Annotated in this window: 118 protein-coding genes, 1 tRNA gene, 1 other RNA gene, 2 pseudogenes and 2 riboswitches (2 of these 124 cut by a window edge); of the genes and pseudogenes, 101 read left to right on the forward strand and 21 right to left on the reverse strand. The window is 43.4% G+C overall.

Annotation, left to right across the window (positions count from 1 at the left end; genetic code table 11):
* A protein-coding gene (locus AC4EG4_RS14970; RefSeq protein WP_490979822.1) for an antibiotic biosynthesis monooxygenase family protein crosses the window boundary here: on the reverse strand, positions 1-41 show its start. 472 nt of this gene lie to the left of the window's left edge; only the first 41 of its 513 coding nucleotides appear in the window; the start codon lies at positions 39-41; the stop codon falls past the left edge of the window.
* A gap of 209 nt (positions 42-250) precedes the next feature.
* Between AC4EG4_RS14970 and hemE the strand changes: the two genes are divergently transcribed.
* The 4 genes from hemE to AC4EG4_RS14990 are packed head-to-tail and all read left to right on the forward strand — an operon-like array spanning position 251 to position 4185.
* A complete protein-coding gene (gene hemE / locus AC4EG4_RS14975) occupies positions 251-1297 on the forward strand; it encodes a uroporphyrinogen decarboxylase (RefSeq protein WP_490979823.1) in 1047 nt (348 codons plus the stop codon).
* A gap of 24 nt (positions 1298-1321) precedes the next feature.
* Positions 1322-2254, forward strand: a complete 933-nt coding sequence (gene hemH / locus AC4EG4_RS14980; protein WP_490988263.1) for a ferrochelatase — start codon at positions 1322-1324, stop codon at positions 2252-2254.
* Positions 2255-2278: 24 nt separating this feature from the next.
* Positions 2279-3718 (forward strand): protoporphyrinogen oxidase, encoded by a 1440-nt coding sequence (gene hemY, locus AC4EG4_RS14985; protein ID WP_490988264.1) that lies wholly within the window; start codon positions 2279-2281, stop codon positions 3716-3718.
* On the forward strand, positions 3715-4185 hold the full coding sequence (locus tag AC4EG4_RS14990) for a FixH family protein (protein WP_490988265.1): 471 nt from the start codon (positions 3715-3717) through the stop codon (positions 4183-4185). Before hemY ends, AC4EG4_RS14990 begins: the two co-directional genes overlap by 4 nt.
* A 151-nt stretch (positions 4186-4336) precedes the next feature.
* Here the strand turns inward: AC4EG4_RS14990 and yhfH are convergent, their stop codons facing one another.
* Entirely contained in the window at positions 4337-4462 is a 126-nt protein-coding gene (gene yhfH / locus AC4EG4_RS14995) for a protein YhfH (protein ID WP_490979827.1), read from the reverse strand.
* Between the two features lie 142 nt (positions 4463-4604).
* Here yhfH and lplA point away from each other — a divergent pair, with 142 nt between their 5' ends.
* The 7 genes from lplA to AC4EG4_RS15030 all read left to right on the forward strand — a co-directional run bounded on the left by lplA (position 4605) and on the right by AC4EG4_RS15030 (position 13843).
* Entirely contained in the window at positions 4605-5597 is a 993-nt protein-coding gene (lplA, locus tag AC4EG4_RS15000; protein ID WP_490979828.1) for a lipoate--protein ligase, read from the forward strand.
* 72 nt (positions 5598-5669) lie between these two features.
* Entirely contained in the window at positions 5670-6374 is a 705-nt protein-coding gene (locus AC4EG4_RS15005) for a response regulator transcription factor (RefSeq protein ID WP_490979829.1), read from the forward strand.
* Complete coding sequence (locus AC4EG4_RS15010) at positions 6374-7477, forward strand: sensor histidine kinase (protein ID WP_490979830.1); 1104 nt, start codon at positions 6374-6376, stop codon at positions 7475-7477. Before AC4EG4_RS15005 ends, AC4EG4_RS15010 begins: the two co-directional genes overlap by 1 nt.
* Positions 7380-8153 (forward strand): ABC transporter ATP-binding protein, encoded by a 774-nt coding sequence (locus AC4EG4_RS15015; protein WP_490979831.1) that lies wholly within the window; start codon positions 7380-7382, stop codon positions 8151-8153. Before AC4EG4_RS15010 ends, AC4EG4_RS15015 begins: the two co-directional genes overlap by 98 nt.
* Entirely contained in the window at positions 8125-10062 is a 1938-nt protein-coding gene (locus tag AC4EG4_RS15020) for an ABC transporter permease (protein WP_490979832.1), read from the forward strand. Before AC4EG4_RS15015 ends, AC4EG4_RS15020 begins: the two co-directional genes overlap by 29 nt.
* Positions 10063-10158: 96 nt before the next feature.
* Entirely contained in the window at positions 10159-11712 is a 1554-nt protein-coding gene (locus AC4EG4_RS15025) for a fatty acid--CoA ligase family protein (RefSeq protein WP_490979833.1), read from the forward strand.
* A gap of 154 nt (positions 11713-11866) precedes the next feature.
* Complete coding sequence (locus tag AC4EG4_RS15030) at positions 11867-13843, forward strand: S9 family peptidase (protein WP_490988266.1); 1977 nt, start codon at positions 11867-11869, stop codon at positions 13841-13843.
* Between the two features lie 516 nt (positions 13844-14359).
* Here AC4EG4_RS15030 and AC4EG4_RS15035 read toward each other — a convergent pair.
* On the reverse strand, positions 14360-15136 hold the full coding sequence (locus tag AC4EG4_RS15035; RefSeq protein WP_490979835.1) for an enoyl-CoA hydratase-related protein: 777 nt from the start codon (positions 15134-15136) through the stop codon (positions 14360-14362).
* 101 nt (positions 15137-15237) lie between these two features.
* Here AC4EG4_RS15035 and AC4EG4_RS15040 point away from each other — a divergent pair, with 101 nt between their 5' ends.
* On the forward strand, positions 15238-16854 hold the full coding sequence (locus AC4EG4_RS15040) for an ABC1 kinase family protein (RefSeq protein WP_490988267.1): 1617 nt from the start codon (positions 15238-15240) through the stop codon (positions 16852-16854).
* Between the two features lie 128 nt (positions 16855-16982).
* On the opposite strand, the gene AC4EG4_RS15045 is transcribed toward AC4EG4_RS15040, so the two are convergent.
* Positions 16983-17537, reverse strand: coding sequence for a competence protein ComK (locus tag AC4EG4_RS15045; protein WP_490979837.1), 555 nt, complete (start codon positions 17535-17537; stop codon positions 16983-16985).
* A gap of 178 nt (positions 17538-17715) precedes the next feature.
* Here AC4EG4_RS15045 and AC4EG4_RS15050 point away from each other — a divergent pair, with 178 nt between their 5' ends.
* The 6 genes from AC4EG4_RS15050 (at position 17716) to AC4EG4_RS15075 (ending at position 26238) form a co-directional block, all read left to right on the forward strand.
* Complete coding sequence (locus AC4EG4_RS15050; protein WP_490979838.1) at positions 17716-17958, forward strand: IDEAL domain-containing protein; 243 nt, start codon at positions 17716-17718, stop codon at positions 17956-17958.
* Between the two features lie 330 nt (positions 17959-18288).
* Positions 18289-20271, forward strand: coding sequence for an excinuclease ABC subunit UvrB (gene uvrB, locus AC4EG4_RS15055; RefSeq protein WP_490979839.1), 1983 nt, complete (start codon positions 18289-18291; stop codon positions 20269-20271).
* Positions 20272-20277: 6 nt separating this feature from the next.
* A complete protein-coding gene (uvrA, locus tag AC4EG4_RS15060; protein ID WP_490988268.1) occupies positions 20278-23160 on the forward strand; it encodes an excinuclease ABC subunit UvrA in 2883 nt (960 codons plus the stop codon).
* A 100-nt stretch (positions 23161-23260) separates the two neighbouring features.
* Positions 23261-24433, forward strand: coding sequence for a DUF4097 family beta strand repeat-containing protein (locus AC4EG4_RS15065; RefSeq protein ID WP_490979841.1), 1173 nt, complete (start codon positions 23261-23263; stop codon positions 24431-24433).
* Positions 24434-24545: 112 nt separating this feature from the next.
* Complete coding sequence (locus AC4EG4_RS15070; RefSeq protein WP_490988269.1) at positions 24546-25013, forward strand: potassium channel family protein; 468 nt, start codon at positions 24546-24548, stop codon at positions 25011-25013.
* Complete coding sequence (locus tag AC4EG4_RS15075) at positions 25006-26238, forward strand: M20/M25/M40 family metallo-hydrolase (protein WP_490988270.1); 1233 nt, start codon at positions 25006-25008, stop codon at positions 26236-26238. The genes AC4EG4_RS15070 and AC4EG4_RS15075 overlap by 8 nt, the downstream gene beginning before the upstream one ends.
* A 37-nt stretch (positions 26239-26275) precedes the next feature.
* Here the strand turns inward: AC4EG4_RS15075 and AC4EG4_RS15080 are convergent, their stop codons facing one another.
* The 3 genes from AC4EG4_RS15080 to AC4EG4_RS15090 all read right to left on the reverse strand — a co-directional run bounded on the left by AC4EG4_RS15080 (position 26276) and on the right by AC4EG4_RS15090 (position 29340).
* On the reverse strand, positions 26276-26704 hold the full coding sequence (locus AC4EG4_RS15080; protein ID WP_490988271.1) for a DUF1801 domain-containing protein: 429 nt from the start codon (positions 26702-26704) through the stop codon (positions 26276-26278).
* Positions 26705-26734: 30 nt separating this feature from the next.
* Positions 26735-28681 (reverse strand): GTP-binding protein, encoded by a 1947-nt coding sequence (locus tag AC4EG4_RS15085; protein ID WP_490988272.1) that lies wholly within the window; start codon positions 28679-28681, stop codon positions 26735-26737.
* Positions 28682-28791: 110 nt separating this feature from the next.
* Positions 28792-29340, reverse strand: a complete 549-nt coding sequence (locus AC4EG4_RS15090; RefSeq protein WP_490988273.1) for an N-acetylmuramoyl-L-alanine amidase family protein — start codon at positions 29338-29340, stop codon at positions 28792-28794.
* 166 nt (positions 29341-29506) lie between these two features.
* Here AC4EG4_RS15090 and hprK point away from each other — a divergent pair, with 166 nt between their 5' ends.
* The 20 genes from hprK to AC4EG4_RS15190 all read left to right on the forward strand — a co-directional run bounded on the left by hprK (position 29507) and on the right by AC4EG4_RS15190 (position 46371).
* Entirely contained in the window at positions 29507-30433 is a 927-nt protein-coding gene (hprK, locus tag AC4EG4_RS15095) for an HPr(Ser) kinase/phosphatase (RefSeq protein ID WP_490979847.1), read from the forward strand.
* Positions 30434-30454: 21 nt separating this feature from the next.
* Positions 30455-31267, forward strand: a complete 813-nt coding sequence (lgt, locus tag AC4EG4_RS15100; protein ID WP_490979848.1) for a prolipoprotein diacylglyceryl transferase — start codon at positions 30455-30457, stop codon at positions 31265-31267.
* Positions 31268-31286: 19 nt separating this feature from the next.
* Positions 31287-32222: a nucleoside recognition domain-containing protein gene (locus AC4EG4_RS15105; RefSeq protein ID WP_490979849.1), complete on the forward strand. Its 936-nt coding sequence runs from the start codon at positions 31287-31289 to the stop codon at positions 32220-32222.
* On the forward strand, positions 32219-32875 hold the full coding sequence (gene ppaX, locus AC4EG4_RS15110; RefSeq protein ID WP_490988274.1) for a pyrophosphatase PpaX: 657 nt from the start codon (positions 32219-32221) through the stop codon (positions 32873-32875). The genes AC4EG4_RS15105 and ppaX overlap by 4 nt, the downstream gene beginning before the upstream one ends.
* Complete coding sequence (locus AC4EG4_RS15115) at positions 32872-33384, forward strand: acyltransferase (protein ID WP_490979851.1); 513 nt, start codon at positions 32872-32874, stop codon at positions 33382-33384. Before ppaX ends, AC4EG4_RS15115 begins: the two co-directional genes overlap by 4 nt.
* Before the next feature lie 131 nt (positions 33385-33515).
* Positions 33516-34673, forward strand: coding sequence for an ATP phosphoribosyltransferase regulatory subunit (hisZ, locus tag AC4EG4_RS15120; protein ID WP_490988275.1), 1158 nt, complete (start codon positions 33516-33518; stop codon positions 34671-34673).
* Positions 34673-35299, forward strand: coding sequence for an ATP phosphoribosyltransferase (gene hisG / locus AC4EG4_RS15125; RefSeq protein ID WP_490979853.1), 627 nt, complete (start codon positions 34673-34675; stop codon positions 35297-35299). Before hisZ ends, hisG begins: the two co-directional genes overlap by 1 nt.
* On the forward strand, positions 35296-36579 hold the full coding sequence (hisD, locus tag AC4EG4_RS15130; protein ID WP_490988276.1) for a histidinol dehydrogenase: 1284 nt from the start codon (positions 35296-35298) through the stop codon (positions 36577-36579). Before hisG ends, hisD begins: the two co-directional genes overlap by 4 nt.
* On the forward strand, positions 36576-37163 hold the full coding sequence (hisB, locus tag AC4EG4_RS15135; RefSeq protein WP_490979855.1) for an imidazoleglycerol-phosphate dehydratase HisB: 588 nt from the start codon (positions 36576-36578) through the stop codon (positions 37161-37163). Before hisD ends, hisB begins: the two co-directional genes overlap by 4 nt.
* Complete coding sequence (hisH, locus tag AC4EG4_RS15140; protein WP_490979856.1) at positions 37160-37789, forward strand: imidazole glycerol phosphate synthase subunit HisH; 630 nt, start codon at positions 37160-37162, stop codon at positions 37787-37789. Before hisB ends, hisH begins: the two co-directional genes overlap by 4 nt.
* Positions 37782-38510, forward strand: a complete 729-nt coding sequence (gene hisA, locus AC4EG4_RS15145; protein ID WP_490988277.1) for a 1-(5-phosphoribosyl)-5-[(5-phosphoribosylamino)methylideneamino]imidazole-4-carboxamide isomerase — start codon at positions 37782-37784, stop codon at positions 38508-38510. Before hisH ends, hisA begins: the two co-directional genes overlap by 8 nt.
* Positions 38504-39256, forward strand: coding sequence for an imidazole glycerol phosphate synthase subunit HisF (gene hisF, locus AC4EG4_RS15150; protein ID WP_490988278.1), 753 nt, complete (start codon positions 38504-38506; stop codon positions 39254-39256). Before hisA ends, hisF begins: the two co-directional genes overlap by 7 nt.
* Positions 39253-39876 (forward strand): bifunctional phosphoribosyl-AMP cyclohydrolase/phosphoribosyl-ATP diphosphatase HisIE, encoded by a 624-nt coding sequence (hisIE, locus tag AC4EG4_RS15155; RefSeq protein WP_490979859.1) that lies wholly within the window; start codon positions 39253-39255, stop codon positions 39874-39876. The genes hisF and hisIE overlap by 4 nt, the downstream gene beginning before the upstream one ends.
* Before the next feature lie 85 nt (positions 39877-39961).
* Positions 39962-41491: a tetratricopeptide repeat protein gene (locus AC4EG4_RS15160; RefSeq protein WP_490988279.1), complete on the forward strand. Its 1530-nt coding sequence runs from the start codon at positions 39962-39964 to the stop codon at positions 41489-41491.
* Between the two features lie 63 nt (positions 41492-41554).
* Positions 41555-42517 (forward strand): thioredoxin-disulfide reductase, encoded by a 963-nt coding sequence (gene trxB / locus AC4EG4_RS15165; protein WP_490979861.1) that lies wholly within the window; start codon positions 41555-41557, stop codon positions 42515-42517.
* 203 nt (positions 42518-42720) lie between these two features.
* Positions 42721-43206 carry an NUDIX domain-containing protein gene (locus AC4EG4_RS15170; protein WP_490988280.1) on the forward strand — a complete coding sequence of 162 codons (486 nt, stop codon included), beginning with the start codon at positions 42721-42723 and terminating at the stop codon, positions 43204-43206.
* The gene (gene rapZ, locus AC4EG4_RS15175; RefSeq protein WP_490979863.1) at positions 43199-44080 is read left to right on the forward strand and encodes an RNase adapter RapZ; all 882 of its coding nucleotides are present in this window, start codon (positions 43199-43201) and stop codon (positions 44078-44080) included. Before AC4EG4_RS15170 ends, rapZ begins: the two co-directional genes overlap by 8 nt.
* 4 nt (positions 44081-44084) lie before the next feature.
* Positions 44085-45080: a gluconeogenesis factor YvcK family protein gene (locus AC4EG4_RS15180; protein WP_490979864.1), complete on the forward strand. Its 996-nt coding sequence runs from the start codon at positions 44085-44087 to the stop codon at positions 45078-45080.
* A 23-nt stretch (positions 45081-45103) separates the two neighbouring features.
* Entirely contained in the window at positions 45104-46054 is a 951-nt protein-coding gene (whiA, locus tag AC4EG4_RS15185; protein WP_490979865.1) for a DNA-binding protein WhiA, read from the forward strand.
* 59 nt (positions 46055-46113) lie between these two features.
* Positions 46114-46371, forward strand: coding sequence for an HPr family phosphocarrier protein (locus tag AC4EG4_RS15190; RefSeq protein WP_490979866.1), 258 nt, complete (start codon positions 46114-46116; stop codon positions 46369-46371).
* Positions 46372-46428: 57 nt separating this feature from the next.
* Here the strand turns inward: AC4EG4_RS15190 and clpP are convergent, their stop codons facing one another.
* The gene (gene clpP / locus AC4EG4_RS15195; protein WP_490979867.1) at positions 46429-47040 is read right to left on the reverse strand and encodes an ATP-dependent Clp endopeptidase proteolytic subunit ClpP; all 612 of its coding nucleotides are present in this window, start codon (positions 47038-47040) and stop codon (positions 46429-46431) included.
* 171 nt (positions 47041-47211) lie between these two features.
* On the opposite strand from clpP, the gene AC4EG4_RS15200 reads away from it, so the two are divergent.
* The 14 genes from AC4EG4_RS15200 to AC4EG4_RS15265 all read left to right on the forward strand — a co-directional run bounded on the left by AC4EG4_RS15200 (position 47212) and on the right by AC4EG4_RS15265 (position 60545).
* Positions 47212-47283, forward strand: a tRNA-Arg gene (locus AC4EG4_RS15200).
* Between the two features lie 182 nt (positions 47284-47465).
* Positions 47466-47696 (forward strand): glutaredoxin family protein, encoded by a 231-nt coding sequence (locus AC4EG4_RS15205; RefSeq protein WP_490988281.1) that lies wholly within the window; start codon positions 47466-47468, stop codon positions 47694-47696.
* A gap of 107 nt (positions 47697-47803) precedes the next feature.
* Entirely contained in the window at positions 47804-48847 is a 1044-nt protein-coding gene (locus tag AC4EG4_RS15210) for a sugar-binding transcriptional regulator (RefSeq protein ID WP_490979869.1), read from the forward strand.
* Positions 48848-49855, forward strand: a complete 1008-nt coding sequence (gene gap, locus AC4EG4_RS15215; RefSeq protein ID WP_490979870.1) for a type I glyceraldehyde-3-phosphate dehydrogenase — start codon at positions 48848-48850, stop codon at positions 49853-49855. It abuts the gene before it with no gap.
* Positions 49856-49965: 110 nt separating this feature from the next.
* Complete coding sequence (locus AC4EG4_RS15220) at positions 49966-51150, forward strand: phosphoglycerate kinase (protein ID WP_490988282.1); 1185 nt, start codon at positions 49966-49968, stop codon at positions 51148-51150.
* A gap of 27 nt (positions 51151-51177) precedes the next feature.
* Positions 51178-51939: a triose-phosphate isomerase gene (gene tpiA, locus AC4EG4_RS15225; protein ID WP_490988283.1), complete on the forward strand. Its 762-nt coding sequence runs from the start codon at positions 51178-51180 to the stop codon at positions 51937-51939.
* Entirely contained in the window at positions 51932-53464 is a 1533-nt protein-coding gene (gene gpmI, locus AC4EG4_RS15230) for a 2,3-bisphosphoglycerate-independent phosphoglycerate mutase (RefSeq protein ID WP_490988284.1), read from the forward strand. Before tpiA ends, gpmI begins: the two co-directional genes overlap by 8 nt.
* Before the next feature lie 16 nt (positions 53465-53480).
* Positions 53481-54776, forward strand: coding sequence for a phosphopyruvate hydratase (gene eno / locus AC4EG4_RS15235; RefSeq protein WP_308788270.1), 1296 nt, complete (start codon positions 53481-53483; stop codon positions 54774-54776).
* Positions 54777-55269: 493 nt separating this feature from the next.
* The gene (gene secG / locus AC4EG4_RS15240; RefSeq protein ID WP_049694326.1) at positions 55270-55497 is read left to right on the forward strand and encodes a preprotein translocase subunit SecG; all 228 of its coding nucleotides are present in this window, start codon (positions 55270-55272) and stop codon (positions 55495-55497) included.
* Between the two features lie 72 nt (positions 55498-55569).
* Positions 55570-56316: an alpha/beta hydrolase gene (locus AC4EG4_RS15245; protein WP_490988285.1), complete on the forward strand. Its 747-nt coding sequence runs from the start codon at positions 55570-55572 to the stop codon at positions 56314-56316.
* A 24-nt stretch (positions 56317-56340) separates the two neighbouring features.
* On the forward strand, positions 56341-58665 hold the full coding sequence (gene rnr, locus AC4EG4_RS15250) for a ribonuclease R (RefSeq protein WP_490988286.1): 2325 nt from the start codon (positions 56341-56343) through the stop codon (positions 58663-58665).
* 49 nt (positions 58666-58714) lie between these two features.
* Entirely contained in the window at positions 58715-59179 is a 465-nt protein-coding gene (smpB, locus tag AC4EG4_RS15255; RefSeq protein WP_142828885.1) for an SsrA-binding protein SmpB, read from the forward strand.
* Between the two features lie 85 nt (positions 59180-59264).
* Positions 59265-59618: a transfer-messenger RNA gene (ssrA, locus tag AC4EG4_RS15260) on the forward strand.
* 318 nt (positions 59619-59936) lie between these two features.
* The gene (locus AC4EG4_RS15265) at positions 59937-60545 is read left to right on the forward strand and encodes a nucleotidyltransferase domain-containing protein (RefSeq protein ID WP_490979876.1); all 609 of its coding nucleotides are present in this window, start codon (positions 59937-59939) and stop codon (positions 60543-60545) included.
* Between the two features lie 147 nt (positions 60546-60692).
* Here the strand turns inward: AC4EG4_RS15265 and AC4EG4_RS15270 are convergent, their stop codons facing one another.
* Complete coding sequence (locus AC4EG4_RS15270) at positions 60693-61463, reverse strand: endonuclease/exonuclease/phosphatase family protein (RefSeq protein WP_490979877.1); 771 nt, start codon at positions 61461-61463, stop codon at positions 60693-60695.
* A gap of 425 nt (positions 61464-61888) precedes the next feature.
* Entirely contained in the window at positions 61889-62413 is a 525-nt protein-coding gene (locus tag AC4EG4_RS15275) for a P-loop nucleotide/nucleoside kinase family protein (protein ID WP_490979878.1), read from the reverse strand.
* A gap of 237 nt (positions 62414-62650) precedes the next feature.
* Between AC4EG4_RS15275 and AC4EG4_RS15280 the strand changes: the two are divergent.
* Both AC4EG4_RS15280 and AC4EG4_RS15285 read left to right on the forward strand, forming a co-directional pair.
* Positions 62651-63243: pseudogene (locus tag AC4EG4_RS15280) on the forward strand (kinase).
* A 330-nt stretch (positions 63244-63573) separates the two neighbouring features.
* Positions 63574-64137, forward strand: coding sequence for an SGNH/GDSL hydrolase family protein (locus AC4EG4_RS15285; protein ID WP_490979880.1), 564 nt, complete (start codon positions 63574-63576; stop codon positions 64135-64137).
* A 139-nt stretch (positions 64138-64276) separates the two neighbouring features.
* Here AC4EG4_RS15285 and AC4EG4_RS15290 read toward each other — a convergent pair whose 3' ends face one another.
* On the reverse strand, positions 64277-65476 hold the full coding sequence (locus AC4EG4_RS15290) for an MFS transporter (RefSeq protein WP_490988287.1): 1200 nt from the start codon (positions 65474-65476) through the stop codon (positions 64277-64279).
* Positions 65477-65713: 237 nt separating this feature from the next.
* Between AC4EG4_RS15290 and AC4EG4_RS15295 the strand changes: the two are divergent.
* The 3 genes and pseudogenes from AC4EG4_RS15295 to AC4EG4_RS15305 form a co-directional block, all read left to right on the forward strand.
* Positions 65714-66388, forward strand: a pseudogene (locus tag AC4EG4_RS15295) (alpha/beta fold hydrolase); the annotation flags it as partial.
* A 442-nt stretch (positions 66389-66830) separates the two neighbouring features.
* The gene (locus tag AC4EG4_RS15300) at positions 66831-67187 is read left to right on the forward strand and encodes a DUF5412 family protein (RefSeq protein ID WP_490988288.1); all 357 of its coding nucleotides are present in this window, start codon (positions 66831-66833) and stop codon (positions 67185-67187) included.
* Between the two features lie 140 nt (positions 67188-67327).
* Complete coding sequence (locus tag AC4EG4_RS15305; protein ID WP_490979894.1) at positions 67328-67567, forward strand: hypothetical protein; 240 nt, start codon at positions 67328-67330, stop codon at positions 67565-67567.
* 153 nt (positions 67568-67720) lie between these two features.
* On the opposite strand, the gene AC4EG4_RS15310 is transcribed toward AC4EG4_RS15305, so the two are convergent.
* Positions 67721-68074: a hypothetical protein gene (locus tag AC4EG4_RS15310; RefSeq protein ID WP_490988289.1), complete on the reverse strand. Its 354-nt coding sequence runs from the start codon at positions 68072-68074 to the stop codon at positions 67721-67723.
* A 320-nt stretch (positions 68075-68394) separates the two neighbouring features.
* Here AC4EG4_RS15310 and AC4EG4_RS15315 point away from each other — a divergent pair, with 320 nt between their 5' ends.
* Positions 68395-68913 (forward strand): tubby C-terminal domain-like protein, encoded by a 519-nt coding sequence (locus AC4EG4_RS15315; protein ID WP_490988290.1) that lies wholly within the window; start codon positions 68395-68397, stop codon positions 68911-68913.
* 392 nt (positions 68914-69305) lie between these two features.
* Complete coding sequence (locus tag AC4EG4_RS15320) at positions 69306-69455, forward strand: hypothetical protein (RefSeq protein ID WP_490979897.1); 150 nt, start codon at positions 69306-69308, stop codon at positions 69453-69455.
* A 311-nt stretch (positions 69456-69766) separates the two neighbouring features.
* Here AC4EG4_RS15320 and AC4EG4_RS15325 read toward each other — a convergent pair whose 3' ends face one another.
* Positions 69767-70054: a hypothetical protein gene (locus tag AC4EG4_RS15325; protein WP_490979898.1), complete on the reverse strand. Its 288-nt coding sequence runs from the start codon at positions 70052-70054 to the stop codon at positions 69767-69769.
* Between the two features lie 98 nt (positions 70055-70152).
* The gene (locus tag AC4EG4_RS15330; protein WP_490979899.1) at positions 70153-70809 is read right to left on the reverse strand and encodes a Type 1 glutamine amidotransferase-like domain-containing protein; all 657 of its coding nucleotides are present in this window, start codon (positions 70807-70809) and stop codon (positions 70153-70155) included.
* A gap of 386 nt (positions 70810-71195) precedes the next feature.
* Between AC4EG4_RS15330 and AC4EG4_RS15335 the strand changes: the two genes are divergently transcribed.
* Positions 71196-71474 (forward strand): hypothetical protein, encoded by a 279-nt coding sequence (locus AC4EG4_RS15335; RefSeq protein WP_490988291.1) that lies wholly within the window; start codon positions 71196-71198, stop codon positions 71472-71474.
* 412 nt (positions 71475-71886) lie between these two features.
* Here AC4EG4_RS15335 and AC4EG4_RS15340 read toward each other — a convergent pair whose 3' ends face one another.
* Entirely contained in the window at positions 71887-72471 is a 585-nt protein-coding gene (locus AC4EG4_RS15340; RefSeq protein WP_490988292.1) for a hypothetical protein, read from the reverse strand.
* A 328-nt stretch (positions 72472-72799) separates the two neighbouring features.
* Between AC4EG4_RS15340 and AC4EG4_RS15345 the strand changes: the two genes are divergently transcribed.
* Both AC4EG4_RS15345 and AC4EG4_RS15350 read left to right on the forward strand, forming a co-directional pair.
* A complete protein-coding gene (locus tag AC4EG4_RS15345) occupies positions 72800-73030 on the forward strand; it encodes a hypothetical protein (RefSeq protein WP_490988293.1) in 231 nt (76 codons plus the stop codon).
* Between the two features lie 522 nt (positions 73031-73552).
* Positions 73553-73729 (forward strand): hypothetical protein, encoded by a 177-nt coding sequence (locus AC4EG4_RS15350; RefSeq protein WP_490979905.1) that lies wholly within the window; start codon positions 73553-73555, stop codon positions 73727-73729.
* Between the two features lie 687 nt (positions 73730-74416).
* Here AC4EG4_RS15350 and AC4EG4_RS15355 read toward each other — a convergent pair.
* Complete coding sequence (locus AC4EG4_RS15355; protein ID WP_490988294.1) at positions 74417-74881, reverse strand: VOC family protein; 465 nt, start codon at positions 74879-74881, stop codon at positions 74417-74419.
* A gap of 297 nt (positions 74882-75178) precedes the next feature.
* On the opposite strand from AC4EG4_RS15355, the gene AC4EG4_RS15360 reads away from it, so the two are divergent.
* The 9 genes from AC4EG4_RS15360 (at position 75179) to AC4EG4_RS15400 (ending at position 83489) form a co-directional block, all read left to right on the forward strand.
* Complete coding sequence (locus tag AC4EG4_RS15360) at positions 75179-76141, forward strand: MBL fold metallo-hydrolase (protein WP_490979906.1); 963 nt, start codon at positions 75179-75181, stop codon at positions 76139-76141.
* 118 nt (positions 76142-76259) lie between these two features.
* Complete coding sequence (locus tag AC4EG4_RS15365) at positions 76260-76991, forward strand: aminoglycoside 6-adenylyltransferase (protein ID WP_490988295.1); 732 nt, start codon at positions 76260-76262, stop codon at positions 76989-76991.
* A 278-nt stretch (positions 76992-77269) separates the two neighbouring features.
* Positions 77270-77632, forward strand: coding sequence for an NUDIX hydrolase (locus AC4EG4_RS15370; protein ID WP_490988296.1), 363 nt, complete (start codon positions 77270-77272; stop codon positions 77630-77632).
* Positions 77633-77690: 58 nt separating this feature from the next.
* Positions 77691-78239, forward strand: a complete 549-nt coding sequence (locus tag AC4EG4_RS15375) for a nucleoside/nucleotide kinase family protein (protein ID WP_490988297.1) — start codon at positions 77691-77693, stop codon at positions 78237-78239.
* The gene (locus tag AC4EG4_RS15380; protein ID WP_490988298.1) at positions 78220-78780 is read left to right on the forward strand and encodes a GNAT family N-acetyltransferase; all 561 of its coding nucleotides are present in this window, start codon (positions 78220-78222) and stop codon (positions 78778-78780) included. The genes AC4EG4_RS15375 and AC4EG4_RS15380 overlap by 20 nt, the downstream gene beginning before the upstream one ends.
* The gene (locus AC4EG4_RS15385; protein ID WP_490988299.1) at positions 78752-79228 is read left to right on the forward strand and encodes a GNAT family N-acetyltransferase; all 477 of its coding nucleotides are present in this window, start codon (positions 78752-78754) and stop codon (positions 79226-79228) included. Before AC4EG4_RS15380 ends, AC4EG4_RS15385 begins: the two co-directional genes overlap by 29 nt.
* Positions 79229-79648: 420 nt before the next feature.
* A complete protein-coding gene (locus AC4EG4_RS15390; RefSeq protein ID WP_490988300.1) occupies positions 79649-80431 on the forward strand; it encodes a SurA N-terminal domain-containing protein in 783 nt (260 codons plus the stop codon).
* A 583-nt stretch (positions 80432-81014) separates the two neighbouring features.
* Positions 81015-82511 carry a glycine betaine uptake BCCT transporter gene (locus AC4EG4_RS15395; protein ID WP_490979911.1) on the forward strand — a complete coding sequence of 499 codons (1497 nt, stop codon included), beginning with the start codon at positions 81015-81017 and terminating at the stop codon, positions 82509-82511.
* Positions 82512-82589: 78 nt separating this feature from the next.
* Complete coding sequence (locus AC4EG4_RS15400; RefSeq protein ID WP_490988301.1) at positions 82590-83489, forward strand: 5'-3' exonuclease; 900 nt, start codon at positions 82590-82592, stop codon at positions 83487-83489.
* On the opposite strand, the gene AC4EG4_RS15405 is transcribed toward AC4EG4_RS15400, so the two are convergent.
* From AC4EG4_RS15405 to AC4EG4_RS15415, 3 genes are all read right to left on the reverse strand, one after another.
* Positions 83467-83982 (reverse strand): C39 family peptidase, encoded by a 516-nt coding sequence (locus AC4EG4_RS15405; RefSeq protein WP_490988302.1) that lies wholly within the window; start codon positions 83980-83982, stop codon positions 83467-83469. The two genes, AC4EG4_RS15400 and AC4EG4_RS15405, sit on opposite strands and share 23 nt — an antisense overlap.
* A gap of 27 nt (positions 83983-84009) precedes the next feature.
* Positions 84010-84474: an STAS domain-containing protein gene (locus AC4EG4_RS15410; RefSeq protein ID WP_490979914.1), complete on the reverse strand. Its 465-nt coding sequence runs from the start codon at positions 84472-84474 to the stop codon at positions 84010-84012.
* 133 nt (positions 84475-84607) lie between these two features.
* Complete coding sequence (locus AC4EG4_RS15415) at positions 84608-84928, reverse strand: thioredoxin family protein (protein WP_490979915.1); 321 nt, start codon at positions 84926-84928, stop codon at positions 84608-84610.
* 210 nt (positions 84929-85138) lie between these two features.
* On the opposite strand from AC4EG4_RS15415, the gene AC4EG4_RS15420 reads away from it, so the two are divergent.
* The 19 genes from AC4EG4_RS15420 to AC4EG4_RS15510 all read left to right on the forward strand — a co-directional run bounded on the left by AC4EG4_RS15420 (position 85139) and on the right by AC4EG4_RS15510 (position 103908).
* Positions 85139-87523, forward strand: a complete 2385-nt coding sequence (locus tag AC4EG4_RS15420; RefSeq protein WP_490988303.1) for a 3-hydroxyacyl-CoA dehydrogenase/enoyl-CoA hydratase family protein — start codon at positions 85139-85141, stop codon at positions 87521-87523.
* A 28-nt stretch (positions 87524-87551) separates the two neighbouring features.
* Positions 87552-88727, forward strand: a complete 1176-nt coding sequence (locus AC4EG4_RS15425; RefSeq protein ID WP_490988304.1) for an acetyl-CoA C-acetyltransferase — start codon at positions 87552-87554, stop codon at positions 88725-88727.
* Between the two features lie 290 nt (positions 88728-89017).
* Positions 89018-90799 (forward strand): acyl-CoA dehydrogenase FadE, encoded by a 1782-nt coding sequence (locus AC4EG4_RS15430; RefSeq protein WP_490979918.1) that lies wholly within the window; start codon positions 89018-89020, stop codon positions 90797-90799.
* Positions 90800-91279: 480 nt separating this feature from the next.
* Positions 91280-91633, forward strand: coding sequence for an arsenate reductase family protein (locus AC4EG4_RS15435; protein WP_490979919.1), 354 nt, complete (start codon positions 91280-91282; stop codon positions 91631-91633).
* A gap of 78 nt (positions 91634-91711) precedes the next feature.
* Positions 91712-92092, forward strand: coding sequence for a glycine cleavage system protein GcvH (gcvH, locus tag AC4EG4_RS15440; protein WP_490979920.1), 381 nt, complete (start codon positions 91712-91714; stop codon positions 92090-92092).
* 195 nt (positions 92093-92287) lie between these two features.
* Positions 92288-92626, forward strand: coding sequence for a toprim domain-containing protein (locus tag AC4EG4_RS15445; RefSeq protein WP_490979921.1), 339 nt, complete (start codon positions 92288-92290; stop codon positions 92624-92626).
* 5 nt (positions 92627-92631) lie between these two features.
* Entirely contained in the window at positions 92632-92958 is a 327-nt protein-coding gene (locus AC4EG4_RS15450) for a thioredoxin family protein (protein WP_490979922.1), read from the forward strand.
* 34 nt (positions 92959-92992) lie between these two features.
* Positions 92993-93097, forward strand: a riboswitch (SAM riboswitch).
* 88 nt (positions 93098-93185) lie between these two features.
* Positions 93186-94211: a methionine ABC transporter ATP-binding protein gene (locus AC4EG4_RS15455; protein WP_490979923.1), complete on the forward strand. Its 1026-nt coding sequence runs from the start codon at positions 93186-93188 to the stop codon at positions 94209-94211.
* Positions 94204-94872 (forward strand): methionine ABC transporter permease, encoded by a 669-nt coding sequence (locus AC4EG4_RS15460; protein ID WP_490979924.1) that lies wholly within the window; start codon positions 94204-94206, stop codon positions 94870-94872. Before AC4EG4_RS15455 ends, AC4EG4_RS15460 begins: the two co-directional genes overlap by 8 nt.
* A gap of 50 nt (positions 94873-94922) precedes the next feature.
* Complete coding sequence (locus tag AC4EG4_RS15465) at positions 94923-95738, forward strand: MetQ/NlpA family ABC transporter substrate-binding protein (protein WP_490988305.1); 816 nt, start codon at positions 94923-94925, stop codon at positions 95736-95738.
* A 155-nt stretch (positions 95739-95893) separates the two neighbouring features.
* Positions 95894-97066: a dicarboxylate/amino acid:cation symporter gene (locus AC4EG4_RS15470; RefSeq protein ID WP_490988306.1), complete on the forward strand. Its 1173-nt coding sequence runs from the start codon at positions 95894-95896 to the stop codon at positions 97064-97066.
* A 100-nt stretch (positions 97067-97166) separates the two neighbouring features.
* Positions 97167-97697 carry a hypothetical protein gene (locus AC4EG4_RS15475; RefSeq protein WP_490988307.1) on the forward strand — a complete coding sequence of 177 codons (531 nt, stop codon included), beginning with the start codon at positions 97167-97169 and terminating at the stop codon, positions 97695-97697.
* 256 nt (positions 97698-97953) lie between these two features.
* Entirely contained in the window at positions 97954-98109 is a 156-nt protein-coding gene (locus AC4EG4_RS15480) for a YuzK family famiily protein (RefSeq protein ID WP_185960086.1), read from the forward strand.
* 264 nt (positions 98110-98373) lie between these two features.
* The gene (sufC, locus tag AC4EG4_RS15485; protein ID WP_185960089.1) at positions 98374-99156 is read left to right on the forward strand and encodes a Fe-S cluster assembly ATPase SufC; all 783 of its coding nucleotides are present in this window, start codon (positions 98374-98376) and stop codon (positions 99154-99156) included.
* A gap of 18 nt (positions 99157-99174) precedes the next feature.
* Positions 99175-100479 carry a Fe-S cluster assembly protein SufD gene (sufD, locus tag AC4EG4_RS15490; RefSeq protein WP_490988308.1) on the forward strand — a complete coding sequence of 435 codons (1305 nt, stop codon included), beginning with the start codon at positions 99175-99177 and terminating at the stop codon, positions 100477-100479.
* Positions 100479-101708 carry a cysteine desulfurase gene (locus tag AC4EG4_RS15495; RefSeq protein ID WP_490988309.1) on the forward strand — a complete coding sequence of 410 codons (1230 nt, stop codon included), beginning with the start codon at positions 100479-100481 and terminating at the stop codon, positions 101706-101708. Before sufD ends, AC4EG4_RS15495 begins: the two co-directional genes overlap by 1 nt.
* Entirely contained in the window at positions 101698-102138 is a 441-nt protein-coding gene (sufU, locus tag AC4EG4_RS15500) for a Fe-S cluster assembly sulfur transfer protein SufU (RefSeq protein ID WP_308788304.1), read from the forward strand. The genes AC4EG4_RS15495 and sufU overlap by 11 nt, the downstream gene beginning before the upstream one ends.
* Before the next feature lie 20 nt (positions 102139-102158).
* Positions 102159-103556 carry a Fe-S cluster assembly protein SufB gene (gene sufB / locus AC4EG4_RS15505; RefSeq protein WP_490979930.1) on the forward strand — a complete coding sequence of 466 codons (1398 nt, stop codon included), beginning with the start codon at positions 102159-102161 and terminating at the stop codon, positions 103554-103556.
* Positions 103557-103719: 163 nt separating this feature from the next.
* Positions 103720-103908, forward strand: a complete 189-nt coding sequence (locus tag AC4EG4_RS15510; RefSeq protein WP_490988310.1) for a hypothetical protein — start codon at positions 103720-103722, stop codon at positions 103906-103908.
* A 55-nt stretch (positions 103909-103963) separates the two neighbouring features.
* On the opposite strand, the gene AC4EG4_RS15515 is transcribed toward AC4EG4_RS15510, so the two are convergent.
* A complete protein-coding gene (locus AC4EG4_RS15515) occupies positions 103964-104647 on the reverse strand; it encodes a DNA alkylation repair protein (protein WP_490988311.1) in 684 nt (227 codons plus the stop codon).
* A gap of 176 nt (positions 104648-104823) precedes the next feature.
* Here AC4EG4_RS15515 and AC4EG4_RS15520 point away from each other — a divergent pair, with 176 nt between their 5' ends.
* The 10 genes from AC4EG4_RS15520 to AC4EG4_RS15565 all read left to right on the forward strand — a co-directional run bounded on the left by AC4EG4_RS15520 (position 104824) and on the right by AC4EG4_RS15565 (position 114375).
* Positions 104824-105684 (forward strand): DUF72 domain-containing protein, encoded by an 861-nt coding sequence (locus AC4EG4_RS15520; protein ID WP_490979933.1) that lies wholly within the window; start codon positions 104824-104826, stop codon positions 105682-105684.
* Positions 105684-106511: a sulfite exporter TauE/SafE family protein gene (locus AC4EG4_RS15525; RefSeq protein ID WP_490988312.1), complete on the forward strand. Its 828-nt coding sequence runs from the start codon at positions 105684-105686 to the stop codon at positions 106509-106511. Before AC4EG4_RS15520 ends, AC4EG4_RS15525 begins: the two co-directional genes overlap by 1 nt.
* 12 nt (positions 106512-106523) lie before the next feature.
* A complete protein-coding gene (locus AC4EG4_RS15530; protein ID WP_490988313.1) occupies positions 106524-107867 on the forward strand; it encodes a bifunctional metallophosphatase/5'-nucleotidase in 1344 nt (447 codons plus the stop codon).
* Positions 107868-107938: 71 nt separating this feature from the next.
* Positions 107939-108120, forward strand: a riboswitch (Lysine riboswitch).
* Positions 108121-108229: 109 nt separating this feature from the next.
* Positions 108230-109804 carry a Na+/H+ antiporter NhaC family protein gene (locus AC4EG4_RS15535; protein ID WP_490988314.1) on the forward strand — a complete coding sequence of 525 codons (1575 nt, stop codon included), beginning with the start codon at positions 108230-108232 and terminating at the stop codon, positions 109802-109804.
* A 193-nt stretch (positions 109805-109997) separates the two neighbouring features.
* On the forward strand, positions 109998-111518 hold the full coding sequence (locus tag AC4EG4_RS15540) for a sodium-dependent transporter (protein WP_490979937.1): 1521 nt from the start codon (positions 109998-110000) through the stop codon (positions 111516-111518).
* Positions 111519-111533: 15 nt separating this feature from the next.
* On the forward strand, positions 111534-111665 hold the full coding sequence (locus AC4EG4_RS15545; RefSeq protein WP_490979938.1) for a MetS family NSS transporter small subunit: 132 nt from the start codon (positions 111534-111536) through the stop codon (positions 111663-111665).
* Positions 111666-111808: 143 nt separating this feature from the next.
* Positions 111809-112732: a lipoyl synthase gene (gene lipA / locus AC4EG4_RS15550; protein ID WP_490979939.1), complete on the forward strand. Its 924-nt coding sequence runs from the start codon at positions 111809-111811 to the stop codon at positions 112730-112732.
* 15 nt (positions 112733-112747) lie between these two features.
* Positions 112748-113074: a YutD family protein gene (locus AC4EG4_RS15555; RefSeq protein WP_490979971.1), complete on the forward strand. Its 327-nt coding sequence runs from the start codon at positions 112748-112750 to the stop codon at positions 113072-113074.
* Positions 113075-113156: 82 nt separating this feature from the next.
* Positions 113157-113612, forward strand: coding sequence for a DUF86 domain-containing protein (locus AC4EG4_RS15560; protein WP_490979940.1), 456 nt, complete (start codon positions 113157-113159; stop codon positions 113610-113612).
* Complete coding sequence (locus AC4EG4_RS15565) at positions 113602-114375, forward strand: TIGR01457 family HAD-type hydrolase (RefSeq protein ID WP_490979941.1); 774 nt, start codon at positions 113602-113604, stop codon at positions 114373-114375. Before AC4EG4_RS15560 ends, AC4EG4_RS15565 begins: the two co-directional genes overlap by 11 nt.
* Before the next feature lie 61 nt (positions 114376-114436).
* Here the strand turns inward: AC4EG4_RS15565 and AC4EG4_RS15570 are convergent, their stop codons facing one another.
* The gene (locus AC4EG4_RS15570; RefSeq protein ID WP_006828519.1) at positions 114437-114673 is read right to left on the reverse strand and encodes a YuzB family protein; all 237 of its coding nucleotides are present in this window, start codon (positions 114671-114673) and stop codon (positions 114437-114439) included.
* Between the two features lie 152 nt (positions 114674-114825).
* Here AC4EG4_RS15570 and AC4EG4_RS15575 point away from each other — a divergent pair, with 152 nt between their 5' ends.
* A protein-coding gene (locus AC4EG4_RS15575) for an NAD(P)/FAD-dependent oxidoreductase (protein WP_490979942.1) crosses the window boundary here: on the forward strand, positions 114826-115343 show its 5' portion. Its footprint extends 550 nt past the window's final position; only the first 518 of its 1068 coding nucleotides appear in the window; it begins with the start codon at positions 114826-114828; its stop codon lies beyond the right edge, outside the window.

Genomic DNA, 115343 nt, shown 5'->3' on the forward strand with positions numbered 1-115343 from the left:
TTCATGTAGTCATAGGTACCCGTTGTCATATAAAAATTCATTGAAACCCCTCCTTAAGATACATCCTTCTTTTTATCCTTCCCTATAAAAATCTACACGAAACTGGTAATGACAATCAAGTGAAAAGCAGAAGCGTCTAATTTATGACAATTGCGCTGGGAATCTATACAATAAAGAACGGAGCGTCTATAGTATAGACGGATATAGGTAGATAGACAACATAGCAGCAAACTGAAGGGATGAAAATTTCATGACATTTAATGACACGTATCTTCGCGCAGCGCGTGGAGAAAAAACGGATCATGTACCGGTTTGGTATATGAGGCAGGCTGGACGTTCTCAGCCGGAATACCGCAAAATCAAGGAAAAATATTCGCTGGAGGAAATTACACACCAGCCGGAGCTGTGCGCATATGTGACGAAGCTTCCTGTCGATCAGTACAACAACGATGCAGCAGTTCTCTACAAAGACATCGTTACCCCATTGCCTGCAATCGGCGTTGACGTGAAAATTAAATCAGGAATCGGCCCTGTGATTGCTAACCCAATCCGCACGATGGCCGACATCGAACGTTTGGGTGAAATTAACCCGGAACAGGATGTCGATTTTGTTCTGGACACCATTCGCTTGTTGACCCAAGAGCAATTGAATGTACCGTTGATCGGATTTTCAGGTGCACCTTTCACATTAGCCAGCTATATGATTGAAGGCGGCCCTTCGAAAAGCTATAACAAAACGAAAGCCATGATGGCATCAGAACCGGCCATGTGGTTTGCATTAATGGACAAACTCGCAGACACCATCATTCCATACGTAAAAGCGCAAATCAAAGCAGGAGCCAAAGCGATTCAGATTTTTGATTCATGGGTCGGCGCATTGAATGTGGAAGACTACCGCATTTTCATCAAGCCGGTAATGGACCGTATTTTTGCTGAATTGCGTACAGAAGGCGTACCGTTGACAATTTTTGGCGTGGGCGCAAGCCATTTAGCTAAAGAATGGCACGAACTGCCAGTGGATGTTGTTGGATTGGATTGGCGTTTGCCAATCTCCGAAGCGCGCTCAATGGGATTAACCAAAACCTTGCAAGGCAACTTGGATCCTTCCTATTTATTGGCAGACTGGCCGGTAATTGAGGAACGTACGAAAAAGATATTGGATATGGGCATGCAAAGCGATGGCTACATCTTTAATCTTGGACATGGAGTGTTCCCGGAAGTAAACCCGGATACGTTAAAGCGATTGACTTCATTTGTACACGAATACAGCACGGCACATAAAAGCAAATTAAAGTAAGACCAAATTCATGTTGAGGTGATTATGTTGAAGAAGACAATGGGATTATTAGTAATGGCATATGGAACACCGTACTCAGAAGACGATATTGAACGTTATTACACGCATATCCGCAGAGGCCGCAAGCCGAGTGAAGAAAGCCTGGAAGACCTGCGCAGCCGCTATAAAGCAATCGGCGGGCTGTCACCCCTTGCGAAAATCACATTGGACCAAGCAAATGGCTTGTGCGATCGTTTGAATGAAGTTCAAGATGACATTGAATTTAAAATGTATTTGGGACTCAAACATATCGAACCGTTCGTAGAAGACGGCGTTGAAGAAATGAGAAGAGATGGCATTACGGATGCAATTTCAATTGTACTGGCGCCGCATTTCTCAACTTTTTCTGTCAAATCATACAATGGCCGCGCAGCAGAAGCTGCTGAGAAAGCCGGCATTTCACTGACATCCGTTGAAAGCTGGTATACAGAGCCGAAATTCATCCAGTACTGGAGCGAAAAAGTGAGTGCTTCATTCGCGGAAATGTCAGAAGAAGAACTGGCAAAATCGTGCTTGATTGTTTCTGCACATTCGTTGCCTGAAAAGATCATTGCAAACGGTGACCCATACCCGGATCAATTAAAAGAAACCGCTGATATACTTCAACAAGCAACTGGCGTCAAAAACGTGGAAGTTGGCTGGCAAAGTGCTGGACAAACGGGCGAACCTTGGATTGGGCCGGATGTTCAGGATTTGACCCGCGACTTGTTTGAGCAAAAAGGATACACTTCTTTTGTCTACACACCGGTTGGGTTTGTAACCGATCATTTGGAAGTTCTTTACGATAATGATTATGAATGTAAAGTAGTTTGCGATGAAATTGGTGCAAATTATCGCCGCCCGGAAATGCCAAATGTTCAGCCCCTATTTATTGATGGTTTGGCTGACGTGGTCTTGAGAAAGCTGGCAGAAAAATAAACCAGGTGAAAGTGAGGATTAAACGTGGCCGAGCAAACGCATAAAGTAGTTGTCGTCGGCGGTGGAATTACAGGGCTGTCGTCGGCATACTACTTACAAAGACAAGCGATTGAGCAGGGTTTGGAGATTGAAATCACATTGATTGAAGCAGCCCATCGTCTAGGCGGGAACATCCAGACTTTGCAAAAAGATGGCTATGTAATTGAGCGTGGTCCGGATTCGTTTATCTCACGAAAAAATAGCATCCAGCAGTTGGCCAAGGAACTAGGAATTGACAACCAATTAATTCAAAGTGCTCCTGGCAAAACACATGTTGCTGTAGAAAATCAGCTGTATTCGATTCCGGTCGGGACCGTGATGGGAGTGCCGACAAACTTCGGCTCATTTCTCGCTTCAGGCATCAGTTCCTGGTTTGGCAAAGCTCGTGCAATGGGAGACTTTGTCCTGCCGGTATCCCCGTCGCTCGAAGATCAGCCACTCGGACAATTTTTAAGACGCAGGTTTGGCAATGAATTGGTTGAAAATTTGATTGAACCTTTGTTTTCTGGAGTATTTGCCGGTGATATTGATCGCTTGAGTCTAAAGGCGACTTTTCCGGAGCTGATTGAAACCGAACAGCAGCATCGAAGTTTGATGCGCGGATTAAGAAAAAACAGGATATCGGATTATCGTGCATTCAATACCGAACAAGCAGGTACGTTCCAAACCTTTGAAGGCGGTCTTGAAACACTGGTGCGCGCTTTGGAAAAAGAACTTGAAGGCTGTACCATTCTCAAAGGCGTGAAAGTTGAAAAACTGGAACATCACAACCATCAAGCAAAATTGGGGTTGAACAATGGAGCTACCATTGCGGCAGACGGCGTAGTTTTTGCCTTGCCGCATACGAAACTCCTGCCTGTTTTTGAACCTCTGGGATTGATGAAAGGGTTGAAAGATATGCCTTCCACATCCATTGCAACGGTCTCCATTGCTTTTCCAGAAGGTGCTGTAACTCCGGTGAAAGACTGCATGGGATTTGTGGTAGCGCGAAACAGTGATTTCACCATTACGGCCTGTTCAGCAGCTCATTTGAAATGGCCTAGTTTGATGCCACCTGGCAAAACGATGTATCGTTCATTTATTGGCCGTGTAGGCGATGAAGCGGTTGTGGATCTTTCTGACAAAGAAATTGTCAAAGCCGTTTTAGAAGACTTGCATAAACTATTGGATATTCGGGAAAGCCCTGAGCTTACGGTCGTTTCCCGAATGAAAGAAGCGATGCCTCAATATATCGTAGGCCATGAAGAACGGGTTGCTTTGGCCAAGAAAGAATTGCGCGAAGCATTTCCGATGGTTCAAATTGCGGGTGGATCTTTTGAAGGGTTTGGGTTGCCTGCCTGCGTTGATCAAGGAAAAGCAGCTGCTGACCAGCTAATTAAACAATTTACTGCTGAACTATTCAGCACGGAGGAGAGTTCGCAATGAAGAAATTTATGTGGCTAGGTTTGCCGTTTTTGCTATTGGCTGCTTGCGGAACGGGAGAAGCAGATTCTCCTGGAGCTGGCGATCCGATTGAAGAAGTGATGGTGTCATTCAACACTGAAACACAAGCAGACCCAGCAGAGAAAGTGGTTTTGTCGGTTACGGTGACACAAGGAGACGAAACTGTGGAAGATGCTGACGAAATCGTCTATGAGGTTTGGGAATCCGGCGATCGCGAAAACAGTGAAATGATCACGGCTGAGCATACCGAAGATGGCGTCTACGAAGCCGAAACTACGTTTGATGATGAGGGATTGTATTACATGCAGGCACACACAACAGCAAGAAGCTTGCACGTAATGCCGAAGCAAGAAGTCACAGTCGGCAATCCCGATCCAGATTCAATCGTTTCCGATGACAGCGAGGACTCGCAAGGCATGGATAAAATGGAAGACCATTCCGGTCATTGATACAGAACACGAGGGCACCGCTTAGGCGGTGCTTTTTTGTTTGAAAAATAAAGGAACAGGATTTTAGAGAGTTCTGTTTTTTTATCCCTTACCAAAAAGAAGCAGTGCTGGCCAGCACTGCTTCTTTTCTATAAGTATGATTTGGTGAATCTTATCGTTCATTGCATGAATCACATTTAGTACCATAACATTCATGCTGCTCTTCCATTTTTTCTCCACAAGATGCGCATTGTTTCGGGGGCAAGTTCTTGAAAAATTCGACTACGTTTTCAATCATAACTTCCATCTCCTTTGTTATAGTACTGTGTGTGTTTAAGTAATTGTATTATAACAGTTTGGATTCGTCAACCCTAAACAATGAATTTATTTAAATTATCCGTTAAACTGGAGAGAAGAACGCAGCCAAAAGGAGAGAGATTATGTATTTTGTAGACAATAAAGGCATTACAGACCCGCGAATCAACTTAGCAATCGAAGAATATTTATTAAAAACAATGGATGTTGAAAAGGATCCCTTCCTTCTGTTCTATATCAATGAACCTTCTATTATCATCGGCAAAAACCAAAACACGTCAGAAGAAATCAATACGGATTATGTAGATTCAAACGGCATTCATGTGGTGCGCCGCTTATCCGGCGGCGGCGCGGTTTACCATGATCTTGGGAATTTGAATTACAGTTTTATCACAGTGGATGATGGCAACAGTTTCCGCAACTTCCGCAAATTCACAGAGCCTGTGGTCAAAGCCCTTCAAAGTCTTGGTGTCAACGCAGAACTTTCAGGGCGCAACGATTTGATGGCGGAAGGCCGAAAAGTATCCGGCAACGCACAATTTGCGACTAGAGGGCGCATGTTCAGCCATGGCACGTTAATGTTCGATACAGAAGTGGACGCAGTGGTGTCGGCATTAAAAGTCAGCAAAGAAAAAATCGAATCCAAAGGCATCAAGTCGATCCGCAGCCGTGTGGCAAATATTTCTGAGTTTTTAAAAGAACCAATGACTGTGGAAGAATTTCGAAATGCAGTCTTGCACTCGATTTTCGAAGGCGAAGAAAATGTCCGCTACTATGAGCTGACAGATGAGGATTGGAACAACATTCACGAATTGTCGAAAGAGCGTTACGGCAACTGGGACTGGAACTACGGCAAGTCACCTAAATTCAATATCAAGCATTCTCATCGCTTTCCCGTTGGCGGCATTGATGTTCGTTTGCAGGTGGAAAAAGGCATTGTGCAGGACGCCAATATTTATGGCGACTTTTTTGGGGTAGGCGATGTCTCTGAAATCGAACAGGCCATCATCGGTTCGAAGTACGAGCGTGCTTCATTGGATGAGGCGATTACGGGAATTGACATCCCAAAACTACTTGGCGGCATCACAACGGACGAATTTTTAAAATTAATTTATTAAGAATATCCGAGAGCCTGCTTTTATGCAGGCTCTTTTGTTAAAATGGAAAGAAAAAGGAAAGGGGGAATCAATGTGGCTGTTCAACGGATCTTCATTGTCGAAGATGATTTGAAAATCGCGGAGTTATTGGCAGAGACGTTAAGGAAATACCATTACGAAGTAGAGACCGCAAAAGATTTTGATCAAATCATCGAAGAATTCGAAGCTTTTGATCCCCATTTGATTTTGCTGGATATAAACTTGCCTTCTTATGATGGCTATTACTGGTGCCGCCAACTCAGGCAGCAAACCACGTGTCCCATCTTATTCATTTCTGCCCGTTCCGGAGAAATGGATCAAGTCTTCGCATTGGAAAACGGTGGAGATGATTTTATTACGAAACCTTTCCATTATGAAATCGTCCTTGCAAAAATAAGAAGCCATTTGCGCAGAGCCTACGGCGAATATGCACCTAAGCAGGAAGAGCGTTCCATCAAAGCAGGACGGATCGTGTTGTATATGGAACGCATGGAACTGCACGTAAAAACAGAAGCCATCCCCCTGCAGAAAAAAGAATGCACGATTCTCGAACTGCTGCTCACCAGTTATCCGAAAGTGGTGTCACGCGAACAACTGCTGGAGGAATTATGGGATGACCAGGCATTTGTCGATGAAAATACATTGAACGTGAACATGACGCGCGTCCGGAAAAAGCTGGCCGACTACGGCGTGCTGTCAGCCATCGAAACAGTCAGAGGGGCTGGATACCGGCTGCTGCTTCATGAGGAGGAAGCGTGATGCTGCGACTATTCCTGAGAGAGCATGCGGCTTTCATCGTCTTCCAAATTGTATTGGTAGCGTTCATTATGCTGCTGTATTGGCTGGACGGCTTCCGCAATTTGGATACCGCTATTTATTCCTTTGTCATCAGCAGTGTACTCGTCATTACGTTTCTGACTGCCCGCTTTGTCAAACGCTATCAGTATTATCAGCGAATTTTAGCGACCCCGCAAAGCATGGAACATGTGCTTCAGCGTGAAGGCAAGTCACCTGAACAAATTCAAAACGAAATCTATCTTCAGAAATTGTACCGCTTGTACCAGCATGAAGTGCAGTCTTTATATGCCACTCAAAATCGTCATCTGCAGTTTATGAACCAGTGGGTGCATCAGATGAAGACCCCTTTATCTGTCATGCACTTGTTGCTTCAAGAAGAGCAGGAACTCGATAAAAACAGTGTCCGCGAAGAAATGGACCGTTTGAAAGCAGGATTGGATACCGTGTTGATGAATGCGCGGCTGGATACCTTTGAACAGGACATGCAGATCGAACAGGTTGATTTGCGTTCGCTGGTCAGTGAAGTGGTGACTGAAAACAAGCGGCTGTTCATATCGAAACGAGTTTACCCGGAAATTTCAATCGGGGATGAGCACCTCGTTGCAACCGATCAGAAATGGATGAAATTTATTATTGGGCAGTTTTTAACCAATGCGGTGAAATATACGTTTGAACCCAATAAAAAAGTCATGATATCAGCTGAATGTTCCAACGGCAATACGCTTCTTACCATTCGAGACGAAGGAATCGGCATTCCCTCATCCGATTTGCCGCGTGTAACCAAAGCCTTTTTCACTGGAGAAAATGGACGGAAAACGGGAGAGTCTACAGGCATGGGGCTGTTCTTGGCAAAAGAAGTTTGCCGAAAACTGGGACATGAACTGGCAATTTCTTCCGTTCAAGGAGAAGGGACAACGGTCTCTGTGCTGTTCTTCAACCAAGATCTTGCAACACAGGAGGAAAATGATGACAGTAGTGAAAATCGACGAAGTGACAAAAGTATACGAGGGGAAAGTAACCCACCGGGCAGTCAACCAGCTGAGCTTCACAGTGGAAAAAGGTGAGTTTTTAGCAGTGATGGGACCTTCAGGAAGCGGCAAAACAACGCTGCTGAATTTAATTTCGACCATTGACTCGCTGACTTCCGGTGAGATTTTGATCGACGGCACCAATCCGCATCTCCTGGATAAAAATGAACTGGCGCTGTTTCGCAGAAGGGAATTGGGTTTTGTCTTTCAAGACTTTAACTTATTGCAAATGTTGACGGTGGAGGAAAACTTGGTGCTGCCATTAACGCTTGATTATGTACCGATAGACGAAATGGCACGGCGGGTGCTGCTTGTTGCCAAACGCCTTGGGTTGACCTCAATCCTCCACAAAAGGCCGAATGAAATTTCAGGGGGAGAATCCCAGCGCACGGCAATAGGGCGGGCATTGATTCACCAGCCGGCACTTATTTTAGCTGATGAACCAACAGGCAATCTGGACTCTAAATCGTCGCGTGATGTGCTGGAAATCCTATCAAATGCAGCGAAGGAAAACGAAACCACCATCATTATGGTGACGCATGATCCGATTGCTGCGAGTTACTGCGACCGTGTGCTATTTATCAAAGACGGTGAATTTTTCAATGAAATTTATGGAGATGAACGGCGCCAGACATTTTATCAGCGGATTTTGAATGTCCTGTCGTTGCTAGGAGGATCCGTGAATGACCTTTCGGCAACTCGCCTACCATAACGTTGTCCGCAACCGAAGAAACTACGCGGCATTCTTTCTAGCCAGTGTTTTTTCAGTCATGGTGTTTTTTGTCTACTCGATGTTCATTTTTCATCCGGCATTTGAGGAAGAAGGTCTTTGGCTGCTCGCTATCCGCGGAATGTTGATTGCGGAAGTGGTCCTTTATATCTTTACGCTATTCTTTTTGTTTTATTCCATGAGTGCATTTTTGCAAGCCCGGTCGAAGGAATTCGGTGTGCTGATGCATTTAGGGATGACGAAAAAACAATTGAATAAACTGATCTTTTTTGAAATGCTTATTATCGGCACAATTTCTACTGCAACGGGCATTGCATTCGGTTTTGCTTTTTCAAAGTTCTTTTTTATGATTGGCCGGGAAATAATGGAGCTGGAGTCTTTGCCGCTGTATGTTTCGTGGGAACCGTTCCTGTTGACCATTGCCGCCTTTGCCAGCCTGTTCGTCATTATATCGTTTGTCAGTGTCGGATTTATCCGTACGAAGCGAGTTGTTGACTTGTTGCAAGGCTTTTGGAAAGTAGAAGAAGAAACCAAATCGTCAACGATTCTGTCGATTATGGGAATTGTCTTTTTGGCTGTCGCTTATACATTTGCTGCGAATGTTTCTGACCGAACCGTCTACCAGATGATTTTTATCGTACCGCCGCTCGCTACATTCGGCACCTATTTGTTTTTTACACATACGATTCATTCGCTGCTGCGGCTGTATAAACGCAAAAAAAATGTGTATTGGAAAAAAACGCGTTTAGTATCGCTGGCAGAAGCTTCTGTCAAACTAAAAGACAGTGCCCAAATGTTCTTTATTGTGACCATCGTATCAACCGTTGCATTTTTGACGGTAGGGACTTTAGCGTCTTTTATGTCCTATACAGGCGACTTCCGCGAGTCCAACCCGCTTGGCCTTGTTTACATTTCGTTCAATGGCAATGATCAGGAATCGGAGCATATTGAACGATTAACGAACCAGTTGGAAAGCGAGCAATTGTCTTACGATCTGGTAGAATTGAACGTTAAACGCCAAACCTCCGGTGCTACCGGAAATGATGTGGATATCTTGTCGCTTTCTCAGTTTAATCGTTTAGCAGGAGCGCTTGATTTTGATCCCGCACAATTGCAGGAAGGCGAAGGAATGTTCGTGCCTTTTTCTCTGGATTCTCTAAAGACGCTGGAAAGTACCAGCATCGACACGGTGCTATTTGAGAGTGACGTGTCTTTAACCATCCAATCAACTTATCCGCATGTTGTTTTTCCCATCCACACGCTGAACGTTAATACCATTGTAGTCAGTGACGCTGATTACGAAGCGATTGATCAACCGTTGCTGGGTTACGAGGCTGGCACATCGGACTTTTCTTATTATGCTTTTGATGTGCTGAACTGGACAGAAACGGTCAATATTGGCAATCAGCTTACGGATACCGTAAGTGAAGCGGTAGAAACCGCAAATTTTAATGGCGTCAACTTCTTCTTTGAAAACCCAGGCGATGACTATCGTTGGTTCCGTTCGTCTTTTGCTTTGCTGTTGTTTATTGGAGTAATGGTAGCGGCTGTTTTTCTGCTGGCAGCTGGCAGTTTTATTTACTTTAAGTTGTATACGGGTCTTGAACGCGACCGAAAACAATACAAGTTGCTGGTTCGTTTAGGTATGACCGATAAGGAACTGGGCAAAATCGTCAATCGGCAATTGGTTCCGCAGTTTTTCTTGCCGTGGAGTTTAGCGTTGCTGCATAGTGCATTTGCTTTTATTTCACTGCAGGTGGTATGGGAAGAGTTTGCCGAACTATCCATTTTGGGAGAAATGGCTATAGTGCTAGGTGGCTTTACCGTTGCACAAATTTTATACTTTTTCTTAATTCGTTGGCGCTATGTCGCGCATTTGCAGGCACCGTAAATTTACGGTGCCTGTTGTATTGTCTGAAGATTTATTTTATAATGAGAAAAGGTAAAATATGAATGAGTATTCATTCAACACGAAAGAGGGATGGAAATGAATTTAATGTCACGCGTTCACGAAATTGCTGAACAAGATTCTGCCAGAGTTGCCTACAGTTTTATGGGGAAAGACACAAATTATGGGGAATTTGATCAGTCTGTTGCTGTTTTTGCTGGTGCGTTACAAGGACTGGGCGTGGAAAAAGGGGACCATGTCGCATTTCTGTTAGGCAACACACCGCATTTCTTAATTTCTTTGTATGCCACCATGCGTCTAGGGGCTACAGCAGTGCCAATCAATCCTATTTACAGCCCGGATGAAATCGCTTACATCGTTAATAACAGTGATGCCAAGGTAGTGGTGGCACTGGATATGCTTCTGCCGCTTGTGGCAGGAGTGCACAAAGCGTTGCCAGCCGTTGAATCGTATGTCATTTGTGAGACCGATCCATCAACGCCTGAAAAGATGGGACAACTTCCTGAGGAAGTGAAAGGGAAAGTCCATTCGTTTACGGCATTGTTGGGGAACTCAGCGCCACATGCGGCATTTGCAGAAGTTCAGGCAGATGACAATGCAGTTATTTTGTACACATCGGGTACAACAGGCAAACCCAAAGGCGCCATGCTGACACATCAAAATTTATATTCAAATGCACGTGATGTGGGGGAATACCTCCAAATTGGAGCAAATGATCGTGTGGTAGCCACGTTGCCAGTATTTCATGTTTTTGCACTGACAGTTGTTGTAAATGCACCTCTTTTACAAGGAGCAACGATTGTTTTGGTTCCGCGCTTTAATCCAAAAGAGGTATTCCAAGCCATTAAGGCGTCAAAGGCAAGTGTTTTCGCTGGAGTGCCAACCATGTTCAATTTCATGAATCAATTGCCGGATGTGGATCCAGCAGATTTTGCATCTGTCCGTCTTGCGGTTTCCGGTGGTTCTGCAATGCCTGTAGCTTTGCTTCATAGTTTTGAAGATAAGTTTAATGTCCGAATTTCCGAAGGCTATGGTTTGTCAGAAGCTTCGCCGGTTACTTGCTTTAACCCGATTGACCGTGAGCGGAAAGCCGGTTCGATCGGAACGTCAATCATCAACGTTGAAAATAAAGTCGTTAACGAGCTGGGCGAAGAAGTGGCGGCAAATGAAGTTGGTGAACTGATTGTCCGTGGACCGAACGTCATGAAGGGCTATTACAAAATGCCGGAAGAAACGGCCGCCGCAATTCGTGACGGTTGGCTGTATACGGGCGATTTGGCTCGTGTCGATGAAGAAGGCTACTTTTATATCGTAGACCGCAAGAAAGATATGATTATCGTGGGCGGCTACAACGTTTATCCGCGCGAAGTCGAAGAAGTGCTGTTTGCACATCCAGCAATCTTAGAAGCCGCAGTAGTCGGCTTGCCGGATCCTGATTTTGGAGAAGAAGTCAGTGCTTACGTCGTGTTGAAAGATCCGACTGTGTCAGTGGAAGATCTGAAAACGTATTGTGCTCAGCATTTGGCAAAATACAAAGTTCCTAAACAATTTGAAGTGCTGGAAGAATTGCCAAAAAACACGACAGGAAAAATTTTGCGGCGATCACTGAAAGACCAAGCAATGCAAAAATAACTAATTACGCAAGGCTCCGGTGTAAAATCCGGAGCCTTTTTTCTGATTGTAAAACAGGTACATGAGAATATGATTGAAAAAACTGACATTTTTCATTATAGTTAAGGAGCAGTATTACGAATTTCGAAATAGTTGGATCCGAGGAGGAAATGGAATGGCAAAAAAAGCAATGGAAATTAAAGATTTAACCAAACTGGTGTCAGTCACAAACCCGCGGATTTCACCGGATGGCAAAAGAGCGGTGTTTGTCCATACGAAAATTGATGAAGAGGAAAATACATATAGAGCTCATCTTTACCATATTGACTTGGCAACGGGGAAGCACACCCAATGGACGCATGGCAAGGAACGCGTGAGTTCGCCAAGATGGTCGGCAGATGGAACCGCTGTTGCTTTTTTATCGGATCGAAATGAAAAAAATCAGTTGTTCGTAATACCGGCAGCTGGTGGAGAAGCTCGATCACTGACTGAGTTCGAAAAAGGGATCCATGGCTTTGAATGGTCGCCTTGCGGAACTAAAATTTGGTTTGCTGCTTTGGCGAAGGACGGGAAAACTTTCATAGACAAAGAGGAAAAAGAAGAAAAGAAACAGCCGGAGCCTTATCGTGTGGACAAAATGAAATACAAAATGGATGGCACGGGGTTATTGCCAAAAGACTTTCATCGCCAGATCGGGTCGGTGGAGATCGATTCAAAGAATGTAGAGCAGTTGACAAAGGGAAGCTACCATCACAGTCTCGAAGCTGTCTCGCATGATGGGAAAAAACTGATTTACGGTGTAACGCGTGAAGAAAATCTGGATTTTGTCTTCCGTCAGCCTCTTTATTTTTACGATTTAGAAACAGAAAAAGAATCGGTATTGATAGAGGAAGAAGGGTATTTCGGTGGTGCAGCTTTTTCATTTGATGATTCGAAAGTGGCTTTTGCAGGAAGCTTCCGACAGTATGAAAATGCGACCCATACAGAAGTGTATGTAACGGATGTCACTGAAAATACTCGGGTTTGCCTGACGGAGGGTCTGGATGCGCCTATCGGTGATTTTGTTGTAGCTGATCATCAGCAAGGAGCAGCTGCACCGGATGTTGTTTGGACAAAGGACGATCATCTGTATTTCCAAGTATCGACAATGGGCGACGTGCGTCTGTATTTTGCTTCGCTTGATGGTATGATTTTTCCAGCATCTCCGGACATGGAGCATGTTTATGGCTATGACATTTCGCAGGATGGCCAATTTGCAATTGCGGCAATCAGCAACCCGGTTAATCCGGGCGAATTGTATAGCTTGACAATCGCGGCAGGAGAACGTCAGCCTTTGACTTTTTTCAATCAGCAATTTCTGGAACAAACAGAGTTGGCTGAGGCACAGCCAATTGTTGCAAAAGGCGCGAAAGACTGGGCAGTCCATGGCTGGCTAATCAAGCCATATGGTTACCAAGAAGGGAAAAAGTATCCATTGGTCGTTAATATTCACGGAGGTCCGCATGCGATGTATGCGAATACGTTTGTTCACGAAATGCAATTGTTGGCAGCCCGTGGATTTGGTGTCCTGTATGTTAACCCACGCGGCAGCCATGGCTATAGCCAGGAGTTTGTAGACGCTGTGCGCAGCGATTATGGCGGCGGCGATTACGAAGACATCATGAATTCTGTTACGGAGACAGTGGCATCGAACGATTGGATTGATGCCGATCGGTTAGGCGTAACAGGCGGCAGCTACGGCGGCTTTATGACCAATTGGATTGTTGGCCATTCAGACCGCTTTAAAGCAGCAGTGACACAGCGTTCCATCTCCAATTGGATTTCGTTCTTCGGTGTATCGGATATCGGCTATTATTTCAGTGACTGGCAGATTGGTGCAGATATGACGGATGTCGACAAGCTGTGGCAGCATTCGCCCTTGAAATACGCGAAGAATGTCCAAACACCGTTGCTGATTCTTCACTCAGAAAATGATTACCGGTGCCCGATTGAACAGTCGGAACAGTTATATGTAACCTTGAAAAGCATGGGCAAAGAAACAGAATTTGTCCGTTTCCCAGAAGCCGACCACAATTTATCGCGTACCGGCAAACCAAATCTTCGCTTTGCACGTCTGGAGCAGATTACAGGCTGGATGGAAAAATATCTATAACCACAAAAAGACGGAGCGGCTCATAAAGCCGCTCCGTTAAGACTGTAGACAGAATCTAACCAAAATGAATAGCTGTGTATCGTCCCAACCGTTCTGGCCACTTCGCTTTCCGTGGGCTCAGCTTCAGCCTCCTCGTCACTGCGTTCCTGTGGGGTCTTCAGCTTTCGCTGGGCCACAGGAGTCTCCGTGGCCAGCCCGGTTGGGAGCATGCTGCTTTAATCAAAGGGAGAACCATCAGTTCTTTTCCAATAAAAAGAACTTTAACAAGCCTAGTTATTACGCTACTCTAGGATCCGGAGCGCAAGGCGGTGACTCCTGCGGAAAAACGGAGTGATGAGACCCCGCAGGAGCTTGCGACGAGGAGGCTCAGCGCTTCGTCCGCGGAAAGCGTCCGCCTGGAGCGCAGGGTCCAGGATAACCAAGCTAAAATGAGTATTCATTTGTCTACAAGCTCGACGGAGCGGCTCATAAAGCCGCTCCGTTTTTAGTTTGGAAAAGCATAGGTTTCGCTCTTCCTTATTTTCCTTTAAATACCGGTTTACGTTTTTCGCCGAAAGCAGCAAGTGCTTCCATTCGATCTTCCGTTGGAAGGGTAATTTCATAAGCTTTTCGTTCAATCTGCAGCCCAGTCTGCAAATCGGTGTTCATGCCATTTTTGACAGCGAACTTCGCCTGCTGCAAAGCGATTGGCCCATTCGCCAAAATCGCATCGGCAAAGGCACCAGTTACTTCTGCCAGTTGGTCCCGCGTTGCGACGCGCGTCACCAAGCCATAATCCAGCGCTTCAGCGGACTCCAAACGGCGGGCTGTCAAAATCAATTCCAACGCTTTGGACTCCCCAATCAAGCGCGGCAGACGCTGAGTCCCGCCAGCTCCTGGAATAATTCCAAGACTGGTTTCAGTCAGTCCAAGCAGCGTGTCATCGGCGACAATGCGGAAATCACAAGCCAGCGCCAGCTCCATGCCACCGCCGAATGCAAAGCCGTTGATCATCGCAATGGTCGGCTGCGGCAAGCTCTCGATGGTAGAAAACACTTCACCAATTTTGAAGATATTACGTTTGACGTGCTGCTCTGTCAGGTTTTTGCGTTCTTTCAAATCTGCTCCAACACTGAATGCTTTTTCTCCGGCCCCAGTAAATACAACAAGCCGAATATCCGGATTGATGCGAATCGCTTCTACAACTTGTCCAAGTTCGAGAAGCATGTCGTAGTTAAAAGCATTCATGGCTTCTGGCCGATTTAAGGTAATAAAAGCCAAGTTGTTTCGTTGTTCGTAATGAATTGTGTCCATTTTCATCCCCCTTGTGTCGTTCCATCCGTTAAAAACATACCACTTTTTGGACTATTTCGCTATCAGACTCTATAATGAAAGCCATGGGAGGGACTGCACTTATGAATCAAATTACGTTTATCCGCATCTTCCGGATTGTCTGGCTGGCAGTCAAAATCTTTTTGCAAGTGACGTTCTTCCAAAGACGCAATCGTGGAAACTGGAACCCGCTCGTTGAAAAAAGATGGAACGAGATGATTACAAAACAAGCCAAAGAATATAAAAACTTGGCGTTAAAGCTTGGTGGACTCATGATCAAACTGGGTCAGTTCTTGTCCACACGGGCAGATATTATGCCGCCTTCATTTCTTGCAGAATTGGAAGGGCTGACCGACCGCGTACCTTCTGTCTCAAGAACAAGCATCGTCTCGGTGCTGGAAGAAGAATGGAATTCACCGCATACCAATTACTTGGATCAATTGTCGGATTCGGCAGTGGCTTCAGCTTCTATTGGTGAAGTTTACAAAGGCGTACTGAAAAACGGTATGGAAGTGGCTGTTAAAGTACAACGGCCGGGAACAGACCGTATTTTACGTGCTGACTTTAAAGCCATCCGCATTGTTATCTGGTTGGTCGAGAAATTCACACCGTATGCCAAGCAAATTGATTTTAAATTGCTGTATGCGGAAATGACAGAGACGATCGGTGCGGAATTGAATTTCCTGAAAGAACTTCAGAATGGCCGTGCATTTGCCGATCGCTTTGACTCGATGGAAGGTGTCCGCATTCCGCTGTACTTTGATGAATACACCACACGCCGAGTATTGGTGATGGAGTGGATTGAAGGGGCGCGCATTACAGATTTGGCATTTATCGAAAAAAATGAATTGGACCGCCACGAAATTTCAGAGCGGCTGTTTATTTTATTTTTGGAACAAGTTTTGTACGGCGGACAATTCCACGCTGATCCACACGGAGGAAACATTCTCTTGGAGCCGGACGGAGGCATTGTTCTGATTGATTTCGGAATGATTGGCAATATCAGCAAGAAAGATTCCCAGGCGGTATTGCGTGCTGCAGAAGGTGTTATCTTTAAGAATTACGACCAAGTGCTCGATTCCCTGGAAGATCTTCGGTTCTTGTTGCCGCAGGCCGATCGTGCAGTATTGGGGGATGCCATTTCCCGCTTGATCACAGCTTATGAATCGAACGAACTGTCGCAAATGGACAGTTTTGTCGTCGAACGTTTGTTGAACGATATGCAGGAAATTGTCCGCACACAACCGGTTCAATTGCCGGCAGAGTTTGCCTTTTTCGGGCGCGCGGCTTCCATTTTCGTCGGTGTATTGCATGTCTTAGATCCGAAAGTGGATTTACTGGCTCTTGCGCGACCGCGCATACTGGAATGGGCTTCTTCACAAAAAGAGGGCAAAGGCATCTTTGGAAAAGAAGATGTTCTGCGCTGGGCGTTGAATGCTTCTGGACCATTCCGTGCTTTCCCGCAAAAAGTCATCAACTACTTGGAAGAACCGGAACGTCTCCGGCATTATCTCGAAAATCGGGATGGCCGGGAACGGGAGTATCGGCGTGATTTGCAGTCCCGGATGTTTGCCGGGATTTTCACCATTATTTCCTTTACCGGAATTTCTGTTTCGGTTTGGTTTTGGAATGAACCTTACCTATGGGTTTCGTCAGTATTCTTTGTTGGATCGTTATGGGCTTACCGATCCATTAAGTAAACAAAAAGTTGCTGCTCAACATCCGTATGGACGTTGAGCAGCAACTTTTTTAATATTAATGGTAGAAAATGATGGTGAAGACGAAAAATTTGCAGTATAAGATAGAGGTCCATATCGGTGCAGAAAACTTACTCGAGTGGCTGCTGTTTTCGTGGAGGGAAAGAACGTTTTGTCACATAAGCCATAGAGTGATTATGGACGCGCTGAGCCTTTTTGAAGTATCGGCGAAGCGATCCGGCAAAAGAATGCTGGTTTCGCAATGCAATGGGTGAAACATCCAAGTACACCGTTTCACTATTGCTCAAGTAAATAATGCTGCCTTTGCCGCTGCTGTCGCTTTCAATCAAATCGATGGCATCGTAATTAAACCAAACGCATTCTTTGTTTTTGGGAGAGTGGGTCGGAAAGAATAAGAGTGGGTTGCCATAATACTCGCCTACGATGATTGGGGGTTTGTGTTTTACGCCGACGGCTTTTTGAGCGTAAAGTGTTGCACTTTCAAGCGAAGCGCGATAGAACCTGCAGGAAGTGGTCACCGTTTTGTATACCGCTTCTTCAACTATGAATTCACTGCGGTCTTCAATTACGCGCATCCAAGTGCGATGGCCATCTGTATAGGGCAATAAGGCATACGTATTCGCGCAGACTGTGTAAGAATGCGGTCGGTGATTCTTTTTACTCATGGAAATTAACCCCCTAAATTTACTTTACATACCTTATTATAATAAAAAATGGAAATTGCGCAATGGACATTAGATTGAAAATAATATTTTTTTCTATTTCATCGGAATTTTCAAATAAATCTTGATTTATTCTAATTGCCTAATGTATACTAATGAAAAGCATTCGGGGTGAAGAGAAATGGAAAACTATTATTCTTATGCTGATTTCATGAAAGCGATGGCTCAAACGAAAAAAATTACAGAAGCGGAAAAACTGCTGAATGACATCTACCTGGATCTCTTCTTAAAGCATGTCCACCGTTCCCAACAAGAAGCACAGCTGTTAACCCTTATTGACGAAGCCCTGGATCATCACGACCAAAAAGCTTTCATCATATATGCTGCCCAACTACAAACTTTAAAGCACGAAGAAGCTGAATAAATGGCTGCACAACAAGAGCCTTGAAAAGGGGAAGTCGGAATACATCCGGCTTCTCTTTTTTGTGTCCCATCCAAAATAAGGCATGCAAGCTGCAGAAGAGGATCTTTGCAAAAACTAGTTATTATAAATCTTTATTCTGTTGAAGACAAAATGTCATCGAGCAAAACCGCTCTTGGCCATTTGTGAGTGCAAAAAATCCATTTTTATTTTCACATACTATCGTTATATATGCGCATCTTTACATAAAAAACATACGTTCGCTTTTTGTTAGTGGTTTTTTAGGGCATATGGTAAAGTAGAGATAGTGAAAGAACGGGAGGACGTCTTATTATGAAACAAGAATTTAATCTTCAAGCCCCTTATGAACCAGCCGGCGATCAGCCCCAAGCCATTGCCGAACTGACACAAGGCATCATCAACGGCAAGCGTTGCCAGACTTTGCTCGGAGCAACGGGTACAGGTAAAACGTACACGATGTCAAACGTCATTCAACAAGTAAAAAAGCCGACGCTCGTCATGGCTCACAATAAAACATTGGCAGGACAGCTCTACAGCGAATTCAAGGAATTTTTCCCTGATAACGCCGTTGAGTATTTTGTTAGTTATTACGATTACTACCAACCGGAGGCATATGTGCCGCAATCAGACACATTCATTGAAAAAGATGCCAGCATCAACGATGAAATTGATAAGTTGCGCCACTCCGCCACGAGTTCATTGTTTGAACGGGACGATGTCATTGTTATTGCATCCGTTTCCTGCATCTACGGTCTGGGTTCACCAAAAGAATACCGTGAACTGGTTGTCTCTCTTCGCAAAGGGATGGAAATCGAGCGCAATCAATTGCTGCGGAAATTAGTGGATGTGCAGTATGAACGCAACGACATCAATTTTATTCGCGGGACATTTCGTGTCCGTGGAGACGTCGTGGAAATTTTCCCGGCGTCACGCGATGAACGATGCTTGCGCGTCGAATTTTTTGGCGATGAAATTGATCGAATCCGCGAAGTTGATGCCTTGACTGGTGAAATTATTGGCGAACGCGAACACGTCGCTATTTTCCCGGCATCCCACTTTGTTACACGCGAAGACAAAATGGTCAAAGCGATTGAAAACATCGAAGCGGAATTGGAAGAACGTTTGAAAGAGATGCGTGCAGAAGACAAATTGTTGGAAGCGCAGCGCTTGGAACAACGGACACGCTATGATTTGGAAATGATGCGGGAAATGGGCTTTTGTTCCGGCATTGAAAACTATTCACGGCATTTGACGCTTCGTCCTGCCGGTGCACAGCCTTATACATTGATTGATTATTTCCCGGAAGATTTTCTGCTGGTCGTAGATGAAAGCCACGTGACGCTGCCACAGGTCCGCGGCATGTTCAATGGTGATCAGGCACGCAAAAAAGTGCTGGTTGACCATGGTTTCCGTCTGCCTTCAGCAATGGATAACCGGCCGCTGACTTTTGATGAGTTTGAAGAACATATCAGCCAGGCTGTTTTTGTGTCAGCAACGCCTGGCCCTTATGAGCTGGAACATACACCGGAAATGGTGGAACAAATTATTCGGCCAACCGGTTTGCTTGACCCGACAATCGAAATCCGGCCAATTGAAGGCCAAATTGATGACTTGATGTATGAAATTCGTCAGCGTGCTGAAAAGAATGAGCGCGTGCTGGTAACCACATTGACGAAAAAAATGTCAGAAGACTTGACGGCTTATCTGAAAGATGCCGGCATCAAAGTCAATTACCTCCATTCTGAAATCAAGACGCTGGAGCGGATTGAAATTATCCGGGAACTGCGAATGGGTGTCTACGATGTATTGGTCGGCATCAACTTGCTGCGCGAAGGATTGGATATTCCGGAAGTTTCACTGGTAACCATTTTGGATGCCGACAAAGAGGGCTTCCTGCGTTCTGAACGTGCTTTGATCCAAACAATGGGCCGGGCAGCACGAAACTCAAATGGCCATGTTATTATGTACGCTGACCGAATAACGGATTCCATGCAAAAAGCGATGGATGAAACGACGCGACGCCGCACCATCCAAGGCGACTACAATGAAAAACATGGAGTTACACCGATTACGATTCAGAAGAAAATTCGCGACGTCATCCGTGCTACGGCTGCGGCGGAAGAGTCGGAAGAATATATTTCAAAAGCAGTATCAGGCAAAAAGCTCAAAAAAGAAGATCGCTTGAAACTGATCAGTTTATTGGAAACAGAAATGAAGGATGCGGCAAAAGCACTCGATTTCGAACGGGCTGCAGAGCTGCGTGATACCGTGCTTGAATTGAAAGCGGAAGGATGATAGAAAGTGAAAAAACAGGAAATACGGATACAAGGTGCACGTGCGCATAATTTAAAAAATATTGATGTTGTCATTCCGCGTGACAAGCTTGTTGTCATGACCGGACTATCAGGATCCGGCAAATCTTCTTTGGCATTTGACACGATTTATGCAGAAGGCCAGCGGCGATATGTAGAATCGCTGTCTGCATACGCCCGCCAGTTTTTGGGCCAGATGGATAAGCCAGATGTCGATTTGATTGAAGGCTTATCACCGGCCATTTCGATTGACCAAAAAACCACCAGCAAAAACCCGCGTTCTACAGTAGCAACGGTCACAGAAATTTACGACTATATGCGTTTGATGTTTGCGCGGATTGGCAAACCAATTTGCCCAAACCACGGAATTGAAATTTCCTCACAGACAATTGAACAAATGGTTGACCGCATCGTGGATTATCCGGAACGCACCAAGATGCAAATTTTGGCGCCTATCGTCTCAGGCCGCAAAGGCACACATGTCAAATTGCTTGAAGATATCCGAAAGCAAGGCTATGTGCGCGTTCGTGTGAATGGTGAACTGATTGATTTGGATGATAACATTACATTGGACAAAAACAAGAAACACAATATTGAAGTGGTCATTGACCGAATCATCATTAAAGAAGGCATTGCACCACGTCTGAGCGATTCTTTGGAGTCGGCTCTCCGGCTAGCAGACGGCCGTGTACTGGTGGATGTCATGGATCAGGAAGAGTTGTTGTTCAGTGAACACCATGCCTGCCCAATATGCGGATTTTCCATCGGTGAACTAGAGCCGAGAATGTTCTCGTTCAACTCGCCTTTCGGGGCCTGCCCGGAATGCGACGGATTGGGAATGAAACTGGAAGTTGATCCGGAGCTGGTTATTCCAGACTGGAGCGTATCGCTCAATAAAGGAGCCATTGTTCCGTGGCAGCCAACCAGTTCGCAATACTATCCGCAACTGCTGAAAGCGATTTGCAAGCATTATAAAATTGATATGGACGTGCCGGTCAGTGATTTGCCGGAAGAGCATATCAACATTATCCTGCGCGGCTCTGGAAACGATAAAATCCGTTTCCGCTACGAAAACGATTATGGCCAGATTCGCGACAACCACATCAATTTTGAAGGGGTGCTCTCCAATGTGGACCGCCGCTACCGTGAAACTTCATCGGACTATATTCGTGAACAAATGGAGAAATACATGGGCGAGCAGCCTTGTACCGTCTGTGAAGGCTATCGCTTGAAACCTGAAACGCTGGCTGTTAAAGTCAACGGTCTGCATATTGGTACGGTTGCTGAATTTTCCATTATCGAAGCCAACCAGTTTTTCGATCAATTGGTTCTTTCTGAGAAAGACATGCAGATTGCCAAGTTGATCCTTCGTGAAATTCAGGAACGCGTCGGGTTCCTGATCAATGTCGGGTTGGATTATTTAACCTTAAACCGTGCATCTGGCACGCTCTCCGGAGGGGAAGCACAGCGCATCCGTTTGGCTACCCAAATTGGGTCCCGACTGACCGGTGTATTGTACATTCTCGATGAGCCGTCAATCGGCCTTCACCAGCGTGACAATGACCGGTTGATTGAGACATTGAAAAGCATGCGCGATATCGGCAATACGCTGATTGTAGTTGAGCATGATGAAGATACGATGCTGGCAGCTGATTACCTGATTGACGTTGGGCCTGGAGCCGGCGTTCATGGAGGAGAAATCATTGCAGCAGGAACACCTGATAAAGTGATGAAAAACAAAAAATCCTTAACCGGACAATATTTAAGCGGTAAGAAATTTATTCCCTTGCCTGCTGAACGAAGAACGCCGAGTGACCGGAAGATTTCAATCCGGGGCGCCAACCAAAACAATTTGAAAAAAGTGGATGTAGATATTCCGCTTGGTCTGTTTACAGCGGTAACGGGCGTTTCCGGTTCAGGAAAAAGTACACTTATTAACGAAATTCTTTACAAGACGCTTGCGCACCGCTTGAACCGCGCCAAAGCGAAACCGGGCCATTTTGATTCGATCGAAGGCACCGAAGAACTTGAAAAAGTCATTGAAATTGACCAGTCGCCGATTGGCCGGACACCGAGATCTAATCCAGCAACTTATACCGGCGTCTTTGACGATGTCCGAGATGTCTATGCCACAACAAACGAAGCAAAGGTCCGAGGCTATAAAAAAGGGCGGTTCAGTTTCAATGTCAAGGGCGGTCGCTGTGAAGCTTGCCGCGGAGATGGTATTATAAAAATAGAAATGCATTTCCTGCCGGATGTATACGTGCCTTGCGAAATTTGCCACGGCAAACGCTACAACCGTGAAACGCTGGAAGTGAAGTACAAAAACAAAAGCATTGCTGATGTACTGGCAATGACAGTAGAAGACGCCTATTCATTTTTCGAAAACATTCCAAAGATCAACCGGAAGTTAAAAACGATTGTGGACGTAGGCCTCGGATATATTACGATGGGACAACCCGCCACGACTTTATCCGGTGGTGAAGCGCAGCGCGTCAAGCTGGCATCCGAGCTTCATAAACGATCAAACGGCAAGTCGTTCTACATTTTGGATGAACCAACGACCGGTCTGCATGCTCATGATATTTCCCGGTTGCTGACAGTTCTGCAGCGCCTCGTTGAAAACGGCGATACGGTGTTGACGATTGAACACAACCTAGACGTCATCAAAACGGCGGATTACATTATTGATCTGGGACCTGAAGGTGGCGACAAAGGCGGAACCATCTTGGCAACGGGCACTCCAGAAGAAATTGCAGCCGTTGAAAATTCTTATACCGGGAAGTACTTAAAGCCGATTCTGGAACGGGATCGTGCACGAATGGAAGCAACGGTCAAAGGGGCCAGCCGCAAGAAAAAAGCGGTAAAATGAAACTTTTCCCGCTGGCAAACGTAACAATTAGAAGAACAGATCTGTTTGGTCCGGTAAGCTTCTGCTTATCGGCATTCAGGCAAAGAGGAGGCCAAAATACATGCAAAGCGAAAAAGAACGCATTTTAGACATGGTAGAGAACGGTACGATTTCAGCGCGGGAAGCAGTTGAGTTGCTGCGCGCTGTAGATGGCAACAGTGCTTCTTCGAACGAACCGAATTATGGCCGCAACAACCAACGAGACAAATCGAGCAAACGCGGATTTTTCAGACCGGAAGACATTGTGAAAAAAGTATCCAAGGATTTTTCGAAGAATGTTTCGAAAAATGTTTCGAAAAATGTCTCACGTGATTTTAATGACTTCGGTACTCGAATGATGGACTTTATGCAATCTTCTGTGGGCAAGCTGAAAACAATGGAATTTGACTCGCCATTTGGTGAGGCCGTTCAATTCAGCCATACGTTTACAGATGAAATGACCGACCTAAATACGATTATTGCAGACATTGCCAATGGACAATTGGAAATCTTCCCATCGCAAGACGGCTTGCTGCGTGCGGAATGCAGCGTGAAAGCTTACCGCTCGGAATCTCCAGCGCAAGCTAAAGAAGATTTTCTTGATAAGTTTGTTTTTATTGCCGATGACCACAAACTGCGGATCATCAGTGATTTCAAAACGACTCAAGTAAATGTGATTTTGTACGTACCGGAAGCTTCTTATGAGCACATCACGGCTCGCTTGTTTAATGGCGGTTTCACGATGAAGCGCATCAATGCAGCGCTAATCAAGGTGAAGACAGCAAATGGCAAAATCGATTTGAAGCATGTGGAATTTGATGACGCAGAATTGGAAACAGCTAATGGTGCGATTCATGTTCAGGAAACCAAAGGCAAAGTGCTCGAAGCCGAAACTTTGAACGGCCGCATCTATATCGATGGGGATATTCAGACAATCGTGTCCAAATCGTTGAACGGCAACATCGTTGCTACAACCAGATGCAAAGACGCACGCAAATTGGAATCCAAAACTTTGGCAGGAAATGTGGAAATTTACATTCCAGCGCATTTGCCGCTTAAAGGGGAAGTTTCATCAAATCTTGGCAAAATGGATGTATTGCTTTCCGATATTGACAGCACGCATGAGCAAGGACAATTTATGCAGAAGTCAATCCGGTTCTCTAAACAGGGAACTGAGCCAGCTGCCGCTCCATTATTGGTCTACGGCGAAACCAAAACAGGTTCGGTCCTGCTTCGCTATTTAACAATCGAATAAACAACTGTTAAGCCTGCACATTTATTTTGTGCAGGCTTTTTTATGAAATTCACATAATTGGTATTTTTAGTGGTTTTGTCTTACCATTTAAATAAAGGAAAGGTTTTGAGACATGATAGCTGCTATTTTAATGGGATTTACCATTTTGTTGATGTTGCTAAATTTGTATTATTTCTTTACAAACAAGCAGCATAAGGAAAGTTTTATTCATCCGTCACTATTTACAAAATTATTCTTTGTCATGACTGCTATCACTTTTGGATTTGCCGTTATCTATTACTTACTGTCGTTAAACACGGACATTCTCAGGCTCAATGATGAAACCGGAAGGCCAGCAGGAGATGATTTTTGGGATTATTTATACTTTAGCGGCGCAACCATGCTCTCCGTCGGTTATGGCGACTTGGTACCAATCGGCTCTGCTCGCTTTTTTGCCATCGTTCAAGCGGCATTAGGGTTGCTTTTGCCATCTGCTTACTTTGTGAAAGCGTTCAGTGAAATGAGCAGTGGGGAAAAAGATGGCCAAGGAAATAAAAGCGATAAAGAAGTAGACAGCCAGGAGGGCGAAGATGATGAATGACAGTATAGATTCCCACACCGAAAAAATGTTCGATCAATTGATGAATGACACGAAGATTCAACGGGCACTTGCATTTATTGAACAAGATCATTCGCGGACGATCGAAGAACAGATTGGCTTGACAGAAATTCCGGCTCCCCCGTTTAAAGAACAGCGGCGTGCTGAAAACTTCATGATGCGCCTGAAGGACCTGGGCTTGGCAGATGTTCGCATGGATTCAGAAGGCAACGTCTATGGCGTGCGAAAAGGACAAGGGACTGGCCCGAAAGTTTTTGTGTCTGCTCATCTTGATACTGTGTTTCCTGAAGGAACCGACACGACAGTCCACCAAAAAGATGGTGTGCTCCATGCGCCTGGAATTGGAGATGATACGCGTGGCTTGGCCGAATTGCTGGCAGTGGTAAGAGCTTTTGCCGAAGCTGGCATTGATAACAGCGGAGATATTATTTTTGGCGGAACAGTAGGCGAAGAAGGTGCAGGCGATTTGCGTGGCGTCAAAGCTTTTTTTACCGAGCATCAGGACATTGATGCATTTCTGTCACTGGATGGGCCGGGCTTTAATTATATTACGTATTTAGGAACAGGAAGCTATCGCTATAAAATTACATACACAGGACCTGGTGGCCATAGCTTTGCAGCTTTCGGTACACCGAGTGCGACGCATGCGTTAGGTCGGGCGATGGCCGCAATTGCTGATTTGCATACGACGAGCGAACCCAAGACCACTTTTTCAATTGGTGAGGTTTCTGGGGGAACGTCCGTTAACGCTATAGCGCAGGAAGCTTCGATGCTGGTCGACCTTCGTTCCAACGATCAGCAAGAGCTGGACAAACTGGAACAGCAGTTTTTGGAAATTGTAGAACAAGCGGCACAAGCAGAAAATGCACGTTGGAATGATGACCGTCTGCAAATGAAAATCGATCGTTTTGGCAATCGCCCCCCAGCAAGCCAATCGCATGAAGCGTTAATCGTGCAGGTTGCGAGCGCCGCAATTCGTGCACTTGGCGCAGAACCCGAACTAAAAGAACCGAGCAGCACAGATGCCAATTATCCGATGAGCATCGGCATACCGGCGATCACCATTGGGCTCGGCGGTGAGTTTGACAAAGCGCACACATTAGAAGAGTGGCATGACCCTGCTAATGGGCACTTGGCCATTCAAAAAAGCTTGATGACGATTTTGGGACTGGTTGGTGTTGAAAAAGTCAGCCCGCCATTGCTTTAGAAAAAATCCGGACAGCCTTTGATGGCTGTCCGGATTTTTAGGTTTTTATAGGTGGATACAACTTTTGCAGAAAATCAATAGATTGCTTGATCAATTGCTGCAACACATTAAGGTCAATGTCTTCGGTTTTGTTGATGTAAACACAAGCTTTTCCGCTGGTATGTTTGCCGAGTTTCTCAAGTAAGAGTTCGCGTTCTTGATCGCCAGTTGCAAAATAAAGACTAATTTTGGCTTTTCGAGGGGAGAACCCCACAAGCGGTGCATCGCCTTCATGGCCTGTTTCGTATACATAATGATAGGACCCAAAGCCAATGATAGAGGCTCCCCACATTTTGGGCGGAAAGCCGCTGGTTTGCTCGAATAGCTCCAGTAACTTATAGGCATCCTGCCGTTTCTTAGGATGGTCGATCGCTTCAAGAAATTCAATAACATCGGCATCGGTTTCTTTTGTTTTTTGTTCGTACATGCCAAGCCCTCTTTTCTGTTAGGTATGGTCTTACAAACAATGCATCGCTTTTTCTGCTCTATCCCATGGCACTTTGTAGCCTTGTCCTTTTGCACAGAAGATGGAAGTGGATGTATAAAGAGGATCTGCCGTTTTAACGTAGCCGATTCGGGCAATGACTTCTTCTTCATTATGACAGAAATCGTAGCCATCGAATAGCAGATTGAGTGCTCCTTTGCCGTGAGTATAAGCAGCGAGTTCCGAACTGTAGTTCATGAAAGTGGCAACAGGGACGCGTCCTTCGATAATTGCCTTCCCGTCTTTTGTTTCGGGCGCGTTAAAGCTGCCATGTGCCTGCTGAATGTCGGATAATACCTTCCCCATTTGTTCGAGGTCGACTTTGATTTTGAAACGGTAGATCGGTTCAAGCAGACGGTTCTGTGTTTGCTCCAGCCCTTGGCGCAATGCACGGAAAGAAGCTTCACGGAAGTCACCGCCTGAGGTGTGCTGGTTGTGTCCGCGCCCAGTCACTAATGTCACTTTGACATCGGTCATGGGAGAGCCGGTCAGCAAGCCGTGGTGATCGCGTTCTGTCAAATGATGGAGCACGAGGTTTTGGTGACCGACAGACAAGGCATCTGCATGGCAAGCATTTTCTACTTGCAAGCCGCTGCCGCGTTCGTTTGGCTCGATTTTCAGGTGAACTTCCGCATAATGCCGAAGCGGTTCGAAATGGCCATAGCCGGTAACAGCCTTATCAATAGTTTCCTTGTACAAAATTTGGGGTTCGCCGAATTGGATAGAATGTCCAAAGCGTTCCAAAACAACTTGTTCCAAGACTTCCAACTGGATAGCGCCCATGACTTGAATGTGGATTTGTTGAAAGTATTCATCCCAGTAGACAGAAAGAGAGGGATCTTCGGCACCAAGCATATTGAAGCTGGCTAATACTTCTTTTGGATGAATGGAAGAATCAAAAAGAACCGTTGATTTTAAGGTAGGGATGACATTAAATCCAGCATTATCTTGCCGAACGCCGATCGTATCTCCAATGGACGCTTCGGTTAATCCGGCGATGGCGAATAACTCACCTGCTTTTGCCTGATCTACAATTTGGAATTTCTGGCCGTTGTATGCACGGATCTGGGTAACTTTTTCTTCGAGCTTGTTGGGACCGTATCGCAGTTTATCACGCACTTGCAGAGTTCCGCTAAATGCTTTTAAAAAACAAATGCGGTTGCCGTTTTCATCATGCCGAATTTTGTAGATTTGGGCTCCAAGCAACTCGTTGTCAAGGTAGGAGCTGGCAGTCAACTGGTCGAGCTGGGTGAGAAACTCTGAAATGCCAATATCCTGCAAAGCAGAACCGCTGGCACACGGGAAAATTTGGCCAGCTGCAATCATGTCGCGAAAAGTCTCCTGCCATAACAACTTGTCATAGCCGGATTCCACGTACTGAGTCAGCAACGCATCATTCCGCTCCGCAATAAATTCAATCAACTCTTCGGCCATTTGTCCATCTCGGTAAAGATCTTTGATGTTACAGGCATCTTCGGAAAAGTTTTGCCTAATTTCTTCTAAAACCTGATTGGGATCTGCCCCCTCGCGATCGGTTTTATTAATGAAGAAAAAGACCGGCACGTGATGTTTTCGAAGAAGCTGCCAAACGGTTTCGGTATGTCCTTCGATGCCGTCTACTGCACTGACGATTATAATGGCGTAATCCATGACTTGAATGGATCGCTCCATTTCAGGAGAAAAATCGACATGGCCTGGTGTATCGATAAGGAAATACGTAGAGTCGTTAAAGACGAAGCTTGCTTGATCCGCAAAAATTGTAATGCCTCGGCTTTTTTCGATGGCATGGCTGTCTAGAAATGCATTTTGATGGTCGACCCGCCCGCGTTGCCGGATGCTTTTGGTATGATAAAGCAATTGTTCGGAGAACGTGGTCTTGCCGGCATCGACATGCGCAAGAATTCCGATGGTTTTGTTCATGTGATCACCTCTTTTGTTCTATTTTAGCAGAGTGCGCGGCTGAAACACGAAAAACGCGAAAGCCGATGTGGCTTTCGCGTTCAAATAAGTTAGAGTTAATTGGTCTATAATTAGCGGCTGACATCAAAACAAGCAATGCCAAAGCAGATGCCAAGGGCGCAGCGTTTGCGGTATGCAGCAGATTTGAGGAGTTCCACTTCCTGTTTATGCGTCATAAAACCGCATTCTACTAAGATGGCCGGCATGTGCGTGTCGCGAAGAACAGCAAAGTCACCTTGTTTGACTCCGCGGTCTTTTCGTCCGGTTGCCAGCACCAACGAACGTTGGACCGACTCCGCAAGCTTGCGGGTTGCTGCTTGGGGATGGCTGTAAATAAACGTTTCCAAGCCATTTGCGGCATTGAACGTCTGGCCATGGGCATTGGCATGAATGGAAACAAACAGATCTGCTTTTAACCGGTTTGCCAATGCTGTCCGTTCATGCAGCGGAACGTCTTGATCGCTTTGATGGCTGAACAAGACAGTATGGCCATCCAGTACGAGGCGTTTTTTGACTTCATCCGCTACGGCTGAATTAAAATGGAATTCCCTTAGTCTTCCATCCGGTGATCGCTTTCCGGGCGTATCTGGTCCATGTCCAGCGTCGATCATAATCTTCATTTTGAAAACCTCCTTTTGGAATGTATATAGATGCTAGGATCAGGAAAGGGGACAAAAATCTTCAATTTTATTTTTTCCATGTTAAAATAAGAGCAAACCGCATGCAAAAAGAACAACTTCGACGAAAATTCGAAATAATGTGTGGATAAGGAATGAGGGGTAACAAATGGGACAAGTAACAACAAAGCAAGTGATGGAAAAGTTTGAACTGGATTTAATCAGTGGAGATGAAGGCATTGGCCGCCACATTCCCATCAGCGATATATCAAGACCTGGTTTGGAAATGGCCGGATATTTTACTCATTACCCGGCGAACCGTGTGCAGCTGCTCGGCAAAACCGAGCTTTCTTTTTTTTCCATGTTATTGCCGGAAGAACGTCTGGATCGCATGATGAAATTATGTACGGATGATACACCGGCCATCATCGTTTCACATGGTGTACCGGTTCCGGAAGAATTGGTGATCGCTTCAAGCAATCGCCATGTTCCGGTTATGACGACTCCAATGTCAACAACTCGTTTTTCCAGTTTGCTGACGAATTTTCTCGAGAGCCAATTGGCCCCAACAACAGCCGTCCATGGCGTGCTGGTTGATATTTATGGTGTAGGCGTTTTGTTGACAGGAAAAAGCGGAGTCGGCAAAAGTGAGACAGCGCTGGAACTTGTCAAAAAAGGCCACCGTCTTGTAGCGGATGACTGTGTGGAAATTCATCAAGAAGGGGAGAATACATTGGTTGGCCATTCTCCTCAACTGATTGAGCATTTGCTTGAAATTCGTGGCGTTGGCATTATCGATATTATGACGTTGTTCGGTGCGAGCGCAATCCGCACTTTCAAGCGGATTTCCTTGGTGATTGACCTGGAGATTTGGGATCAGGAAAAAACATACGATCGTCTTGGACTGGAAGAAGAAAAGATGAAAATTATCGACACGCATTTGACGAAGCTGACAATTCCTGTTCGCCCTGGGCGAAATTTATCTGTCATCATCGAAGTTGCTGCGATGAACTATCGCCTTAAACGAATGGGCATCAACGCGGCTGAAGAGTTTTCAAATCGTCTGAATGATGTCATCGCACAAGATACAAACTAAGCGAATGGGAAGGTGCACCAGATGTTTTCTTTACTTGCTACAATAGATCCAATCGCTTTTTCACTCGGACCGCTTTCGGTTCGGTGGTACGGCGTCATCATCGCTGCCGGCATTGTCATTGCCTTTTTGGTGGGGCAGCGTGAAATGGTTAAACGGGGACTGCATCCTGAATACTTAACAGATTTGCTGATTTGGGCGGTGCCGCTGGCCATTGTCGGCGCCCGCATTTATTATGTCGCATTTGAGTGGGACAGCTACAAGAACAACCTCGGTGAAGTTATTGCCATTTGGAATGGCGGCATTGCGATTCACGGGGCATTGATTGCATCAGTAATTGTTGCGTATGTGTTTACCAAAAAACGCAATACACCATTTTTGAAAGTAGCAGATATTTTGGCGCCCAGCATTTTGATTGGCCAAGCAATTGGCAGATGGGGCAATTTCATCAACCAGGAAGCACATGGCGGAGAAGTGTCACGTACATTCCTTGAGAATTTGTTTATTCCTGATTGGATCATTAATCACATGTACATAGATGGAGCTTACTACCATCCGACCTTTTTATACGAATCTATGTGGAGCCTGGTAGGGATTATCATTCTACTGCTGCTCCGGAGAGTCAATTTAGTACGCGGGGAAATGTTTTTCTTCTATATGATCTGGTATTCGGTCGGTCGCTTCTTTATCGAAGGCATGCGGACAGACAGCCTCTATGTGGTTGGCGAACTTCGCGCCGCTCAGCTGGTATCGGTTCTTGCAATTATTATTGCCGTAGTATTTATTGTGTACCGCCGGGTGGCAATCAAAAACCCACCGCATTACAAAGACAAATAACGAAGAAAAGAGCGATCAGATGTCGACATTGAAAAATGGATTAAAAGCGGGGCTGAAAACGACTTGGTCACTGGGGAAAATCATTTTTCCCATTACCTTGCTTGTCACGATGCTTCAATACACACCGGTTTTGCCGTTTATCATCGATCTAGTGGCACCGATCATGGGCTTGTTCGGTTTAAGCGGCGATGCTGCAATTCCGCTGGTGCTCGGCAATGCGCTGAACCTCTATGCCGGAATTGCTGGTATTTTGTCACTGGAATTAACCGTCAAGGAAGTTTTTATACTGGCCGTGATGCTGTCCTTTTCACATAATATTTTCATTGAAACCGGTGTAGCGCTGAAAGTGGGCGTCAAGCTTTGGGTAGTGCTGGTGGTGCGTTTTGGTCTTGCGGCACTATCTGGAATCATTATTAATTTATTATGGAAAGGCGGCGGTGAAGTCGCGCAATATGGCTTCGCGCCTGAAGTGGCGGCTGCACCTGAAAGCTGGTTGGGCATTTTGCTGATCGGGCTGGAAAAAGCTTCGTTTGGCGTCCTCCAATTGGCCATGATCGTCATTCCATTAATGCTCATCATCCAAATTTTAAAAGACAAACACTATTTGCAAAAGATATCCAACTGGATGGGGCCGTTGACCCGCTTGCTGGGAGTAGAAAAAAATGCTTCCGTAACCCTTGCTTCCGGTTTGGTTTTTGGACTCGCAATGGGAGCAGGTGTGATGATCCAGGCAGTTCAGGAAGATGGTGTCAGTAAAAGAGATGCCACATTGGTGTTCATTTTCCTTGTCGCCTGTCATGCCATTGTAGAAGATACACTGATTTTTATTCCATTGGGCATTCCCATATGGCCATTGCTGGCGATTCGTGTCATCACCGCTTTGGTATTGACCATCTTTATTTCTTATATGTGGCGTAAAGCGGAAGACAAACAAAAGGAAGTGGTTTCTACGTGACGGTAAAACAGATCAATACGTTATTATTCGATTTTGATGGAACTTTGCTGGATACCAATGAATTAATCATCCAGACTTTTCTGTCCGTTTTGGGCGAACATTATCCAGGACGTTTTGGACGCGAAGATGCGCTGCATTTTATTGGCCCATCGCTGGAGCAGACATTTACCGCGATTGATCCGGAACGGGTGGAAGAGCTGACTGTTCAGTATCGTACCCTCAACCGTGCCATGCACGATGAACTGGTAGAAGAATACGATGGCGTAGTCGAAACGCTTCGCCTGTTAAAAGCACAAGGCTTGAAAATGGCAATTGTGTCGACAAAGAGAAGCGAAACCATTCGCCACGGACTGGATTTGATGGGCGTCAGCGATGTTTTTGACGTTCTAGTGGGCCTGGATCATGTCAGCAATCCCAAACCCGATCCGGAGCCTTTGCATTTGGCATTAGAGCAATTAGGAGCATCACATGATGAAGCCTTGATGATTGGCGACAATTCGCATGATATCGAAGGCGGAAAAAATGCCGGCGTCCGGACAGCTGGTGTTGCTTGGACCGCAAAAGGAGAAGATTTTTTAGCCAGTTTTAATCCGGATTTTATGCTTCAACACATTAGCGATTTGCTGGCACTGACGAAAGTGGAAGCGGAATGAGAAACACTCAACGTCATTTTGTAGAAGGTCCCAATTCGCTTTGGCACATTTATAAAACCGTTCCTTTTTGGAAAGTAGCCAAAAATTTTGCGGTGATTCAAACGGCTCGCTATACCCCATTTTTGCCGATGAAAAATTGGATGTACAAAGTTTTTCTTAAAATGAAAATCGGAGAGCATTCTTCTTTTGCGTTGATGGTTATGCCGGACGTCATGTTTCCGGAGCGAATCACAATCGGTAAAAATTCGGTTATTGGCTATAATACAACGATTCTTGCACACGAATACTTAATAGATGAATACCGGCTCGGCGACGTGGTCATCGGAGACGGCGTCATGATCGGAGCAAACACCACGATTTTGCCCGGCATCACCATCGGAAACGGCGCCATTGTTTCCGCTGCCACGCTCGTCCATAAAGATGTGCCAGCTGGGGCGTTTGTCGGTGGAAATCCGATGAGCATCATCTTTACAGCTGAACAAATGGCAGAGCGCCAAGCAAAATCCTGAAAGCAGTTCTTGCTTTCAGGATTTTTTCGAGTATATCCCTTGACGATGGATGGAAAAATGCGCTAAAATAATATTACTTCACCACATTAGCGAACTAAAGTAAAATAACCAATATTAGGGAGTTTTATAAAATGACGATACAAATGTTCGAAAAACCATTAGGCATGAGAGACGATTTTCCATTCATCGCAAAAAAGAAGGCGGAGCTGCGGGCAAGCGGAACCTCCATTATTCAACAAGCGGGTTACGATTTGCTGCAGACGCCAACTTTGGAATACTACGAAACGATCGGCAAAATCTCGGCAATCGATGATAATGCCTTGTTCAAATTATTGGACAGCCAGGGAGAGACTTTGGTGCTGCGCCCCGATATGACGTCACCCATCGCGCGCATTGCAGCGTCAAAGCTGCTGAAAGAAAAAATGCCGGTACGGCTTGGGTACTATTCAAATGTTTTTCGTGCCCAAAAACGGGAAGGCGGCCGTCCAGCTGAATTTGAGCAGATGGGCGTCGAGCTGATTGGCGACGATTCTTTATACGCTGATGCAGAAGTCATTATTTTGGCATGGAACATCTTAAAAAACCTGGATATCAAATCCAGCCGCTTTGTAATTGGCCACACACAATTGCTGCAGCTGATTCTGAAGGATTTTGGCTTAAACCAAGAGCAAATCGAGAACGTGCACGCCGCTTTTGTTTCGAAAAACAGTGTTGGCTTTGAAAGCTTAGCTCATCAATTGCCGATTGAGCCATCACGGCGTAAATCGTTTATTGGATTAATGTCCACGTCTACAGTTGAAGAGTGGCAGCAATGGATCGATCCTCACAATGCCAAACAAAATTCTTTGTTTGAAGACATGAAAAAATTAAAAAAAATACTGGATCGCAGCGGACTGTCGGATGCGGTAACTTACGATTTGTCCTTTAACAGCCATATGACTTATTACACCGGCTTGGTGTTTGAAGTATACGGAGCAGGCAGTGGGTTTCCGCTTGGAAATGGCGGGCGCTATGACGGGTTGATGAAACAATTTGGTTTGCAGGTAGGTGCCACAGGATTTGGCCTGCGCGTTGACCGGTTGTTGGAAATCATTTCTGCTGCACCAGAAGAAGAAGCTCATACGCTCATCCTGTTTGATGAGCAAAATGAAGACAATGCGTTTGATCAAGCTCAACAGCTTCGCGAGCAAGGAATACGCGTCACATTGCAATTTGCGCCAGCCGTTTTGGCGGTCGAAAAATTCAGTGGACTGTTCAGTAATGTTTTACGATTGGAAGGTGCCAACTAATGGATGCATTAACGATTGCAATGCCAAAAGGAAGAATATTTGAAGAAGCTTATGAGCTACTGGTAAAGGCCGGCTATGACTTGCCAAAAGAACTGGACGACTCACGCAAGCTGATTGTGGAAGCACCAAATGAAAACATTCGCTTTATCTTGTCCAAGCCAATGGACGTCCCTGCTTATGTTGAACACGGGGTGGCAGATATCGGAATTGCCGGTAAAGATGTTATGCTCGAGCACGAGCGGGATGTCTACGAATTGCTGGATCTTGGCATCAGCCGCTGCTATATTGCGACAGCTGGTATGCCGGATACACCAATGAACGAAGTGACGCCGCGTGTAGCAACAAAATATCCAAAAGTAGCTTCGCAGTATTACAGAGGCAAGGGCGAACAGGTCGAAATCATTGAGTTGAACGGTTCAATTGAATTGGCACCGATGATCGGTTTGGCTGATCGCATTGTGGATATTGTGTCGACTGGAAAAACTTTAAAAGAAAATGGCTTGGTCGAATATGAAAAAATTGTTGATATTACATCGCGCCTAATTGCCAATCCGGTAAGTTACCGTTTGAAGCAACAACGCATCACGGAATTGGTGGAAAAACTAAGAAAGCAGGCGAGCTTATGAACGTCACCCGTTTATCTGCCGGAATTTCCATTAGAAGAACAATTGCAGAAGGAACCGGCCAGCAAATTGCGGCAGTCAGGGACATTATCCAGGATGTACGGGATCATGGAGACCAGGCGATGTTCCGCTATACAGAAAAATGGGACGGCGCCAAACTGTCTTCTTTGCGTGTAGCGCAGGAAGAAATTGCACAGGCGGTCGAGCGCTTTGACGGCCAACTGCTGGAAGATTTGACGGAAGCGGCAGCAAATATCCGCCGCTACCACGAAAGCCAGCAACAGCAAGGCTACCGGCAAGACAGCGACGACGGATCCTATGTAGCTCAACGCGTTACGGCTATCGAGTCCGCTGGGCTGTATGTGCCGGGCGGGACCGCAGCTTATCCATCGTCCGTACTGATGAATGTTATTCCAGCTCAAGTGGCAGGCGTCTCACGCATTGTGCTCATCTCGCCTCCAGGCAAAGATGGTGAATTGTCAGATGGCGTTTTGGCATCGGCTCATATTTTGGGCATCACGGAAGTTTATAAATCGGGTGGGGCACAAGCGATTGCGGCGTTGGCCTATGGCACAGAATCTATCTCACCGGTTGATAAAATTACCGGCCCTGGCAATATTTTTGTGGCTTTAGCAAAACGGGAAGTGAATGGCGACGTTGCCATTGATATGATTGCCGGACCCAGTGAAATTGCCATCATTGCCGATGATACTGCTTATGCAGATGAAGTGGCAGCAGATTTATTGTCACAAGCGGAACACGATCCAATGGCCAGTGCGGTGTTATTGACGACCAGTCAAAAATTGGCTGACGCCGTTTCTAAAGAAGTAGATCGCCAATTGGCCGCTTTGCCGCGCCAAGCCATTGCCAGTCCCGCAATTGCAGACCACAGCATGATTTATTTGGGCGAGACACTGGAAGAGCTGATCGAGGCTGCGAACCAATTGGCTCCGGAACATTTGGAAATTATGACAGAAGACGCGGAAGCAGTGGCAGACAAAATTCGCCACGCGGGAGCCATTTTTATCGGCCGCTATTCGTCTGAACCGATTGGTGATTATTTTGCGGGCACCAATCACGTCTTGCCAACCAACAGTACGGCGCGTTTCTCTAGTGCTTTATCTGTGTATGATTTTGTAAAACGCACGAGCATTGTCCGCTACAGCGAACAGGCTTGGAATAATAACAAAGAAAAAATCGCTCGTCTGGCACGCCTAGAAGGCTTAGAAGGCCATGCGCGTGCAGTCGAATCGCGGTCGTGGGAAAAGGGGAGTAACCAATGAGAACAGCTGAAATCAAACGAAATACCAATGAAACCAAAATAGCAATCAACTTTTCCTTGGATGGAGAAGGCAAGTCAGTAATTGATACCGGTGTTCCGTTCATGGACCACATGCTGGATTTGTTCATCAAGCATGGCTTGTTTGATGGCGACATCCAAGCAGATGGCGATACGCATATTGACGATCACCACACGACTGAAGACATCGGCATCGTGCTCGGCCAGGCAGTCAAAGAGGCGCTTGGCGACAAAAAAGGCATCCGCCGTTACGGCAACGCATTTGTGCCAATGGACGACGCGCTGGCACAAGTAGTCATTGACTGTTCCAACCGTCCGCATCTGGAATTCCGCTGCGAGCTTCCAAATGAAAAAGTTGGAACTTTTGATACTGAGCTGGTCCATGAGTTTCTGTGGAAGTTTGCGCTTGAATCACGCATGAATGTTCATGTCATCGTCCATTACGGGAAAAATACGCATCACATTATTGAAGCGGTGTTCAAGGCATTGGCCCGGGCGCTTGATGAAGCAACAAGCATCGATCCACGGGTTAAAGGAGTGCCATCGACAAAGGGGCTGTTAACATGATCATTGGCATTATCGATTATGGCATGGGCAATTTATTCAGCGTTGAACAGGCGCTAAAAAAACTGGAATGTACGGTGATCATCTCGGACGATCCAGCCGTCTTATTGGAAGCAGAAGCAATTCTTCTTCCGGGCGTCGGTGCTTTCCCGGATGCAATGGAGCTGTTGAACCAAAAAAGCTTATCTGAATTTATCCAATCGCTTCCAGAGAAAAATATTCCGCTTTTAGGCATTTGCCTCGGCATGCAACTATTATACGAAGACAGCTCTGAAGTAAAACCAACTAAAGGGCTGGGCTTGTTGACGGGAGAAATCCGCCGCTTTGAAAAAGGCGCGCACCGCATTCCGCATATGGGCTGGAACCGCCTCGAATTTTCACATGTGCCTTATTGGCTGGACAGTGTATTAAGTGATACACATGTTTATTTTGTCCATTCCTTTTTGGCGGTCAATACAAAAGAGCAAGAAGTGCTAGCTACGGCAAGCTACGGCAATCACGACGTTCCAGGAGTAGTTGGGAACGGACTGATTACGGGCATGCAATTTCATCCGGAAAAATCCGGTGATTTTGGCCATTATTTATTAGAGCAGTGGATTGCAAATGTCAGGAGGAACCTCAATGACTAAGTTTCAAATTTATCCCGCCATTGACTTGCGGGATGGAAAATGTGTGCGCCTATTCCAGGGAGATTACGCCCAGGAAACCATTTATGGTGATTCACCAGTAGATATGGCAAAGAAATTCGTCGAAGCCGGTGCACAGTGGATACATATGGTTGATTTGGACGGCGCTAAAGACGGTGTGCGCATCAATGATCAAGTGGTCATCGAAGCTGCCAAACTAGGTGTTAACGTGCAAGTAGGCGGAGGCATTCGGACACGTGAAGACATCGAGCATTACTTATCGAACGGCGTTGCGCGTGTTATCATCGGCAGCCTGGCAATCCGCAATCCGGAACTGGCAGTATCATTTATCGAGGAGTTCGGCGCTGACCGCATCGTGATCGGCATTGATGCCAAAGACGGTATGGCCGCAACCGAAGGCTGGATCGAGACTTCCGGCCAGGCAGCGACCGAGGTGGCAAATTACTTTGCTTCTAAGGGCGCGAAGCATTTCATTTATACAGATATTGCGACAGATGGCACATTAGCCGGACCAAATATCGAAGCGAACAAAGCGTTAGCTGACTCTGAACATGCACAAGTGATCGTCTCAGGCGGCATCGGGTCGCTGGAAGATGTACAGAATGTCAAACAAGCCTCTACCCACAGCAATATTGCGGGTGTTATCATAGGGAAAGCCCTATATGAAAAACGCTTTACCTTGGAGGAGGCCCTGTCATGCTGACAAAACGCATTATTCCGTGTTTGGATGTTAAAGAAGGGCGTGTCGTCAAAGGCGTCAGCTTTGTCTCGCTGCGTGACGCAGGAGATCCTGTAGAACTGGCGCGTTTTTACGACAAGCAAGGAGCGGACGAATTGGTGTTTTTAGACATTTCCGCTTCTCATGAAGGCAAAGAAACCATGGTTGAAGTGGTCAAAATCGTGGCCACGGAACTTTCGATTCCTTTTACAGTGGGCGGCGGAATCCGCAGCCTGGAGGATATGAAACGCATGCTGCGTGCCGGCGCAGATAAAGTTTCCTTGAATACCGCAGCTCTTGACCGGCCAGAGCTGATCAAAGAAGGCGCGGACTTTTTTGGCTCGCAATGCATCGTAGTGGCCATTGACGCCAAGAAAAACGGCGATAGCTGGGACGTTTATACACATGGCGGCCGCAACAAGACCGAATGGAATGCCATTGAATGGGCGAAAAAAAGCGTGGAGCTTGGAGCCGGGGAACTGCTGTTGACGAGCATGGACAAAGACGGTTCGAAAGACGGCTTTGATCTCGAGCTGACGCAAGCTGTGCGCGAAGCGGTAGAAGTGCCGGTTATTGCCAGCGGCGGGGCAGGGAACAAAGAGCATTTTAGTGAAGTGTTTAAAACAGTTGATGCTGATGCTGCTTTGGCTGCATCGATTTTTCATTATAAAGAAACCAGTGTAGCTGAAGTAAAAGAATACTTGCGGAAAGAAGGAGTGAATGTCCGATGACAACGATCCAATACGACCAAGACGGGCTGATTCCTGTCATTATCCAAAATGCTGAAACAAAAGAAGTGCTGACGCTGGCTTATGCCAATGAAGAAGCTGTGAAAAAAACTATGGAGACAAACGAAACTTGGTTGTATTCAAGAAGCCGCAGCGAATTGTGGAACAAAGGTGCAACAAGCGGCAACACCCAACAAGTAACCGCTGTGCGCTTGGACTGTGACGGGGATTCCCTGATCTACGAAGTGATTCCAAACGGACCGGCTTGCCATACCGGCAAAGACAGCTGCTTCTTTGAAACCATTCACGGAGAACGCAACGAATCTCCAGGAGACATGTTCGGTCAATTGACCTCCCTGATCAAAACACGTGAAGAGGAAATGCCTGAAGGCGCGTATACCACATACCTGTTCGAAGAAGGCGTAGACAAAATCTGCAAAAAAGTAGGCGAAGAAGCGTCTGAAGTAATCATTGCCGCAAAAAATCGGGATGCCAAAGAACTGGCCATGGAAACAGCCGATTTGTTCTACCACACATTGGTGCTCCTGCAGGAACAAAAAGTGGAGTTTAGCCAAGTGGTAGATGTGTTAAAAGAGCGCCATGCTACAAAAAACGACAAGTAAATAATAAGGAAATATGCTATAATTACAGCACATTTGAGTATAGGAGCGATTTCGATCGTTCCTTTTACTTTTTCGGAGGCATATTTTGGAGAATAAAAAAACAAATTATAAGAACGTGCTGTCTTTTATTCCAACCGGGGAATATTATTACAGAAAAGCGCTGAAAGAACTTCAGCGGGAAAATTATCCGAGAGCCCACAAGTATTTGCGCCGCGCATCAGAACTGAGTCCGAAAGACCCGCTTATTCTGACGCAGTATGGCATTGTCTTGATGGAAATGCAGGAGTTTGAACAGGCAATGGACATGCTGCATACAGCACATGAACTGGATTCGAAAGAGCCGGACATCCTGTTTTTCCTCGCAGAAGTCCATGCACACATGGGCTTGTTTTGGGATGCACGGAAATACGCCAAAAAATACTTGATTTATGAAACCCAAGGCAAATATTCGGCAGAAGCAATGGAAATTGTCGATTTTGCAGAACAGGAAGACTGGCAGCTTTTTGACGATGATGGGGAAGCGCAAAACAGCGAATACTATTACCGCCAGGAAAAAGCCCGCAAAATGATGGAGCAAGGTGATTTTGCCGGCGCCATCGAAAGGCTCGAAAAGCTGGTTGAAGAAAAGCCGGATTTTTGGGGAGCCTACAACAACCTGGCCTTGGCATACTTTTATATTGGCGAAGCGGAAATGGCGAAAGCGCTGCTTCACGATGTACTGCGAAAAAATACCGGCAATTTGCATGCACTCTGCAACTTGGCAGTCTTTCATTATTATGAAAAAAATGCAGAATTGGATGACGTCCTGGATCTGCTGAAAAAGATTCAGCCTTATGTCTTTGAGCATCGCTATAAATTGGGTGCGACATTTGCGTTGGTCGGCAAATACAAAGAAGCCTATCGTTGGCTAAAAAGCCTTCAAAAACGCGGCTTTGATGGAGATCCTGCTTTTTATTTCTGGCTGTCGCACGCTGCGTACCATTCAGGGCATGAAGAAGCGTCGCGTCAAGCTTGGGATCAATTGAAAAAGATGGATCCTGGCAAAGATGGCTATGAGCCATGGAGTGATCATTCGGCAATGCCTCACGCCGATGCGTTGGAACACGACCGGGATTATTTAGTGAAAAAACTGGATCACAAGAAAAAAAGTGAGCGTTTGTTCGGCTTGTTCCTGCTTGGCAAATCTGCGCACAAACAGGAAATTATCTCGCATCCAAATTGGCTGGAATCTGATCAGCCTTCTGTTTTGGAAACCTTTGTGCTGGGGTATGCCCTCGGTCATCCGTTTAAAAAAGAAGTTCCAGCTGAACAAGCATTTATGAGAGCGATGGAAACGGCAGAACGCCTTTATGTCCGGCACGGAATGGTGACGAAACAGCAAGCCGATGTTTTCCAGCTGTGGTTTCTGCTTGTCGAAAAAGCATTTAGCCGAAATTATCCATTTAAAAATCCGGCTGCTTTAGCTTCAGCAGCAGAGTATATGATTCAATCTGCAAAAAATGAAAAAACGACCAAAAAAGAATTGGCAGAAAGCTTTGGTGTATCGGTCTCGACTTTAACCAAGTACGTTAAGGAAATGACTGGATATTTGACGGATCCGGATTCACAGGCATAAAAGTTGAAGCTTTAGCCGGAATCTTATACGATTTAGCTACTGAGAAATAGGAGGTCTATCATTATGACTGAAACAGAAACAATATATGACGTAGTAATTATTGGAGCAGGACCAGCAGGCATGACTGCCGCTGTTTATACATCTCGTGCAAACTTAACAACGCTAATGTTAGAACGCGGCATTCCAGGCGGCCAAATGGCCAATACAGAAGAAATTGAAAACTATCCAGGCTTTGAACACATTTTGGGGCCGGACCTTTCAACAAAAATGTTCGAACATGCGAAAAAGTTTGGTGCTGAATACGCATATGGGGACGTAACCGAAGTTATTGACGGTGAAGAATTCAAAACCATCAAAGCCGGATCTAAAGAATACAAAACACGTGCCATTATCGTTACAACAGGCGCAGAGTACAAAAAAATGGGCATTCCTGGTGAAACAGAACTGGGCGGCCGCGGTGTCAGCTATTGTGCCGTATGTGATGGAGCTTTCTTTAAAAAGAAAGAATTGGTTGTTGTCGGCGGCGGAGACTCTGCAGTTGAAGAAGGGGTTTACCTGACCCGTTTCGCAGACAAAGTCACAATCGTCCATAGACGCGATGAGCTTCGTGCACAGAAAATCATTCAGGACCGCGCATTTGCCAATGACAAAATCGACTTTATCTGGAGCAATACAGTCAAGGAAATTCACGATGATGGAAATGGCAAAGTTGGCAGTGTTACACTGGTATCGACAGAAGATGAAAAAGAAACAGAATTCAAAGCAGACGGCGTCTTCATCTACATCGGCATGCTGCCATTAACAAAGCCGTTTACTGATTTGGGCATTTTGAATGACGAAGGCTATATTGTCACCAATGAAAAAATGGAGACGAAAGTACCTGGAATTTATGCCGCGGGCGATGTTCGTGAAAAAACCTTGCGCCAAGTGGTTACAGCGACAGGTGACGGCAGCATCGCAGCGCAGGCTGCACAGCATTATATCGAAGAGCTAGTTGAAAAAATAGCAACGAAAGCACAAGCTTAATTGTTTCTTAATCATTTTGTAACGCGCTTGTCATGAATAGGGGCTATAGTAAGAAGAGTAAGTTGACCCCCTTTTTATAAAGAAATTTTGATGGCCGTTTTTCGAGCAACTCGGAAGACGGCCTCTTTTTTGCATTTTTTTGCATGGCACACCAGGATAGATGTATAATGGAGTAAGTTTACAATAGATGCGGAGTGTCGAATGTGCAGCGAATCGCGAATTTATTAGTTATTAAAGATAGACAAGTCTTATTATTAAAGAAACCCCGCCGCGACTGGTATGTCGCTCCCGGCGGAAAAATGGAGTCCGGAGAGTCTATTTACGATGCGGCTGTTCGGGAATTTCAAGAAGAAACAAATGCCACGCCAATTGGCACACATTTAAAAGGCATCTATACAATGATGATCCAGGAACAGGAAAAAATTGTGGACGAATGGATGCTGTTTACATTTGCAGCAAACAATTTGACTGGAGATCTATTTGAAGAAACAAATGAAGGATTGCTGGAATGGCACCCAGTGGAAGAGCTGGCATTCTTGCCAATGGCTGAAGGCGATCGAACCAATCTTCAGTTTGCAGTGAACCAACAAGGCATTCAATACGGTACTTTTTATTACACGCCTGAGTTTCAGCTGATCAAAGAAACCATCCAATCATCAAACGAAGAGGTGAATCATCAGAATGGATAACCGTCAAGAAGAAACAGAATTAATCATCATCACAGGCATGTCAGGCGCAGGGAAAACCGTGGCGATCCAAAGCTTCGAAGATCTTGGATTTTTCACAATCGACAACTTACCTCCGGCTTTGCTGCCTACTTTTATCAAATTGATGAGAGATTCCGGGAAATCGATGAAGCGGGTAGCGGCAGTTATGGATTTGCGTGGCGGAGACTTTTTTGACAGCCTCGTAGATGCCATTGACCATTTGTCGCAAGAACCGAACGTCTCCATCACCGTTCTGTTTTTGGATGCGGAAAATCAAACCTTGGTGAGCCGGTACAAAGAAACGAGAAGATCCCATCCTTTGTCGCCAGGCGGTTTGGTGCTGGGCGGCATAAAAAAAGAACGCGATATGCTGAGCGATCTTCAAGGCCGGGCAAAATACATTTACAATACGTCCGATATGACACCTCGTCAGTTGAAAGAGCGGATCAACGCTGATTTTACAACCAAGACAAGCAATGTTTTCACGGTCAACGTGATGTCTTTTGGATTTAAGCATGGCATGCCAATCGATGCCGATTTGGTGTTTGATGTGCGCTTTTTGCCGAATCCTTATTACATTCCCGAGTTGAATCCGTTGTCCGGCCTTGATGAGCGAGTATCCAGCTACGTCTTGAAATGGCAGGAAACGCAAACGCTTCTTGAAAAATTAACGGATCTTCTGCAATTTATGATTCCACAGTATAAGAATGAAGGAAAAGCACAGCTCGTCATTGCTTTCGGTTGTACGGGTGGCCAACATCGATCTGTGACACTGGCTGAATATTACGGTAAGCTGCTGGCTGAGAACAATAAAGTCATCGTGACGCACAGGGATGTCAAAATAAGAAAGGAATGAGTGCATGGAACGCAACCAGCACCTGAAACGCATTGTTATTTTGGGCGGAGGTACCGGACTTTCCACACTCTTGCGTGGATTGAAGTTATATCCGTTGGACTTGACTGCAATCGTCACCGTGGCAGACGACGGCGGAAGTTCGGGCCGCTTAAGAAATGATTTGGATATTCCGCCTCCGGGAGATATCCGAAATGTACTAGCTGCATTATCGGATACAGAACCTTTGGTTGCAGAAATGTTCCAATACCGTTTTAAGCAATCCTTGGATCTCGATGGGCATTCCCTTGGGAATTTAATGCTTGCTGCTTTGACAGACATTACAGGGGATTTTTCCCATGCTGTCCGTGAAATGAGCCGGGTACTAAGCGTCAATGGAACCGTATTGCCGGCAGCCAATCAAATTGTCACCCTGAATGCTGAACTGGAAGACGGCACCATCATCAAAGGGGAATCCAAAATTCCAGCCTATCTCCAGCCGATTAAACGGGTGTTTATAGAACCTCATGACGTAAAAACCTTGCCTGCAACAATAGCGGCGATTGAAAGTGCAGATGTTATTGTAGTGGGTCCAGGTTCCTTATATACCAGCATTTTACCTAACCTATTAGTGAAAGATATAAAAAAAGCAGTAGTGGCTGCCAACGCAAAGAAAATTTACATTTGCAACTTAATGACACAAGCAGGCGAAACGTATAAATATACCGCTTCAGACCATGTTCAGGCGATTTACGATCATGTCGGTGAAAATTTTCTCGATGCGATTCTGCTCGATAGAGTCCAAATGCCACCGATTGTAGCCGAACGCTACAAAAAAGAGCTGGCATCCCCGGTTGAATACGATGAAGAGCGATTAAAACAAATGGGTCTTGAAGTGTATAGAAAAGATATCGCCAATATTTTTGGAGAAATTGTCCGGCACGAGCCTTTGAAAGTAGCCGAATGGTTATTTGAATACGCGGGCGGCCGTGCTGGTGAAGATTCGAAGCATCTTTACTTTTAATGCTTTGAAAGGAGGAACGAATTTTGTCTTTTGCATCTGAAACAAAAAAAGAAATGACGCAAATCGAAGTGGATGATTGCTGTGGAAAAGCAGAGCTTTCCGCAATGATACGAATGAACGGCACCTTGTCATTTTCCAATCGGCAATTGAGCCTCGACATCCAAACCGAGAATGCAGCAATCGCCCGGCGTATTTACACGCTGTTGAAACGTTTTTACAAAGCGTATCCGGTGGAATTGCTTGTCCGGAAAAAAATGCGGTTAAAAAAGAACAACATCTACATTTGCCGAATCCGTGAAGGGGCCAAGCATGTACTGGAAGACTTGGAAATTCTGACGGAAGGTTTTCAATTTCAGCACCAGATCGTCCAAAGCCTCATCGAGAAAAACTGCTGCAAACGCTCTTATTTGCGAGGGGCTTTTTTAGCGGGCGGATCTGTCAACAATCCTGAAACCTCATCGTACCATCTAGAAATCTACTCTCTCTACAAAGATCATGCCGACTCTTTGGTCGACTTGATGAATGTTTTCCATTTAAACAGCAAAACTATTGAACGGAAAAAAGGCTTTGTCACTTATCTTAAAGAAGCAGAAAAAATTGCCGACTTCCTGAGCATTACTGGCGCGCATTCGGCTTTATTGAAATTTGAAGATGTCCGAATCATCCGAGACATGCGAAACAGTGTAAACCGTCTCGTCAACTGTGAAACCGCTAACTTGAATAAAACCATTGATGCAGCATTGCGGCAAGTTGAAAATATCCGCTTTATCGATAGTGCAATTGGAATCGACCAATTGCCTGAACGCTTGCGTGAAGTTGCCCGACTTCGGGTAGAGTATCAAGACGTGACGCTTAAAGAGTTGGGTGAAATGGTGTCGGGTGGATCGGTCAGCAAGTCAGGTGTCAATCACCGGCTGCGAAAAATTGATGAAATTGCAGCGTCACTGAGAAAGGGAGAAATGATCGGCCGCTAACTGCTGGCTGTTCTTTCATATATAAGAGAGTTAAGTTTCAGAGGAGGATGAGGATAAGCATGGTTGAAAAACAAGTAAAAGTGCTATTAAAAACAGGTCTTCAAGCAAGGCAAGCCGCGTTATTTGTTCAAGAAGCAAACCGGTACACTGCGGATGTCTATTTAGAGAAAGACCATAAAAAAGTAAATGCCAAAAGCATCATGGGCATCATGAGCCTGGCAATTGGTAAAGGAACAGAAGTGATAATTTCGGCAGATGGGTTGGATGAGGAAAAAGCAGTCCAATCTTTATCAGAAATTATTGAACAAGAATCGTAACAATAAAGCTTTTGCACCATAAAAAAACTCACAGCCCAAAGGCTGTGAGTTTTTGTTTTAAACGTCTTTTTTGTGGTTTTCAGGAAGCTTGCTGCGTGTGATGACTTGGTCAATCAAGCCGTATTCAAGCGCGCGTTCAGCTGTCATGAAGTTATCACGGTCAGTGTCTTTAGAAATGACATCGATCGGCTGACCTGTGCGTTCAGAAAGAATTTGGTTCAACTTCTCGCGAAGGTGAAGAATGCGTTTCGCCGCAATTTCAATTTCAGTAGCTTGCCCTTGAGCGCCGCCAAGAGGTTGGTGAATCATGACTTCGGCATTCGGAAGTGCCAGACGTTTGCCTTTTGTTCCAGCTGCCAATAGGAAAGCTCCCATTGAAGCAGCCATGCCGATGCAGATTGTTTGAACATCTGGACGGATAAACTGCATTGTGTCGTAAATCGCCATACCAGCTGTGATGCTGCCGCCTGGGCTGTTGATGTAGATCGAAATATCTTTATCTGGATCTTCTGCTTCAAGGAACAGGAGCTGTGCAACAATTGAGTTGGCAACATTATCATCAATACCGCTGCCTAGCATAATGACGCGGTCTTTCAACAAACGCGAATAAATATCATAAGCACGTTCGCCTCGGCTAGTTTGTTCAATTACTGTAGGAATTAAGTTCATGAAAAGTTCCTCCTCGATTAAGTGGTTTGCAAACAATGCTGAAAGTTCTCTCAGCTGTACTATTATCATACACATCATGGTCAATGAAGGTCAAATCTAACGAATCAAAAAAATAAGCTTGATTAACTTAAAAAGGTTTCGTATAATAGAAAAGTCGCTAATAGCGAAAACGCCCTCGTAGTGTAATGGATCACACGTAAGATTCCGGTTCTTGAGATGGAGGTTCGATTCCTTCCGAGGGCATCCTAACATAATGCAGTCCCTTTGCCTTAACCGGCTAAAGCGGCTGTTTTTTTATTGCCAATTTAGTGGGCTAGGCAGTATAAGTTGAACGGAAAGATTTTTATGGATAAGCTGAATGAATAGCCTCAATTATATAGCGAGTGCTTGAAAACCTATCCTGTTTATAGAAAGAAGGCAAACCGATGTTTACATTATATACGCGTTCCAACTGCCCGCTTTGCGATGAGGCAAAGTTAATGATCGAACTTGTCAATGAAGATTTCCCCATAACCTATAAGGAAGTGGACATTGAAAGCGACGAGGCACTGCATGAGAAATACATGCTCATGATTCCGGTGCTGGAGAAAGGCAACACGGTATTGTTATACGGCAATATTGGTTATGTAGAATTGTTGGAAGCGTTAGAACGTTAACGCTTCTTTTTATTTGCAATTAAAAGACGGATTAGGTAGAATGAATTTAGTGGGACACAAAATTATTTAATGGGACAAAAAACGTCCAGCTAGAACGGAGTGAACACATGGATGCATTATCTGTCGCTCAGCGAAAACTGATGCCGGAAATGTCCGAACTCCTGAAAAAGCGATACCAGATTTTACAGACAATTTATTTAGAACAACCAATCGGCAGGCGAACCTTAAGTGAAGTTGCCGGTGCAACAGAGCGCGAGATCAGGAAAGAAACCGATTTGCTGCGTAAGCAGCAACTGATTGAAATGAAGACAGCAGGCATGACTATTACTTCGCAAGGACTGGAAGTGCTGGAGAACCTGAAAGATTTCGTTCGTGAAATGTCTGGATTGACAGATATGGAAGCAGAGCTGCAAAAAGTCTTAAACATCTCGAAAGTGGTTATTTTGCCACAGGACAGCGACGAGATTCCAGCAGTAAAATTCCATATTGGCAAAGAAGCAGCCCGTCTTCTGGAAATGATGTTTAGCCGTTATGAAAAAATCGCCGTCACTGGCGGCAGTACACTGGCGGCCATCTCAAAAGAACTGTCAATCGGCAAACCGAAGCGGGCGCTTCAATTTATTGCAGCCCGCGGCGGCTTAGGTGAAGATGTCTTGCATCAAGCCAATACGATTGCAGCCGCTTTTGCCGAAAAAACTGGCGGTTCGTTTAAAACTCTTTACTTGCCTGATCATTTAAGTGCTGAAGCTTTCGAAATGATGATGAAAGAGCCGTTGATCAAGGAAATGATGGACTTGTACGACCAAACAGATGTAGTGGTCCATGGCATAGGCAACGCAGAAGAAATGACGGTTCGCCGCCACTCTTCTCTGGAAGAAGCAGAAAAGATACGTTCAGGTGGAGCGGTAAGTGAGGCTTTCGGCTATTATTTCGATAAAGACGGAAAAATTGTTTATCGCATTCGCACAGCGGGCATTCAATGGGAACAGGTGCAAAAAGCTTCAACGATCTTAGCAGTTGCCGGTGGGAGTTCCAAAGCAAGAGCGATTTTATCTTATTTCAAAAACGCACCAAACCCGACAGTGTTGGTCACAGACGAGGGTGCCGCAAGAAAGATTATCGAATTGACTAAAAAATTGGAGGAATTGTAAATGACTTTAAAATTAGCAATTAACGGATTTGGACGTATTGGACGCATCGTATTTCGTGGGGCAATGGCAAACGAAGAAGTGGAAGTTGTCGCAGTAAACGACTTGACTGACGCTAAAATGCTTGCTCACTTACTAAAATACGATTCAATCCACGGAACATTGGATGCTGAAGTTTCAGCAGAAGGCGATAACATTGTGGTTAACGGCAAAACAATCCGTGTATTCTCTGAAAAAGACCCTTCAAACCTTCCATGGAAAGATCTTGGCGTAGACATCGTTGTTGAATCTACTGGATTCTTCACAGATAACGAATCTGCTTCAAAACACATCGAAGCTGGAGCTAAAAAAGTTATCGTTTCAGCACCAGGCAAAAGCGGCATGAAAACACTTGTTATGGGTGTTAACCATGAGTCGTACGACCCGAAAGAACACCATGTTATTTCAAACGCATCTTGTACAACAAACGGCTTAGCTGGAATTTCTAAAGTATTGAATGACCGTTTTGGCATCAAGCACGCTATGATGACAACGATTCACTCTTATACAAATGACCAGATTCTTTTGGATTCACCGCACAAAGATTACCGCCGTGCACGTGCAGCTGCAGAATCTATGATTCCAACAACAACTGGAGCAGCAGTAGCAGTATCACAAGTATTGCCTGAACTAGAAGGCAAAATTGACGGTATGGCAATCCGCGTACCAACTTCAAACGTATCTCTAATTGACTTGGTAGTAGACCTTGAGCAAAAAGTTACAGTTGAAGATGTTAACAATGCATTAAAAGATGCAACTGAAAACGAATTGAAAGGTTACTTGGAATACAGCGACCTTCCATTAGTTTCTAAAGACTATAACGGCAACTCTGCCTCTTCAACAGTTGACGGTTTGTCAACAATGGCACTTGGCGATAACATGGTTAAAGTTTTGGCTTGGTACGATAACGAGTCTGGCTACTCAGCACGTTGTATCGACCTTGCATTGCACATGTACAAAACAGGATTGTAATTCCAAAATCATAGCTTAATTACCAATGAACCCCTATAATAAAAGAGGGTAAAAGGGGCGGGGACATACCCCGTCCCTTATTTTTTTGAATACAAATAGGAGGTATTTTCATGCAGCAGAAAATGACCATGAAAGATTTGGATTTGAAAGGAAAACGCGTATTTTGCCGTGTTGATTTCAACGTGCCGATGGAAGATGGCAAAGTGACGGACGACACAAGAATCCGTGCAGCTGTGCCGACAATCGAATACTTGATCGAACAAGACGCAAAAGTTATTTTGGCCAGCCATTTGGGTCGCCCTAAAGGTGAAGTCAACGAAGACATGAGACTCGCTGCGACAGGCGTCCGGTTAGGCGAATTGTTACATAAAGAAGTAAAGAGCCTGGATGAGTCGATTGGCGAGAATGTTGAAAACGAAATTTCAGCGATGCAAGAAGGCGACATTGTCTTACTTGAAAACGTCCGTTTCCATCCGGGAGAAGAAAAAAATGACGAAGAGCTGGCAAAAGCATTTGCCAATCTTGCCGATGTGTTCGTTAACGATGCGTTCGGTGCAGCTCACCGTGCACATGCTTCAACAGCCGGTATTGCAAGCCATTTGCCGTCCGTGTCAGGCTTATTGCTGGAAAAAGAGCTGGATGTATTGGGCAAAGCGTTGTCAGAACCTGATCGTCCGTTTACGGCAATTATCGGTGGAGCGAAAGTAAAAGATAAAATCGGTGTCATTGACCATTTATTGGATAAGGTTGATAACTTGCTGATTGGCGGCGGACTTTCCTATACCTTTATCAAAGCGCAAGGCTTTGAAATCGGGAATTCGCTGGTGGAAGATGACAAACTGGACTTGGCTAAATCATTCATTGAAAAAGCAGAGCAAAAAGGCGTAAAACTTTATTTGCCGGTTGATGCGATCGTCGCCAATGACTTTTCTAATGATGCAGAGAAGAAAAGTGTCAACATCCAGGAAATCCCGTCAGATTGGGAAGGATTGGATATCGGTCCTGAAACTGTGGAGTTGTATGCAGACGTTATTAAAAACTCGAAATTGATCATTTGGAACGGACCAATGGGCGTTTTTGAAATGCCTTCGTTTGAAAATGGTACAAAATCTGTTGCGCAAGCAATGGCTGAAACTGAAGGCTACACCGTAATTGGCGGCGGAGATTCTGCTGCGGCAGTTGAAAAATTCCATGTGGCCGATAAAATGGATCACATCTCTACAGGCGGCGGCGCTTCCTTAGAGTTCATGGAAGGCAAAGACTTGCCGGGTGTCAGTGCATTAACAGATAAATAAGACGATTACTTGAAAGGGAGTGCTTTTGTGAGAAAACCAATTATTGCAGGAAACTGGAAAATGTACAAAACAGCAACAGAGGCAAAACAATTTGTCGAAGAAGTAAATGGATTAGTGCCAGATGCTGAAAATTTGGATGCAGTCATTTGTGCTCCTGCGATCTTCCTAACACAGCTAGTTGCTTCTGCAGAAAACAGCCCGCTTCAAATCGGCGCACAAACAATGTCCGAAGAAGATGAAGGTGCATTTACTGGAGAAATCAGTCCTGTCCAATTGACAGACATTGGCGTGAAATACGTAATTATCGGCCATTCAGAGCGCCGCCAGTATTTCAATGAAACCGATGAGTCTGCAAACAAAAAAGTCAAAGCTGCTTTCAACCATGGTCTAGTGCCGATTCTTTGTGTCGGTGAAACACTTGAGCATCGCGAAAGTGGAGAAACCGGTTCGGTTGTTGAAGCACAAGTAGAAAAAGGCATTGCCGGTCTGAGTGAAGAACAAATTGCTCAATTGGTTATTGCTTATGAGCCTATCTGGGCAATCGGAACTGGCAAAACTGCTACTGCTGAAGACGCTAACGAAGTCTGTGGCATTGTCCGCAAAAAAGTAGCAGCATTGTATAACGATCAAGCAGCTGAAGAGCTTCGCGTACAGTACGGCGGCAGCGTAAAACCAGCCAATATTGTTGAACTAATGGGCATGGAGCATATTGATGGAGCATTAGTTGGAGGCGCAAGCTTAGAAGCTGATTCTTTTGTCAAATTGTTGGAGGCGGGTTCACATGCGTAAAACCGAACATCCAGCGGCACTCATCATTTTAGATGGATTTGGCTGCCGTGAAGAGACTTTCGGTAATGCCGTTGCACAAGCAAAAAAACCTAATTTTGATCGGTTATGGAATACTTACCCACACGCAAGGTTGACGGCTTCAGGTGAAGCGGTTGGCTTGCCGGACGGGCAAATGGGCAACTCGGAAGTAGGGCATTTGAATATTGGTGCCGGACGAGTGGTCTATCAAAACCTGACACGCATCAATAAAGCAATTCGTGAAGGCGACTTTTATGAGAACCCTGCGTTTCTTGAAGCGATCGCCAATGCAAAAAGCCGCGGCAAAGCGCTTCATATTTTGGGCTTACTGTCTGATGGCGGGGTCCATAGCCATTACGAGCACCTTTTTGCTTTGCTGAGATTGGCTAAGCAGCAGGGATTAACAGAGGTATACGTACATGGTTTCCTGGATGGCCGAGATGTAGGGCCACGGACGGCACTCAAATACGTAGAAGAAGCCGAGCAAAAAATGAACGAAATCGGTATTGGTAAATTTGCATCGATCAGCGGCCGTTATTATGCGATGGACCGCGACCAACGCTGGGAACGCGCCGATCTGGCGTACCGTGTGCTGGTTGATGGGATTGGCCAAACGGCTCCTTCTGCAAATGCCGGCATCACACATTCGTATGATCTGGATGTGGCTGACGAATTTGTCGTACCATTTGCAATCGTTGAAGACGGCAAACCGGTAGCAACGATCGATTCGGACGATTCGCTTATTTTCTTCAACTTCCGGCCGGATCGTTCGATCCAATTAACATCTGCGTTTATTCGGGAAGATTTTACCGGCTTTCCGCTAAGTGCCAAACACCCAGAAAATTTAACTTACGTTACTTTTACTTCATACAGTGAGGATTTGCCGACACGCGTCGCATTTGAAACGCTGAACTTGGAGAACACTATTGGAGAAGTGATCTCAGCCAATGGATTGACACAGCTGCGGATTGCCGAAACAGAAAAATATCCGCACGTGACTTTCTTCATGAGTGGAGGACGTGAAAACGTCTTTCCTGGCGAAGACCGCATTCTTGTGGCGTCCCCAAAAGTTGCGACTTATGATTTACAGCCTGAAATGAGTGCTTACGAAGTGACCGACCGTCTGGTAGAGCAAATTGAAGCAGGGGCACACGATGCCATCATATTGAATTTTGCCAATCCGGATATGGTCGGGCACAGCGGCTTGCTGGAACCAACCATTCGTGCCATTGAAGTAGTGGATGAATGTTTGGGCCGCATTGTAGACGCGCTGCACGCCCAGGGAGGCTCAGCAGTGATTACAGCTGACCACGGCAACGCAGATGAAGTTCGCACAGTTGACGGCTTGCCAATGACGGCACATACGACCAACCAAGTACCGGTGATCCTGACAAAGTCAGATCACGTACTGCGCACCGACGGCATTCTTGCCGATTTGGCACCAACAATTTTAAAAATGCTAAATGTTGAACAACCAGCCGAAATGACTGGAAAACCATTATATTAAAAGGGAGCTGTTTTAATTGCCAATTATTACACAAATTCAAGCACGCGAAATTTTAGATTCACGAGGAAACCCAACAATCGAAGTTGAGGTATTCACAGAAAGCGGCGCATTTGGCCGTGCAATCGTACCTTCAGGCGCTTCTACAGGCGAACACGAAGCAGTTGAGCTTCGCGATGGCGACAAGAGCCGCTACCTTGGAAAAGGCGTACTAAAAGCAGTAGAATTTGTTGATACTGAAATTGCGGAAGCAATAGAAGAAAAATACTCGGTCCTTGACCAAGTATCCATCGATAACGCAATGATCGAATTGGACGGAACAGAAAACAAAGGCCGTTTAGGCGCTAACGCAATTCTAGGTGTTTCATTGGCCGTGGCACACGCTGCAGCTGACTACTTGGACGTTCCACTTTACCAATACTTGGGCGGCTTTAATGCAAAACAATTGCCGGTTCCAATGATGAACATCTTAAACGGCGGCGAACATGCTGACAACAACGTGGACATCCAGGAATTCATGGTAATGCCAGTTGGCGCAAAATCGTTCCGTGAAGCGGTTCAAATGGGCGCAGAAATTTTCCATAACCTAAAAGCTGTCTTGAAAGAAAAAGGCTACAACACTTCAGTCGGAGACGAAGGCGGATTTGCTCCGAACTTGGGATCTAACGAAGAAGCATTGACTACAATTTTAGAAGCGATTGAAAAAGCTGGCTACAAAGCGGGAACAGACGTATTGCTTGCAATGGATGTTGCTTCTTCTGAAATCTACGACAAAGAAAAAGGCGTCTACAACTTGCCAGGCGACAACACGGTGAAAACTTCTGCCGAAATGGTTGACTGGTACGAAGAGCTTTGCAACAAATACCCAATCATTTCAATCGAAGATGGATTGGATGAAAACGACTGGGCTGGACATAAATTATTAACTGAACGAATCGGTGACCGCGTTCAATTAGTTGGAGACGATCTTTTCGTTACCAACACGAAGAAATTGGCGCAAGGAATCGAAGAAGGCATCGGCAACTCGATCCTGATCAAAGTAAACCAAATTGGTACATTGACTGAAACTTTTGATGCGATTGAAATGGCGAAACGTGCCGGCTATACAGCTGTCATCAGCCACCGTTCAGGCGAGTCTGAAGATGTGACAATTGCCGATATCGCTGTTGCAACAAATGCTGGACAAATCAAAACAGGGGCTCCATCACGTACGGACCGCGTTGCGAAATACAACCAGTTGCTGCGCATCGAAGATCAGCTATTTGAAACAGGCCAATACTTAGGTCTAAAAACTTTCTACAACTTGAAAAAATAACCCATGAGTTAAGTGCTTTTTAAATCATATAAGTTGCAGTGGATATTTCGCAAATAAGCTCCGCTTTCCTGCGGGCTTGCGCCGAACTAACTCGGGCTGGATGCCCGAGTGGATTTCGGCACTTCGCTATTCCGCGGGAGTCTCCGCTGATTTGCTACATATCCTATCTGTAACTGTGATTCTTTTTAGTTTGCTACGAGTTGTTAGTTGATGCTTTGAAGAAAGAGTGCAAGGCGGCGACTCCTGCGGGATAGCGTGTCCAGGTGAGACCCCGCAAGGCGAAAGTCTGAGGAGGCTCACGGACCGCCCGCGGAAAGCGTCCGCCTGGAGCGATTTCTTCAGATCTGCTACTAGTTTTTGAACGTTAGAAAAGTACATGCATTAGCGAAAAAAATAGAGGCAAATGCCTCTATTTTCTATTGCTATTGTCACCGGTCACAATTTTTGGTAAACTTAGATTTGTTGTGAACGTTCTTTTCAGGAGGTGGAATTTATGCATACGTTGTTAATGACATTACTCGTCATCGTATCGCTCGCATTAATCGTAGTCGTTTTATTGCAATCTGGAAAAAGTGCAGGTCTTTCAGGAGCCATCTCCGGTGGAGCAGAGCAACTTTTCGGCAAGCAAAAAGCTCGTGGTTTGGACTTGGTCCTTCACCGCGTAACGATCGTACTTGCTGCCTTATTCTTTATTCTGGCTGTTGCCGTAACGAAAGTTTAATGTAGATGATTAAATCGCCTGACCATACATGGTTGGGCGTTTTCTTTTAGTATTGGAAATGGAGGGATTATCATGCGAATTGCGCAGCCAAAGCCATTTTTCTTTAAAGCAGGCAAGCGCGCTGTTCTCTTGCTGCACGGATTTACTGGAAACTCAGCGGATGTCCGGATGCTGGGCCGCTTTTTGGAAACGAAAGGATACACCAGCATTGCACCGCATTATGCAGGCCATGGAGTGGCACCTGAAGAACTGGTGGGCACGGGTCCGGCAGACTGGTGGAAAGACGTTGAACAGGCATACCAGACATTGCTCGAGGAAGGCTATACCGAAATTGCAGTAGCGGGTCTGTCGCTTGGCGGCGTATTCAGCCTGAAATTAGGGTATACAAAGCCTATCAAGGGAATTGTCACCATGTGTGCGCCGATGTATATGAAAACCACTGATCTTATGTACGAAGGTGTCTTGAAATATGCACGGGAATACAAGAATTATGAAGGAAAAAGCGATGAGCTTATCGAAAAAGAAATGAAGGCTTTCCAGGAACGGCCGATGGAGTCGCTGGCCGATTTGCGTGCTTTGATTGCAAATGTCAAAGAACACGTGGACCATGTATATGCACCGTTGTTTGTGGTTCAAGGCAGACTGGATAATGTCATCAATACGGATTCGGCCAATGTGATTTACGAAAATGCCGAATCGACCGATAAGCATATTAAGTGGTATGAAAACTCTGGCCATGTTATTACGCTGGACAAAGAGAAAAAGCAATTGCACGAAGACATTTTCGCATTTCTTGAATCGCTTGATTGGAGTGTGTGAACGGTCATAAAGGAGGAGTTCGATTTGGGAAATACCGATGGTTCATTAGAACAGCGCTTACTGGTCTTCATGCGTGAAGAAGCATACAAGCCGCTGACTGTACAGGAAATAGAAGAACAATTCGGTTTTGAAGATGCCGATGAGTTTAAAGAATTGGTCAAAACATTGGTGCGTTTGGAAGAGTCAGGCACGCTTGTCCGTTCAAGATCAAATCGCTACGGTGTACCAGAGCGGATGAATTTGATGCGCGGAAAATTCATCGGGCATCCAAAAGGATTCGGCTTTGTAGCACCTGAAGAAGCCGGTTTGGATGATGTCTTTATTCCGCCGACGGAAACAAATGGCGCAGTAAACGGCGATAAAGTAATGATCCGTGTTTCAGATGGATCTTCAGGAGACCGCCGCGAAGGTGCAATTATCCGGATTATTGAACGCGGTACTACAAAAGCCGTTGGAACGTTCCAGGAAAACAAAGGCTTTGGCTTTGTCGTAACAGACGATAAAAAAATGAACATGGATATTTTTATTGCGAAAGACGACACATTGGGCGCAGTAGATGGCCACAAAGTGGTTGTGGAGATTACCGGATGGCCGGAAGGCAGGAAATCTGCTACTGGTATGGTGACGCAAATTCTTGGCCATAAAAACGATCCAGGCGTCGATATTCTGTCCATCATCCACAAATACGGAATTGAAACTGAATTTCCGCCGGATGTGCTGGAACAGGCAAACAATGTGCCGGACGAAATTGACCCGGCAGACCTCACAGATCGCCGCGACTTGCGGAACGAACAAATTGTCACAATTGATGGCGCCGATGCCAAAGATTTGGATGATGCAGTCCAAGTGGTTAAATACGAAGATGGTACGTATAAATTAGGGGTTCATATTGCCGATGTCAGCCATTATGTGACGGAAGGGTCGGCAATCGACCGTGAAGCTTATGACCGCGCTACGAGCATCTATTTAACGGATCGTGTTATTCCGATGATTCCGCATCGCCTGTCCAACGGCATTTGTTCATTAAACCCGCAAGTCGATCGTTTAACTTTGTCTTGTGAGATGATTTTCAACGACCAGGGCGAAGTGGTTTCCCATGACATTTTCCAAAGCGTAATCAACACGTCAGCACGTATGACGTATACGGAAGTTTATGAAATTTTGGAGCAGGACAACCAGGAGCTGAAAGAGAAATACAGCGAATTGGTGCCGATGTTCGAATTGATGAAAGAGCTTGCTGAAGTTCTTCGCACGAAACGCATGCGCCGCGGCGCCATTGATTTTGATTTTAAAGAATCCAAAGTGCTGGTGGATGAGGATGGCAATCCAACAGACGTAGTTGTCCGGGAACGAACAGTTTCTGAGCGTTTGATTGAAGAGTTTATGCTGGCTGCCAATGAAACAGTCGCTGAACATTTCCATCGTATGGAAGTGCCTTCGATTTACCGGATTCACGAAGATCCAAAGCCGGAAAAACTGCAGCGATTTTTCGAATTTGTAACCAATTTTGGGATTATGGTAAAAGGGTCTGGGACGCAGATTCATCCAAAAGCTTTGCAGGAAATTGTTGAATCTATTGCAGGAACTCCGGAAGAGCCGGTTATTTCCACGATGATGCTTCGTTCCATGCAACAGGCGAAATACTCGGCTGAGAGCTTAGGGCATTTTGGGTTATCGACTGAGTTTTATACGCACTTTACTTCACCGATTCGCCGTTATCCGGATTTGATTGTGCACCGCTTAATTCGCACATACTTGATCGAAAAAGATTTATCGCAGAAAACAATCGCGTATTGGGATGCCAATATGGACGATATTGCTACACATACATCAGAACGCGAACGCCGTGCAGTTGAAGCAGAACGCGATACAGATGCTCTGAAGAAATCACAGTTCATGGCTGATAAAATTGGAGAGCAGTTTACTGGGATCATTTCTTCAGTAACGAACTTTGGTTTGTTTATAGAACTGGCAAACACCATTGAAGGATTGGTTCACGTTTCCAATATGACCGATGACTACTACCGCTTTGACGATCGCAGCATGATGATGATCGGCGAGCGCAGCAAACGTCAATTCCGGATTGGTGACGAAATCGAAATCAAAGTCATCGGCGTAAAACCGGAAGAATCATCAATTGACTTTGAAATCGTCGGCATGGTCCAAAACACACGCCAGTCGAGAAGAGAACAGCCGAAAGTGATTCGTGCCGGGAAAAAAGACGGCGGCGGAAAACCTGGACGCGGTGGCAAAAAGCCAGAAGGCGGCGGACCTGGGCGCAAGCCGAAAAGCCAGAAGAAAAAGTTTTATGAAGGCGCAGCAAAACAAGGGCGCAACAAGAAAAAATAAAATCGCGGCTCGAGGGCCGCTTTTTTGAATCTAGTTGAGGTGAAACCGCATGGCCAAAGGAGAAGGCAAAGTAATTGCCCAAAACAAGAAAGCCGGTTTCGATTTTTTCATTGAGGAAACGATCGAAGCAGGGATTGTCTTGCAAGGCACAGAAATTAAATCAGCACGAAATGGCAAGGTTCAGTTGAAGGAATCGTTTGTGCGAATCCGCAACGGTGAAGCTTGGATATCCAATATGCACATCAGCCCTTATGACCAGGGCAACCAGTTTAACCATGACCCAACTCGGTCACGCAAACTGCTATTGCACAAAAAACAGATCACGGATTTAGAGGCTCATTCAAAAGTGCAGGGCTCTGCAATCATTCCGCTGAAGATGTATTTGAAGGACGGCTTTGCCAAAATTCTGCTCGGTGTCGGTAAAGGGAAGAAAAACTACGACAAACGGGAAGATTTGAAGAAAAAAGACGCGAAACGGCAAATCGACCGTGCCATAAAAGAATACAACCGCTAGAACTTGAAGTCTGACCATTGTTGCCTTATAATAGGGATATAGCACATGAAGCTGTTTATTCATCTTCCGTGTCTCTTTTTAATAAGGGGACGTTACGGATTCGACAGGGATGATCTGGGCTTGGGTCGCGCGTCGGAGGATCGGCTCCGTCATCAACGTATTTATAACAACTGGCAAAACAAACCAAAACCTAGCATTCGCAGCGTAAGCTCGGATCTGCTTTATCTATCCATCGCCCATGTGGCTGGGTAAAGCTCAACTTTAGTGGGATACAACGTTTGCTGCCATCTGAGGCAAACGGGAGAGATTCACAGATTAGTGCCCAGGACGCCTGCTTATTGGCAAAATGGTGCACGAAACCCTAATGAATAAGCTACACGCGTAGACGCTCAAGTAGCGGAGTTTCTGGACGCGGGTTCGACTCCCGCCGTCTCCATAGTGAGATATCACAGAGTGTCATTGAACGTCAAAATCCTTGATATACCAAGGATTTTGGCGTTATTTGATGTCATAGAGTATCATATGATATCAAATAAACCTAGTCAAAAACCTAGTCAACCTAGTCAAAAACCTCGTCACGTTTCCCTTAACTCATTAAATAGTTTTCAAATTTCTCGATAGTTCCTGCTTTTGCTTTTTCTGTGACGTGAGTATAGTCTCGTGGATTCCATCCGAAGTAAGGTTGGCGAGATTGCAGTAGCGGGAGTTAGAACGGTCATCCAAATGGATGCTGGAGGGAAAAAGGAAGTGGGAGAGAATGCGAACGGATTTTAGTAATTGGAAACCACTTACTGTAACAGAAGTGAGCAACCTGTTCAGCAGCATTCCGATTTCCTGGGGAATTGCTGGAGGCCGGGCATTGGATATGCATTTAGGCAGAAAAACGCGAGAACATAACGACATAGACATTGTCATTTTTCGGGAAGATCAACAAGTCGTTTATCAACACTTGAAAAATGACTGGATGTTATACAAAGCAAAAGATGAACAGTTATCACTCTGGCGAGAAAAAGAATATCTCGATGTTATTAACGATGTATGGGTTAGCAGAGGGAACCATACTCCATGGGCATTCCAGATTATGTTGCGGGATTATGAACAAGATAACTGGATTTATCGGCGAGAAAAGACGATTAAAGGATCAAAAGAAGAATTATTCTCATATGATACAAATAAAGTTCCTTATTTGAAGACTGCCATTCAACTTTTATATAAAGGAGGCTCTTCACAAATAAGAAAAAAAGATTTCAAGGACTTCCAGTCTGTGTTGTCTTCATTGTCATCAATAGACAAAGATTGGTTGAAAGAAGCACTAAAAAGGAAATTTCCTTTAGAACATAGTTGGATGAAGAGTTTAGGAGACTGATTGTACAAATCAAATATCCGTTTTCATATCATCACCTCATCGCTAGTAGTGGTAATTCTAATTGCATAAACTCAAAAGGGAAGGAGTGCAAATCAGCACTGCTTCCCTTTTTTTTTCTGTATAAGTAGACTTTTAAGAACAATTAAGCTAAGTAATATCTACTATGACACCATAGTGGTCACTGGGCAGTATATTTACTTTCGTCACAGGTAGTTTTCCAAACACTTCAACACTATTTAACAAAGGGAGATTTAAACTCTCAAGTTTTTTCATTAAAATCCAATCATACCTAGACTGTTCACTCAAATTGGTCACATTTTTTAAGTGGGAGTTGTTAATCTGGTCCAAAGTTGCCTGAGCTTTAACACCGTTTTTTTCTTCATTCAACACTGCCAGATCCAACCACCTATTTTCTTGTAGATAGTTATGAATATTTGAGTCAGGCGCATCATTAAAATCACCACAAAGAATTTCAAATGGTTTAGCATTTTCAGCAATCCAAGTGTTCACTGATTGTATTTGCTCTTTTCTTATTTCAGAGGTTCTCCAATTCAAATGGACATTGGTGATTCCATACTCAAAGCTATCGTAGTTAAAAGTCATTCTAATAGCACAGTAGTTCGATTCCTTTGTATATGCGTGCCAGATTGCGTCTATATTTGAAATGGGAATTTTACTTAGAAAAGCAAGACCCTCATCTGGTGAATCAGGGTATTCTTTAAAAATGCAATAGGGATATCCTGTATGATCGGCTATATATTGTGCCACATTTATACTTCCATCTTCACTGCTAAAAGTCCTTACTTCCTGTAAAGCGATAATATCAGAATTCACTTTTTTTACTTCCTCACAGATCGCCTTTAACCTATCTGCCCACATAGTTTGGTTGTTCCAAACATTAAAGGTTGCTATTCTCATGATTTCCCCCCATCTCCTATTTGAAAGTGAGCAGATCTTTGACTGTTCCAATTCAAATGAATATCTTTGTTTGATTCTCAGGATTTTTTTACGATCAAAAACTGGGATGTGACTGATTATATCTCTGAAGATATATGCACTCTTATTGAGATCTTATACCAATTTTCGAGCTGTTATTGATTTTCCTATACCAGCTGGTTCAGGAACAATGTACACTCTCCCTCGCATTTTCTTCCAGGCTTAAAAACCATCAATATTTTTATGTACTTGAATTTAAATACTGGGATGATATTTATTTCTAGTTTGAAAAACTACAAGAAGATCGGTCTGTAAAAGCGTAATTTTAAAAACGATTTGGCAAACTAGAAAAAACTGGTGTATCTTGGAAAGAATACTGGGGTTTTATTTACCGCGTTAAATAAAATCTAAGCCTTTATGTAGTCGATTACTTCTTGTAAATAAGCTTCTATAGGCTTGCTTGTATCAACGGTCAATATTTCCCTTTCTAAGGGTTTCTTGCTGTTAGTGATTGTATACTGGAAGGCTTCTAAGGAGGGCACTTCTTTTATTTGGCTAATCATTTTTTCGCGTTCTCTTAATCTTCGATTGATTTCGTCCATGTCATTTAGGTAACATTCTACATATTTATACTTAATGGGGTACTTTTCGCTTAATGAAATTCCTTTTTCGATAAGTTCATCATAGAGACAGGGGCTATCTAAAATGACATTATGTCCTTGGGATAGGTAAAATTCAACGAGTGACCAGTCGATATTGTAAGAAGCTTTGCCAGTAAGTTTAGGATCAATTGTAACTTCCAAAAGGGACTCCATTAAAGATGATTTGACGATATCATGATCAACAATAACTGCTTTAAGTTGCTTGGCAATTTCACGTGAAAGTGTCGACTTCCCCGAACCAGGAAAACCAGACATTTGAACAAAGAACATGTACAGACCTCATTTCCTGTTACTTTGATAAATAGTTCTGAAATAAAATAAAGTAACGAAACCATAATATATCATTAAAATTTAGCATGTATTACCCATTTTTATACTTCCACTACAGAATGAACGGACGAAAATATTTGTTTTATCGGAAAGGTTATAGTTGCAATGTTTACTATACGAATAAGAAGTTAAACTAGAGAAGAAGATAATATAGTAAGAAGGTAAGGGGTGGCGAATATGGAAGATGATATTCTGGAAATAGTTTCAAAGATTCCAAAACATAGAAGTGGAAAAAGGCTTGTGTTAGGAATAGATGGACTAAGTCGATCGGGAAAAACAACAATTGGAAATAAGATAAAACAGCAATTATTGGATGAAAAAGTTCCCTTGTGTATTTTTCATATAGATAACTATATTGTCGAAAGAAAAAAGCGTTATAACAGCGGCCAGGCAGAATGGTACGAATATTATCAACTGCAGTGGGATACCAAGTGGTTAAAAGTAAACTTTTTTGAAAAATTAAAGCAATCTGATGAGTTATATTTGCTAACCTATGATGATGAAGCTGACAAACAAAAAATGAAGAAAGTTAAAATTCCTGAAACATGTCTAATTATAATTGAGGGTGTTTTTCTGCAACGGAAAGAGTGGAAGAGTTTCTATGATTATGTATTTTTTATAGATAGTTCAAGAGAAAAAAATTTAAACGGGAGAATGCAATTACACGAAAAAATATTGAAAAATTTAAAAATCGTTATTGGAAAGCTGAGGATTATTATTTAGAAACCGAAGAACCGATGAAACACTCAGATTTTGTTTTTAAAAATTAATAATTTGGTATGAAGTATAATTAAAGTTTGGAAAATCTAGAATTATAGTATATATCATAAGTTACCTGAAGGATTCTGCTTGAATACGAAAGTAGAGAAGATGTAGCCAGAGCATCTCTTCTCGCCCTTTCTGTCTATAAAGCGTACTTTTTCGAACGGTATTATTGTTAATAACTCTATTAATTTTATTTCATTAAATGTAAATTTTGGTGAAATAAAAAAATCTTAACTTAGATAGTTAAAATCTTCAACTAAATGATTGGTAAGACGACAGATGATATGAAGGTTAAATAAAGTATGATAAATTAAACAGGTCACAGGGGGAATTAGATGCTTAGGATGGTTTGTTTTGGAGACAGCCTTACGGCCAGAAAAGAAGGCTTTGATCAACCTATGTTGACCAGTAAATTGTCTTCAATCTTGAATAGCTTTGAAGTGATCAACGCAGGTGTTTCCGGCGATAATACTTGTGACGCTTTACTCAGAATTGAGAGGGATGTTATCAAACATAATCCCGATATAGTAACGGTGTTGTTCGGGGCAAATGACGCAGCATCTCATAAACAAATCGATTTAAAAAACTTTAAAGAAAATCTCTACAAAATTGTCCAAGTACTGAAACCCGAGAGAACTATTTTAATTTCTCCTTCTCCAGTAGATGAACGTGTTCAGTTTGCAAGGACAAATGAAGTTTTATTTGCCTATGCTGAAGTAGTTAAAGAAGTAGCGGATGAAACAGACACTCGTTTCATCGATCTCTTTTCTGAACTGATTTCAGTGGAGAATTACTTGCAAAAACTTAAAGGGCTAGAAAACGATGGATTACATTTCGGTGAAGATGGCTATGATTTTTTAGTTGAACTAATAAAAAAGAAAATTGAAGAGACTCGGTAATAAAACGACAAAACGTTTTATTTAAAAAGTTGTTTTATGTATCATGAGGTTTTCAGAAGTAAGTTCATGACAGAATGAAGAATACAAAAGAAGGAGACATTCGGCAGTATTCCGAATGTCTCCTTCTTATAGTAAAAGCTTATACCGTTCGCCACAGCAGGATTCTGCCTTTGTAAGCAATCAAACTGACTGCTGCCAATAAAATTCCCGAAAACATAAAGACGCTACGAATGCCAAATGTATCTGCCAAAATTCCCATTAACAGTGAAGCGACACCGAAGGTTCCAGTACCGATTGCTCCTAGAGTGGTAAACACCGTCGGCAATCGGTCTAGCGAAACACTCGTCTGAACCACAGTCTGCTGTGGAATATTCTTAATTTGGGTAACAATCCCGACAAGGAACATAAGAACCAGTGCCACTATCGGTACACTGTTCAATCCAAAGCAAATCGTCAGCAGACTGCAAGAAACAGCTCCCCAGAAAATAAGCGGACTGAGTCTTTGTTCAATCCAATCAGCATATCGCAGACAAAATAGGCTGCCCCCAATCAATCCCAGGAAAAAGGAGCCGTTGATGAATCCCCACCATTTCTCCTCCGCCAATAAGACTTCAATGACAAAGATATACAAAATCGCAGAAATCCACGCGGTGTCGGCAATTGTAGCCAGCACATCCATCCAGACAATTCGCTTTAACACTGGCGTAGTAGAAACAGTATGCCACCCTTGACTGATTTGCTGCCATTTGCTTTGTCGAATCGCTGGTGTAAATTCGACTTTTTCCAAAATGCTTAACAGCAGACTAGACAACAAAAACAAGCCAGCTGTCAACCAGATCAATTCATTTACAGAGAACCAAATCAACAGCGAGCTGCCGACAAACCACATAGCAGTCTGGATGGTCTGGGTCACAGTTTCAGTAATGCCATTCGCTTTCAACAACTGTTCGCTCTTCACATAATTCGGAATGAGCGACTGGGTCACTGGATTAGCGCAACCATCCAATAATGCAATCAGGCTGATGATGAGAAACAACCCATAAAAATTGGACAGCGAAAGTTGCGGCAGTATAAAAGCCAAAACAATCAATAGTGCGGTTTTCCCCATCTGCGAACCAGCTAATAGCCATTTCAAGTTGAAGCGCTGCATCAGCAAAGGCGTCAAGCTGTTCGAGATGAACATCGAAGTAGTGATGGTAAACGGCACAAAAGCCGCCGCTGTAGCCGATCCTGTCAGTTCAAAGATAATATAAATCAGGCTGACAATATATAAGACATCGCCCATATTGGCAAGCGATTGCCCGGTTAGCAGTATCTTGAAATTTCTATTCAGTTTCATTAGTAAGTTCCCCCAGGAATCGATTCGTAAATGATTTCTACTAAAGGGAATTTATCAAATTGGACTAGTGATCATGTCATGCGTTCCTTTCTGGATAAAGATAAATCTTGGGGGAATGATTTATCGAAAGTTTTGATTATTTCCATTATACTCTAACTAAACAGGAAATAAATGGCTCGTAAAGATTAATCTCACTGTAGTAAAAATTTCAATCAACAAGCTCAGGAGGGAAAAAGGTTGAGACGTTATTTTATCAATGATGAACAGATTACTATCCGTGTAACCGAATGGGGAAAACCAAATACACCCGTCATTTTTTGTTTGCACGGTTTAGGGAGTACAAGCCTCAGTTTTATTGAAATAGCCGAACAGCTAAAAGATGAATTTAGAATTATTGCAATCGATGCACCAGGTCACGGCAAAACGGATCCTTTTCCAACAGCAGAAGATTATGAACTGCCTTCGCTTGCAGAGTGGCTGGATCAGGTTATTGAGAAGCTCCAAATCGAGAAATTCTTCTTCCTATCTCATTCTTGGGGGAGCTTTGTCTCCTTATTTTATCTGGCATATTTTTCAGAGAAAGTTATTGGGACGATTCTACTCGATGGTGGATATTAGTCGAAAAGAGGAAAAGGACAACCCATGGAAGAAGAAGCAGCATATTATGAAGAGGACTTTGAGGGCTATTTTGAGACTTGGGAGAGCTTTCTGAGGGATGCCGTCTATGGAGAGGCTTCCAGAAGATCTTCCTTATTAGAACTCGCAGCCAAGGATCTTGTTCTAGAAAGGAACAACAGATTTTATTGGCATGCAAGAGGAATAACAGGGAGCCATATAATTAAAGGGATGCACAAACACGAAATAACCGATATTTTTGATGAATTACCAGCTGATATAGTATTGCTTAGAGCAAGGAGATGTGATCGGTGTAACAGCGCCTTCCAGTGGCGCATATGAGTCTCTGCACATTCTCTTGTTGAAAGCGAAAGCGAAAGCGAAAGAGAATGTAGAAGCATGCGGATACAAAGTAGTGATGGGTGAAACGGAATGAACTATAATCAACTAGCAATTATAAAGATAAAAATTTATGAATACTCGTGTACCAAGTAAGAAGAAACTTCCTTTATGCAACTAAAAATTCAAAGCAATTGAAGAGTATGATACATCAGGATTATTAAAGATTTGAATGTAACTTAAGTGCAGTTAAGTTACATTCGGTTTATTGCAGAAGGAAATTTAATACCAAATATGGAAATATAGGATGCGCTAAGATCATCTGAGTTTACCAAATAAATTGTCGTTTGCTTGTGAAACTAACGTAGAGAATCGTGAGTAAATGTTAGAGGAGATACTAATGAAAAAAAAGAAATCAGTCATCATTTTATTAATAGTAGCTGGAATTCTGTCATATGGAATTTATTGGGCATTTTTTGATTTGAGTAGGTTTAAGCAGGAATTAATTAATGAATCAACTTCTCCTGATGGAACTTATACTATTAATGCCTATCTTAACAATACACACGCTACTACCCCTTATACTGTATTAGGCGAGTTAATTTTCAATAATTCAAATAAAAGATCCAAGGAAATTTATTGGGATAAAGCTGAAAAAGCAGATATTCAATGGATAGATGAAAACACAGTAGAGATTAATGATATTAGAATTAATTTACCCAACGAATCCTATGATTTCAGAAAAGGAATTCACTAGTAAATTTGGGTTTTTAATGATTAATTTGAAATAGTCATTTTGAATGTAACTTAATGTGAATTAAGTTATATTCAATTTTAGGCAAGTAACCAAAAGAGGTGTACAGTAAGATAAACTTTCATACTGGAGATGAAAATGTGATGAGTAGAGGCAAAGAAGAAGAAATCATTTTCGATACGATGCATGAAGCTGATGTATGGGCTGATTCAATAGCAAATGAAATGTACGGAAGGCTTTATGATCGTTATAACACTCCTGACTATAAAATAGCCTGTGCTTTAGCTTTTAGATTAGCTGCCATTGAAAATTGTAGAGTTTATGCCGAGACCGAAGAAAATAGATATAAAGTATATGCTGTGTTTGATACTTCGAATTCATAAATTTCCTAAAACAGACTTATTTATGGGCTTTAACTCAATTAAAAATATCTAATGTAAATGGAACGTATTAGCAAGTAAGTTGCATTTATTGAAGCTAAAATCAACTTTTATTTTTAAAAAAGAACTTCAAATTAAGAAGTTCCTCCTTTGAAATTAGTTGCTATTATACTTGCCATCTCTAATAGCTTTTCGATACTTACTATCGTCTTCTTTAATGGCAATCGCTTCGTCTGTACTTACTCCCGTTATTGAATAATATTTCGCCCCTTTTTCATATTCATTGGAGAAGTTCCCTGTATACGTACCTTCGCTATCGGAATAAATCGTAACTTCTCCAATTTCTTCACCTATTTCTTTTACATATTCGCTGCTTATCTGATAAACATAGTCATCCCATACGACGAACGAATAGACCCATGATGTTTGTGCATTTCCTAGTGAACAGCCTGTTAAAATGGCTAAAATGCATAAAAAGGACATAAATACAGCTAATCGGTTTCTTTTCAACGAAGTCCCTCCTCGATGTCTAAATTTTATATTAGTACGCACGAAGTGCTTGGCAGGTTTCAATAACAGAACATAGACTAGAAAAAAGTTAAAGTCTTAAGAACTCTTTCGACAGAATTTGGATGTAACATAATGATAAGTAAGTTACATTCAGATCAAGCATTCTACTAGCTTCACCAGAAAACCTAACCAAACTAATTTCATTAGAAGAAATAATACATTCATATGATAGTTCCACAAGGCTCTAAAGTGAGAATTTTATAGCTGCAAAAGTGCGAAGTAAGTTTATATGCCAAGACTTAGTGGAAGAGAGGTGCAATGTGCAGCATTTTACATATCAAGTGCCAAAATCGGTTCATCGATCAACAAAACTGTCCATCTTAGATAAACAGGGAAAAACCGTATTTATATTGCAAAAACGTCCTCATAAATTTCTCGCAGCTATTTTCAATGCATCATTACGGACTGGCGTACCTTATACTTATAAAGTTTCAAATGCAAGTGGAGAAGCCTTGTACAGTATCGATTGTTGGTTCCCAGGATTTCGCTATGAACTAATTGATCATTTGTCTGCCAAGTTTGTTTCAATTACACAGCAAAGAGTGCAATTGTTGGAAATAGCTTATTCTTTCAAACTAATGAACCGAGACTACTACTTTAAGAAAGATCACACAGGTACAGGCTATCTAAACTGTGAAAATACAACAGTCGCCATCGTTTCAATGCCTTCTTCCCTTTATATTTCAGTGGTTGACAGCATTCATGTTGCTGCAGAAACTGAACAAGTAGCTGCGCTTTCTGCGGTACTGTTTCATACTTTTTATTTTTATAATGCGTAGAGAAGAATGTCACAAAACGACCGACTGCTAAGTCTTCGAAGCAAAAAGTAGTTATGCCTTCGATTCTAAGAAAGTTTACATATGACAGCTTATTGGTAGCAGAGAATAGCGATGAATTTCGCGAGGATTTCCATAAGGTATTTTAAGAAATGTGTATAAACAATAACCACCCTTCATGCGGAATGAACTTTGTTATTCCTCAAACTGATGTTGATTCATTCTTTCAGTTGTAATCAGAGCTTCAAGTAAAATTAATTTTACTAATTTAGAATGCGAAAATAGCCAATATCGCACTCTGCTATGTTCTATAGAAAATTTCAATAGGGTAATTAAAGTATGTTATATTTGTTGAATAGATTCTCTTTTAGAGACAAGAAAAGTAGGTGGGAAAAATGGGGAAATTCGGATTGGATAGCAAAGGACAGGCAGCTGTGACAAAGTATCATGAAAAGCACAAGCCTGCTAAATTTGATAAAAAGCAACAACTTGAAAAAATACGTGCTGAGTATTTAAAAAATAAGCAAAAACAAACAGATAAATAATGTGAATGAAAACATAGGAAGACTAAAAGCTCACTATGTTTTTCTTATTCGAAAAATTTTTTTCAATCGAGGACAAAGGGTTATCGACACTCAATTTTGTCTAGAAACGCCTAAAACCTTTACTGGTTTTAGGCGTTTTTTTGTTGTGTTGTAATATGTTAGTTTCCTCTGTCGCTAAAAGCTTCAGTATATATGTCTCCTGTGGTTTCTATTTGTGCCACCTAATTTACGTAGTTTCTTGTTCTTACCCATTGTCATTCCCCCCTTCTTGCTTAATAGGGTAATTTACCTGAGCAATCGCTTCAAAGCAGCTAATGTTGTAATCCTCCATCAAACAGGATCGCGTAGATAAATAATAGAGCGTAATAAAGATAGGGACCGTAAACAATCATACAGATTCCAAAAATACTAACCGCAAGTAATTTAAAACGGTCATTTGGCAAATACCACATAAGAACTAACGCAAGGATAAAGAAAAAAGTCGAATAGATAAATCCTACAAGTTGAAATGCGAATAATAACACCACCATTAAGATGGAACAAATGATTACAGCCAGTACATGGCCACTAATAAAAGGTTCTTTCTCTTCTACATTCATTAAATCCACCTCTAAGTTTTTTCTCTTATTGGTTATGCATTTCTTAAACATGATTAAAATTGATGAATTTGGTTCCATATGCTTCAGTTTTATCCTGGCTAGAACGTTTCCTCCAATTTTTGAACTTTTGAGTGAGATATTAAATAGATATCGCCTAAAATATCGATTTTGTCTCCTTTTACACGTAGAGCGCAATCTTTATTCGATGCATAAATATCTATTCTTTCCGATAAGAGAGACAGTTCCTCTTGAACCAGCAGCATATTATTTTCAAGATCAAAGTGAGACAGGACAGAAAAATGATCAAGGCCAATGCCGGAGTAAACAGAGCTTTTCTTGACTTGATACCCAAAGTTTTTAGAGCATAGCCATTTCGCTGACATATTAATTGCCCCGGCACTGGCCCCTAATACAACGGCGTTGCTTTTTTGAATCCAATCCGCCAATTCGTAGTCCATCAAAAACTTGTTTTGTTCAAGCGTGTTTCCGCCCAATAAGAAAATAACAGAAGCATCTCGAAGCAAAGCTCGGGCCTCTTCTTTTTTAGAGCGATAGTCAATTAAATGATATTCATCAAACAGAATGTTGGCTTGTTCAAGCCATGAAAGCTCTGTAGCTCCAATTTCTTCATTGGACAACGGGTTTGCACTAATCATAACAAGCGATTTTCTCTGTGTTATATCTTCTTGTAATGCCTTACTTAAATTCTCCGGAAAAAATTCGCTAAACCATCCTAAATAATAGTGATTTTTCATAAGTACCTCCATGGTATTCCATCTTCGTTAGTTTATAAGGCGGCTAATGAACTAAATTGTTGTTCTTACTGATTAACTTCCAGCAATCATTTTTAACGATACTTAGTTTTTACAAAACATAATTTTGTAAGAAAGAGATAATGCCAACGACAAAAACAAGAAATGTGGATGTAAAAACTTCTATCCACGAGAAATCCAGAGATCTAAAAAGTGCGACAGTTAGTAGACCTACAATAAAATAAACAGGTATGAATTTTTTTGATAAAAGCAATTCATTCAAGTAAGAAAACTCCTTTAGTATTTAGAATGAGCAGGGAAGTCAATGGAATCAAATGAGAGCATATAAAATAATGGATGAATCTAGTTCAACGAAGAAGTTGTGAGTGATGAGAAGTACAATGCCCAAGGTCAGAGAAATTCTAACTACTATATCCAACTTTTTTTGGGCAGAAAAGAGTTCTTCTTCATTTGGTTTTGTTTCTTTTTTATCAATGGAATTAACTGCAGCTATTGCAAAGGCAAGGATTGCCCAAGTTGCAAGAGCACTGTCTATAAAAATTAAAAACACAGCGATTGCCAGTAAAAAATATGGCAATGCATTTGAAGTGGAATCGCCTTTAGGTATTTTAAAAACCTCCCAAATGAAATTTTTTAATAGAGTTTAGAACCTTTTCATTTATTTGTATTCCCATTTATCTACCATAACATAGTTAGAAACTGGTTATTTCAGCGTGAAGTTAAAAGCTGAGTTTACTTTGGTCTACAGTAAGGCATCGCTATTCATCAACATCTATTTTGGATCGCTGGAAGTAAAATAGAAGATAGAAGACAATCAACTTTAGATGATGGAACAGTAAATACCGGAAGCGGTGTGTGAAGGTTGTTCTGTCATACAAGAGGATGAAGAAATAACAGTGGAAATTAAATGGGACGGTCAGACAGAAAATTTAATTCTGACCACTGACAAATAAAAAAATTCGGTGTGCAAAGATAGGCTTGTTTCTTCACATGGTTCTTAAAAGGAAATAAAGAATAAAATTTAACCTCCACTTGAGTATCCAGTGGAGGTTAAAGGTTTTATGATGTATTTAAATCTCTAATAACCTCAAACATCTCGTAATAAAGCCCTTTTGCAATTTCCTCGTGCTCCTCTTCCGTTAGGTCTTTTTTCAAAATGTTAAAGTGCCAACCTGAAGCGCCGTTGTCGGCTAGCGGGTAATAGCCAAAGGAAAAGATCTCCTCATCCTGGACTCTCTTAGAATAATCCGCATAACTTATTTCGTCATCTACAAAGGGGAAGTAATAAGCTTCCGTTCCGATAAAGAAAAACAAGACATCCGAATTTGCGAAGACTTCTGTATATGGACCATCTGCAGCTCTTTCCAGATACTCTTCCATCACAAAAAAACTATCGTATTGTTCAACTGTTTGGGTGGTCAACTCTTCGATTTCCACCCGGCTGAACGTGATTTTCTCGGATGCTGCTTCCGGCGGTGTGCCTAAAACCCCTATTTCGAGATTTCGTCCTAAATATTCTTGTTGCTGGTGCTGGTTCCCTGACTTCTCATTTTCTTCGATGGATTCTTCCGTCAGTGGACTGCAGCCCATTGTCATCAAAAGCAGGGAAGAGAGTATGATGCTAGCGGTAGATGATTTTACCATTTGCAGAACCTCCATTCGGTGTTTTTTACCTAAGTAGTTGATCTAGTCTGCTGCAATGTAGAAAAAAATTTTCAAAGTCGCTATTGATAAATTACCCTAATTTTTAGGAGGTTAACGTAAATTGATGGATTCGTATGCTGGGAAAATGGAATAGCAGGATTAATATAGAAACCTATTCAATTATTTAGCGTTGAAAAATAGGATGCTTAGAACAAAGGTATTATGGATTATGTTAAAAGAAAGTTATGCTTAAAGACTTTTCATTATTAATTATCTGATTATTGTGTTAATATTACAGCGAAAATACTAACAAAAGGAGATGCTCATCATGAATCAGCAAGAACCACTGGAAAAAGAAGACTTCCAAATTGCTCAAGACTCTGCTGAACCTGTCGAACCAGTGCCGCATGTTCACTACATCGATCACAGAGATGGCTTAATTGAGCCTATCGTCAAGCAATACGTGCCGCTGCAAGTTGGGGTCGTCATTTTTTCAATCATCATGTTGGTAGCGGTCTTTGTGGGATCCACTTCAAATATGTGGGGGTTGGTCGAATGACAGGGGAGCATTATACGATTTATGCGAGATAACAAGAAGCTGTCTAGAGGATGCCAAAGCGATTTGAGACACAGAAAAAACACCTTATGTTGAAAACGGGTATGAAAATACCAGTGATTCAACACGGAGGTGTTTTTTTTGCTGCATCGTGACTTTGCCAAATGTCTTTACTTCGGTTGTGTCAGTAAGAATTAAGGCAAATTCAACGTCTTCCGATCTATATTGTAGCGTTTTTATCTTCAAAATTTTTCAGTCGTTCTGTAGTTTCTGCCACTATCTTAGCAAGAACATGGTGGCCAACATCGTTTACGGCAATAATGAAGTTTCGATCAATTAACTATAAGCGGTTTTCGGTTTCATACAAGGACTTTCTTATGGTTTCCGTGATAGAAATACTTGCTTAGAGAATGGTTCTTAAGCTGCCACTTAAAAGCCAACGGTACAGCCAATAAAGTAAGGATGAAACTTCAAGGAGCCACAACCGTATAGTTAGTATAAATAAATTAAAAGGGGATGTTTTGAGTGAACGTTAAAACTTTCTATGGGTACAGCGAAAAAAGTATAGACCGAAAAATAAATGAATTTCTCGAAGACTCCACTTTAGAAATTATCGATATAAAATTTACTGCACCTATTTTTTACTTTAGTGCGATGGTAATTTATAAAAAAGCTAATACTACGAAAGAAGAAGTATTTTAATACTGGAAACGACTATCATCTTGGAATTCAAAAGTATTGAGAAAAGGGCGAAGTTTATTGGGAAAGTTAAAATTTATCCATTAATAATATGCCTATTAGTAATTTCTTCCATCACTATGGCGTTATACGCTTATCGGAGTTATATTGAACAGGAAATAGCGAGTGGGGTAGCCTTTATCTTGATAGCCATGTCCCTGCTCGCAATGGCGCTGCATAGTTTTTTCAGGAATAGAAGGATCATGATGAAATAGGTAAGTGAACTTTGTCTGAAATAAAATGGATGTTTTAGCATTTTTAAATTATATTTTTTCATTTATCCAGTTCATCACGAGTGAGGCAGTTTGTTTAGGCTTATACCATTAAAGCAGATACAAAGAATCTGGAATTGCGATTGCTGTTACATTTTTAATGTTTTCTTGTAACTGGAGAATGTCTCTAGTGGCCTGAATGTGTCTAATATTCTCTAAAAATTTCTTTTTCATCAGTATACATCGATTGTTCTATGCAATTATTCCAGCTAGAGTAGGTATATCAAAACGTCATTTCTGGTTGATTTTGTGGAAAAGTAACCCTGCCGTCAAGTAAAATGAATCATAATTCATAGTGGATTATTATCCTCCTTACACTGCAAGCTTAAAATTTTGCATTCTTCTCGTCTTCCCTCACATATAGATTCTATGGACTCCTCTAAAAAGATTGGTTGGATTTTTCCCACTCACTCCAATACATAGCTTCATTTAAGTTAGGATTATTTTTCTCCACTTTGCAGATAAATTCCAGACTGTTTCCATCAGGATCATCAAAATGTACTTTTGCATGTCCGAATCTGTCATTTGGCATTACAAAAGGTTCAGTTGGTTCAAAACCGAAAGCTTTTCTTGCAAAGATGCCTTTTTCCCTAAGCCAATCAATTGAAATTTTTAAGTCCTCCAGTTCAACTTCAAAAGCGAGGTGGCGAATGGAAGGATGGTAGTCCAATTGGACTTTTTCCGTTTGCCACAACCCCAACCAGCTTTTTTCTTTTTCAATCCATAGAAATGCCACGCGGTCCCCGACACGATGATCAAATTCAAGTCCGAGACCTTCGTAAAAACGAATGGAACATTCCAAATCGCTGACAGGCAAATGTGCTTCGTAAAGTCCTTTAATCATAGTCGCCCATCTCTCCTTTTCGTCTAGTTCGTTCCCTTTCAAAATATACTACTTTATCAAATTGTGAGAAATGATTTTCATTTTCCGATAAATCTATAAGTGTTTTCATTATACAATAGTTTTATGGAAATTAATTGGATTTAAATAGAGTAATTAGATATAGTAGTTAAAAGAAAGAATTTTCTTTTAACTACATGGAAAAGTGGATTTGCAAGTATTTTGTTTAAGAACGAATTCGATAGATTGAAATTTAAAAGAAGTAGTATTAAAGACTTCATAATGGAGGTATTTTATAAAATGGAAACCCTAATTCATACAGAATATTTTACTTTGAGTAAGATAGCTAATGGTGTATTTGCAGCAATGGCGAAAGCAGGAACCGGCGCCTTGAGCAACGCAGGATTTGTTGATTTAGGATCGGATTTGCTTGTGTTCGATTCGTTCAATACTCCATCTGCAGCTCGGGAACTAAAGAAACAAGCTGAAGAACTGACTGGAAAAAAAGTGAAATACCTTGTTAATAGTCATTACCATGGCGATCATATTTTGGGAAATCAAGTTTTTAAAGATGAGATTATTATTTCTACTGAGATAACTAAAGACTGGATCAGAGAAAAGAGCGCCATAGGGGATGTAGATACCGAACTTAAGGAAACTCAAAAATTTCTAGAAAATCTAAAATTGCAGATTTTAGCAGAGGAAAACGAAGTAATCAAGCGAAGCTTAACCAATCAATTTTTGGAAATGGAGAAGTTGTTAGCTGAACTGCCTACTTTACAGATTGAACTACCTAATTTTACTTTTGAAAAAAAGTTAATTATTTATGGAACCGAGCGGCATGTAGAATTATATTGCCTAGGTGGAGGGCATTCGCCGAGCGATACATTTTTATATGTTCCACAAGAAAAAGCGGCTTTTATGGGGGATATAGTAACCGAAGAGTTACATCTGCCCATTGTACAACCGGAAGAGTTTTTGAGTATATTGCAATCTGCCAAGAAAATGAATATACAGGCCCTCATGCCTGGGCATGGAGAAGTTGGGAATACTAAACAAATTGACACCATGATCCAATACATATCTATGTTAACAAATTCAGCAAAAGACGCGCATGAGACTAACATTTCTATAGAAGATTTTGTTTCATCCTTTATACTGCCTCAGAAGTACAAAGACTGGAAAGGCAGCAAAGGAATCGAACGTAACCTGGTGGAAATTTACAATTTCTATGTAACAAACAAAGTGGAGAGCAAGTCTTAACTTCTTCAGTAATAAACTGTGAAACTTAAAACAAGTATTTAATCCTTAATTGTTGGGGGGAATAAAAATATACACCTCAAAGGAAAGAAGCATTTATTTTGATAAGATAATAGCGAAATTGAAGTCCTTTAGTCTAGTAGAAGGTATCGTTCAGATAGGCTCTGGAGTAGGAGGGTTTAGTGATGATTTTTCTGATATAGATTTGATGGTAGCTACTTCAAGAATAGAAGATGCGATAACGTCTAAAAATACTATTCATCAGTTATTTAATGAGTTTCATCCGGTCTACATTAAAGAAAAACAGTTCAGTAAAGAAATTTTTCTTCTTATAGTCATTTTGGAAAATCAACTGGAATTTAATGTGTCCATTGTTCCTAGAGAATATTTATCAGTGAAGTCGCCTTTATGGAAAGTAATTTTCGATAAAACTGGACTGATTACTGAAAAAATGAACATTGAACACGAGAAATTTGAAAATGCACCAACAAAGTACGAAGTGGGACTTGATGTACCATTTGAGTTTGTGTACTGTGCTATGGGTTTGGATAAAGCCTTGAGAAGAAATAACCTAATCTACGCACTGAGTATGCTAGAGGCTATGCGTACCTTTACTCTGTATCTGCAAGCAAAAAACGAAAATAAGAAGCTGCATCAGTTTAAGGCTTATGATTCATTAGACCCTCTATTCATAGAAGAATACCTTGCAACATACCCTGAAAAAATTAGTGATAAAAACTTGAGGAGTTCTTCTAAGAAATTAAAGGACCTATTTATTAAAGTAGTAAATCAAAGTTCTATTTTTACTTTGGATGCTACTTTACATAAAATTCTCAAAATATCTCTTATTTAGATTGAGGGATTCTTAACTTTATGGAGTATGAAGAAAGTGGTTGAGTAGCAGTAGTTTTATCTGCTACTTTATTTCCTGCTATTTTTATTTGGCTTAATAGTTTTCTTAATGGGTGTTTACTAACACTTTAAAGAAATTGAACTTTAAAGTGGGCTAATAATAGAAATGGTATTAAATACTATTTACATATCGTTACAATCAAATCAGTAATAGAGCAATCCTAAATATGTTTTAAGATATACAGATAACTAATCTGAAAATTAACTGGAGGTGAGCTCATGATTTCGCAAGCTTTGGTGTTACAAGGAAGTAAAATTTTAATGGTCCGTCAATATGTACAAAGAGGCGATGTTGTTTGGAATTTTCCGGGTGGAGGAATTGAAGATGGAGAAACTCCAGAACAGGCGTGTATTAGGGAAGTAAAAGAAGAAACGGGATATGATGTAGTAGTTAAGAAGTTGTTATTTGAGAAATCTAACAAATATACTTTCGTTGCTAACATTGTAGGCGGCAATCTCAACTTAGATTCTACTCTTCAGGCGAATAGTGATATTTTTGAAGTCGCTTGGATATCGATAGACGAACAAAGGAAGTTTGATAAAATCACCGCTCCGCTATTAGAGTTATTGCTTAGTCAATAAAGAAATATACAAAAAAAGTTGTATATTGCCTAAAAAAATCACAGTTTGGAGTGTTCCAATGAAAAGAAATTTGCCTTTTGTCATTTCAGTAGCGGGTGTATCAGGTGGAGGGAAAACAACGATCACTTCCCAACTGACAAAGCTCTTTAACAATGCTAAAGCCCTTCATTTTGATGATTATACCTTTGAAGGTCCAGAAGATATTTTGAAATGGGTCGATGATGGAGCTGATTCCAATGAGTGGAATTTAACACCACTCCTAAATGATCTTCAGAATTTCTTGAAGGAACGCCTTGATTATATTATTTTGGATTTTCCTTTCGCCTATCAGCATGACGAGATGAGTAGTTTCATCGATCTAGCTGTATTTATTGATACTCCTTTGGATATTGCATTAGCACGCCGGATACAAAGAGACTTTACAGAAAGTTCAGTTGCTGAAATTCTGCTTCAACTGGAGCATTATACGGATAACGGGAGACGTGCTTATCTAGAAATGCTCCACACGGTAAAACCAGATTCTGATGTAGTGTTAGATGGATCATTGTCAATTAAAGCTATCACAAACCAACTACTCAAGTGGGTAGGTGAATGCAATAACAACTGATCGCCTAACAATTCGAAAAATGTCCCATAACGATTACAAAATTATGGCCCAGTGGTTAAGCACACCAGAAGTTTTGGAATTCTATGGAGACGTAAATGCTCCTTTTACCTTGGAACAAGTGCAACGCAAATACGAACCGAGAATAACTGGGGATGTTCCGGTTTATCCATACATAGTAGAACTGGCCGAGACACCGATAGGGTTTATTCAATACTATCGATTAACTAGAGAAGTGCAAAAAGAATTTGGTTATCAAGACGCTCTGCAAGTTTACGGCATCGATCTGTTTATCGGAGCTGTACAATACCATAACCAAGGCATCGGTACGCTTATGGTTACCAAATTTCTCGCAAATATATGTCAACAGACCAAAATTGATGCCATCGTTTTAGATCCTGCTGTTTCCAATGAAAGAGCCATCCGGTGCTACGAAAAATGCAGATTTGTTAAAGTGAAAAAAGTGAATGGCGGAATGAACTGGTTAATGGAACTAAATACGAGGAGCGTCGCAAATGAAGCTGCTAAAAGCGGAAATGAATAAAGAGACAGCACAAGAAATTTTGAATTGGCGATATGATGCCCCTTATCACTTTTATAACAATGAGCCTTCTGCCCAAGAGTTGGCAGAGCTGTTAAATGGAACTTACTTCGCCGTAGTAGATGAAAAAGAAGAAACGGTCGGTTTTTTCTGTGTGGGTGACAGTGCACAAGTACCTTCCGGAAAGCTCTGTGGTGTCTATGATGAAGAATGTATTGATATGGGGTTAGGAATGGTCCCAAAGTTGTTAGGCAAAGGACATGGGAAGAAATTTGGTTTGTTTGTACTCCATTCTATAGAAGAAACTCACCCCAACTTACCGGTTCGACTTACTGTGGCCATCTTCAACAAGCGTGCCATTCACCTGTATAAAAAGCTGGGATTTGTTTTAGACAAACGCTTTAGCAGCACGGCTAATGTCGAATTTATTACTATGGTGAAAAAGTATTAGTTAAGATAATTTAGTTGCCATGTGCTGTGCTTAGGGAATTAAGCAATCTATCGTTCGTACGAGAATAGCGTGAATCCAATTAGCTTAATTCTGTGCATAGCGACTGCTTAAGCTAATGGATTCAACTTTATGGTTGAGCAGCTTCGTAAATGAGCGTTTAGCAGATTGTTTAAGTCCTAACTGCAAAAACCTAACAGAAAAAGAATCTTTATTTTTGGAGGAATACAATAGTATTTATTTAGATTAGCATTGCCATAACCATTAATCCTCTACTAAGGTTGACCAGTTAAAACCTTCCTGCAGATCAACTAAGCTGCTATTTTCTTTTGATTCGTAAGGGTCCTTCGATGGTTTATGTTTTTACAGTCCGGCTGGATATGCTACAATTACGGACATTATGTTCGAAGGGAGAACACACATATGATTAAAAAATGGTTTTTGACAATAGCACTTGGAGGATCCATGTTAGCACTTGCTGCTTGTGGTGATGATACGGCAGAAGAAACGACTGGTGAAGAGACACCGCAAGAGGAAGTTGCAACAGATGAGGAAGCAGCAGGTGAAGAAGGCGAAACTGCAGAACAGCCGGAAATGCCGGAACCTGATTTGGAAGGCGTTCCTGATGTAGTTGCAGAAGTAAATGGCGAAGAAATTGAGAAAGCGGAATTTGAATCCGCATATACAGGACAATTCCAACAGATGGCCATGCAAGCACAAATGACTGGACAGGAAGTTGACCAGGCTCAGTTGAAAGAGCAGCTTGTGGAAAGCATGGTAGCTCAGGAACTGCTCGTGCAGGAAACTGAAAACCGGGAAATTGAAGCATCAGAAGAGCAAGTAACGACTGCGTTGCAAGAACTGTCTGAGCAAAATGGACTTGAGTCTTCTGAAGAGTTTTTAGCAGCTCTTGAAGAGCAGGGGATTTCTGAAGATGAAGTTATGGAGCAAGTAGCTGCTCAAGTGAAAGTTGACCAATTGATTGCAGAAGAAGCCGGCGACATTAATCCAACGGACGAAGAACTGCAAACCTTTTACGATGAAGCACAGACTCAGCAAGAAGAAGCTGGCGGCGAGGAACTTCCAGCATTCGAAGAAGTAAAACCTGAACTGGAAGAACAAGTTAGGTTGCAAAATGAAAACGAAGCTGTCCAAGCATTAGTGGCGCAACTCCGTGAAGAAGCAGACGTTACAATTAACCTGTAATATAAAAAACCAGATCCTTCAAGGGTCTGGTTTTTTTATGCGACTCCAAAGCAAAAGAACCGCTCTATTCCCGGGTTTGAGTCATAAAATAATGTGAAAATCCTCTTATCAACTTCTGAAGACGTTCATTTACAAATAAAAAATAAAAGCATAAAAGTGCAACTTTGTTTATATTAATAGTAATTTGAGAGTCTTAAACTAGATATAATTGAAGTTTGGTAAATATTCAGTAAAAAATTGAGGAGTGCCTATATGAAGCGATCTTATTGCACAAGCTTTTTCGAAGAATGACAGATTCATTCATTTTAAACAAAAAACATATAAAATTTTAGAGTTTTCAATAAAATTATATTTGTATATTTAGAGCTAGTTTCTACGGTCAGTGGGTTTGACAGGATAGGAAATATTGCGTATCCTTTACACTTGTGATAAGGAGAAACTTCAATCAGTGGAGTTCTTCATCTGCCGCTGGTTTTTAGTTGATCAAATTCGGTCTTTAACGGTCAGGGGGCTCCCGCTGCAAAAGCGGGGGCCTTACTGACCGTTCGAGCGGAATAAAAAACAGAAAAAGGAGAGGTACTATATGAAAAAAGTAACCAATGTTTTTTGGATTGCTCTTGCACTCGTATTATTAGCCATTGGCTACGGCGCATTTGCACCTGATAATTTTGCAGAAGTTACCGGGAATATAGAATCATTCCTGACAACTTCGTTCGGATGGTATTATTTATTGATTGTTTCCATCATGGTTTTATTCTGCCTGTTTTTTGTCATCAGTCCGATGGGACAGATCAAATTGGGCAAAGACACAGACAAGCCTGAGTTTACATTCGGGACATGGATCGCTATGCTGTTTTCAGCAGGAATGGGGATTGGTCTTGTGTTCTGGGGAGCAGCAGAGCCGCTGTCGCATTTTGCGATTGACCCGGCAACTGCTGAACCTGGAAGCGCTGAAGCAATGCGCGAATCAATGCGTTTCAGCTTTTTCCACTGGGGAATTCATGCGTGGGCAATTTACGCTGTAGTAGCGTTGGCACTCGCTTACTCCCAGTTCCGAAAAGGGGAACCTGGATTGGTATCCGCGACATTAAAACCGTTGTTCGGAGACAAAATGAAAGGACCTTGGGGAACGCTTGTAGACGTTATCGCTGTTTTTGCGACAGTTGTGGGTGTTGCAACGACTCTAGGGTTTGGCGCTATTCAAATCAACGGAGGTTTGGCGTTCTTATTTGATGGAATTCCAGGAGACAACTTTGCTGTTCAATTGGTTATTATTGCAATTGTAACGGTCTTGTTCATGTTCTCAGCTTGGACTGGATTAAGTAAAGGGATCAAGTATCTTTCCAATACCAACATGGTACTGGCCGTCCTATTGCTTATTGCAATCATCATCTTAGGACCAACCTTGTTGATCATGAACATGTTTACCGATACAATCGGGACGTATTTCCAGAACTTGGTGCAAATGAGCTTCCGTGCAGGTCCTATTGATGGCGAAAATCGCGCCTGGATCGACGGCTGGACGATTTTCTACTGGGCATGGTGGATTTCATGGTCTCCATTCGTTGGTATATTCATTGCCCGTGTTTCAAAAGGGCGGACGATTCGCCAATTTTTACTAGGTGTCTTGTTGATTCCGACGTTTATCAGTTTCCTTTGGTTCGCTGCTTTTGGTACGACGGCTATCGACGTACAAAACAGTGGAGTAGATTTAACAGGATTGCTGACAGAAGAAACGCTGTTCGCTGTATTTAATGAATTGCCATTGGGTGTCTTGTTGTCAGTCATTGCAATTTTCCTGATTACGACATTCTTCGTCACTTCTGCCGACTCTGCAACATTTGTTCTTGGCATGCAGACTACAGGTGGGTCGTTGTATCCACAAAATGCAGTGAAGTTGACGTGGGGTATTGCCCAATCGTCAATTGCAGTTATCTTGTTGTCAACAGGAGGACTTGGCACATTGCAGACCGTGCTGATCATTGCGGCATTCCCGTTCTCGATCATTATGCTGCTGATGATGGCTTCTTTCTACAAAGCGTTGAATCTCGAATACAAAGCCATAAAACGCAAACGTTAAAACCGCCGCTTCGGCGGTTTTTTCATTGGAAAAACGGTATAATGAATACCAGGCAACAACAAGATGGGAGATTTTAGCATGGAAAAACCACATGTATTATTAGTCGATGGGATGGCGCTCCTGTTCCGTTCGTTTTTCGCGACATCGGCAGTCGGCCAATATTTCAGGACGACCGAAGGCTTGGCGACGAATGGCGTGCAAGGATTTGCGAGACACGTACTGGCGGCCAAAACAATGATGAAGCCGACTCATATGGCAGTTTGCTGGGACATGGGAGCACGGACGTTCCGAACCGACTTGTTCGATGGTTATAAAGCGAACCGTCCGGCGCCACCGGAGGACATGGTGCATCAGTTTGATTTGGCCCAGTCGATTTCGGAGCAGCTTGGATGGAGAAATTACGGAGAAGCAGGGATTGAAGCCGATGATTTTATCGGTTCGTTCACTAAGCAATGGCAAGACCAGGTAGACTTTACCATTATTACAGGCGATAAAGACATGCTTCAGCTGTTGACGCCTTCGGTCAATATTGCGTTCATGAAAAAAGGATTTCATGTATACGATGTTTACACGGAAGCACGATTTGTTGAAGAATACGGCATACAGCCTGCCCAGTTTGCAGATGTGAAAGCGTTTATGGGCGACCCAAGCGACGGCTACCCTGGAGTGAAGGGGATTGGGCCGAAGACTGCACTTCAACTGATCCAGAATTACGGTTCCACTGATGGCGTACTGGACGCACTTGACGAATTAAAGCCGGCACAGAAAAAGAAAATTGATGAGCATAAAGAGATGTTATTGCTATCAAAAAAACTGGCTGTCATTAAATGCGACATCCAGTTGGAGGTGCCTTTGGAGAAACTGGAGGTTTCTGCCTACACCCAAGAACATATTCAATTATGCCGCGACCAGCAATTGCTGCTGCTTGCCAAGCAATTGGAAAAGGATGTTGGCATCACTGCCGACCCATGGGCTTGATTTTTACAAAAGTCAGCACCTTTTGATTTTCTTTATACGAAACCGTCCGCATTTTGCTGGGGCGGTTTTTTTGTCCGTTGTCGTGAATATATAGGAGAAGGTCATCTGTTTCTTGTTTGAAGCCAATTAGCGGCACCCAATGATAGCTGTAAGCGAATGTTGAAAACCAATGAAAGGTAAAATACCGATCAAATTTCATCGCAAGCGGCCGTCCTGCCAGCAGTTCTTCTTTTACCTCTTCGATGTTCCGAACTTTCTTTGCTTCGTAGCGGGTTCCCGCAACTTTATGAAAATTGCTGAGCAGCCGCCAAGTAAACAAACCGATGGGAGTTGCACCAAGAATCCGGTAAAGCTGGTTGACGCCAACATTCAATTCTTCGTGAAACTGGAGAATGGCAGCGGCAGTTACCGGCCCACAGGCAGATGCCCGGTATTTTTTATAGATAGCCTCATCATGCTGGGACAGACCTTGAAAAGCGATCAGTTTTTTCACTGCGGCCACCTCCTGGATTAAAGAGCATCAACGTTTCGACAGCAATTGATCATTTTCAGTAAGCAATTGCGATAAGGCAATTCGGAAAGTGGTATACACTTCCAAGTCTACTTGAATTCCTGCATGAACGATTTCGCGTACAAACAGCGGATTGAATCCAGCGTATATCGCACGCAGCCCCATTAATCCGAGTGCAGAATTTAATTGGCTCAATTCACTTGCCAACCCGTTGTAATCAAATTCGGCAATGTCGTCAGTTGTCACGCCCGTAAAATCAAAAACAACACGTTCGGTGTCGCGGTGTTTTTCCGCATAGTTCAAAACTTTGCTGCGGATCATATCAAAGCGGTCCTGAAAAATAAAACCGGCGATTGGCACCAAAATGGTTCTTGGAACAATTGATGGAATAATAGGTGCTGACATATTTTTGATCAGTTTTTCGTAATACACCACTTGTTCTTTTAACTCTTTTATTTCCTCTTGAGAATCCATTCATATACCTCCGGGGTAGTTAATAATTGGTTAGCTGCGTTGAGTGAGGATAAAGATGCACATTTCAAAATTTCAACAGCTTAACCAGAAAAACTCAATTCACTTATAGCGAAAAAAAGGAGTAGGCAGGAGCCTACTCGTTTTGGTTGTTCAAAAACTCAGTAACGGATTCGGGTGACTTGGCATTTGCGCTGTGCAGATGAGCTGTTTTTTCGCCGTTTTTAAAGATCAGCAAGCTCGGAATGCCCATGACGTCATATTTCTCAGCAAGGTCCGGCAGTTCGTCGCGGTTGACGTCGACCCACTGATATTGGTTGTATTCTTCAACGATTGGATCGATGAACATGTCCATGCGCGTACAATCTGGGCACCAGCCAGCCTGGAATTTTACGATGACCGGTTGTGTACCATTTATCATTTCATTGAATTGTTCGTTTGTAACGATTGATTTCATTTGTATTGCCTCCTTATAGGTTCCCTTTCAGTTTACCGTGCTTTGGCAAAATCGCAAAGAATTTGTTCCTGAAAAATTTGGGAGAATTTTAACGATTAAATATTGCGAAAAAAGAAAAAATACCTTACACTAAAAGACATAGAGAACGTTCTATTTTTTTAATTAAAAAATGAATGAGGATTCATTCAAAAATTCAAGGAGGGTTTGCTAGTGGCTTACCAAATAAGAAAAGCGGCTGTAATCGGTTCAGGTGTTATGGGTTCTGGAATTGCAGCGCACCTTGCAAATATAGGAATTCCTGTATTATTGCTTGATATTGTTCCGCGCGAGTTGTCAAAAGAAGAACAGGCAAAAGGCTTGTCTCTTGAAGACAAAGCAGTGCGCAATCGAATTTCAAGTGGATCTATCCAAAAACTGCTCAAACAAAAACCAGCTCCATTAACAGCGAAAAAGAACCTTCAGTTAATCACTCCAGGAAATCTGGAAGACGATCTGGAAAAATTAAAAGACGTCGACTGGATTATTGAAGTAATTGTTGAAAATCTTGATATAAAGAAATCGCTATACGATAAAATTGATGGCGTCAGAAAAGACGGCTCCATCGTTTCTTCCAATACATCAGGCATCAGCATAAACGCAATGGTGGAAGGGCGCTCAGAAGATTTTGGCAAGCATTTCCTGGGAACTCATTTTTTCAATCCGCCACGCTACCTGAAACTGCTGGAAGTAATTCCTGCAAATACAACAGCTCCAGAAGTAGTAGAGTTTATGACGGCATTTGGAGAAGACCGGTTGGGCAAAGGGGTCGTTATTGCGAAAGATACACCGAACTTTATTGCTAACCGAATCGGCACGTATGGATTATTGGTGACATTGCGTGAAATGATCGGACGCGGCTATTCAATCGGAGAAGTAGACTCGGTAACTGGTCCATTGATTGGGCGTCCAAAATCAGCAACTTTCCGTACTTTGGACGTGGTTGGGCTGGATACGTTTATGCACGTAGCGAAAAATGTCTATGACCAAACTTCAGGTGAAGAACAGCAAGTGTTTAAAACACCGGAATTCATGGCGAAAATGGTTCGAAATGGTTGGCTCGGAGCCAAATCAGGACAAGGATTCTTCTTGAAAAAAGACAAAGAGATTTTAGAACTTGATCCAGATACCCTGGAATACCGTGCTGCTGGTAAATTGAAAACGCCTTCACAGGAAATGGCCAAGCAGCAAAAAGGTTTGGCTGCTAAAATGAAAACGCTTGTCTATGCAGAAGACCGGACAGGCGAGCTGCTTTGGAGCATCCTTGCTCCGACATTGCGCTATTCAGCCGAACTGACTGGAGAAATCGCAGACGACATTGTGGCAATCGACAACGCCATGAAATGGGGCTTTGGCTGGGAACAAGGGCCATTTGAAACATGGGATTCCATCGGCGTAGCCAAATCAGTCGAAAAAATGAAGCAGGAAGGCCATTCGGTTCCAGCATTTGTACAGGCTTTGCTCGACAGCGGAAACGAAACCTTCTATAAAGAAGAAAATGGCGATTTGCATTTCTTTGATGGGACGAGCTACCAGCCCGTTCCAGTGAATGAAAAAGTTATCGACTTAAAGCGCTATAAGAAAAAACACGGCGTGATCAAATCAAATTCCGGTGCAAGCCTGATTGATTTGGGCGATGGCATTGCTTTGCTGGAATTTCATTCCCGCTCCAATGCAATTGGCTTGGACATCATGCAAATGATCAATTTTGCAGTCGACGAAGTCGAGAAAAACTTCAAAGGGCTTGTCATCGGCAACCAAGGCAAGAACTTCTGCGTGGGCGCAAACCTGGGCATGATTTTGATGGAAGCACAAGACGACAATATTTTTGAACTGGATTTCACGATCAAGACTTTCCAAAATGCCATGATGAAGATCAAATACAGCAACAAACCAGTTGTCGCAGCGCCATTTGGCATGTCTCTTGGCGGCGGCGCAGAAGTCGCGCTGCCGGCAGCGCATATTCAAGCTTCAATGGAAACGTATATGGGACTTGTAGAAGCAGGTGTTGGGCTGATTCCTGGCGGCGGTGGAAACAAAGAATTGTACATGAAACAGCTGAAAGGCTTGCCGCACGGTGTAACCGTTGACTACCAAAACATCGCCAGCAAAGTGTTCGAATCGATTGCGATGGCCAAAGTATCCACTTCAGCTGAAGAAGCGCGTGAGAACAACTTCCTGAATTTTGTGGACGGCATCAGCGTCAACAGCGATCACTTGATTTACGACGCCAAACAGGCAGCTTTGTCACTTTATGAAAATGGCTACCAAGCGCCTTTGCGTGAAAAAGTTCCCGTTACCGGAGAACCGGGCTACGCGACTTTATTACTGGGAGCAGAAGGCATGTTCAGTTCCGGCTATATCAGTGAATACGATTTAAAAATCGCTAAAAAGTTGGCATTTGTTTTGTCTGGAGGAAAAGTTCCGTACGGCACGAAAGTGGATGAGCAATACCTACTTGACCTGGAGCGCCAGGCATTCTTAAGCCTTGTGGCTGAACCGAAAACACAGCAGCGCATGCAGCATATGCTGGTCAAAGGAAAACCGTTACGCAATTAATCGTTGATGATAAAAGGAGGAAATTTACATGCGTGAAGCAGTAATCGTGGCCAGTGCTCGAACACCGGTCGGAAAAGCGACAAGAGGTTCGTTGGCGACTGTACGTCCGGATGATTTCGGCGCATTGGTTGTCAGAGAAACGCTACAGCGGGCAGGCGGATACGATGGGCCAATAGATGATTTGATTATGGGCTGTGCCATGCCGGAAGCAGAGCAAGGCATGAACATCGCCCGCAATATCGGAGCACTTGCAGGATTGCCGGACACGGTATCAGCCGTTACCGTCAACCGCTTTTGTTCTTCAGGATTGCAGTCGATCGCTTATGCAGCAGAACGCATCATGGTTGGTTCAGCCGAAGCGATCATTGCAGGCGGTGTGGAATCAATGAGCATGGTGCCGATGATGGGCAACGTCATTCGCCCCAATGCAAAATTAGCGGAAACAGCACCTCAATACTATATGAGCATGGGTCACACGGCAGAGCAGGTGGCGACACAATACGGCATCAGCCGTGAAGACCAGGATGCATTTTCAGTCCGTTCGCACGAAAAAGCGGCAGCGGCTATTGCAGCCGGCAACTTTGACGAAGAAGTCGTTCCAGTCGAAGTAACCAAGCGATATGTGGATGAAAACAATAAATATCAGGAAAAATCCTTTATGTTCGAAATGGATGAAGGCGTCCGTCACGGGACCAGCATTCAAACGTTAAACAAATTGCGTACGGCCTTCTCAGCACGCGGAACGGTTACCGCCGGAAACTCTTCGCAGACTTCCGACGGCGCCGGTGCGTTGCTGGTGATGGACCGTGAAAAAGCGGAAGCACTCGGGTTAAAGCCCATCGCTAAATTCCGTTCATTCGCAACAGGCGGCGTACCGCCGGAAGTTATGGGAATTGGTCCTGTCGTCGCTATTCCAAAAGCCTTAAAACTGGCTGGATTAACAATTGAAGACATTGATGTCTGGGAATTAAACGAAGCCTTCGCCTCGCAATCGCTGGGTGTCATCCGTGAACTGGGCTTGGATATCGACAAAGTCAACTTTAACGGAGGAGCCATTGCACTGGGCCATCCGCTGGGTGCGACAGGCTCCATCCTGACAATCCGCATGATGAGTGAATTAAAACGCCAAGGCAAACAGTTCGGCGTGGTCACGATGTGTATCGGTGGCGGAATGGGTGCAGCAGGCGTCTTTGAAATGTTGTAGAAATGAATTTGATAATTAAATTTTAAGTCAGATCTGGAAAAGTCGCAGCTTTCTATACATTCTTGTTAGTTTCGAACTGCACTCTAGTAGAGAGTGAAGAAATAGAAATTAGTTAGAGATGTGTTTTATTAGCGTCGGCGCGTCCAGGTAGGCGAAGCAAGGAGATAGGTGTACTTTACCTGGCTTCTTGCGGGAGTCATGCCCAAAGCGACCGAAGCGGATTAGAAGTGATCATTTAAGCTCAACTTAAACACATTCATAAAGCAATTAAAAAATAGGAGGAATACAAAATGGAACAATCAAAAACATTGATAAAAGGCGGTAGTTTTTTAATCGAAGACGCGGATCTGTCACGTGTGTTCACACCGGAAGATTTCACGGAAGAACAAAAAATGATCGCAAAATCTACGGAAGACTACGTGAATACCGAAGTCATGCCAGTCGTTGAAAACTTGGAGAACCATGAGTTTGAACACTCAGTTCGTCTATTGAAAACAGCTGGAGAACTTGGCCTTTTGGGTGCAGATGTACCGGAACAATACGGCGGCTTAGGCTTGGACAAAATCGCTTCAGCGTTGATTGCTGAGAAAATGTCTAAAGCAGGCGGCTTCTCAATCACTCACGGCGCACATGTCGGCATTGGATCATTGCCAATCGTTCTGTTCGGCAACGAAGAACAAAAGCAAAGCTACTTGCCTCGCTTAGCAACAGGTGAAATGATCGCAGCTTATGCATTGACTGAGCCAAGCTCAGGATCAGATGCACTTGGTGCGAAAACGGTAGCCAAACTGAACGAAGCAGGCACGCATTACGTCTTGAACGGCGAAAAGCAATGGATCACCAATGCTGGGTTTGCAGATGTCTTCGTAGTTTATGCAAAAATTGACGGCGACAAATTCTCGGCCTTTATTGTAGAACGCGAATATCCAGGTGTTTCTGTTGGACCGGAAGAAAAGAAAATGGGCATTAAGTCGTCTTCTACACGCACATTGGTTTTGCAGGACGCTGAAGTTCCTGTGGAAAACCTATTGGGCGAAGCGGGACGCGGACACATTATTGCGTTTAACATCTTGAACATTGGTCGTTACAAATTGGGTGTCGGCACAATTGGTGCATCGAAACGCGCCATGGAATTGACAATTCCTTATACAAACCAGCGTCAGCAGTTCAAGACGCCGATTTCTTCCTTCAATTTGACGCGCGAGAAATTGGCAACGATGGCTTCTAAATTGTATGCTGTTGAAAGTTCTGTGTACCGCACAGTTGGGTTGTTCGAAGACCGCATGAGCGGATTTACGGATGAGCAGCAGGCAGACGGAAAATTAGTGGCTGACTCGATCGCTGAATTTGCAGTGGAGTGCTCACTGAATAAATTCTTTGGCACGGAAACCTTGGATTACATCGTCGATGAAGGTGTTCAATTACACGGAGGATATGGCTTTATGCAGGAATACGAAATCGAGCGCATTTACCGCGATTCACGCATCAACCGTATTTTTGAAGGCACCAATGAAATCAACCGCTTGCTAGTACCAGGAACATTGCTTCGTAAAGCGATGAAAGGCGAATTGCCGTTGTTGCAGCACGCACAGCAGCTTCAAGAAGAGCTGTTGATGATGATGCCAGAAGAAGTCGGCACAGAAGCGCTGGCCCAAGAAAAATACTTGGTGAAAAATGCTAAGAAGATCGCTTTGCTGGCGGCCGGTCTTGCCGCTCAGACTTACGGGACAAAACTGGAAGCGGAGCAGGAAGTTTTAGTCAACATCGCAGATATTGTCAGCAGCGTCTTTGCGATGGAGTCGGTCGTATTGCGTACAGAAAAAGCAATCGCTGCTTCAGGCGAAGAAAAGGCCAAGCAGAAACTATTGTATACGCAGATTTATTGCCAAGAAGCATTCGACCAGATCGAAAGAGATGCGAAAGAAACATTGATCGCAGCCATCGAAGGCGACAACCAGCGTATGATGCTTTCTGCATTGCGTAAATTGACTCGTTCAACGCCTTACAATGTCATTGCGAAAAAACGCGAAGCGGCTGTCAAGCTAATCGATGTCGAAAAATACGTTGTGTAATAGCTTTCTCAAAACAGGCACCTCCAGTAAAGTTGGGGGTGCCTGTTGAGCTTGTAGACATAAGAATAGTTACCCGACCTAATGAATAAAATCTTAATTGGTCGGGTTTTATACGGAATTCTGCGCTTCAGGCGGACGAAGCGCTGAGTCGTCGCCTTGCGCTACGAATTTTTGCGTGAAGTGAGGAACAGGCTTCTCTCTTTGATTGGAACCACACGCCCCCAATTGGACTGGCCACGCAGACTCCTGTGGGACAGCGAAAGCTGAAGACCCCGCAGGAACGCAAGTGACGAGGAGGCTGAAGCTGAGCCCACGGAAAGCGGAGTGGCCTGACCGGTTGGGGTTATGCACGGCTATTCATTTGGGTAAGCCTTTGTCTACAGTCTGAACAGGCCAAACCAGTAAATCTGGGTTGGCCTGTTTTTTTGTCGTCGACCGTTTGGGTTCTTTTTGGTAAGCTTGAAAAAAGGGGGTTCTAACTTGATTACCTATTATGCTTATCCAAAATGCACAACGTGCCGAAAAGCGAAAAGCTGGCTGGAAAAAAACGGTGTCGAATATAACGAAATTCACATTGCAGAAAATCCGCCAACAAAAGAACAATTGACAGAGATTTACCAGGCAAGCGGGGTGGAGTTGAAGAAATTTTTCAACACGAGCGGCTTGGTCTATCGTTCACTGAGCTTGAAAGACAAGCTGTCAGACATGACCGAAGAACAGCAGCTGGAATTATTGGCTTCAGACGGGATGCTGATCAAGCGTCCGCTTGCTTGGGACGGCAAACAGGTGACACTGGGCTTTAAAGAAGAGGACTACCGGACGAGCTGGTTATAAAGGCTGCGTCATCTTGTGTTTCACGGCTGTTTATGTCAAACTGAACATGAATGAACTACATAATTTGGAGGGGTCAAGATGAGCACACCAGCAGAACTTCGTTATTCAAAAGAACACGAATGGGTCAAAATCGAAGATGGCAATGCGCGTATCGGAATTACTCATTTCGCACAGGCTGAATTGGGAGATATCGTTTTTGTTGAGCTTCCGCAAGTTGGCGAAGAACTGAAAAAAGATCAGCCCTTCGGCAGCGTAGAATCTGTTAAAACGGTTTCGGAACTATACGCACCTATCAGCGGAAAAGTAGTTGAGGTCAACTCTGAGCTTGAAGACAGCCCGGAATTCGTCAACGAATCTCCTTACGAGCAAGCTTGGATGGTGGTTATCGAAGCCCCTTCTGAAGAAGAAGTCAACGAACTGATGACTGCAGACCAATACAAAGAAATGACAAACGAGTAAACTTTGGAAAGCGCCTATGCCTAGGCGCTTTTTTGTTTTTTTCTCCCCGAATAGAATTGGAAAAAATGCTGAAACGGCCCAAGGAAAGAAATAGGGTTCTATGGCGTCAAGGTGATATTCTTGAAACTATTGAATTAATTAGTATAGTTGAGTAATAGGACTTTTCTTATTCTATATTCGATGGGGTGAATGTTTATGGGAAAGGTGATTGTGGTGGAGGGAATCAGCGACAAGTCGAGGATTGCGCCGCTCATTGCAGAACCCGTGACGATTCTTTGCACAAATGGTACAGTAAGTGCATCGCGGCTTGAAGAATTATTATTGCCTTACGAAGATCAGGATATTATCATATTGGTGGATGCCGATTCTTCAGGAGAAAAGTTGCGGAAGTTAGTCAAACGTGAATTCCCGGAAGCCCGCCATTTCTATGTGAATCGCAGCTACAAGGAAGTTTCAACGACACCGCTTCGCATTTTGATGGATGTGCTGATTGCAGCGAATGTCCGGGTCAACAAGCTATTGATAGAGGGATGAAGAAGATGAAAGAATGGACACATAAAGAATGGATCAAAGAAAAAAACACAAAACGGACCACTGCGTTTTATTTATATACGCCGATGTGCGGGACTTGCCAGGTCGCTTCAAAGATGTTGACAGTCGTCACAGAACTGCTGCCGGATCTTGAAATCGGCAAAGCCAACTTGAATTATGTCCAAGAAATTGCAGGCTTATACCAAGTGGAAAGTGTGCCGTGCCTGCTAATTACGGAGAATGGCAAAATTGAGGAAAAGATTTATGCTTTCCATTCGGTCCCATATTTATATGATAAGTTGAAATCTGTTGACGAATTTAGCACGTCATGGTAAATTGAGATTCTGATAAAATAATTTCATATCAAAACTCTTATTAAGAGTGGTGGAGGGAAGTGCCCTATGAAGCCCGGCAACCGTCATGAAAATGAAATGGTGCCAAATCACACGAAGCGAAAGCTTTGGAAGATGAGAGATTGGTTTCCGTATAATATACGTTTGCCCTTCTGCTCAGTTCTGCGCGGAAGGGTTTTTTATTTTTAGAATCTAGGGGTGTTCAAGAGATGATTGAGTTAAAAAAAGTAACGAAAAAATTCGATACAGGCAAAGCAGTTCTTACAGCTGTTGACGGAGTCGATTTATCCATTTCCGATGGTGAAATCTTCGGCATTATCGGGTACAGCGGAGCTGGTAAAAGTACGTTGATCCGGTTGTTGAACGGTTTGGAAAAACCAACTTCAGGAACAGTCGAAATTAACGGGCAGACGATCACAGCGATTAAAGGTGGAGAATTGCGCAAGGCCCGCCAAAAAGTCAGCATGATTTTCCAGCATTTCAACTTGTTATGGTCTCGAACAGTAAGAGAGAATATCGAGTTCCCGCTCGAGATTGCCGGAGTGGCAAAAGCACAGCGGGGCAACCGAGTTCAAGAGTTGATCGAACTGGTTGGATTGACTGGCCGTGAAAACGCGTATCCATCGGAACTTTCAGGCGGACAGAAACAGCGCGTCGGCATTGCCCGGGCACTGGCGAATGATCCGGAAGTCTTGTTGTGTGACGAAGCAACATCTGCACTCGATCCAGAAACAACCGATGCCATCCTGGATCTGCTGGTGGACATCAACAAACGATTGGGTTTGACCATTGTGTTAATCACTCATGAAATGCATGTAATCCGCAAGATTTGCCATCGTGTGGCGGTCATGGAAGGCGGCCGGGTGGTTGAACTTGGCGATGTTCTGAATGTTTTCCAATCGCCGAAAGAAGAAATCACGAAACGTTTTGTGGCACAGGTTACCGATTCCGGTGATTCGCACGAAACCATCAAAAATCTTCGGGAATTGTATCCGACAGGCGAGTTGGTAAAATTGGTCTTTGTCGGAGACCAAACTGAACAGCCGATTCTGACAAAGTTGATCCGCAGCCATGCAGTGGAAGTCAACATTGTTCAAGGCAATATCTCGCACACACAGCGCGGGGCATATGGAACGTTGATCCTGCAATTGAAAGGTTCAGCAGCAGAAATTGAAGAAGCACTGGCATTCCTTCGGTTAGAAGATGTCCAAGCGGAGGTGATGCACAATGATTGAATCATTATTCCCGAACGTCGATTGGGACAATATGTGGGAAGCCACTATTGAAACACTTTACATGACGGCATTGTCTACAGTATTTACATTTGTTATTGGATTGGCCCTTGGCATTTTGCTGTTTTTGACAGCGCCAAAGCAATTATGGGCAAACAAAGTCGTCAACTGGCTGACAGGGGCATTCGTGAATATTTTCCGCTCGATTCCCTTTATCATCCTGATTATCTTATTGATTCCGTTTACGTTATTCTTGATGGGCTCTATTCGTGGACCCAACGCTGCATTGCCGGCATTGATCATCGGATCAGCTCCATTTTATGCACGCATGGTGCTGATTGCCTTGAAAGAAATTGATAAAGGGGTCATCGAAGCTGCCCGTTCTATGGGCGCGACAACCGGCACCATCATTTGGAAAGTCCTGTTGCCTGAATCGAAACCGGCTTTAATTTCCGGAATCACGGTGACGGCCATTGCATTAGTCGGTTACACGGCAATGGCTGGCATCATTGGCGCAGGCGGCCTTGGGACTTTGGCTTTCTTGGACGGGTTCCAGCGCAGCCGGGAAGATGTCACGTTAATGGCAACGATCTTAATTTTGATTATCGTCTTCGTTATTCAATTTATAGGTGATTGGGTAACAACTAAGTCAGACAAACGATAGCAGCGGATTTTCCGTACTATATAAAAACACATGAAAAGGGAGAGAGTCAGATGAAGAAATTTGTAGCAGGAACAGCACTAACAGCTTTAGTACTCGCAGGATGCGGAAATGGCGGGGCAAGCGAAGAAGAAGAATCGAGCACCTTGCGCGTTGGCGCTTCGAACGTGCCCCACGCTGAAATTTTAGAACAGGCACAACCGATTCTAGAAGAGCAGGGCATTGAACTTGAAATTGAAACATACCAGGATTACATCCTGCCAAATGAAGATTTAGAGTCTGGTGAAATCGACGCCAACTATTTCCAACACATTCCTTACCTAGAGTCGCAAGTAGCGGATCATGGCTACGAATTTGAAAACGCAGGCAGCATTCACATCGAGCCAATCGGTGTTTACTCTCAGGATCACGCTTCACTTGATGAACTGCCTGAAGGTGGAACGATTTTGATGAGCAACTCGGTTGCTGATCACGGCCGCATTCTTTCTATGCTTGAAGCTGAAGGCTTGATTACATTGGCTGAAGGTGTAGAAAAAACAGCTGCTGAAGTAAGCGACGTTGTTGAAAACCCGAAAGATCTTCAATTTGATGCCAACTACGAAGCGGCATTGTTGGTTCAAATGTATGAAGCAGGTGAAGGCGATGCAGTTCTAATCAACTCGAACTATGCAATTGATGCAGGCATTAGCCCAATGGAAGATTCCATTGCACTTGAGTCTTCAGATTCTCCATATGCTAACATTATTGCAGTGCGCGCTGGCGATGAAGAAAACGAAAACATTGCAGCATTAGTGGAAGTGTTAACTTCACAAGAAATTAAAGATTTCATTTTGGAAGAATGGGGCGGCTCAGTCGTACCAGTCGAATAATCCTGTAAAAAAGCATCCTTCAACGGATGCTTTTTTATTTTGTTTAAATAATAAAAATATTTCGCGTTTTCCTATATGGCTGTCATTCTTAAAAGGTCTGTGCTACTTTTGAATAATATAAAATAAGCATTTGTTCATATGAGGAGGACAATTTGATGAAATTCAATTTTGGTTTGCTGCCACGTATTGTCGTGGCAATTGTGTTGGGGGTTCTCATTGGATTGGTTGCGCCAGAATGGATGGTGCGGGTATTCGCAACGTTTACCACGATTTTTGGTAATTTTCTAAACTTTATTGTACCGTTGATTATTCTCGGCTTTATTGCTCCGGGAATTGCAAAATTGGGCAAAGGTTCAGGCAAGCTTTTGGGTGTAGCCACCGGAGTTGCCTATGCATCTACCGTAACAGCGGGGATTTTAGCGTTTTTTGCAGCAACCACGGTTTTGCCCAATGTTATGCGGGAAGGCTCTTTAAGCAGCTTGGAAGATCCGGAGCATGCATTAGCAGCGACATTTATTGCCCTTGATATGCCGCCTGTTTTTGGTGTTATGTCAGCATTGATCCTGGCGTTCTTGCTCGGCATCGGCATGGCATCGACAGGAAGCAAGACCATGACCTCATTTTTTGATGAATTCCAAGCAATTATTGAGAAGACGATTTCTTACGTGATTATTCCTTTGTTGCCGTTCCACATCTTTGGTATTTTTGCCAATATGGCCTATGGCGGGGCAGTATTTGAAATCTTATCGTTGTTCGCAATTGTCTTTTTAATGATTTTGATCCTTCACTGGACCATGCTGTTGCTTCAGTATTCATCAGCTGGCGCATTAAAAGGGAAAAATCCTTTTGGAATCTTAAAAACGATGATGCCGGCATATTTCACGGCACTTGGCACGCAGTCTTCTGCAGCAACCATTCCGGTCACTTTGCGCCAATCCCGTAAATCGGGAGTTAATGAACGGGTGGCAGACTTTACCGTTCCTTTGTTTGCAACCATTCATCTATCCGGCAGTACCATCACCTTGGTATCATGTGCGATAGGTGTAGTATTGTTGACAGGCGGAGTCCCGACCTTTGGCGATTTCTTCCCGTTCATTTTAATGCTGGGTGTAACAATGATCGCTGCACCAGGAGTTCCAGGCGGTGCGGTTATGGCAGCGATTGGTTTACTGGAAGTTATGCTTGGGTTTGATGCCACAATGGTTGCCTTGATGATCGCCCTTTACATGGCACAGGACAGCTTCGGTACTGCAGCAAACGTCACGGGTGACGGAGCTTTAGCACATATTGTCGACCGTTTCACAAATGGCCGAAAAAGTTTGGAATAATTGATTGATTCGACCAATTACAACTATTTCAAAAGGTCTATTCTATTGGTAATTTCTGTGCTACTATAGCAAAGATATTACACAGTAGGGGGAAAACATCATGAAGAAATTATGGGCAATTGGTTTATCAGCAGCAGTTTTATTGACGGCTTGCGGAGAAGAAGAAGCGACGACAACAGAACCGGCAGAAGAAACAGCAGGTGCTGAAACTTCGGAAGGCAACCAAGATGTAAAGCAGGAATTGATGAAATTTTACATGTCCATTCCGAATACGATCAATGCTGTAGATGGTGACTTGAATGCATTCGAAATGAGCCAGGCAGAAGAAACATTGCCAGAAGGCGACGAATTGCAGACCATGAAAGACGCAGCCATCGCTTCTGCTGAAGAAGCAGCTAGTGCAGTAGAAACAATTGAAATTCCTGCAGCATTAGAAGAGCACCAAGAATCGATCGAATCCGCATTTACTGCAATGCATGAATCTTACGAAATGAAAGCGGAAGAATTGACGAAAGATGCATCATTTGAAGCAGCTAACGAAAAATTCCTAGAAGCAGACGATATGTTAAATGAATTGCTTGTTGAGCAAGACTTAGCGGCATCAAGCATTTACAATGAAGTCTCACAATAAATAAAGCAGAGCCCTGGCGAGAAATCGCCAGGGCTTTCAATTTTTACTATACTTTTAAAAGTTTAATAGAAGCATGCAAAAAGGAAATTTCGTTGAAGACAGAATATAAGACAAAAGTTCTGTTTTCAGATTAATTAGACTATTAGAGTGTTTATTTGATATTTTTCGGGGTATACTAATAAAGGTATTCTTAAAACCAACAGATTGAAAGGAATGGTTCATTATCGATTCGCAAGGTATTGAAAAGACGGAGAAAATGGAACAGGCATTCAGAAACGCACATGGTTTCGGAATTGACGAGTATCAAAATGACCCTGACAAAATACTGGAAGTCGAGCAGCGCCGTGAGCAGGATTATCAGCTAGGCCAAAAAGTAGCCAGCCAAATCGAACGGCAGATTCATCGAGACTAATCATATAAAAAGTAAACCAGCATCTTTGGATGCTGGTTTTTTATTGATATAAATTCTCAATTAGGATTCTTTTATTGAAAATAAAAATATATGACAGTTATCATACCGCATTTTAGTAAACAAGTGAGAAATCCAGTATTCTGAAATGATTTCCCACAGCTTTGCAGACAGTTTAATGATTTGCCAGTAGGGTGGATATCGGTTAAGATTAGAATGATACTAATTAAGAATGGTTTGCCATTCAACAATTAACTTTATGGAGGTATTTACATGTCAACTTTAGTCATCAAAGATTTACACGTTAAAATCGAAGACAAAGAGATTTTAAAGGGTGTAGACTTAACAATTAATACAGGTGAAATACACGCAATCATGGGGCCTAACGGTACTGGGAAATCTACGTTAGCATCAGCTATCATGGGCCATCCTAAATATGAAGTCACTCAAGGTTCTATTACGTTGGACGGCGAAGACGTTCTGGAAATGGAAGTTGACGAACGCGCACGCGCTGGCCTTTTCCTTGGTATGCAATACCCAAGCGAAATTTCTGGCGTAACCAATGCCGACTTTATGCGTTCTGCAATGAACGCACGACGTGAAGAAGGCGACGAAATTTCATTGATGAAATTCATCCGTGAATTGGATAAAAAAATGGAAGTCTTAGATATGGAACAAGAAATGGCGCAGCGCTATTTGAACGAAGGTTTCTCAGGCGGGGAAAAGAAACGCAATGAAATTCTTCAGTTGATGATGATTCAACCAAAAATCGCCATCTTGGATGAAATTGACTCCGGGTTGGATATTGATGCATTGAAGGTTGTTTCAGAAGGCATCAACCAAATGAGAAGCGAAAACTTCGGCTGCTTGATTATTACTCACTACCAGCGTTTGCTGAACTACATCACACCGGATCATGTACATGTCATGATGCAAGGACGCGTTGTGAAATCAGGCGGGGAAGAACTTTCCCATAAACTTGAATCTGAAGGCTATGACTGGATCAAAGTTGAACTTGGCATTGAAGACGAGACGGTAGGACAAGCATAATTGAAGGGAGAGACTAGCATGACGGTTGAAACAAATTTAAAAATGACCGAGCAGGACGTGCGCTCTTTTTCAGAAATGAATGGTGAACCTTCATGGTTTACTGAGCTTCGTCTTCGTTCGTTTGGTGAAGCGCAAACTTTGCCGCTGCCAAAACCAGACAAAACTAAAATTCTTAGCTGGAACTTCACGGAGTTCCCAGCACATACAGTACAGAGTTCAGTTTTTGATTCTATTGAAGATTTGACGGAAGATGTTAAGTCTATCGTGGATTTGAAACAAAAAAATCTTTATATCCAGCACAATAATACGCCTGCATTTTCACGGATTTCTGATGAACTTGCAGCTCAGGGCGTTATTTTGACAGATATTTTCACAGCACTTCGTGAACATGGCGATTTGGTTAAAAAATACTTTATGACTAACGGCGTGAAAACAAATGAGCATAAATTAACTGCCTTAAATGCAGCATTGATGAACGGCGGGGCATTCCTTTATGTTCCGAAAAACGTTGTCGTGGAAGAACCTGTACAAGTAGTGTTTTATCATGATGACGCTGAAGCTTCTTTGTTCAACCATGTCATCGTGGTTGCAGACACAAGCAGTAAAGTAACGTATGTTGAAAACTACTTCTCAACTGTACCGCATGCAAATGGATTAGCGAATATTGTTTCTGAAGTGTTTGCTGAAGATAATGCACAAATTACGTACGGCGCAGTAGATACATTAGCAGAAGGCTTCATTACGTATGTAAACCGTCGCGGTGTAGCTGCTCGTGATGCACGCATTGAATGGGCGTTAGGTATGATGAACGACAGCGATACAATTTCTGAAAACACCACTAACCTGATCGGCGATAATTCTTACGGCGATACGAAGAGTGTAGTAGTTGGACGCGGATCGCAAAAACAAAACTTTACGACTCAAGTTGTTCATTGGGGCAAAGATTCTGAAGGTTTCATTTTGAAGCACGGCGTGATGAAAGATTCAGCCTCAGCTATTTTCAACGGCATCGGCAAAATTGAACACGGTGCTACAAGATCAAATGCTGTACAGGAATCACGTGTCTTAATGTTAAGCGAAAGAGCGCGTGGAGACGCCAACCCGATTCTCCTAATTGACGAAGACGATGTAACAGCAGGACATGCTGCATCAGTCGGACGCGTAGATCCGCTGCAATTGTATTACTTGATGAGCCGCGGCATCACAAAACAGGAAGCTGAACGTCTTGTTATTCACGGTTTCTTGGCACCGGTTGTTCGTGTATTGCCAATCGAAGGCGTTAAAAAGCAATTGACGGAGGTTATCGAAAGGAAAGTCCGCTAATGATCAACCAAGAGATAAAAAGCTATTTTCCGATCCTGGATCAAGAAATAAATGGCCATCCACTTGTTTATCTGGATAGTGCTGCCACTTCACAAAAACCCGTTCAAGTAATTGAAGCGTTATCGAATTATTACAAGCTGGATAATTCCAATGTGCATCGCGGCGTTCATACGCTCGGCAATCGTGCTACTGAAAAATACGAAGGCGCACGTGAAAAAGTCCGTAAATTCATTAATGCCAATTCAACAGAAGAAACCATCTTCCTGCGGGGAACGACAACCGCCATCAACCTGGTTGCGCAAAGCTACGGCAGAGCCAATGTAGATGAAGGCGATGAAATTGTTATTACTTATATGGAACACCATTCCAATATCATTCCATGGCAGCAATTAGCAAAAGAACGCGGTGCCATTTTGAAATATGTCGAGCTGGAAAAAGACGGCACAATTTCTTTGGAGCAGGTTCGCGCAGCCGTAACGGAACGGACAAAAATTGTTTCAATGGTTTATGTCTCGAACGTTCTTGGCACGATGAATCCGGTCAAAGAAGTTGCACAGATCGCCCATGAAAATGGAGCGGTGATGGTGGTGGACGGTGCTCAGGCAGCGCCCCACTTGAAAATAGATGTTCAACAATTGGACTGTGATTTCTTTGCCTTTTCTGGGCATAAAATGTGTGGTCCTACTGGAATTGGCGTGCTTTATGGCAAAAAAGAATTGTTGAATAACATGGAACCGGTGGAGTTTGGCGGAGAAATGATCGACTTTGTCGGATTGTATGATTCGACATGGAAAGAGCTGCCTTGGAAGTTTGAAGGTGGCACACCGATTATTGCAGGCGCTGTAGGGTTAGGCGCAGCGATCGATTTCCTGAATGAAATCGGCTTGAATGAAATCGAAAAGCACGAACATCAAATGGCTGCTTATGCAATGGAAAAAATGGGCAGCATCGAAGGATTGGAAATTTACGGTCCGGCTGATCCGCAGCAGCGGGCGGGGATCGTAACGTTCAACTTGAATGATGTCCACCCTCACGACGTCGCAACGGTCCTCGATATGAGCGGCATAGCGGTTCGTGCAGGCCATCACTGTGCTCAGCCTTTGATGAAATGGCTGGAAGTTTCAGCTACAGCACGCGCAAGCTTCTACTTATACAACAGCGAGTCAGATGTTGACCGCTTAGTGGAAGGATTGCGTTCGGCAAAGGAGTATTTTAACGATGTCTTCTAATAACTTAGACCAATTATACCGACGTGTCATTATGGATCATTATAAAACGCCCCGCAACAAAGGGACGATTGAAGACAATAGCGTCAATATCGAGATGAACAACCCGACCTGTGGAGACCGCATCCACTTGACTTTGCAGGTCGAAGACGGCATTGTCAAAGATGCGAAGTTTGACGGTGAAGGATGTTCGATTTCAATGGCTTCTGCGTCAATGATGACACAGGCTGTCAAGGGTCAGGAAATTGATACGGCATTAAAGCTTTCCGGCATCTTTTCAGATATGATGCTCGGCAAGGATTACGATGATTCGATCGACCTTGGCGATATCGAAGCATTGCAAGGCGTTTCTCAGTTTCCAGCCCGTATCAAATGTGCGACTTTAGCATGGAAAGCCATGGAAAAAGGCGTACAAAACGAAGAAAAATCGTAACAGAGAACGGAGGAACGACAATGGCGAAACAAATGCCAGAAATCGGTGATTATAAATATGGGTTCCACGACAAGGATGTTTCAGTTTTCAGATCGAAGCGTGGCCTGACTGAAGGAATTGTAAGAGAAATTTCGAAAATTAAAGAAGAACCGGAATGGATGTTGAATTCCCGTCTGAAAGCATTAAAGTTGTTTTATTCAATGCCGATGCCACAATGGGGCGGCGATTTAAGTTCGTTAAACTTTGATGAGATTACGTATTACGTAAAGCCATCAGAAGCGAGCCAAACTTCATGGGATGAAGTTCCTGAAGAAATCAAACGGACATTCGACAAGTTAGGGATTCCAGAAGCAGAGCAAAAGTATTTGGCTGGTGTATCAGCTCAATATGAATCTGAAGTGGTTTACCATAACATGAAAGTTGAATTGGAAGACATGGGGATCGTTTTTAAAGATACTGGTGCTGCACTTCGTGAAAACGAAGACCTTTTCAAAGAACATTGGCAGTCGGTTATTCCGGCAGCTGACAACAAATTCGCTGCGTTGAACACCGCGGTTTGGTCTGGTGGATCATTCATCTATGTTCCTAAAGGCATTAAAGTAGAATCACCGCTTCAAGCTTACTTCCGCATCAACTCAGAGAACATGGGCCAGTTTGAGCGTACGTTGATCATCGTTGATGAAGGCGCAAGCGTTCACTATGTAGAAGGCTGTACAGCTCCTGTTTACACGACAAATTCACTTCACTCAGCTGTTGTGGAAATTATCGTGAAAAAAGATGCTTATTGCCGCTACACAACGATTCAAAACTGGGCAAACAACGTCTTCAACCTTGTAACGAAGCGTGCATTTGTTGACGCTAACGGCACAATGGAATGGATTGATGGCAACATTGGTTCAAAAGTGACTATGAAATACCCAGCTGTTTACCTAAAAGGCGAAGGCGCACGCGGCATGACCTTGTCAATCGCAATTGCCGGCAAAGGCCAACACCAGGATGCTGGAGCAAAAATGATTCACTTGGCTCCAAACACGTCTTCATCTATTGTTTCGAAATCCATTTCGAAACAAGGCGGTAAAGTTTCATACCGCGGGATGGTTCATTTTGGACGCAAAGCAGACGGCGCACGTTCAAACATTGAATGTGACACGCTGATCATGGACAACCAATCAACTTCGGATACAATTCCATACAACGAGATCTTAAACGATAACGTTTCTTTGGAGCACGAAGCGAAAGTTTCAAAAGTATCGGAAGAGCAATTGTTCTACTTGATGAGCCGTGGCGTTTCAGAGCAAGAAGCAACAGAAATGATCGTAATGGGCTTTATTGAGCCGTTCACGAAAGAACTTCCAATGGAATATGCGGTGGAAATGAACCGTTTAATCAAGTTCGAAATGGAAGGCTCTATCGGTTAATAGAATTGTAAATAACCCTTGGCATGGTGTTTCATGCCAAGGGTTATTTTTGTAGATTTTTCTTGCTGCAAACATAATTACACGTACGGAAAGTTATGCTGTTTTATGTCCCAATCAGGGGGTATAGAAGTTTAAAAGAAAAATTTTGGGAGGTATAATTGATATGAGCCAAACATTTGATGCGTTAAAACAAAAGCTCAGCAATGCAGATCTGGGGCAAGCAAAAGAAGTATTTGAGCAAGCCAAAATCGCTTACGAAGATGGAAAAATTGATGAGACTGAAAAGAAAGAATTGATGGAATCGGCCAAATCTATTTTTAGCAGTGGCAAAGGTATCGGCGGCTTGTTTTAAACAATCAAAAAATCAATTGGATAAGTGAAATCCCCTTTAGCCTCGCTAACCGATGCTAAAGGGGATTTTTGATGTGTTTCAGTGCTTCTCGCTTACTAAGCGGCATTAATGCGTGATCTGATACAAAAGATACGACCCACTGGGCATCCGTCTTGGCGTATTCACGCAGCGCCCAACCAATAGACTTTTGGATGAAAAACTCTGGAGAGGCAGCATGCTGCAAAAGAATGCGGGCCAATGCGTCAGTATCTGTCTGTTGCTTGTATTTTAATTGATGAAGAATAGCTGCACGGTTCGTCCACATGTTAGGGGCCTCAGAGCAGGCAAACATGGCTTCTGTTCCGGCACTCCGCTCTTTTAAAATAACGTGTCCAAGGGTTCGTGGAGCAATGGAATCGACACTGTCCCACCAAGACTTGCTTTCAATGAGTTTACGAAGAAAAGGCAAATCTTCCGTGGTTAATTGGTTCTTCATCTTTTCCAATAAAGCAATTGCTGCATACTGGTATTCCCGTTCAGCCAAGTTATACAGTTTCCATACTTCATTTGTTAACTGGTTTGGTTCGGGAAGTTGATGCTCCGAAAACTGTTCTTTTAGCAATGCATTCCGCAACGGCGTTTTGATGCCCAAAAAGTCAAACTGGTTCCGCATATAAGCGGACATCGGCCCAGCCAACTCCTCGTTGCGATTTGCTTCGAATCTCTCAACAATCCCTATATGATTCCACGTTTTTTTCATGATTGTCCCATCTCCTTGCCTTATAAAAAGTGTAGCATAGTCAAAAGACGCTGGCATGACATCATTGGACTGATGCTCTTTAAAATCTCAATTCCCTTGAAGGATATCTCTTTAAAAAAGACGTTCTATTTTTTCTATGCTATCATAAAATAATAACGATAAATGGAGGCGGGACAATGATTTACGTAGGATTGACGGGTTGGGGAGACCATCCGGATGTCTATAGCCCAGGCTCAAAAAAAACAGAAAAGTTGATTGATTATGGCGCACATTTTCCAATTGTCGAATTGGATTCCTCATTTTATGCAGTCCAGCCTGAACGCAATATCCGCAAGTGGATTTCGGAAACACCAGGAAACTTTCAGTTTGTGGTAAAAGCTTATCAAGGAATGACGGGGCACCTGCGTGGCGAAAATCCATTTGAGTCGCGCGACGAGATGTTTGATGCGTTCTGTAAATCGGTGCGTCCCTTGAAAGAAGAGGGAAAGCTTGCGATGGTGCTGCTGCAGTTTCCACCATGGTTTGATTGTCAAAAGGACAATGTCGACCAAATTCGGGAAATTACCGGGCGACTGACCGAGTTTGACTTGGCAGTAGAGTTTCGCCATCAATCCTGGTACGCCGGCAATATGAGCGACAAAACGGTGGATTTTCTTCGGGACAACAACTTAATCCATTCAGTTTGTGATGAACCGCAGGCGGGGGATGGCTCGATTCCATTGGTTCCCATCTCTTCGAGAAAAGACAAAGTGCTGCTGCGCATTCACGGGCGAAACGTTCATGGCTGGCTGAATCCTGGACACGGACAAAACTGGCGGGAAGTCCGCTATCTTTATGATTACAATAAAGAAGAGCTCGGGGAAATCAGCCGTGCCGTCAAGACGTTGGCTGACACTACTGACAAGGTCTATGTTATCTTTAATAATAATTCAGGTGGCCATGCAGCAGGGGATGCAAAAGAGTTTCAGAAAATGAATGGATTATCATTTGATGGACTTTCACCAAAACAATTGGATTTGTTTGAAGGTGGATTTTAATGGTTTTCTTAGTCATGGCGCTTGTCGGAGTCGTTTCCGGAATCGTTGGCGCTTTGATAGGGCTTGGAGGAGGAGTTATATTGGTGCCGGCCTTGTTGTTTTTGGGCACCAGCTTTGCCTTTTTCCCCGAACTCTCTCCTCAGAAAATAGTTGGCTTGTCCGTCATTATGATGGTTTTTATTGGCCTTTCTTCCACTTTGGCTTATATGAAAGTTCGGACAGTGGATTACAAAAGTGCTCTTATTTTCTTCGCAGGCAGTGCGCCGGGAACCGTGATCGGCGCTTTTGTCAATAAAAGTTTAGACTTGCCTTCATTCAACCTGTATTTTGGCATTCTTCTCGTCTTCCTATCCTTGTTGTTAATGACGCGTGATCATTTGAAAGCTGTCCACTGGTTTGTTGACAACGGACGAAAAACGACGTTCACAGACACACAGGATCGACAATACATCTACGGCTACCCCATTTGGTTTGCCTTGCTGCTGACATTTTTTGTGGGCTTTGCGTCGGGACTTTTTGGCATTGGCGGGGGATCAATTATTGTTCCTGCAATGATTCTTTTATTTTTGTTTCCGCCGCATGTGGCCATTGGCACGTCGATGTTTATGGTTTTTTTGTCGGCACTCATCAACTCAGCAACCCATATTGCTTTAGGGCATGTACCTTGGATTTATACAATCGCGGTTGTGCCAGGTGCATATCTCGGAGCAAAAATTGGAGCCAAATTAAACAAACGCCTCGATTCAGAAATGTTGGTGGTGATTTTGCGCATTGTGCTTCTGGTACTGGGGCTGCGATCAATTTACGAAGGAATATTCAGTTCTTAAAGAGGTGTTTTCATGAATCATACAATCCATATTTATCATACCAACGATTTGCATAGCCATTTTGCGAATTGGCCACGCATCAAGTCTTTTTTAGCCGAGCGCAAAAGGTGGCACGAAGAAGAAGGGGATGTCTGTCTGATTTTAGATATTGGTGACCATGCTGACCGGTCGCATCCTTATACCGAAGGCACTGCCGGCAAAGGAAACGTACTCCTGTTAAATGAAGCCGAATACGATGCAGTCACCATCGGCAATAATGAAGGCATCACGCTGTCAAAAGAAGAGCTGGATGAGTTGTATGTCCAGGCTGACTTTGAAGTGGTGGTGTCGAATTTATTCGATTTGGACGGCAACCGACCGATTTGGGCCAAGCCTTATCATATTATCCAAGCGAAAAATGGAATGCGCATTGGACTGGTAGGAGCAACCGCTGAGTTTACCCCGTTTTATCGGAAGCTTGGGTGGCAAATTACGGATGCAAAACAATCAATCATTCAAGCAGTGGAGGAAATAAAAGATGAGACAGACTTGATCGTCTGCCTATCGCATCTGGGCATCAAGGAAGATGAGCTTTTAGTGGATCTATGTCCGCAAATCAATATTGTTTTGGGTGCGCATACCCACCACACATTCCATGATGGAAAATGGCAAGGGGATACGCTATTGGGAGCTGCCGGGAAATTCGGGTTTTATATTGGCCATATTACAGTGGAGCAAGCCTTTGCAAAATCCTCTGCCCGGTTAATCGAAACTTCCCGCCTACAGGAAACAGAAGCAGGATTTGATGAGTTTTTGATTGAAGAAGGAAAAAAACAAATGGGTGAGCTGGTGTTCCACAGTCCCCAATTTTTAAAAGCCGAATGGTTTAAGGACTCAAAACTGGGGAATCTGTTTGGTCATGCACTGCTGGAATTTGCTGGAGCTGATTGCGCTCTGTTCAATGCCGGAATCTTCATGGAAGATATGTCTGAAGGCGACTTGACACGCTATGACTTTCATAAAATGCTTCCTCACCCAATCAATCCATGCATGGTCGAGCTAAGCGGTGCAGAGTTAAAAGAAATTTACTTGCAGTCCTTAAACTCGGATTGGCCGCAGCTGGAATTGAAAGGCATGGGATTCCGCGGCGTCGTGTTTGGCAAGATGCTGCATTTGAATATGGAGCTCATCGATCACCGGTTTTACGTGAATGGACAATTAGCGGTGCACGACCAAACGTATCGCTTAGTGACACTGGATATGTTGACGTTTGGCTACTTCTTCCCAAGTCTGAAACGAGCTCCTAAAACATACTTTATGCCCGATTTTTTACGGGATGTTTTCAGCCAGTATTTCCACACCAAAGCGTTGAAGTAGAAGGAATGTTCAGAGTTTACGGGCAGTTGATTTTGTAAAGAGTTTGGGCTATGCTATTAAGGAAATAAATAATGGTGGGTAGAGGCTGCAAGACTGATCAGTAGGATGCGCGAGTTTGACTGCGTTGAACGCATCTGAAAGGAAGTTTTGCCGAAATCCATTTCCTGTAGTCACGGGAAATGGATTGGGGTCATTCTGAAAAAGAATGTCACTGTCATTCAAGCGAAAGTTTGAGTGGAGAGCTACAGGGTTGTTTGACGTTTTAACGCACAGACGAATTGTAGAAGGCTGACTTATCCAACTGGAGAGGTCGGCCTTTTTTTTTCTCATTTTCACCCATCAAAAAATAAGGAGGAGTTTTTATGGAGAACACGATTTTCTCGATTTTGCCGCCGATTATCGCAATTGTCATGGTGCTGTTAACGCGCCGTGTGTTGTTGTCATTGGGCACCGGTATTGTCGCAGCAGCTGTTATTCTGACATGGTTCGCACCAATCGAAGCCTTGCAGGAGCTTGTGGCATCATTTACAATTATTTTTTGGGATGGCGGCTTTAATGCCTACAACGTCTTTATCATTCTTTTTCTTTTATTGCTGGGCGTTATTACAGCATTCGTCAGCCTGTCAGGGGGCAGCCATGCTTTCGCTGAATGGGCTTCAACGCGCATCAAGTCAAGACGGGGTGCTAAAGTTCTGACAGTGGCCCTGGGAATAGTCATCTTCATCGATGATTATTTCAATGCTTTGACAGTTGGGCAAGTAGCACGCCCAATCACAGACCGCTACAAAGTTTCACGTGCTAAACTTGCTTACTTTATTGATTCGACAGCTGCGCCTGTTTGTGTGGTATCGCCTGTATCAAGTTGGGGTGCTGCCATTATCGGGATCATCGCCACGATCCTGGCTGGCCAGACTTTTGTTGAGTATTCTGCATTGGAAGCTTTCTTATGGATGGCGCCAATGAACTTTTATGTGGTTGCATCACTGGCCATCGTCTTTTTTGTCGCTGTTCGCGACGTCGACTTTGGTGAAATGAAAAAACACGAAGTGTTGGCAATTTCGAAAGGACAGCTTTTCGATCCGGATAAAACAATTCCAGGTGAAATGAAAGAAGAGTTTCCTTCACATTCACATGGACGTGTTCGAGACTTGCTGCTTCCAATCTTGCTGTTGATTGTCGGTACGGTAGGTGCGATGATTTGGACCGGTTTCCAAAATGCCGGACAAGTCTTCGATATCTGGTTGATTTTTGAAAACACCGATGTACCGGCTTCACTGCTTGTAGGTGGTGTTTTAGGTGCACTGACCTCCATTGTTCTTTACGCACTTCAAATCAATAAAAACAAAACAGCCAATGCTGGATGGATTGGCAAAGGCATATGGGCAGGCATCAAATCCATGATGGGTGCTGTAATGATTTTGATTTTTGCTTGGTCGCTGACTTCTTTGATCGGATCATTGGAAACAGGAGCTTACTTGGCAAATGTTGTTTCTGAAGGCAATGTACCAACAGCCGTTTTGCCAGTTCTCTTGTTTGTATTAGCGGGCATTATGGCATTTTCTACCGGGACATCGTGGGGGTCGTTTGGTATCCTGTTGCCGATTGCAGGCACCATTATGATCGAAGCGGATCCATCCTTGCTGCTGCCTGCTTTATCAGCTGTATTGGCAGGAGCAGTATTCGGAGATCATTGTTCACCGATTTCCGATACGACGATTTTGTCTTCCACAGGAGCTGGGAGCAATCATATGGATCATGTCTTAACGCAAATTCCATATGCGTTGACAGCAGCCGGAATTGCTGCGATAGGGTATATTGTCATAGGGTTTACCGGTTCATTGTGGATCTCCCTAGGCGTCGTCCTAGCGGTTCTTGCTATACTTTTCATTGTCTGGTCACAACGTACAACTATTATTGAAAAACAACAAAATGCATAATAGAAAGTGGGCAGAGAAGCTAATTCTCTGCCTATTTACTTTTGCGGCAATAGTTTTTTTGAAATATATTGCGATTTCATCTTTACTTTGTGAGACCCTCTCGGTATACTATTTTTAGATTAATTAATAATCTGAAAACAAACAAAATTCCTATTTTTATGTAAATAAAATGGGATACAAAGGGGGAAGAGAAATGGAACGTTCGCAATGGGGTACACGTGCCGGTTTTATTATGGCAGCTGTCGGCTCTGCGGTAGGTTTGGGTAACATTTGGCGTTTTCCATATGTTGCGTATGAAAATGGTGGAGGTGCATTCTTCATACCATACCTGTTCGCATTATTAACTGCAGGAATTCCAATCTTAATACTGGAATTTACGATTGGGCATAAATATCGCGGCTCTGCACCGTTATCGTTCTTTAGAATGGGCGGCAAAAAATTAGAATGGCTTGGATGGTGGGCCGTATTCGTGTCCTTCATCATATCTGTGTACTATGCCGTTATCATCGCCTGGGCAATGCGCTATACTATATTTTCTTTCAACCAGGCATGGGGCACAGATACGCAGGACTTCTTATTCAATGACTTTTTGCAGTTGACAGTTCAACCAGGACAAACTGGTGGAATTGTATGGGGCGTATTTATCCCACTTGCTTTAGTATGGATCATCACGTTAGGGATCTTGCTGGCAGGGGTTAAAAAAGGCATTGAAATGGCCAACCGGATTTTCATTCCGACTTTGGTAATTATTTTCTTCGCAGTCGTTGTTCGCGCAGTAACATTGGACGGAGCATTGGTAGGGTTAGAGGCGTTTTTCCAGCCGGATTTTGATGCCATCCTCGATCCATCGGTATGGGTTGCAGCTTACGGGCATATATTCTTCAGTTTGTCTGTAGCATTCGCAATCATGATCACGTACTCGAGTTACTTGCCGAAAAAATCGGATATTACCAATAACGCATTTATTACTGGGTTTGCCAACTCGAGTTTCGAGTTGCTGGCTGGTATTGGTATTTTCGCCGCACTTGGATTCATGGCATCCCAGCAGGGAGTAGCCGTAAGTGAAGTAGCAACAGCAGGCGTTGGGTTGGCATTTGTGGTATTCCCGCAAATCATCAATGAATTCCCCGGCTTTAATGGGTTATTCGGGTTCATGTTCTTCCTGTCCTTAACACTGGCTGGATTAACATCGTTGATTTCCATCACTGAAACGTATGTTGCTGGATTCTCAGAGAAGTTTGGGATTTCACGCGTAAAATCGGTTCTTTTCGGCGGTGGTCTTGCTGCATTGATTTCAATTTTATTCGCGACCCAGGGCGGTTTGTACTTCCTGGATTTGGCAGATTACTTTATCAACCAATTCGGTGTTGCAGCAGTCGGTTTAGTGGAAGTTGTCTTGGTAGTTTGGGTATTCCGCAAAGCGGATCTGCTCAAAGGCCATGCCAACGAAATCTCGGATATTCATTTGGGTGCATGGTGGAAATTCAGTTTAGGCATCATCACACCAATCGTTTTGGGTTACATGATGTTTGGACTGTTGAAACTGAACATCCTGCAAGAGTTTGACACTGAAACTGGAAACTACGAAGGGTATTCCAACATGTTTACCTTGTCAGGTGGTGTAGCAGTCGCAGCTGCTGCAATTATTTTCGGAATTCTATTCTCTATCGGAAAATGGCATAAAGATCAGGGAGAATATGACGAGCGCAATTAAAAGGGGGAGCTTCATATGACAGTAAGTTCTATTGTCGTGATGATTATCGGCGTGGTAATTATCTGGGGCGGCTTGGCTGCCAGCATCATTCACGCGGTCACTAGCAGCAAAAAGAACAAAGCAAGAGACGCTGCAAACAACGTATAATTGACAGGCCCGGAAACGATAAGTTTCCGGGCCTTTCCATGTAGATGAGCCAGTATGTGAGCTTGTGAGGAACAGGCCTTTATGATACATTTGGAATAGAATTGTATTCCATTCATAAACCAGATAGATAGGGGACGATGTGCGTGTCAACAAAGCAGGAACATCTCAGAAAGCCCGATTGGTTAAAGATCAAACTGAACACCAATGAAAACTATACGGATTTAAAGAAAATGATGCGGGAAAACAATCTGAATACCGTCTGCGAAGAAGCGAGATGCCCGAACATCCATGAGTGCTGGGGTACTCGGAGAACCGCTACTTTTATGATTCTTGGCGCTGTTTGCACGAGAGCTTGCCGCTTCTGTGCGGTGAAAACCGGCTTGCCGAATGAACTTGATTTGCAAGAGCCTGAACGTGTTGCGGCTTCGGTGAAGATGATGAACTTGAAGCACGCTGTTATCACTGCAGTTGCGCGCGATGATTTGAAAGACGGGGGTTCGGCTGTATTTGCTGAAACCATCCGAGCGATCAAGCGTGCCAATCCCTATACAACAATTGAAGTCCTGCCGTCTGACATGGGTGGAGTCTATGAAAATCTGGAACGGCTAATGGATGCAAAACCGGATATTTTAAATCACAATATAGAGACTGTACGTCGTCTGACGCCAAGAGTGAGAGCACGCGCCAAGTATGACCGTTCACTGGAGTTATTGAAGCGCTCAAAAGAACTGCATCCAGAGATTCCGACTAAATCTTCATTGATGATTGGCCTCGGTGAAACAAAAGAGGAAATCATCGAAGTTATGGATGATCTGCGTGCAAATGATGTCGATATTATGACAATTGGCCAGTATCTTCAGCCTACAAAAAAACATTTAAGTGTACAAAAATATTATTCGCCAAAAGAATTCAAGGAATTCTGGGAGATTGCGATGACAAAAGGGTTCTCGCATTGCCAGGCAGGCCCTTTGGTTCGAAGCAGCTACCATGCGGATGAGCAAGTCAATGCAGCTGCAAAAGAGCGTCAGCGCCTCGGAGAAGTGCAAGCAGCTGCTATTAACAGCTAATGGATGGTGAGAAAATTGATCACATTGGATCAGTGGGATTATGACATATTAATTGATTATCGTGAAGGGTTTAAAGAAGAGGCAATCACTGCCCGCTTTAGCGAGATTTTATCAAAATACGATTATATTTTAGGTGACTGGGGATACGGTCAGTTGCGTTTAAAAGGATTTTTTGAAGATACCAACCACAAGGCGACTTACGATACGAAAATCAGCACTTTGCAGGACTATTTATATGAGTATTGCAATTTTGGTTGCGCCTATTTTGTCATAAAGAAAGTTGGAAAAGCTGCTCCACCGATTGAAGAACCTGAACAGCAAACTCCCGAAGCGGATATTTGATCCGCCGGGGGTTTTTTCATGCATTATGATATGATAAAGAAAGAAATGCAAGATTTTTTAACGCCTATTGGAGGGTATTTTTATGTATTTTATTGACCGCAGCAACATCACAGAAACGATTGGGCATATGAACTCTTTATTGGAATATTATGAAGACCAACAGCAGTGGACCCTATTCGGCGAGAAGCTGGCATTGGAACGTATAGGGGCAAATATTATCGAGTCGATTGTGGATGTTGGAAACTCGATGATTGATGGATTCATTATGCGCGATCCCGGCAGCTACGATGACATTATTGATATTTTGGTGGACGAGAAAGTGATCACGAAAGAAATGGATCAGCCGTTGAAGCAGGTGATTGCATTGCGGAAAATGTTGGTTCGTGAGTTTATGAAAGTGGATCATCAAGCTATCATAGCTGTTATTGACAGCAATCTTGAGTCGCTAAAAGCATTTGGACCAAAAGTTGAACATTATCTTGTTCACGAACTGGGGCCGGTTTCGGCATTTATCCCGGAGGCGAAAGATGACAATTAAGAAAGCTTATAGAGCCTACTGCCTGGATTTGGATGGAACAATTTACCGCGGAACAGAGCCGGTTGAAGAAGCAGCCGGTTTTGTCGAGCGTCTCCAGCTCAAAGGAATCGAGCCTTATTTTGTCACCAACAATGCCTCCATGACGCAGCAGCAGCTAAAAGATAAAATGGCAAGTTTCGGTATTGATGCCAAAAAAGAGCGCATCGTGTCTTCGGCTATTGCAGCGGCCAAGTACATTAAACGCTGGTACCCGGGACAAACCGTTTATCTGATTGGATCAACTGGTTTGGATGAGGCGCTGCGACAAGAAGGGATTGAACAGGTCGACAGAGATGCAGAAATTGTGCTGATGGGAATCGACCGCAATATTACTTATGACAAACTGGCAACGGCTTGTCTGGAAGTTCGAAAAGGGGCAGTCTTTCTCTCAACCAATCAAGATATGGCCTTTCCTTCAGAAAAGGGCTTTATGCCGGGGAATGGTGCTTTTACGGCGTTGGTATCGGCTTCGACTGATGTAGATCCTGTTTATATTGGCAAGCCGGAAATTCATATGCTGGAAGCTATTCATCATGAATCAGGCATTGGAAAAAGTGACATGGTGATGGTCGGGGATAATTATGATACCGATATTCAGGCCGGAATCCGCTTTGGAATCGACACTGTTCACGTCAATACGGGTGTCACTCGAATGGAGACAGTATTAAAAAAAGAGCAGCCACCAAGCTTTTCAATTGAAAATCTTGGATTTTGGGATGTCTGAGCGCAGCTTAACAGAAAACCTTCAGTTTTTTGGACAAGAAAAAAAGCCGCTTTTCAACGGCTTAAAATAACGGGTTTTCTTCTATGAACTCATAAACTTTTTTCGTCAGCTCATCCGTAGATTCTGCTTCGACGATTTCCCCATTGACCAGGGCATATAAAGACTCGGAACATTTTGTGCAATAGCTTAAACAGCCGTATTCCAAAACATCGAGATTGGGATCCCGTTCGAGTTTTTCAAAAGAATCTTGTGCACCGTTGGCAATATTGCTAATACAAAATTCAACAATTGGTTTCATTCTAAGTCACCTCACTACAACGAAATCCTACCTTTTTTCGCGTGCAGAGTCAATTAATTGATTTCTGGATAAATCATTGTGAAAGTTATCACAATCAGCTATACTCATATGTGAGAAATTGATGAGACAGACGAAATTTAAAGGAGATTTTTATGCGAAAATTAGTTTTACTTGGAGGCGGCTACGGCAACATGCGAATTTTGCTTCGTTTATTGCCAGCTAACCTTCCACAGGATACCGAAATAATTTTGATTGATCGGACCCCTTTCCACAGCATGAAGACAGAATTCTATGCGTTAGCTGCGGGTACAGAGTCTGATCATGACGTCCGCGTTCCTTTTCCGGAACATGAGCGCTTAAAGCTTGTGAATGGTGAAATACTCGAAATTGGCCTTCAGGAAAAATGCATCTTTATGGAAAATGGAGAACGCATTGCCTACGACGACCTGGTTATTGGCTTAGGCTGCGAAGACAAATACCACAATGTGCCCGGAGCTGAGGAGTTTACTTACAGCATCCAAACCATCGGCAAATCCCGTGCAACTTATCAGGCGTTGCTTGGTTTGCCTTCAGGGGCAGTAGTAGGAGTAGTTGGCGCAGGACTCAGCGGAATTGAATTGGCCAGTGAATTGCGGGAAAGCCGAAAAGACTTGAAAATCAAACTGTTTGA

The organism is Planococcus sp. TJ-201 (assembly GCF_058268495.1).

What these genes read in the sequence shown, in the direction of transcription:
- hisG (WP_490979853.1), top strand. Translation starts at nt 34,673, where the DNA reads ATGGATGCATTAACGATTGCAATGCCAAAAGGAAGAATATTTGAAGAA.
- AC4EG4_RS15465 (WP_490988305.1), top strand. Translation starts at nt 94,923, where the DNA reads ATGAAGAAATTTGTAGCAGGAACAGCACTAACAGCTTTAGTACTCGCA.
- AC4EG4_RS15515 (WP_490988311.1), bottom strand. Translation starts at nt 104,647, where the DNA reads ATGAAAAAAACGTGGAATCATATAGGGATTGTTGAGAGATTCGAAGCA.
- AC4EG4_RS15275 (WP_490979878.1), bottom strand. Translation starts at nt 62,413, where the DNA reads ATGTTCTTTGTTCAAATGTCTGGTTTTCCTGGTTCGGGGAAGTCGACA.
- AC4EG4_RS15075 (WP_490988270.1), top strand. Translation starts at nt 25,006, where the DNA reads ATGAATGACAGTATAGATTCCCACACCGAAAAAATGTTCGATCAATTG.
- AC4EG4_RS15105 (WP_490979849.1), top strand. Translation starts at nt 31,287, where the DNA reads ATGTCGACATTGAAAAATGGATTAAAAGCGGGGCTGAAAACGACTTGG.
- trxB (WP_490979861.1), top strand. Translation starts at nt 41,555, where the DNA reads ATGACTGAAACAGAAACAATATATGACGTAGTAATTATTGGAGCAGGA.
- uvrB (WP_490979839.1), top strand. Translation starts at nt 18,289, where the DNA reads ATGAAACAAGAATTTAATCTTCAAGCCCCTTATGAACCAGCCGGCGAT.
- AC4EG4_RS15045 (WP_490979837.1), bottom strand. Translation starts at nt 17,537, where the DNA reads ATGAGTAAAAAGAATCACCGACCGCATTCTTACACAGTCTGCGCGAAT.
- AC4EG4_RS15205 (WP_490988281.1), top strand. Translation starts at nt 47,466, where the DNA reads ATGTTTACATTATATACGCGTTCCAACTGCCCGCTTTGCGATGAGGCA.
- AC4EG4_RS15370 (WP_490988296.1), top strand. Translation starts at nt 77,270, where the DNA reads ATGATTTCGCAAGCTTTGGTGTTACAAGGAAGTAAAATTTTAATGGTC.
- AC4EG4_RS15450 (WP_490979922.1), top strand. Translation starts at nt 92,632, where the DNA reads ATGAAAGAATGGACACATAAAGAATGGATCAAAGAAAAAAACACAAAA.
- AC4EG4_RS15535 (WP_490988314.1), top strand. Translation starts at nt 108,230, where the DNA reads ATGGAGAACACGATTTTCTCGATTTTGCCGCCGATTATCGCAATTGTC.
- AC4EG4_RS14990 (WP_490988265.1), top strand. Translation starts at nt 3,715, where the DNA reads ATGAAGAAATTTATGTGGCTAGGTTTGCCGTTTTTGCTATTGGCTGCT.
- hemH (WP_490988263.1), top strand. Translation starts at nt 1,322, where the DNA reads ATGTTGAAGAAGACAATGGGATTATTAGTAATGGCATATGGAACACCG.
- AC4EG4_RS15320 (WP_490979897.1), top strand. Translation starts at nt 69,306, where the DNA reads ATGGGGAAATTCGGATTGGATAGCAAAGGACAGGCAGCTGTGACAAAG.
- hisIE (WP_490979859.1), top strand. Translation starts at nt 39,253, where the DNA reads ATGACAACGATCCAATACGACCAAGACGGGCTGATTCCTGTCATTATC.
- AC4EG4_RS15245 (WP_490988285.1), top strand. Translation starts at nt 55,570, where the DNA reads ATGCGAATTGCGCAGCCAAAGCCATTTTTCTTTAAAGCAGGCAAGCGC.
- AC4EG4_RS15040 (WP_490988267.1), top strand. Translation starts at nt 15,238, where the DNA reads ATGAATCAAATTACGTTTATCCGCATCTTCCGGATTGTCTGGCTGGCA.
- AC4EG4_RS15360 (WP_490979906.1), top strand. Translation starts at nt 75,179, where the DNA reads ATGGAAACCCTAATTCATACAGAATATTTTACTTTGAGTAAGATAGCT.
- AC4EG4_RS15445 (WP_490979921.1), top strand. Translation starts at nt 92,288, where the DNA reads ATGGGAAAGGTGATTGTGGTGGAGGGAATCAGCGACAAGTCGAGGATT.
- AC4EG4_RS15400 (WP_490988301.1), top strand. Translation starts at nt 82,590, where the DNA reads ATGGAAAAACCACATGTATTATTAGTCGATGGGATGGCGCTCCTGTTC.
- AC4EG4_RS15115 (WP_490979851.1), top strand. Translation starts at nt 32,872, where the DNA reads ATGAGAAACACTCAACGTCATTTTGTAGAAGGTCCCAATTCGCTTTGG.
- AC4EG4_RS15495 (WP_490988309.1), top strand. Translation starts at nt 100,479, where the DNA reads ATGATCAACCAAGAGATAAAAAGCTATTTTCCGATCCTGGATCAAGAA.
- AC4EG4_RS15335 (WP_490988291.1), top strand. Translation starts at nt 71,196, where the DNA reads ATGAGAAGTACAATGCCCAAGGTCAGAGAAATTCTAACTACTATATCC.
- AC4EG4_RS15455 (WP_490979923.1), top strand. Translation starts at nt 93,186, where the DNA reads ATGATTGAGTTAAAAAAAGTAACGAAAAAATTCGATACAGGCAAAGCA.
- lgt (WP_490979848.1), top strand. Translation starts at nt 30,455, where the DNA reads ATGTTTTCTTTACTTGCTACAATAGATCCAATCGCTTTTTCACTCGGA.
- AC4EG4_RS15545 (WP_490979938.1), top strand. Translation starts at nt 111,534, where the DNA reads ATGACAGTAAGTTCTATTGTCGTGATGATTATCGGCGTGGTAATTATC.
- AC4EG4_RS15340 (WP_490988292.1), bottom strand. Translation starts at nt 72,471, where the DNA reads ATGGTAAAATCATCTACCGCTAGCATCATACTCTCTTCCCTGCTTTTG.
- smpB (WP_142828885.1), top strand. Translation starts at nt 58,715, where the DNA reads ATGGCCAAAGGAGAAGGCAAAGTAATTGCCCAAAACAAGAAAGCCGGT.
- AC4EG4_RS15390 (WP_490988300.1), top strand. Translation starts at nt 79,649, where the DNA reads ATGATTAAAAAATGGTTTTTGACAATAGCACTTGGAGGATCCATGTTA.
- AC4EG4_RS15475 (WP_490988307.1), top strand. Translation starts at nt 97,167, where the DNA reads ATGAAGAAATTATGGGCAATTGGTTTATCAGCAGCAGTTTTATTGACG.
- AC4EG4_RS15305 (WP_490979894.1), top strand. Translation starts at nt 67,328, where the DNA reads ATGAGTAGAGGCAAAGAAGAAGAAATCATTTTCGATACGATGCATGAA.
- AC4EG4_RS15190 (WP_490979866.1), top strand. Translation starts at nt 46,114, where the DNA reads ATGGTTGAAAAACAAGTAAAAGTGCTATTAAAAACAGGTCTTCAAGCA.
- AC4EG4_RS15180 (WP_490979864.1), top strand. Translation starts at nt 44,085, where the DNA reads ATGGAACGCAACCAGCACCTGAAACGCATTGTTATTTTGGGCGGAGGT.
- AC4EG4_RS15410 (WP_490979914.1), bottom strand. Translation starts at nt 84,474, where the DNA reads ATGGATTCTCAAGAGGAAATAAAAGAGTTAAAAGAACAAGTGGTGTAT.
- AC4EG4_RS15050 (WP_490979838.1), top strand. Translation starts at nt 17,716, where the DNA reads ATGGAAAACTATTATTCTTATGCTGATTTCATGAAAGCGATGGCTCAA.
- clpP (WP_490979867.1), bottom strand. Translation starts at nt 47,040, where the DNA reads ATGAACTTAATTCCTACAGTAATTGAACAAACTAGCCGAGGCGAACGT.
- AC4EG4_RS15570 (WP_006828519.1), bottom strand. Translation starts at nt 114,673, where the DNA reads ATGAAACCAATTGTTGAATTTTGTATTAGCAATATTGCCAACGGTGCA.
- AC4EG4_RS15520 (WP_490979933.1), top strand. Translation starts at nt 104,824, where the DNA reads ATGATTTACGTAGGATTGACGGGTTGGGGAGACCATCCGGATGTCTAT.
- hisB (WP_490979855.1), top strand. Translation starts at nt 36,576, where the DNA reads ATGAGAACAGCTGAAATCAAACGAAATACCAATGAAACCAAAATAGCA.
- AC4EG4_RS15425 (WP_490988304.1), top strand. Translation starts at nt 87,552, where the DNA reads ATGCGTGAAGCAGTAATCGTGGCCAGTGCTCGAACACCGGTCGGAAAA.
- hisH (WP_490979856.1), top strand. Translation starts at nt 37,160, where the DNA reads ATGATCATTGGCATTATCGATTATGGCATGGGCAATTTATTCAGCGTT.
- AC4EG4_RS15090 (WP_490988273.1), bottom strand. Translation starts at nt 29,340, where the DNA reads ATGAAGATTATGATCGACGCTGGACATGGACCAGATACGCCCGGAAAG.
- AC4EG4_RS15265 (WP_490979876.1), top strand. Translation starts at nt 59,937, where the DNA reads ATGCGAACGGATTTTAGTAATTGGAAACCACTTACTGTAACAGAAGTG.
- AC4EG4_RS15290 (WP_490988287.1), bottom strand. Translation starts at nt 65,476, where the DNA reads ATGAAACTGAATAGAAATTTCAAGATACTGCTAACCGGGCAATCGCTT.
- hemE (WP_490979823.1), top strand. Translation starts at nt 251, where the DNA reads ATGACATTTAATGACACGTATCTTCGCGCAGCGCGTGGAGAAAAAACG.
- AC4EG4_RS15540 (WP_490979937.1), top strand. Translation starts at nt 109,998, where the DNA reads ATGGAACGTTCGCAATGGGGTACACGTGCCGGTTTTATTATGGCAGCT.
- sufD (WP_490988308.1), top strand. Translation starts at nt 99,175, where the DNA reads ATGACGGTTGAAACAAATTTAAAAATGACCGAGCAGGACGTGCGCTCT.
- AC4EG4_RS15470 (WP_490988306.1), top strand. Translation starts at nt 95,894, where the DNA reads ATGAAATTCAATTTTGGTTTGCTGCCACGTATTGTCGTGGCAATTGTG.
- AC4EG4_RS15070 (WP_490988269.1), top strand. Translation starts at nt 24,546, where the DNA reads ATGATAGCTGCTATTTTAATGGGATTTACCATTTTGTTGATGTTGCTA.
- AC4EG4_RS15560 (WP_490979940.1), top strand. Translation starts at nt 113,157, where the DNA reads ATGTATTTTATTGACCGCAGCAACATCACAGAAACGATTGGGCATATG.
- lplA (WP_490979828.1), top strand. Translation starts at nt 4,605, where the DNA reads ATGTATTTTGTAGACAATAAAGGCATTACAGACCCGCGAATCAACTTA.
- AC4EG4_RS15530 (WP_490988313.1), top strand. Translation starts at nt 106,524, where the DNA reads ATGAATCATACAATCCATATTTATCATACCAACGATTTGCATAGCCAT.
- AC4EG4_RS15025 (WP_490979833.1), top strand. Translation starts at nt 10,159, where the DNA reads ATGAATTTAATGTCACGCGTTCACGAAATTGCTGAACAAGATTCTGCC.
- AC4EG4_RS15510 (WP_490988310.1), top strand. Translation starts at nt 103,720, where the DNA reads ATGAGCCAAACATTTGATGCGTTAAAACAAAAGCTCAGCAATGCAGAT.
- AC4EG4_RS15385 (WP_490988299.1), top strand. Translation starts at nt 78,752, where the DNA reads ATGAAGCTGCTAAAAGCGGAAATGAATAAAGAGACAGCACAAGAAATT.
- gpmI (WP_490988284.1), top strand. Translation starts at nt 51,932, where the DNA reads ATGCGTAAAACCGAACATCCAGCGGCACTCATCATTTTAGATGGATTT.
- gcvH (WP_490979920.1), top strand. Translation starts at nt 91,712, where the DNA reads ATGAGCACACCAGCAGAACTTCGTTATTCAAAAGAACACGAATGGGTC.
- secG (WP_049694326.1), top strand. Translation starts at nt 55,270, where the DNA reads ATGCATACGTTGTTAATGACATTACTCGTCATCGTATCGCTCGCATTA.
- AC4EG4_RS15395 (WP_490979911.1), top strand. Translation starts at nt 81,015, where the DNA reads ATGAAAAAAGTAACCAATGTTTTTTGGATTGCTCTTGCACTCGTATTA.
- AC4EG4_RS15020 (WP_490979832.1), top strand. Translation starts at nt 8,125, where the DNA reads ATGACCTTTCGGCAACTCGCCTACCATAACGTTGTCCGCAACCGAAGA.
- AC4EG4_RS15430 (WP_490979918.1), top strand. Translation starts at nt 89,018, where the DNA reads ATGGAACAATCAAAAACATTGATAAAAGGCGGTAGTTTTTTAATCGAA.
- yhfH (WP_490979827.1), bottom strand. Translation starts at nt 4,462, where the DNA reads ATGATTGAAAACGTAGTCGAATTTTTCAAGAACTTGCCCCCGAAACAA.
- AC4EG4_RS15080 (WP_490988271.1), bottom strand. Translation starts at nt 26,704, where the DNA reads ATGTACGAACAAAAAACAAAAGAAACCGATGCCGATGTTATTGAATTT.
- AC4EG4_RS15330 (WP_490979899.1), bottom strand. Translation starts at nt 70,809, where the DNA reads ATGAAAAATCACTATTATTTAGGATGGTTTAGCGAATTTTTTCCGGAG.
- AC4EG4_RS15085 (WP_490988272.1), bottom strand. Translation starts at nt 28,681, where the DNA reads ATGAACAAAACCATCGGAATTCTTGCGCATGTCGATGCCGGCAAGACC.
- rapZ (WP_490979863.1), top strand. Translation starts at nt 43,199, where the DNA reads ATGGATAACCGTCAAGAAGAAACAGAATTAATCATCATCACAGGCATG.
- AC4EG4_RS15525 (WP_490988312.1), top strand. Translation starts at nt 105,684, where the DNA reads ATGGTTTTCTTAGTCATGGCGCTTGTCGGAGTCGTTTCCGGAATCGTT.
- AC4EG4_RS15015 (WP_490979831.1), top strand. Translation starts at nt 7,380, where the DNA reads ATGACAGTAGTGAAAATCGACGAAGTGACAAAAGTATACGAGGGGAAA.
- hisZ (WP_490988275.1), top strand. Translation starts at nt 33,516, where the DNA reads ATGACGATACAAATGTTCGAAAAACCATTAGGCATGAGAGACGATTTT.
- AC4EG4_RS15325 (WP_490979898.1), bottom strand. Translation starts at nt 70,054, where the DNA reads ATGAATGTAGAAGAGAAAGAACCTTTTATTAGTGGCCATGTACTGGCT.
- AC4EG4_RS15460 (WP_490979924.1), top strand. Translation starts at nt 94,204, where the DNA reads ATGATTGAATCATTATTCCCGAACGTCGATTGGGACAATATGTGGGAA.
- AC4EG4_RS15210 (WP_490979869.1), top strand. Translation starts at nt 47,804, where the DNA reads ATGGATGCATTATCTGTCGCTCAGCGAAAACTGATGCCGGAAATGTCC.
- sufU (WP_308788304.1), top strand. Translation starts at nt 101,698, where the DNA reads ATGTCTTCTAATAACTTAGACCAATTATACCGACGTGTCATTATGGAT.
- AC4EG4_RS15220 (WP_490988282.1), top strand. Translation starts at nt 49,966, where the DNA reads ATGCAGCAGAAAATGACCATGAAAGATTTGGATTTGAAAGGAAAACGC.
- hisD (WP_490988276.1), top strand. Translation starts at nt 35,296, where the DNA reads ATGAACGTCACCCGTTTATCTGCCGGAATTTCCATTAGAAGAACAATT.
- AC4EG4_RS15375 (WP_490988297.1), top strand. Translation starts at nt 77,691, where the DNA reads ATGAAAAGAAATTTGCCTTTTGTCATTTCAGTAGCGGGTGTATCAGGT.
- hprK (WP_490979847.1), top strand. Translation starts at nt 29,507, where the DNA reads ATGGGACAAGTAACAACAAAGCAAGTGATGGAAAAGTTTGAACTGGAT.
- AC4EG4_RS15285 (WP_490979880.1), top strand. Translation starts at nt 63,574, where the DNA reads ATGCTTAGGATGGTTTGTTTTGGAGACAGCCTTACGGCCAGAAAAGAA.
- AC4EG4_RS15345 (WP_490988293.1), top strand. Translation starts at nt 72,800, where the DNA reads ATGAATCAGCAAGAACCACTGGAAAAAGAAGACTTCCAAATTGCTCAA.
- hisF (WP_490988278.1), top strand. Translation starts at nt 38,504, where the DNA reads ATGCTGACAAAACGCATTATTCCGTGTTTGGATGTTAAAGAAGGGCGT.
- AC4EG4_RS15300 (WP_490988288.1), top strand. Translation starts at nt 66,831, where the DNA reads ATGAAAAAAAAGAAATCAGTCATCATTTTATTAATAGTAGCTGGAATT.
- gap (WP_490979870.1), top strand. Translation starts at nt 48,848, where the DNA reads ATGACTTTAAAATTAGCAATTAACGGATTTGGACGTATTGGACGCATC.
- AC4EG4_RS15480 (WP_185960086.1), top strand. Translation starts at nt 97,954, where the DNA reads ATGGAACAGGCATTCAGAAACGCACATGGTTTCGGAATTGACGAGTAT.
- AC4EG4_RS15270 (WP_490979877.1), bottom strand. Translation starts at nt 61,463, where the DNA reads ATGAGAATAGCAACCTTTAATGTTTGGAACAACCAAACTATGTGGGCA.
- sufB (WP_490979930.1), top strand. Translation starts at nt 102,159, where the DNA reads ATGGCGAAACAAATGCCAGAAATCGGTGATTATAAATATGGGTTCCAC.
- AC4EG4_RS15565 (WP_490979941.1), top strand. Translation starts at nt 113,602, where the DNA reads ATGACAATTAAGAAAGCTTATAGAGCCTACTGCCTGGATTTGGATGGA.
- AC4EG4_RS15355 (WP_490988294.1), bottom strand. Translation starts at nt 74,881, where the DNA reads ATGATTAAAGGACTTTACGAAGCACATTTGCCTGTCAGCGATTTGGAA.
- AC4EG4_RS15030 (WP_490988266.1), top strand. Translation starts at nt 11,867, where the DNA reads ATGGCAAAAAAAGCAATGGAAATTAAAGATTTAACCAAACTGGTGTCA.
- AC4EG4_RS15065 (WP_490979841.1), top strand. Translation starts at nt 23,261, where the DNA reads ATGCAAAGCGAAAAAGAACGCATTTTAGACATGGTAGAGAACGGTACG.
- AC4EG4_RS15415 (WP_490979915.1), bottom strand. Translation starts at nt 84,928, where the DNA reads ATGAAATCAATCGTTACAAACGAACAATTCAATGAAATGATAAATGGT.
- AC4EG4_RS15010 (WP_490979830.1), top strand. Translation starts at nt 6,374, where the DNA reads ATGCTGCGACTATTCCTGAGAGAGCATGCGGCTTTCATCGTCTTCCAA.
- AC4EG4_RS15035 (WP_490979835.1), bottom strand. Translation starts at nt 15,136, where the DNA reads ATGGACACAATTCATTACGAACAACGAAACAACTTGGCTTTTATTACC.
- hisA (WP_490988277.1), top strand. Translation starts at nt 37,782, where the DNA reads ATGACTAAGTTTCAAATTTATCCCGCCATTGACTTGCGGGATGGAAAA.